Genomic DNA, 115,343 nt, shown 5'->3' on the forward strand with positions numbered 1-115,343 from the left:
TGCTCGACCTTGTCGGGCTGCGGGCGGCGGACGCCTTCCGCTACCCGAACGAATTCTCCGGCGGGCAGCGCCAGCGGCTCGGCATCGCCCGTGCCCTGGCACTGAATCCCGATCTGATCGTGTGCGACGAGCCGGTGTCCGCGCTGGACCTCTCGGTGCAGGCACAGGTGCTCAATCTGCTCTCCGATCTTCAACAGCGGCTCCAGGTCTCCTACGTGTTCATCTCGCACGATCTGTCGGTGGTCCGGCATGTCGCGGACCGGGTGTCCGTGATGTACCTCGGCAAGGTCATCGAACACGGCACCACCGAGGACGTGTTCGACCGTCCGGTGCACCCGTACACCGCCGCCCTCATGTCGGCGGCGCCGGCACTCGATGTCGCCGGGGCCGGGCCGCGCGGCGACCGGATTCTGCTGAACGGGGAGATTCCCTCGCCGCTCGATCCGCCGTCCGGCTGCCGGTTCCGTACCCGCTGCTGGCAGGCGGTCGACAGATGCGCCGAGGAAGCCCCGCCGGTACGGGCGCGTGACGGCGCGGCCGGTACGAGCCCGGAGACCGGTCCGGGGCGGGAGCCGCACGAGGGACGGTGCCACTTCCCGCTGACCGTCTCGCCGCTGGGTGCCTTGCCGGTGAGCAGCGGGCGGGCTTCGGCCGGTACGGCATCGGCCGGCGGGTGAGTCCGCCGGTATTCGCCCTGCTCTCCGCGGTCGTCCTGCTCGGCACGCTGTTCCAGGTCTCGATCGGATTCGGCCTCGGGCTGCTCGCCGCTCCGGTGATCGCGCTGGTCGCGCCCTCGCTCGTGCCGGTGGTACTGCTGCTCTCCACCGCCGTCACGGCAGCGGTCCTCCTCCTGGACCGCGGGCATGTGGACCTGCGGGGAGCGGGGTGGGCGTTGTTCGGCCGGGTGCCGGGCGTGATCGCGGGCGCGGCCCTGGTGGCCCTGCTGCCCGCGCGGTGGCTCGCGCTCTGCGTCGCCGCCGTGGTCGTGGTGGGTGTGGTCGCGAGTGTGCGCGGTTTCCGCCCGGCGCCGACCCGGCGTGCGGTGGTGCTGGCGGGGATGGCGTCCGGGCTGATGGGCACGGCCACCTCCATCGGAGGCCCTCCGATGGCCCTGGTGTGGCAGCGCTTGACGGGGCCGGAGCTGCGCTCCACGATGAGCGGGTTCTTCCTCGCCGGTTCGGTGATGAGCCTGGTCGCGCTCACGGCCGTCGGCGCGGTGCACGCGGACAGTCTGCGCTACTCGGCGCTGCTGGCTCCGGCCGCGGCCGGCGGTCTGCTGCTGGCGCGCCCGCTGTCCGACAAGCTCGATGTCGGGCGGGCCAGGACCGTGGCGACGGTGCTGGCGGTGCTGGGCGCCGCGCTGCTGACGGTACGGCAGTTCGTCTGACCGGCGGATCTTGTCTTGACCGGTCGGACGAACTGCCAGGACCTCTCCGTCACGGCCCAGCCGTCCGCCGCCCTTCCCGCACCACGTTCGTCAGGGGTTCGCCCTTGGCCAGCCGACCGATGTTGTCGGCGATCTCGTGCGCCCTGTTCGCAAAGGTCTCCCGGGTGTGGCCGGAGTGGTGTGGCGTCATCACGACGTTGTCGAGCGTATGGAACGGACGGGTGTAACCGCGGGTACCGGCGCCGTCCTTGGGATGGCTCCACCACACGTCCAGCCCCGCGCCACCGATCCGCCGCCCGGCCAGCGCGTCGAACAGCGCGTCCTCCTGGACGAGAGGACCACGGGCCACATTGATCAGCAGGGCGTGCGGACCCATCAGGCTGAGCCGCGCCGGGCCGATCATGCCGGTGGTCGCCGCCGTGAGCGGCACGGTGAGGACGACGACGTCGGAGCCCGCCAGCAGGTCGTCGAGACCGTCCTCGCCGTCCACCCGGTCAAGCCGCAGGTCACCCGGCACGGGGGCGTTCGGATCGCGCCGCACGGCGCGGGCCCGCATGCCCAGTGCGGTCATCGCCCGCACCACCTGCCCGCCGGTCTCGCCGAGCCCGACGACTCCGACCGTACGGCCCGTGAGTGTCGCACCCAGGGCGACGCCGGGGTCCACGGCGACCGACTCCCACGTTCCCTCGCGCATCAGCCGGTCCACCCGCGGCACTCGGCGGGACAGCATCAGCGTGGTCATCACGACGTGCTCCGCGATCGAGGGGCCGTGGTGGAACGTATTGCACACGCTGGCCCCGGGAGGGAGCGCGTCCACCGCGATCCGGTCGTACCCCGCGCCGGTGACATGCGCCAGCCGCAGCCGGCCGGCGGTCCCGGCCAGGGCGGCGTCCAGCCGGGAGGCCACCAGTACGTCGGCGGTGGACAGGTGCCGCGCCACATCGGCGTCCGACCGGTCCGCGAGGAAGTCCCAGTCGTGACCGTCGGCGCCGCCGTGGGTCAACTCGTCGGTGAACCGGGTGAGTATGGGGTCGGTGAGGACGATCCTCATGGCGCCTCCCGCCGGGCAGCCGATGCCGGGACATCCCGATGCACAGCGGGCCTCCCTGTCACCATCGCGGCGCGGTCGGGTCGAAGGCCGGGTCGGTGGTACGTCGGTAGTACCCGGTGTCGTCGCGCTGACGGATACCGCAGTCGAGGTACTGCTCGTGCAGCCTGGCCAGGGCGTCGCGGTCGAGTTCGACACCGAGCCCCGGAGCGGTCGGTACCGCCACCGACCCGTTCTCGAAGGTCAGCGCACCGGGCACGATGACGTCCTCGTCGGGGCTCTTCCAAGGCCAGTGCGTGTCGCAGGCGTAGTTGAGGTTGGGGGTTGCCGCCGCCAGATGGGTCATCGCCGCGAGGCTGATGCCCAGATGCGAGTTGGAGTGCATCGACAGCCCGAGCCCGAACGTGTCGCAGACACCGGCGAGCGAGCGGGAGCGGCCGAGACCGCCCCAGAAGTGGTGGTCGGAGAGGATCACCTGCACCGCGTCCGCCGCGACGGCGGGCTTCATCTGGTCGAATGCCACCACACACATGTTGGTCGCGAGCGGCATCGGGACCTCACGCGCGACCTCGGCCATCCCGCCGATCTCGGCGGTGGGGTCCTCCAGATACTCGATGACTCCGTCGAGTTCCTTCCCGACGCGTATCGAAGTCTCCACGCTCCAGGCCGCGTTGGGGTCGATTCGCAGCGGATGATCGGGGAAGGCCCTGCGCAGGGCCTTGATCGCCTCGATCTCCTCCTCCGGCGGAAACACACCGCCCTTGAGCTTGATCGCGGTGAAACCGAATTGGTCGATCATCCGCCGGGCCTGCTCGACAAGGCCGTCCGGATCGAGGGCCGCGCCCCACTCGTCGGGTTCGGCGCCGGGATGACCCGCCCATTTGTAGAAGAGGTAGCCGCTGTAGTCGACACGATCCCGGACGGCGCCGCCGAGGAGGTCGCTCACCGGCCGGCCGATCGCCTTGCCCTGGATGTCCAGGCACGCCACCTCGAACGGTGACAGCACCCGGTCGGCGGTTCTGCTGCCCGTGACCATGCCGCTCATGCCGTGCCCGCCCGTACCGGTATCGGCGGCCAGAGCCACCGCGACACGGCGGGCGATCTCCTGAACATGCCAGACGTCGATCCCGGTCAGCTCCCCCGCCGCCAGGCGCAGCCGCTCCAGATGGGCCAGGTCACCGTAGGTCTCCCCGAGGCCGAGCAGCCCTGATTCGGTGACGACCTCGACGATGGCCCGCAGGGCGAACGGCTCATGGACACCGACCGTGTTGAGCAGCGGCGGGTCGCGGAACGCGACAGGCGTGACGCGCACGTGCTGGATCCGGTGCGGCTCGCTGATGAGTGGGTCGCTCACCGTGAGACCTCCAGTTGATTCGACGGGCGATGGCCGTCGGTATGCGAGGGACGGTCGCAGCCTAGCCTCCCATCGTCCACATGTGTAGACAGCACTCATGAATGAAAACGATTGGCCTCGTTCTCCCTCCATGTCACAGGGAGCCGGGCCACCTCGTCCCAAGGGGTGCAGGCGCTGACAACAACCCTGAAGGAGCACATCATGGACGCGCGACTGAACTACTTCACCAGCCCGACCGCCGGCAGGGCCCTCAAGCACTTCCTGTCGGTGGGCAAGGCCTTCAAGGAGTCGCCGCTGCCGGCCACGACACAGGAACTGGTGGCGCTGCGCATCAGCCAGATCAACGGCTGCGCCGTCTGCGTCGACATGCACATCAAGGACGCGGTCGCGGCCGGCGAGACCCCGCTGCGGCTGAGCATGGTCGCGGCGTGGCGGGAGGCCACGGTCTTCACCGGGGCCGAGCGCGCCGCGCTGGAGCTGGCGGAGCAGGGGACCAGGACCGCCGACGCCGCCGGTGGGGTCAGTGACCCGGTCTGGACGTACGTCTCCGAGCACTACGACGAGGAACAGCTCACCGCGCTGGTGATACTGGTCTCGTTCATGAACGCGGTGAACCGGTTGAACGTCATCACCCGCCAGCCGGCCGGCGACTACGAGCCGGGACAGCTCGACAATGTCGGCGACCGGTTCGGAGGAACGGAGTCAGCGTGAGCGAGGTCGAGGAGTTCGAGGCGCTGCGGCCACTGCTGTTCTCGATCGCCTACCGGATACTCGGCAGCGTGAGCGAGGCCGAGGACGCCGTGCAGGAGACCTGGCTGCGCTTCGACGGCTCGCCGACCCGGCCCACGTCGACCAAGGCGTTCCTGTCCGCGGTGGTGACCCGGATCTCGATCGATGTGCTGCGCTCGGCGCGGGTCAGGCGGGAGGCGTACGTGGGCCCGTGGTTCCCCGAGCCGCTGCTCAACGATCCGTACGAGGATCCGCAGCGGTCGGTGGAGCTGGCCGACTCGGTCTCGATGGCAGCGCTGCTGTTGCTGGAGCGGCTGAGCCCGCTGGAGCGTGCGGTCTTCCTGATGCGGGAGGTGTTCGCGTTCGAGTTCGCCGATGTCGCGGAGGCGGTGGGGCGCTCGGAGCCGGCCTGCCGGCAACTGCTGGTCCGGGCGCGGCGGCACATGGAGGCCGGGCGGCCACGGTTCGAGGCGGACCGTCAGGAGCGGCGGGAGCTGGCGACGCGGTTCTTCGACGCGCTGAAGAACGGTGACGTGGGCGGGCTCCAGGATTTGCTGGCCGCCGACGTGCAGCTGGTCGGTGACGGCGGCGGCAAGGCGCCGCAACTGTCCAAGGCCGTACGGGGCTCGGAGAGCGTGGCACGGGTGCTGGGCAAGGGCTTCCACCTGCTGTTCCGCGTCGACGCGACGGTGGAGCCGCAGGAGATCAACGGCCAGCCCGGCGCGATCTTCCGCGACCGGGACGGCAAGGTGATCACGGTCCTGGCCCTCGATGTGCTCGACGGGCAGGTTCAGACGATCCGGTCGGTGACCAATCCCGACAAGCTCGGCCACCTCGGGCCGGTCGCCGACGCCTGGGCGATCGACCGCGAGGTGAGGCAGGCCCGCCGCCGGCGGACGAGTTGACCTCGTCCGCCGGCGGCGGGCTCAGGACTTTCCACTCCTGCGTGACAAAGTATGGACGGTACCGACAGAAGTCTCTAGTGTTTCGCTGGACGTCGACTTATGGCGTACATGACATGCCCTTGGTCGCGCCGTGAACTGCCCGAGCGAAACGTCAGCATCCGTCGCCATACCTCCGTATCCGGATCGAAGGGCTAGCCCCGGCGGTCAACTCCGCCCAGGGACAGGGGTGTTCTTCCCGGTGCGCGAAGTGCCAGGAGGAAGAATGGATCAAAGACCGAGCCGCCGCCTGCGCAGATGTCTGCTCAGTCTGCTCACCGCCTCGTTCCTCGCCACCGGTCTCATGTCGACGCCGGCCACCGCTGCCGACCCTGTCGCGGCCGATCCCGTCACCCGTGAACTGCCGCCGCAGGAGCCGGGGGTGACCCTGCGGGTGTTCGACGTGCAGGTGCCCCTGGAGAAGATCTGCGAGCTGAAACCCGCTCAGACCCCTAACGTCGACAAGCTGATGCCCACCATCGACTGGTCGACGACCGACGACTTCGGCGGGATCGGCGACCACTTCGTGTCGCAGGTGATCGGCAACATCGACGTCCCGCAGGACGGTTCCTACACCTTCCGGCTGACCAGCGACGACGGTTCGCGGCTGCTGATCGACGATCAGGTCGTGATCGACCACGACGGTCTGCACGGCGCCGACCCCAAGGACGGCACGGTCACCCTGACGGCCGGTTACCACTCCCTGCGTATCGACCACTTCGACCGCACCGGCGGCCAGAACATCACCCTTGCCTGGCAGCCGCCGGGCGCCTCGGGCTTCGCCGTCGTACCCAACTCCGTGCTCAGTACGGACGCCGATGTCGTCCGAGTGACGGCGCCCGGCCGCAAGGAGTGCGAGGGCTACCGGGACTCTCCCGGCGACGGCCTGCCCCTGAACAGCGTGCACCCCGGATACACGCTCACCGATCTGCGGCCGAGCGGGTTCGAGCCGCAGGTCACGGCGATGGACTGGCTGCCCGACGGCCGGCTGGCCGTCACCACCTGGGGCGGCACCGACAACGAGACGGGCGAGGTCTATCTCCTCAGCGATGTCACCGGCAGCACGGGGCCCGAGAAGGTGAAGGCCAAGAAGGTGGCCGAAGGCCTGAAGGAGCCACAGGGCATCAAGTACGTCGACGGTTCGCTGTACGTGTCGCAGAAGCACGAGCTGACGGAGCTTCAGGACACCGACGGGGACGACGTCACCGACACCTACCGTAAGGTCGCGACGTGGCCGTACGGCGGGAACTTCCACGAGTTCGCGTTCGGGCTGCTCTACCAGGACGGCTTCTTCTATCTGAATCTGTCGGTCGCGATCAACCTGGGCGGCGCGACGACCGATCCGCAGCCCGCGAAGAACCGCGGCTCCACGATCAAGGTCAACAAGAAGACGGGCGAGGTCAGTTATCTGGCCGGGGGGCTGCGTACTCCCAACGGCATCGGATGGGGCCCCGAGGGCGACATCTTCGTGACCGACAACCAGGGCGGCTGGCTGCCCTCGTCGAAGCTGGTGCACATCAAGCAGGACCGCTTCTTCAACCACTACACCAACCCGGCAGGGCCTTTCGACGCCAAGCCGGTCACCAAGCCGGTGCTGTGGCTGCCGCAGAACGAGATCGCCAACTCCCCCAGCACACCGATGCTGTTGAAGGAGGGACCGTACGCCGGGCAGATGGTCTTCGGTGATGTCACCTACGGCGGCCTTCAGCGCGGATACCTGGAGAAGGTCAAGGGCGAGTACCAGGGCGCCGTCTTCCGGATGACACAGGGGCTGGAAGCCGGCGTCAACCGGATCAGCATGGGCCCGGACGGCGCGATCTACGCCGGCGGCCTCGGCGCCGGCGGCAACTGGGGCCAGGAGGGCAAACTCCAGTACGGCCTGCAGAAGCTGACGCCGAACGGCAAGGACGCCTTCGACATCCTGGCGATGCGCGCGAAGCCGGGCGGCTTCGAGCTGGAATACACCAAGCCGCTCTCCGCCGAGACCGTCGCCGAACTGGCCGAGCGGTACGAGGTCAAGCAGTGGTACTACGCCCCGACGCCCGACTACGGCGGCCCGAAGATCGACGAGGAGACACTGAAGGTCCAGTCGGCCACCGTGTCGGCCGACGGCAAGAAGGTCACCCTCGCGATCGACGGTCTCAAGTCCAACCGTGTGGTGCACGTGCGCTCGCCGCGCCCGTTCAGCGCCGAGGGCGGCGAGACGCTCTGGAGCACCGAGGCGTGGTACACCCTCAACTCCCTGGTCGGGGGCGAGCCGCCGAAGACGCTGTACGAGGCGGAGGAGGCCGCGCTGACCGGCGGCGCGCGGGTCGACACCGAGCACAAGGGCCACTCGGGCGGCGGCTTCGTCGACTCGTACGGGACGAAGGGTGCCACCACCACCTTCGACGTGCGGACGACGAGGGCGGGCAAGTACGACGTCGCGCTGCGGTACGCCAACGGCCCGAACCCCTTCGTCGGCGACAAGACGGTGAGCGTCTACGTCAACGGGCGCAAGATGAAACAGACGACCCTGCCCAGCACCGGCAAGTGGGACGGGTGGTCGTCGGTGACCGAGTCGCTGCCGCTGAGCCGCGGGGCCAACACCATCGCCTACCGGTACGACGAGGGCGACACCGGCCATGTCAATCTCGATCTGATCACCGTCCATCCCAAGGACAGCCGTATCACCCTGTTCGACGGGAAGGACCGTTCGCAGTGGCAGCACAACGACGGCAGTGACGTCCGCTGGCCGTCGGCGGACGAGGGGGCGATGGAGGTCTGCTGCGGCGATATCCGCACCAAGCAGGCGTTCAAGGACTTCAAGCTGCATGTCGAGTTCCGGGTGCCGAAGCTGCCACCGGACGTGACCGGCCAGGACCGCGGGAACAGCGGTGTGTATCTCCAGGAGCGGTACGAGATCCAGATCCTGGACTCGTTCGGTGTCGAGAAGCTCGCCAACAACGAGGCGGGGGCGATCTACACCAAGAAGGCGGCCGACCTCAACGCCTCGACCGCGCCGGAGACTTGGCAGACGTACGAGATCACGTTCCGCGCGGCCCGGTTCGGCCCCGACGGGAAGAAGACGGAGAACGCCCGCGTGAGTGTGGTGTGGAACGGCAAGACCGTCCACAACGACGTGGCCGTCGACGGACCGACGGGGGCCGGCGCACCCGAGACCACCGCGGCCGGAGCCATCCGGCTCCAGGACCACGGGAACAAGGTGCGCTACCGCAACATCTGGATCGAGCCGAAGGCGTAGCCGGCGGGTCGGCTCCCCTTCCCTCGCCCCCGGCCGGGTCACGGCCGGGGGCGAGGCCGTTCCCTCCTTTCGTCACATTGACGATATGGCCGCCTCTTCGATATCGTCATTCCGACGAGAAGAGGTCATCATGGCTGACATCACCAAGCGCTTCGGCCGGCGCCATCTCCGCTCCGCCCCCACCGCCCACATCCGCCACCACCGGCGGGGCCGGCTGGTCCACGACGGTCCGGGGCTCAGCTTCTGGTTCCGGGCGCTGTCCGCCGCGCTGTCCGAAGTGCCCGTCAACGACCGGGAGTTGGCGATGGCGTTCCACGCCCGTACCGCCGACTTCCAGGACGTCACCGTCCAGGCCACCGTGACGTACCGGATCAGCGATCCCGCGCTCGCCTCGGCCCGGCTGGACTTCTCCCTCGACCCGGACACCGGCGTCCGGCGCGGCGCCCCGCTCGAACAGATCTCCACCCTGCTCACCGGGACAGCACAGCAGCACGCACTCGACGTCCTGGCCCGTACGCCGCTGGCCGCCGCGCTCTCCGACGGCGTCGCCGCCGTACGCGACCGGATCGACGGCGGGCTGGCCGCCGAGCCCCGGCTGCCCGCCACCGGTCTTGAGGTGGTGACCGTACGGGTCGTCGCCGTCCGCCCGGAGGCCGAGGTCGAACGCGCGCTGCGCACACCCGCGCGCGAGCAGATACAGCAGGAGGCGGACCGGGCGACCTACGAACGCCGAGCCGTCGCGGTGCAGCGGGAGCGGGCCATCGCCGAGAACGAACTCGCCAGTCAGATCGAACTGGCCCGCCAGGAGGAGCAGTTGGTCGAGCAGCGCGGCACCAACGCGCGGCGGGAGGCCGAGGAGAGCGCGGCGGCCGACGCCGTACGTACCGAGGCCGAGGCGCTGCGCCGGGTGCGGCTGGCCACCGCCGACGCCGAGTCGGCCCGCACGACCGGCGAGGCACGGGCGGCGGCCCGCGCCGACTGGCTCCGGGTGCACGGCGAAGCGGACGCGCAGACGCTGCGCGCGCTGGCCGTCGACCGGCTCGCCTCGAATCTGCCGCGCATCGACAGCGTCACCCTCTCCCCCGATGTGCTGACCGGACTGCTGGCGACGCTGGGACGACGGAGCGCCGAGGAGTGACGCTCGCACCCCGTGCCGTGCTCGTCCATCGCACCACCGAGTACGAGGAGTTGCTGGCCCGGCACGGCACACACGGGCAGGCCGCCTTCTTCCTCTCCTCCCGCGACCGCGACATCCGTGAGGTCGCCGAACGGCACCACCGCACCCGCCGGGCACTCACGGACGTGGCCGCCGCCGTGCCCCACCGGTGGCGGCAGAGCCGGGTCGAACGGACGGACCTGGACCGGTTCCTCTTCGGCCCGGAGGACGTCGTGGTCGTGGTCGGCCAGGACGGGCTGGTCGCGAACGCGGCGAAGTACCTGTCGGGTCAGCCCGTGGTGGGCATCGACACCGATCCCGGCCGCAATCCGGGCGTGCTGGTCCGCCATCGCGCCGCCGACGCCGCCCCGCTCCTGAAGGCGGCCGTCGCCGGCCGGGGCGGCGTCGACGAACTCACCATGGTGGAGGCGGTCGCCGACGACGGCCAGCGGCTGCTCGCGCTCAACGAGATCTGCCTCGGGCCCGCGGGCCACCAGACGGTCCGCTACCGGCTGAGGCCCGACGGCCGGCTCCCGTCCCCCGAGGCCGAGGCCCAGGCGTCGTCCGGCGTCCTGGTCGGCACGGGCACCGGGGCCACCGGCTGGCTGCGCTCGCTCTGGCGGGAACGCGGCAGCACACTCCCCCTCCCCGGCCCCGCGGACCGCCGGCTGCTCTGGTTCGTACGGGAGGCCTGGCCCTCCCCCACGACCGGAACCTCACTCGTGTCGGGCGCGCTGACGCCCGCTCAACAGCTGTGCCTCACCGTGGAGTCCGACCGCCTCATCGCCTTCGGCGACGGCATGGAGGCGGACGCGCTCACGCTGACCTGGGGCCAGACGGTCCGCGTCGGTGTATCGGCGACGACCCTGCGGCTGCTCGGAACGTAGCCGCGCCGACGCGTCAGTCCGCCGGCTCAGTCCGCGTAGACGCCCAGTGAGGCCAACTGCCCCGCCGGCCAACCGCTGTTGCCGGTGAACTGGACGCGTACGTACCGGGCCGGGGCCGCGGACGCGAGGGTGACCGTCACCGTGTTCCCGCTCGCCGGGTCGAAGACGCGGGCGGCCGGGGCGCTGAGAGTCGCGAAGCCCGTCCCGTCCGTGGAGCCGAGGACGGACAGCGTCTGGGTACGGGTGGCCCAGGCGGGGTTGGGCGGCAGCGACAGGACGAGCCGGCGCACCGGGAGCGCGGAGCCGAGGTCGACCTGGATCCACTGGGGGAACGCGTTGTTGGCGCTCTCCCAGTAGCTGTTAGCGTTGCCGTCGACGGCGTTGCCGGGCCCGTAGTTCTGCGTCTGGCTGCTCGCGCTCGCCGCCCTGCTCAGCGCCAGGTCGCCGGTCGGCGGGTTGGGGTCGCCGCCGCCGGTGACCGGCGGTGTGGGGCGGGTCGCGGTCAGCGCCAGCTGGCCTTTGAGCATCCGGCCGCCGTCGCCCGTGAGCCGCAGGTAGTAGTCCGCCGAGCAGGCCGTGCCGTCCTCGTCCAGCGCCCGGATGCCGGAACCCACCGGGACGTACGCGGCGCTCTCCGCGGTCTTGGCGATCTGGTTGCCCTCGTTGAACTCGTCGAACATCGAGATGTAGATGCCCTGCACGCCGATCCGGCACATGTTGTAGAACTGCCGCCACATGAAGTCGCCGTGCGCGCGGTGGCCCGACTGGAGGTCGCCGGGCAGGACGCACGGCTGGTAGTCGATCCCCTGGGCGTCGCAGTGCGCCTGGTCGGGGGTGTTGACGTTGGCGTAGAAGTTGTCGGCGCCCGCGATGTCCCCGATCCGGCCGACCATCCACGGCGAGAGCATGTCGAAGGCGTGGTACACGTCCAGATATCCGGGCCGTGAGTCCTCGATGCCTCTGCGCCAGTGGGTGGGGACGCCGCCCATCACGTAACAGCCTTGCGCCTTGAACCAGTTGACGACGTCCAGGCAGACCGCCGCCGACCAGGTCTTGTTGGGCTCGTTGAAACCGAAGCCCCAGATGCCGACGACCGGTTTGCCGTTCTGCCGCGCGTAGGCCGGGGACGCGGTGTGCGCCCGCATCTTGGCGAGCCAGTCGGCCTTCATCTCCGGCTGCATGTTCGTCCACGCGGTGGCGTCGTACATGACGTAGAACTTGCGGCCGTACGTCTCGGCCGCGGCGCGCACCTTCACGGCCATGTCGTCGCGGGTCGCGCCCTCGCCGCCGTTGGGGTTGAAGCGCTGGAGGGCGGCGGTGTCGATGCCGAACTGCCGCATCCAGGAGAAGTGCGTGTCGACGGTCTGCTGGTCGTACGACGAGAACAGCGCGGCCGGCTGCCCGTTGCCGAGCGCCGGATAGGCCGTTCGGTAGGTGTGGGTGTAGTCGCGTACGTCGGGCCAGCTCACGATCGCGGTGTTGCCGGGCGACGGTGACTGGCCCCAGTTCTGCGACCAGTGCCACCAGCCGTTGATCGGCGCGCCGTCGCCGGAGCAGGCGAACCAGCCCTGGTAGCCGACGGTGATCTTGCCGACGACATCGCCGGGTGGGGAGGCCGCCGCCTGTGCGGTCCGGGTCTGGGCGGCCAGTCCTGCCGCCGCTCCGGCGCCGGCTATCGCGGACGCGATGACGGTGCGTCTGGAAAGTGCCACGGGGTTCCTCGCAATCGGCTCTGCGTGTGGAGGTGCGGGGAAGTGCGGCATGCGGCGGCATGCGGAGTGCGTCGCGGGCTCACCCACAACGTAAGGACCCCGTAGGCCGACGGCAAGACAGGAGGCTGTAATTTATTGACGGATCCATGAAACGATCCGAATTCTCAGCAGAAATTACCGTCTATTGCGGAGTGCCCCGACGACGACGCAGGTCGTCCAACGCCGCCTCGTGGCACCTGAGCTGACGGATCGACAGCAAGGTGAGGACGGGGAACGCGAGCACACCGGTGACGCTGGTCCACAGCGCCTGCTCGGCGGGATGCCCGGTCCACAGGGCGGACGCGAGGCACGCGGCGGCCAGGACGGACATGCCCGCGTACGCCCACCGCACCCAGGTCAGTATTCCGGCCTGTTCCCGCGTCAACGGATATCGGCTCGTCCCGGACTCCGGGATGGTGGTGGCCATTGCCTGCGCCTACCCCCGTACGCCGCGGCTACCCGCCGGGCGCACGGTCGACGACATGGTCGATCAACCCGTACACACGGGCCTGCTCAGGTCCGAACTCACGTTGCGGCTGGGCTTTCCACGCCGCGTGGACGAACTCCGGGTCCCGTCCCATGTGCAGGGCGGCCAGCTGGGCGACCTTCCCCCGCGCCCTGTCCGCGGCGTCCCCTTCCCCGGCGTGGCCGGCCTGGACCCCCACCATCACGATACGGGCGTCCCGTTCGGCAGAGCGCTTGCCCAGCGCGCCCGCCGACAGCAGGAACTGCCCCATTCCCGCGGCCAGATTGACCGCGCAGGTCGCGACGTCACTGCGGACGTACTGCATGGTGTCGTAGATCGCCATCCCGGCGGCGAGCGAGCCGCCGGGAGAGTCGATCCGCAGCAGGATGTCCGCGGTCGGGGCGGCGTCCGAGAGGAGCAGCAGCGTCGCCACGACACTGTTGGCCAGGTCGTCGTCCACGACCCCGTCGAGCCGCACGATCCGCGACCCGTCTTCCGCCCGGTACTCCATCAACACCCCTGCGCTTGAAGACAACTGACGCCGACAAACCTAGAGGGTGTCCGCGCCGCCGCCGAGCGGCAGTCCCGCCAGAAGCGCGCGGCGGCTGGCCCTGACGTGTTCACGCATCACGTGTTCCGCGCTGTCGCCGTCCTTCTCCACCGCATTGCGCAGATAGGTCTGGGCGCGCACCCAGCGAGGAAAGGCGGCCTCGGCGGCCCGCAGAAGGGGAGCGACCTCGACGCGGGCCGGCTCCGGGTCACCCTTGCGGCGGAAGGCCGTCTCGACGGACTTCACTGCGGTGAGATTGCTGTGGAGGAGGTCCGGTGCTCGATCATTGGTCGACGGCTGCGGTGAGACGTCGCAGTGATGCGTGGGCGGGTGGGCCCCAGGTGGCCTTGCCGCCGGGGCGGCCGTGGACACCGGCGTGCCCGATGCTGATGCAGGAGAGGGCACGGAGCACCGCGCAGCCGCGGGCACGACGCAGGGTCGCGGCGTCCGGGCTCGGCCGGTAGCTCGCGTGGAAGCGGTCGGCGGCGCCGTCCGGCAGCAGGATCCAGGCTGCGGCGAGGTCGTAGGCCGGGTCGCCGGCGAAGAGGTCGCCGAAGTCGATCACGCCGGAGAAGGTGCCGTTCGTCGTCAGGACGTTGGCCGGATGCAGGTCGCCGTGAAGCCAAAGACGCGGGCCTGCCCACTCCGGCGCGGCGACGGCGTCTTCCCAGACCGCGCGGACGGCGTCCGGGTCGGGAATCAGCCCCATCTCGGTGGCCGAGGCGAGCCCACCTGCGAAGTGCTCAGCAGCGCCGGCCAGCGGGCCACCGCGGCCTCGGCCTGTGGGAGCCCCGTCGGGGGCGGGGCGGTGAAGGGCGGTCAGAAAGGCGGCCAGGGTACCGGCCGCCTCCGCGCCGCGCGTAACCGGGACACGGTCCGCGGGCTCGCCCGGAACCCACGTGGTGACAAGCCAGGGCCGCGGAAACCGCTCGGAGGGCTCACCGAGACGCTGCGGCACGGGAACCGGCAGGGGAAGGAGCGGGGCGAGGCCGGGCACCCAGGTGTGTTCCTTGCGCAGCAGCGCGTCCGCGGACTCCGTCGCCCAGGGCAGCCGGACGGCGAGGTCGTCACCGAGCCGCCACACTTGATTGTCCCAGCCGAGCGCTCCGAGTTTCAGCGGGCGGTCCGCGAGGTCGGAGTGCTGCTCGCGCAGCAGTTCCCGGATCAGGTCCTCGGTGATGTCGATCTCGGTGGCTGCCATGTGGACCAAGGTAGTTGGGTTGCGGCCTGCCTGGTTTTCGGGCGTGTCCGGGTCCGGCACCGGAAGGCACCGCGCGGCACGCGGTGCCTTCCGGTGGAACGGATCGGGTCAGGCGTTGAGCAGGAGCCAGCCCCCGAGGCCGCCGCACATGCTCGCGTTGTGGGCGTCGGCGCGGAAGCCCGCCGGTACGGGGACTCCGGGGCAGATGTACTGGCCGACGCGCGGCAGTTGCTGGAACCAGATGCCGATGTTGCCGCAGCCGGTGTTGATGTGGCCGGTGAGTACGTGACCGGTGGGATCGGCGAGCCCGCGCAGACCCACTGACCGTCACGGGCCAGTTCGAGGAACCAGGTGTCGATGTTGGCGTTGCAGCCGGTGGCGGTGTGGAGGGTGATCACGTAACCGTCCGGTATGGGCGTGCCGGGGCAGACCCATCCGGGGGACTCCCGGGTGGCGGCGGTGGCCGGCGCCGTCCGGGGCGCCGCGCCGGCCGTGCCGGCGGCTGTGCCCGTGAGGACGGACACCAGCAGCGCGACAGCGCCCGGCGCGGCGGCGAGCCGTCTTCTGGCCGCCACCACCGGTGAACGGCCGTGCGGACGGGGATACTTGATCTTCACTTCACACCGGTCCGATCGAGGGTCCGCGAAGCACCGCACGATGGCCGTGCGGCGCCGGGCTCTGGAGCTGAACCGAACCCAATGTGGCCGGACATCACCGGAAGTGATACGTCGTCCACCTGACCGGAAGCGGACACGCGGACACGCGGAAAAACCCGGTGCCCCGGCCGCACCACTCTCACTACACTCGCCACGAACTCGCGCGCCACCGACGGACATCGTCCCGGCGCGCGCACCGTGACCAGTGAGGGGAGACCGGCCATGCGCTACCGCACCGCTGTTGTCGTTCCCCCGGCACGGTACGAGGTGATCCTGGTGTCTCCCGGCGCCCGGCGCCGGCTGCGCGGCCGGTACCGGAAGTCCGCGACGAACGTCTGATCCCCCGTCAACCCGCTGCGCACACAGCATCGGGGGGCTTCGTCCGGCAATCGCGTCGCCCTGTTCCATGGTTCATCCCGAAAGGCCATCGGCCGTGCGTACCGACCTGTACCGTCACACGCCCGTTCAACTCACCGCTGTCCGCAACCTGGGCATCCTCGCCCACGTCGACGCGGGCAAGACCACCGTCACCGAGCGGATCCTGTATCTCACCGGCACCACCCACAAGCGCGGCGAGGTCCACGACGGTACGACCGTCACGGACTTCGACCCGCAGGAGCGCGACCGGGGCATCACCATCTTCGCCGCGGCCGTGAGCTGCGCCTGGGACGGTCACCGGATCAACCTCATCGACACTCCGGGCCATGTCGACTTCGCCGACGAGGTCGAGCGCTCGCTGCGCGTGCTCGACGGCGCCATCGCGGTGTTCGACGCGGTCGCGGGGGTCGAGCCGCAGAGTGAGTCGGTGTGGCGCCAGGCGGACCGGCACGGGGTGCCCCGGATCGCGTTCGTCAACAAGCTGGACCGCGCCGGGGCCGATCTCGACGCGGCCGTCGATTCGATCCGCCGGCGGCTGCATCCGGCGCCGCTGGTGGTGCAGATGCCGATCGGTTCGGAGGACGGCTTCACCGGCGTCGTCGACCTGCTCCGGATGCGCGCGCTCGTCTGGTCCGGTGGCGACACCGACTCGTACGACGAGGGCCCGGTGCCCGACTCCCTGATGGCGGAGGCGCTTCGGCGCCGCCGGGTGCTGGAGGAGGCCGTCGCGGAGTTGCATCCGCTCGCGCTGGAGGAGTTCTGCGCCGAATCGACGCTCCGCGCACGGACGTTGGCCGCCGCGCTGCGTGACCTGACCCGTACGGGCGAGGGTGTCGTGGTGCTGTGCGGTTCGGCGTACCGCAACCGCGGGATCGAGCCGCTGCTGAAGGCGGTCGTCGCCTATCTGCCGTCGCCGCTGGACGTACCCGCGGTGCGCGGCACGCGGGACGGTGCCGAGCAGGAGAGGGCCGCCGACCCGGAAGGGCCGTTCGCGGCGCTGGTGTTCAAGGTCAGCTCGACCTCCACGGGCCGGCTGACGTATCTGCGGGTCTATTCGGGAACGGTCGGAAAGGGAGAGGCGGTGCTGGACGTGGGCACGCGGCGTACGGAACGGATCAGCCGGATCCTGCGGGTCCAGGCCGACCGCCACGCCGAGGTGGACCGGGCGGTCGCCGGGGACATCGTCGCCGTGGTCGGGGTGAAGGCCGCCCGTGCGGGTGCCACCCTGTGCGTGCCGTCGGCCCCGCTGGTCCTGGAGCCGCCGACCGTCGCGGATCCGGTGGTCTCCGTGGCGGTCGAGGCGAGCGGGCGCACCGATGTCGACCGGCTGGTGACGGCGCTGGCGCGGCTGGTCGAGGAGGATCCCTCGCTGGCGGTCCGGACCGATTCCGAGACCGGTCAGACCGTGCTGTCGGGAATGGGCGAGCTGCACCTGGAGGTCGCGGTGGAGAAGATCCGCCGCGCCCACGGGCTGGACGTCGGAGTCGGCCGGCCGCAGGTGGCCTACCGGGAGACGGTCGCGCGCGGGGTGTCGGGGATGGTGTACCGGCACGTCAAGCAGGACGGCGGCGCCGGGCAGTTCGCGCATGTCGTCATCGACACCGAGCCGTTGGAGGAGTCGGCGGCTTCGGACGACCGGGGCGGCTTCGAGTTCCGGTCGACCGTCGTCGGCGGACGTGTGCCGCAGGAGTATGTCCGGGCGTTCGAGGCCGGCTGCCGGGACGCGCTCGCCGAGGGTCCGCTCGGCGGTCACCCGGTGACCGGGGTACGGGTCACCCTGACCGACGGGGCGACGCATTCGAAGGACTCGTCGGAGATGGCGTTCCGCACGGCCGGACGGCTCGCGCTGCGTGAAGCACTGCGGGCCGGTGCGATGACGTTGCTGGAACCGGTGGTCGAGGTCACCGTGACCGTCCCGGACGACGCGGTCGGCGGCGTGCTCGGCGACCTGGCGGCCCGGCGCGGCCGGATCTCGGGCTCGACCGCGCGTGCCGGTACGGCCGTGGTCACCGCGACGGTGCCGCTGGCCGAACTGTTCGGCTACGCGACGCGGTTGCGCAGCCGGACGCAGGGCCGTGGCACCTTCACGGCCCGGCCCACCGGCTACGCCCCGGCACCGGGCACCGCGCACGCGGGCGCGGTGTCCGGCGGCTGACAGCGGGGTGGCCCCGCCCGTGAACACGGGCGGGGCCGTCCCTGCTTGCTTGTCGCCGACCGCCGACCGCCGACCGCCGACGGATCAGCGCACCGGCGCCCCCGGCCCCAGCGGAATCCCCATCGCCCACCACGCCAGGAACAGCAGCGTCCACGCCACGGTCATCGCGACCGCGAGCGGCAGGGTGTACGAGGCGAGCGTGCCGATGCCCGCGTTCCTGCGGTACCGCTGGAGGAAGCCGAGCGCCATCAGGAAGTACGGGCTCATCGGTGTGATGGCCGTGGACCCGGAGTCCGCGATCCGGAACAGCGCCTGCGTCGTCTCCGCCGGCACACTCACCAGCATCAGCATCGGTACGAGCACCGGCGCCGCCAGCGCCCACATCGCCGAGCCGCTGGTCACCATCACGTTCACCAGCGTCAGCAGGAGCAGGATCAGCAGGAAGACGACGACGATCGGCAGCCCGCTCGACTGAAGTGCCTCGGCCGCCCTCACCGCGAGTACATCGCCTATGCCGGTCCAGTCGAAGTACGCCAGGAACTGGGCGATCGCGAAGAAGAGCACCAGGACGGGCGCCATCTGCTTGATGCCCTCGGCCATCAGCTTCGGTACGTCGGCGGCCTTCTTGATCGAGCCGGAGCGCAGGCCGTAGACGATGCCCACCAGTCCGAAGAGGAAGGCGACGACGGCCGCGATGCCGTCGAGGAACGGGGATTCGACGATGCTGCCGCCGTCGCCGCGCAGCGGCGAGGACGTCGGCAGGAGCACCGCGGTCATGACCACCACGGCGGCCAGCAGCGTGCACACCGCGCGGCGCAGCGCGGAGCGCTCCCGGTCGCTGAGCGTGAGTCCGCCCAGGTCGTCCAGGTCGGCGTCGGGATCGGCGTCCAGGTCTGGCCGCTTGCTGAGCACGTACTTGGTCACCAGCGTGATCACGACGGCGAGCAGGAACGAGGAGGCTATGTTGAAGAACCAGTTGCTCAGCGGGGACACGTAGGCGTCGTCACCGCCGACGATCTGCGCGGCGGCGGTGGTGATGCCCGCGAAGATGGCGTCGTTGGGTGTGGGCAGCGGACTGGCGTCGTACCCCGAGGCGATCGCGGTGTACGCGACGACGATGCCGAGGATCGGGGACTTGCCCACCGCGCGGAAGGCGAGACCGCCGAGCGGCACAAGGATGATGTACGCGGCGGCCGAGGCGACATGGGCGACGGTCCCCGCGAAGGCCACGGCGAACACGACCCACGACGCGGGGACGCGCGAGACACCGACCCGCATCAACGCGGCGAGGAATCCGCTGCGTTCGGCCACGGCGACGCCCATGATGACGACGACGATGGTCGCCATCGGCGGGAACGTGGCGAAGTTCTCGATCATCGTCGAGACGGCCATGGCGAGTCCGTCGCCGCTGATCAGGTTCTGCACGGTGACGGTCTTGTCGTCGGCCGGCGAGACGACGGAGACGTCCGCCGCCGCGAGTACGGCGCTGACGACGGCGAGGATCCCGGACAGGATCCAGAACAGCCAGAAGGGGTGCGGCAGGGCGTTGCCGGCGCGTTCGATGACGCCCATGGCGCGGATGATCAGCGGCAGTCGGGGCTCACCGGGGTTCGCGCCGGATGTGCCCGGCCCACCGGGGGTGCCCGGCGTACCTGGTTTGCCTGGTGGTGCGGGAGTCGGGGTACTCATGAGCGGCTCTCCTACTCGATTCCTGCGTCAGCGAAGGACGGATCTCGGGGTCCGGTACTGGCGCAGGAACTGCCACATCACCTCGTGCGCCTCGATGGTCTCGGTGACATATCCGCCGCCGCTGTAGCTGTCGGCGCCGGGCCAGGTGTGACCGCCGTCCTTGACGGCGACATGGCGCACCTCGGCTCCGTGGTCACAGCCGGTGCGGCGGGTGATCGTGATGTCCGGCTCGATCGCGCTGGTGTGCGGCCGGGCGCGGCAGTCGTTGCGATCGGCCCACTCCGCGGTCCAGTCGGGGATCGCGGGCAGTCCGCGCTCGGGGTCGCCCGCGTAGGGGATCGTGACATCGCCCGTGCCGTGGAAGTCGATGACGGGGACGGGGCGCGAGGGGCGGCAGTTCTCACCGGTGTCGGGGTAGAAGGCACCGGCCACGGGGGCGACGGCGGCGATCCGGTCGGCCATCCGGCAGGCGAGCAGGCCGGTGAAGCCCGCGCCGTTGGACTTGCCGGTGGCGTACACGCGCTGCCGGTCGACGCAGAGGGTACGCGTCAACTCGTCGATCAGGTCACCGGTGAAGGCGACGTCGTCGACGCCGGCCGCGGCGTACGGCGCGCCCTGCCAGGCCTGCCGGTCGCCGTCACCGGTCCCGACGACGCCGTTGGGGTACGCGACGATCGCGGGCAGGTTCGACAGTCCCGAGAACTCCTCCGTACCGATTCCGGTGTTGCCCCGGCCGTGGAAGGCGAGCACGACGGGCCAGTCGCGGCGCGGGGTGTAGTCGGCTGGCAGATGGAGCTGGTACGTCCGGGAGAGCCCGCCGCTCGCGACCGTGCGCAGGTGGCTGGTGCCCGGCTCCTGCGGCGCGGGCCGCCGGCACCCGGAGGCAGCGGCGGTTGCGTTGGCGTCGGCCGTGGGCGCGGCGGCGGCCGACGCCGTGACCGGTGCCAACGCCGAACCGACGAGGGCGAGTCCGGCGGCGGCCACGGTGGTACGGAACAGGGCACGGACACGGCCCGGGGACTGCTTCATTGCAGGCTCCTTCTGCCGTACGGCACGGGGGGGGCGCGTACGGCCGGATGAGGTGACGGGTGCGGGGAATGACGGCGCGCGGAACCACGCGCGGGGTGCGGTGACGGGTGAGGGTCGTGCGCCGCCGGGTGAGCGGGCGCACGCGGGAAGTGGTGTGCCTGAGGGGGCCCTTGGCGGACCCCTCAGGTGTCCAGCCACTCCTTGACGAAGGCCACGATGCGGGACACGGCCGTGTCCACGATCGCCTGCCCGGCGGCGGCGGTCGCCCGGCGCGGGTCGCCGAGCACGCCGTTGGGACTGAGCCGGTCGTAGCCCACCGTCAGCGCGGGGTGGCCGCGCCGGGAGAGCCGGGAGAGCGGATCGAGATCGGCGGTGGCCGTCGATCCGGGGGTGAGTCGGCCGATGTGCACGAGATGGGGCGCGAGGTGCAGCATCTGCGCCGTCTCGGCCTCACCGCTGTGTCCGTGCACCTCGCCGACGCGCATGTCCGCGACGGCGTCGGGCGCCAGCGCGGTGAGCGGCGTCCAGGCGAACTGGATGTCGGGGCGGGTGACGAGCAGGTCCTGCGCGACCGTGCTCAAGGTGGCGTTGTTGCCGCCGTGACCGGTCACCACGAGGATCTTCCGCCAGCCGTGCCGGTGCAGGCTGTCGACGTACTCCCGTACGACGGCACCGAACGTCGCCGTGGAGAGCGTCACCGTACCGGCGAACGCCAGGTGGTGCGGGGACACTCCGACGGGCAGGGAAGGGCCGATCACCGCGCGTCCGCCCAGCTCGGCGGCGACCAGGTCCACCACCGACTCCGCGCGGACGGTGTCGGTCGCCATCGGCATGCCCGGACCGTGCTGCTCGAAGGCCCCGGCCGGCAGGATCACCACCGGGCTCGACGTCACGGCGTCGGCGGCCTCGACGGTCGTCATCCCGGCGAGCCGCAGCGGGCGTCGCGGCGAGGACTGTTCGGAACCGCTCACCGCTCTCCCCCTTCCACGGCACCGGCGACCGGCGCATCCGCCTCGTCCGTCTCGTCTGTCTCGTCCGTCTCGTCCGTCTCGTCCGCCGGGAAGTCGGCGGTGAGGACCGCCTCGCGGATCGCCACCAGATGCGTACGGGTCAGCCGCTCGGCCGCCGCCGCGTCACCGTCCCGTACCGCGTCCAGGATCTCCAGGTGCTCGGCGTGGTCCCGCGCCCGGTCGTTGTAACGGTGCCGGATCTCCACCTGGTCGTGTGCGCGGACCTGGAGCAGCGCCTCGACGGCCTCGCGGAGCAGGGTGTTGCCGCTCGCCGCCGCCAGAGCCACATGGAAGTGCACCGCCCGCCGCAGGGATTCCTCCGGCGGATGCAGCGCGTTGGACGCCGCCGACTCCAACTCCCGTACGGCTTCGGCCATCCGCACGTTCGCCGCGGCGGCGGCGACGGCCGGCTCCAGCACCAGCCGCGCCTCGACCAGTTCCAGCACCGAGGCGCGGGTGCTGCGCGGCAGATGCGGGTTGGCCATCAGCCGGCGTCCGATGCCCGGACCCACATAGGTGCCGGATCCGTGCCGGAACTCCACCACTCCGGTGGCCTCCAGCCTGCGCAGCGCCTCGCGCACCGTGGGTGTGGTGACGCCGAAGCGGCGCGCGAGGTCACGGGAGGACGCCAGGGCGTCTCCGTGACCGAGGCGTTCCGTACGGATGATCTCGACGATGTTGTCCGCCAGACGCTCGGACAACGACAACTCATTGCGACTCATAAAGTGAATAGATCACTTGATCTCTCACAATGTCAATGCCCGTGACAGCTACTTCTGGCAACCACAATCGACCTCCCCCTGCGGTAGCAGCGATACCAGTGGTAGCTTCGGCGCCATGAGCGAATCCAAGGCCGCGGCCATGAGCCTGCGCTTCCCCGATCCCGGACAGCGGGCCGCGATCGTCGCCGCGGCCAAGGCCGCCGGCGTCAGCCTCCAGGAGTACATCCTCTCGGCGGCGTACGACCGCGCCACCGCCGCGGAGAACACGTTCCTCGAAGGCTTCAAGGCATCGATGGACCGTACCGGCGACGCCTTCGACACCGAGCCCAGCACTGTCGACCCCACCCCCGAGCAGCGCGCCGCCGACCGGCAGGCCCGCCAGGAACTCGACCAGCACGACCAGGGCCACGCCGCGTGAGTGCGAGCGAGCCCGAGCCGAAGCTCGATGTGTCCTATCTGCTGCACGCCGCCGAGCTGCTGCCCCGCGACCCGCAGGTCGACGACTACGGCCCGCTCCACGCGGCCGTGGCCCGCGTCCACGCCCGCGCCATGGACCGGGACATCTACGGCTCGCCCCACCTCAAGGCCGCCGCACTGCTCCAGACGCTGGCCCGGCTGCCCTGTCTGGAGCACTCCAACGAGGCCTTCGCCTGGCACGCCTGCGAGGGGTTCCTGTCGCTGCACGGGCACCGGCTGGACTACCCCGCGAAGGCGGCCGTGGCACTCGTACGCGATACCGCGTCGGGCACGGTCGGCGTCGCCGGAGCCGCACGCCTCCTGCACGGCTGGACCGTCTGAGCCGGGACCTCGAATCGGGACTCCGGGTCCGGACCGCGCTCGGACCACCCGGTGGACATATGGGGCGTATTCTGAAGACCTCGACGTCGCGCCGACGACGCTCCGGAAACGCCCACGCCGGAGCCCCCTCCTGGAAAGGATCGAGTGATGGCGGACGAGTCACGAGGCGACGATGTGTACCAGCCCGAGAACTCGGACGTGGACAACGCCCCCTCCGACGATCTCGACCTGGAGAACGTGATAGACGAGCGCGGTCTCGACGACATGATGACGGAGGGCTACTCCCCGCCCGAGTACCCCCTCGGCGTCAACAAGTACGGGGTCACCGGCGAGGAGCAGCTCGCGGGCGAGTCCCTGGAGCAGCGGCTCGCCCAGGAGGCGCCGGACGTGCGCCCCGAGGCGGGCGACGACGTCGGTGACGTGCCCGACGGCGAGGGCGAGCCCATCGACACGGAGACGGGTGACGCGCGGGCGGGACGGCTGGAGGCGGTGGACGACATCGCGCCCCGCCGGCACTCGCACGTGAGCGCGCGCGACGTCGGGATCGACGGGGGCGCCGCGACGGCCGAGGAAGCCGCCGTCCACATCGCGGCGGACGAGGAAATGGACGGCTGAGGTCCGCCATGGCCGACCGGAGCGCGGAGGACCGCCTGGCGCGGTATCACGGGAAGCGCCGGTTCGACGCCACCGACGAGCCGCGCGGCGAGGGTACGGGCCCCGCCGGCGAACTGTCGTTCGTCGTCCAGATCCATGACGCGCGCCGGATGCACTTCGACTTCCGGCTGGAGGTGGACGGCGTGCTCAAGTCCTGGGCCGTACCGAGAGGCCCGTCCACCGACCCCGGCGACAAGCGTCTGGCGGTGCCCACCGAGGATCACCCCCTGGAGTACCGGGACTACGAGGGCGTCATCGCCTCCGGGCAGTACGGGGCGGGCCCGGTCATCATCTGGGACCAGGGGACCTACCGGCCGCTGGGGGTCGACACCCTCGCCGACTTCGCCGCCGCGCTGGACAGGGGCCATGCCTCGTTCCGGCTCAACGGGCAGAAGCTGCGCGGCGCGTACGCGCTCACCCGATTCCGCGACGGGAGGGACGGATCGGCCGGGGCGTGGCTGCTGGTGAAGAAGGCCGGTTCGGGCAGTACGCGCGGCCGGAACACGACACCCGACCCGCGCCGGGCCCGTTCCGCGCGCACCGGCCGGACGCTTGACCAGGTGAACCGGGGTACGACGGACCGGAAAATGCCCGATCATGGGAGCAGCCGCGCCCATCGATCCGAAGGCAACGACCATGCTTGACGCTGACGACGTCCGCCGTATCGCGCTGTCCCTGCCGCGCACCGTGGAGAAGGAACTCTGGAACATCCCCACGTTCCACGTCGCCGGGCGGATGTACATCACGGTGCCCGACGACGGGACGTCGTTCGCCGTCCGCTGCCCCAAGTTCGAGCGTATCGAGCTGATCGCGGCGGAGCCCGACAAGTTCTGGGTCCCCGCCCACGAGGCGAACTCCTCATGGGTACGGGCCCGGTTGAGCGCCCTGGAGGACGAGACCGAGCTGTACGACATCCTGGTCGACTCCTGGAAGCAGGCCGCACCGGCGGATCTCGCGGAGTCCTTCGAGGCCTGACCGACCGATGAGTTGCCGGGCGCCGGCCGGTCAGTACGGGGAACAGCGGTACGGCTGCGAACGACCGCAAGGAACAGAGGAGCTCCGCATGACCCCGAATGACGCCGCCCCGGTCGAGGCGAACGGTGTGCGCCTGTGCGTCCAGACCTTCGGCAGCCCCGCCGACCCGACCGTCCTGCTGATCAGCGGCGCGGCGAGCCCGATGGACGGCTGGGACGCGGGCTTCTGCGCCCGGCTCGCGGCCGGCGGGCGCCATGTCGTCCGCTACGACCAGCGTGACACCGGCCGGTCCGTCGCCACCCCGGCGGGCGCGCCGGACTACACCTTCTCCGATCTGATCGCGGACGCGGTCGGCCTGCTCGACGCGCTGGATGTGGACCGGGCGCATCTGGTGGGCATCTCCATGGGCGGTGCCGTCGCGCAGTGCGTGGCCGTCACGCACCCCGAGCGGGTTGCGACGCTCACCCTCGTCTCCACGAGCCCTGCGGGTCCCACCGGATCGGAGCTGCCGCCGCCGTCCGAGCGCATGCGCGCCGCGTTCGCCGATCCGGCGCCCGAGCCGGACTGGTCGGACCGCGCGGCGGTGATCGGGTATCTGGTGGAGGGCGAGCGCCTCTTCACCGGTTCCTCGCCGTTCGACGAGGAAGCGGCACGGGAGACGTCGGGCCGGATCGTGGACCGCACGACGAACATCGAGGCGGCGATGAAGAACCACTTCGTGCTCCGGGAGGCCGAGAAGCCGGTCACGGTCCGTCTCGCGGACGTGACCGCTCCGACGCTCGTCCTGCACGGCACGCAGGATCCGCTCTTCCCCCTCGACCACGCGCGTGCGCTGGCCGAGGGAATCCCCGACGCACGTCTGGTCGTGCTGGAGGGGGTCGGTCACCAGGCGCCGCCGGCGCGGGTGTGGGACACGGTGGTCCCCGCCGTCCTGCGCCATACGCACCCCGAGGACCGGAGCTGACGTCACTTCACTTCTCTGAGGCGCCCTGTCGCGACGTCGAAGATGAATCCGCGGACCGTCTCCGTGTGCGGAATGAACGGGCTGACCGTGATCCGGCGAATCGACTGACGTACGTCCTCCACCAGATCGGTGAACGCCTCCGCGGCCCACGGCGGACGGATCCCGGTCTCGTTCTCGATGTCCCGCTTGAACTGGTCGTCGGTGAAGGTGAGCATCCCGCAGTCGGTGTGGTGGATCAGAAAGATCTGCCGTGTCCCCAGCAGCCGCTGACTGATCGCCAGCGAGCGGATCGCGTCGTCGGTGACCGCTCCCCCGGCGTTCCTGATGACATGCGCGTCGCCCTCGTCGAGACCGAGAATGCGGTAGATGTCCAGCCGGGCGTCCATGCAGGCCACGACGGCGAGGCGGCGTGACGGGGGCAGTTGCAGCGGTCCCGCGAACGACTCCGCGTAGACCGCGTTGTTGCCGAGGAATTCGTCGGTGACGGACATGACAGACCCACTTTCCGCAGTTGTCGGCAGATCCACGGTAGAGGGCCGAAATGCGAACTGAGTGGACGACAGACCGCCCCGCCACAGCTTCGCCATGTTCCGGCAACAACCGGGATACGGCGCGGCGGACGGACGTGTGAGCCGGTGGATCCGATCAGTACGGCAACGGCTCGTCGGCCAGGTAGGGCGGCGCGGGCTCGTACTGGATGTACCGGCGGACCGCACGGGCGTGGTCGCGTCCGTGGATCCTGCCGACCAGCCACAGAGCCATGTCGATCCCGGCGGACACGCCCTGACTGGTGACCAGGTTCCCGTCCACGACGTAGCGGGCGTCGCGGACGACGGTGACGTCGCCGCGCGCCTGGAGCGCGTCCTCGAAGCCGTGATGGGTGGCCACCCGCCGACCGCGCGCGGGACCGGCCTCATGCAGGAGGAGCGCGCCGGTGCACACACTGGTGACCCAGTCGGCGTCGGCGGCCGTCCTGCCGATCCAGTCGGTCAGCACGGTGTTGTCCACCTCGCGCCGGGTCCCCCGGCCGCCGGGGACGAGCAGCACGTCGAGCGGCGGACAGTCGGCGAGCGTGTGATCGGGCAGGACGCGCATGCCTTTGTTGCACCGGACCGGGTCGGGGCGCTCGGCCACCAGGACGGCGGTGTCGGCCTGGTCGCGCAGTCCGGCGGAGACGGTGAAGACCTCCCAGGGGCCGACGAAGTCCAGTTCCTCGGCGCCGTCGAAAATCAGCAGTCCGTATGCGGTCATGGGCGGTCCTTGGTCGATCGGGAACGGTTCCGGCCGTCGGTGGGCGCCTGCCGCGGTGACCCGGAGCCGCCGGGTCCGCCGCGTCACGCGATCGTGTCACGCCGTCAGCCGGGCCATCTGGTCGGGTGAACCACCGCCCAGCCTGCCGGTGAAGATAATTCGATCATGTTTGAGTACCTTTCATGAGAAATCGTCTGAAACTCAGCACATTCCTGGTCACCACGAGCGCGGTGGTGGTGGCCGCCGGTCCGCTCCCCGTCACCGCCCAGCCGGCCTCCGCCCAGCCCTACAACGCACCGCTGCACCGCTCCGCGGCGCCTCTGGTCGACCGCTACATCGTCTCCACCGACGCCGGCTTCGACGCGAGCAAGCTGCTCAACCGCGCTGGGGTGAAGCCCCTGTTCACCTACACCAGCGTGCTGCGCGGGTTCGCCGCCGAGCTGAGCGCCGCCCAGCTCAAGACCATCCGGGCGACGCCCGGCGTGACCGCCGTCGAGGAGGACTCCGAGATCAAGGCGCTGGAGACGGCTCCCCCGAACAGCCGCGTGCCCGCCTCGTCGTGGGGCCTGGACCGGATCGACCAGCAGTCCCTGCCGCTGGACGGCCAGTACAACCCGAGGAACACCGGCAGGGGTGTCACCGCGTACGTCATCGACACGGGCATCGACTTCGATCACGAGGAGTTCGGCGGGCGTGCCCAGCCCGGCTACGACGCCATCGGGGACGGCCGGGAGGGCAAGGACTGCCAGGGCCATGGCACACACGTGGCGGGTACGGTCGCCGGCCGTACGTACGGTGCCGCTCCCGAGGCCGACCTGGTGAGCGTCCGGGTGCTGGACTGCCAGGGCAAGGGCACCTGGTCGGGGATCCTGGCCGGCTTCGACTGGGTCGCCGCCAACGCCAAGCAGCCGGCCGTCCTCAACGGCTCGCTCGGCGGCCCGAAGTCCACCGCCGTGAACAGGGCGGCGACCGAGCTGTCGAGAAGGGGCGTCCTGCCGATTCTCGCCGCCGGCAATGACGCGGTGGACGCCTGCACTGTCTCACCGGCCTCGGCGGAGGGTGTCGTGACGGTCGGCGCGACCGACAAGACGGACAGGCAGAGCAGCTTCTCCAACCACGGGAAGTGCCTGTCGATGTTCGCGCCGGGCGCCGCCATCGTGTCGGCCAAGCTCGGCGGTGGCAGTGTCGCCCTGAACGGCACGTCGATGGCGTCCCCCCATGTCGCCGGTGTGGCCGCGCTCTACAAGGCGGAGCACCCGGACGCCACCCCGGCTGAGCTCGCGGAGTGGATCGACGGCGCGGCCACGGAGAACAAGCTGTCCTCCGTCAGCGAGGGCTCACCGAACCGGCTCCTGTTCACCGACGGGCTCTGACAGTGGGGCGCCGACGGCCGGCGAAGAACCCACATGGCGCATGAAGAACCGATTCAGCACCCGCTGTTCGAGCGATGAACCGGGCTGTCCGGAGAACATCCGCACAGGCCGGGACAGGCTTTCGGCGACCTGTTTCACCCCACCCGCACCATAGGAGTGTCCCGTGCGACTTCGTACCAGTGTGGCCGCCACCGTCGGCGCCCTCGCCCTCGTCATCACCCTGCCTGCCTCGGCCGGCGCGGCCGAGGGTGCCTTCACGTACGAGCACCTCGACCAGGCCGGCAGCACGGAGATGTCGAGTCTGATCGACCCGCAGAGCCGCGAGTGCATCACGCTCCCCGAGGTCAAGGACGAGACGACGCAGGCGGCGCACAGCCCTCGCAACAACACCGACGCCACGGCGACCGTGTTCTCGGGCGTCGACTGTGAAGGCGAGCACTTCTCCCTGCGGCCCAACGGGGGCAAGGCCTCCGAGCGCCTGAAGGTCCGTTCGGTCGTCTTCAGCTGACGGCTGACCGACCGAACCACTGAACCGGCAGATCCGGCCGGCTCACCGAGCCGGCCGGATCTGCCGACCAGCCGCCCCGCCACGAGCGCCACGCCCGTGCCGGGGCGGCGCCATGTCCGGGCGCGCTGCCGACGTGAGTGCCGGGCGTGTCAGGCGTACTCCCGCTCCCTCGGCGCGAAGATCAGGTTGCGGCTCTTCTCGGGGCGGTCGTCGGTGATGGGAACGAGACGGCCGTCGGACTCCGAGATCCAGCGGAAGGTGTAGTCCAGCCCTTCGAAGGGCTCGGTGAGCTTGCCGAGCAGCGTCTTGTGCAGGGCTTCGAGAATGATGACGGGGCGGTCGCGCTTGATGACGCCCCGCGCGCCGGCCAGGACGCTCGGCTCATGGCCCTCGACGTCGATCTTGATCAGGTCGACCGGGGTGTCCCCCAGGGTCTGGTCCACGGTGAGCAGATGGACACGGGTGGTGAACGCGCTGGCCACCGGCTTGCTGAACTCCTCCAGCGAGGAGCCGGTGGAGAGCAGGTTCGACAGCGGGAAGCGGATGTTGATGTCGGCGGTGCCGACATGGTCCGAGACGCCGTTCTGGTGCAGTACGAGATTCTTCAGACCGTTCGCCCGGTGGTTGACGGCCAGCCTCGCGTGGATCGGCGGCACCGGCTCGAAGGCGTGCACCGTGGCCTTGGGGGCGGAGAGGGCCGCGATCATCGCGTAGTAGCCGACATGCGCGCCGACGTCGAGGACCGTACGGCTGGTGGCGGCGAGCCGGCTCCAGTGGTGCAGGCTCGCGGACTCGTAACCGAAGCGGCCGTTCCATACGGTGTCGAGGGCGACGGCCTCGTCGTTCGCGCAGAACATGACGAACGGCGGGCAGTGCTCGGAGTCGATCTCGACCCAGCCGTGGTGGGGGAATCCCTTGCGGTGCTTTGTGAGGATGTCGGAGGTGGTGACGGGCCTGACGCGCGCCGCCTCCTGCTCCGTCCGCCGGTTCGTCTCGTCGAGATCGCGGATCCGGGTGCCGACTCGCCCACCGGCCGGCCGGCCCGGCCGCGGCTTCCCGGCGCTCACGCTTGATGAGATCTTGCGGAGGATCTTCACGGGGCTCCTTGACGTCGTGCAGGTGGCCGGGGGTAGGCCGATGTTGCCGACACCGGATGAGCGGGGGATGTTGGCGTGGTGAACACGGGGGGAACCATCCGTCCCCACGCGGCGAGGGCGCGCTGGCGGCGTGGCGGCCCGGCCCCTGGGCTAGGTTTTTCGGTATGCCCTCTGACAACAACGCACGCTTCGGCAGGATCGGTATCTGGAGTTCGGCCCTGCATCCCTCCGAGCCGGCCGGTGTCGCGGCGGTCTCGGCGGCGGTCGCCGAGCTGGACGCCCTCGGATACGGGACGCTCTGGCTGGGCGGCAGCCCCTCGCTCGACCAGGTGGTGCCCGTCCTCGCAGCGACCCGGCGCATCACCGTCGCGACCGGAATCCTCAGCATCTGGGACCGCCAGGCACCGGTGGTCGCCGAACAGACGGCGCGGATCCAGCGGGACGCGGCGGGGCGCTTCGTCCTCGGGCTGGGCGTCAGCCACGGCGGGTTCAACCCGAACTACGCACGGCCCTACTCGACCATGGTCGAATACCTCGACGCGCTGGACGCCGCGCCCGACCCGGTGCCCCCGTCCCAGCGCGTCCTCGCCGCGCTGGGCCCGAAGATGCTGAAGCTCGCCGCCGAGCGTGCGGCGGGCGCGCACCCCTATCTCGTCACGGCGGAACACACGGCGGAGGCACGCGCGACGCTCGGTCCGCACGCGCTGCTCGCGCCGGAACTCACCGTCGTACTCGACACGGACATCGACCAGGCCCGTACCGTGGCGCGCGGGATGCTGTCGATGTATCTCCAACTGCCCAACTACACCAACAACCTGCTCCGACTCGGCTTCGCCGCGAGCGACTTCGCGGACGGCGGCAGCGACCGGCTTCTGGCCGCGCTCTTCGCGCTGGGCGACGCCGAGACGGTGCGCGCGCGTGTCGACGAGTACACGGCCGCCGGCGCCGACCATCTGGCGCTCCAGGTCCTCACGGGCGACCGGCGCAAGGACCTGCCGCTGGCCGAGTGGCGCACGCTGGCCGAGGCGCTGGAACTGCCGCCCAGAGCCTGACGCTCTGTCACGATCCCGCCGGTGCCGATGAGTTGACGTCGGCACCGGCGGGATCATGCGGCTTCACGGAAGCGAAGACCACCGCCCGACCGGTCAGACGCGTTCCAGGACGATCACGGGGATCTCGCGGTCCGTCTTGGTCTGGTACGCGTCGTAGTCGGGCCAGACCTCGGCCATCCGGCGCCACATCTCCGGCTTCTCCTCAGGGGTCGCGGTGCGCGCACGGGCGGTGAAACGGTCGCCCTTCACCTGTACGTGGACCTCCGGGTCCGCCTGGATGTTGAGGTACCACAGGGGAGGCGTGTCGGCGCCGCCCTTGGAGGCGACGACCAGAAGGTCGTCACCGTGGGTCCGGTAGATGAGGGGGGTGCTGCGCCGCTCGCCGCTCTTGCGGCCGGTGGTGGTGAGGATCAGCGTGGTGGTGCCCTTCTGCCAGTCGTGTCCCACCTCGCCGTCTGTCTCCTGGTAGCGCTTGACATGCTCTTTGCCGAACAGCATCTGCCGTCTCCTTCTGGGTCTCGCTCTGCCCATGACGACCGCGTGGGGACGTCCTCGGGCCCGTGCGAATCCGACCGTAGCAACGTCCGCACGACGGCGGCCGTTGTGCGGCGCGTGCCGCGCGCCGCGTGTCCGAGACGGTGAACGCCGGTCCGGAGGAAGTTATTCCGATGCGTCGGTCCGGCGATTAGCGGGGCAGTCTGCCCAGTTGCAAGGTGTCGGCGAAGGAGCCTTCCCACGTACGCCATTTCCCGGGGACTTCCGAGGGCTTTACATTTGCGTACGCGTAACCGTACTCACCCTCGTACTCGTGCCGCGGGGCGGCGGGTGTCCGCCCGCGCTCCTCGACGGCGGCGTAACCGTCCTGGATTTCCGTGTCGTCGATCAGCGAGGGGCTGGCACGGTCCATCCGCAGCGCGTCCACGGATTCCGCGAGAAGTTCATATTCCGTGGTTTCGTCGTGGGTGGCGACGCGAATGAGATGACCCGCCGCCAGATGTTCCGCGACCCGGTCCTGATGGGCCTGGTTGTCCCGCCAGGCCCGCAGCAGTTGAGGGACGTCGGGGACGGTGTCCGCCAGGGGGGCGAGTGCCCGCGCGGGGAAATTGTCATTGTCCGGGCTCGGGTCGAGGCGTTCGGCAATCCAGGTCGCCCGGTCCCGTAACCACCACAGTGCAAGTGACAGAGTGGGTGCGCGATACGTTCCCAGCGGTACGCCTATACGCTGGCCGCCACTGACTCCGTAGGCGGTGACATGGCACAGGAATTCATCATGCACGGCCGCTCTCCTCGCGCCGTTCATTGGTGGCCCGATGGCCTGGGAGGTAATGCTGGGTACTGAAGTCGGGCGGTGGCGGGGCGATTCCCGGAGAGCAGAATGAATGATCTTTTGGGGCGCCCCAACGTTTTATTATGTAGTTCGCCGACCGAGTTTCACGGCATCATTCTGGCCAGAGTTCGATGCGTTAATCCATCTGACTGGCCGAATTTCGGTCGAGGGGCGGGGAGCCCGGCCACCCCCGGTGGAGGCGGCGGCCGTCCCCCAACCGCCTTGCACCGCACCGACCTTGACGTTCACTGTATGGAGTAGCAGTGAAACGCTGCGGTACCGGACAGCAGGGGGGCACAGGGCGATGGGGAGAGACAGTGACGAGAAAGAGACGGGCGCCTCGGGGTCGGACGCGGGGGCCACTGGCCGGGCCGGTGCCGACGGACCCGGCGACGCCGTACCGCCGTCGGTGCCGGCGCAGCCGCTGACACCACCTTGGCCGGCGTCGCCGCCGCCACCGTCCCAGCCGCCGTCGTTCGGCCCTCCCCCGCCCGCCGCTCCTCCCCAGCCGGTCGGCCCGCCTCCCCCGTCCGGTCATGTCGCCGCCGTCGCGCTCCTCAACCTCACCGGCCTCGGGCTCGGTTACGCCCTGCTCCGCGACTGGCTGCGGCTCGCCCTCGCCCTGGCGGCGACCGGGCTGTTCCTCCTGCTCGTGCTGCCCGCCGACACCGACGGCGCGCCCGGCCTGCTTGTCGTGCTGTACGCCCTTGTGCTGATCGGCGCGGCCCTCGACGGCGCGCGGCGCGCCCGTGTCCCGGTCCCACGCCCCCCGTTGGTGCTCCCCGCACTGCGGCCCGCCGTGGCCGTCGCCCTGGCTCTCGCGCTGCTCGCCGTACCGGTGGGCGGGGCGGTCGCCTACGAAGCGGCGCAGGACGAGGCCGTCGAGCGGATGCTGCTCGACAGGCTCGCCGCGGCGGACAAGAGGGTCGAGGCGGCACGCGGGAGCGGCGTCAGCGGCAAGGACCGGAGCGCGGAGTTCAGGGCCGCGCTCGGCGTCTACCGTGAACTCGGCGAGAAGGAAGGCGATTCGAGGGCCGGCAAGCTCGTGCCGAAGCGGCTGGCGACGTTCTACGACGCCGTGTCCGCCCCGTACGCCGAGAAGAAGTACTGCGACGCCGTCGAGCCTCTCAAATACCTTCGTGACGTGCCCGATTCGGTGGACGACGACCTGCTCGGCAAGCTGGCCACCTGGCCTGACGAGCCGTTGGCCATCTCCTTCCTGGAGTGCGGGAAGCGCGCGCTGGCCGCGGGCGGGTCCGGCGCGGACCGCGGTGACCTGGCCGAACTCATCTCCACATTCCCCGAGTCGGCACAGGCGGCGGCCGTGACACCGGCCGTCGACGCCGCGATCAAGGAGCGCGCCGGAAAGCTGGGCGGCGCCGATCCGTGCACGTCCACCACGGAGTTGGAGAATCTCTCCGAGATGGTGAACTCCTTCGAGACGGACACCGCCGCCCTCAAGAAGAGGGCCGCGTCGGCCGTGGAGTCCGGGACCTACGCGTGCGGTGTCGACCAGTTCAAGGACAAGCGTTTCGACCTCGCGCTGGAGACGCTGACCTCGTTCAGGTCCACCTACAAGGACAGCAAGCGCAAGGACCGCGCGCGGGACATCGCCATCGCCGCCGAGATCGCCGCGGAACGCGGGGCGGCCGGCAAGCGTCTGCCGCCGGAGAAGACGCCCGGCGGTCCCCGGCTGGAAGTGGTGGTCAGCAACGACGCGTCGGACGCGGTGGAGATCCTGTACACCGGTCCGGTGACCGGCACGCTCAAGATCGAGGCCTGCGGCGGCTGCGAGAACTACTCCAGCTACGACGCCGTCGACAAGGCATGCAAGGACCCCGGCAAGGGCTATCCGAAGAAGACACTGCGGCTGCCCGTGGGTGACTACCACTTCCTTCTCAAGCACTCCGGGGACGCGGCCGACGACGTCACCAGCACGACGGACGGGATGTCGATCGATCCCGGCTACTCGTACACGTACTGCAGCTATGTGGTCGAGACGGGCCCGTTCGACTCGATCCGGCCGGTGGACCCGATCGACCCGGTGCTGGCCAGGTAGATCACTCACCCGCGCGGCGGCGGCCATCGGCGTCCGAGCGCCTTGACACACGTCCGCAGCGCCGCCTACCTTCTCGATGAATCGATTCATTCATCGATCAGGGATCAAAGGAAGCCTCTTGATGACGCCCTCCCCCGAAGCCTCCCAGCACCCTCAGGCAGGCGAACTCCTCGCGCGTTCCCACCGGCTGGGCGCGGACCCGCGCAACACGAACTACGCGGGCGGCAACACCTCCGCCAAGGGCCTGGCCCCCGATCCGGTGAGCGGCGCGGACACCGAGCTGATGTGGGTGAAGGGCTCCGGCGGGGATCTGGGCACGCTCTCCGGGCCGGGTCTCGCCGTGCTCAGGCTCGACCGGCTGCGGGCGCTCGCCGAGGTGTATCCGGGCGTGGCGCGCGAGGACGAGATGGTCGCCGCCTTCGACTACTGCCTGCACGGCAAGGGCGGCGCGGCGCCGTCCATCGACACCGCCATGCACGGTCTGGTGGACGCCGCCCACGTCGATCATCTGCACCCCGACTCCGGCATCGCGCTCGCCTGCGCGGCCGACGGCGAGGCGTTGACGGCGGAGTGCTTCGGCGAGCGCGTGGTGTGGGTGCCCTGGCGCCGCCCCGGTTTCCAACTCGGCCTGGACATCGCCGAGGTGAAGGCGGCCAACCCGCGTGCGATCGGCTGTGTGCTCGGCGGCCACGGCATCACCGCGTGGGGCGACACCTCGAAGGAGTGCGAGGAGAACTCGCTGAGCATCATCCGCGAGGCCGAGCGGTTCCTCGCCGAGCGCGGCAGGCCCGAGCCGTTCGGTCCGCTCCTGGACGGATACGGCCCACTGCCCGACGACGAGCGGCGGGCACGCGCCGCCGCCCTGGCCCCGCTGCTGCGCGGGCTGGCGTCCACGGACCGGCCGCAGGTGGGTCACTTCACCGACAGCGAGCCCGTGCTGGACTTCCTGGCCCGCGCCGAACACCCGCGTCTCGCGGCCCTCGGCACGTCGTGCCCGGACCACTTCCTCCGTACGAAGGTCCGGCCGCTGGTCCTCGATCTGCCCGCCTCCGCGCCGCTGGACGAGGTGACGGCCCGCGTCGGGCGGCTGCACGAGGAGTACCGCGCGCAGTACGCCGCCTACTACGACCGGCACGCCGGCGCCGACTCGCCGGCGATGCGGGGCGCGGACCCGGCGATCGTGCTGGTGCCGGGCGTGGGCATGTTCTCGTACGGCAAGGACAAGCAGACGGCGCGGGTGGCCGGCGAGTTCTATCTCAACGCGATCAATGTGATGCGCGGCGCCGAGGCGGTCTCCTCGTACGCGCCGATCGACGAGTCGGAGAAGTTCCGCATCGAATACTGGGAGTTGGAGGAGGCGAAGCTCCGGCGGATGCCGGCTCCGAAGCCGCTGGCCACCCGTGTCGCGCTGGTGACCGGCGGCGGTTCGGGCATCGGGAGGGCCGTCGCGCACCGGCTGGCGGCGGAGGGCGCGTGCGTGGTCGTCGCCGACGTGAACGCGCGGAGCGCGGCGGAGGTCGCGGACGAACTGGGCGGTGCGGACCGGGCGGTGGCCGTCACCGTCGACGTGACCGACGAGGACGCGATCGCCGCCGCCTTCCGCGAGGCGGTGCTCGCCTTCGGCGGGGTGGACCTGGTCGTCAACAACGCCGGTATCTCGATCTCGAAGCCGCTGCTGGAGACGACCACGCGGGACTGGGATCTCCAGCACGACATCATGGCGCGCGGCTCGTTCCTGGTCTCGCGGGAGGCGGCGCGGGTCATGACGGGGCAGGGGCTCGGTGGCGACATCGTCTACATCGCGTCGAAGAACGCCGTGTTCGCCGGTCCCAACAACATCGCCTACTCGGCCACGAAGGCGGACCAGGCCCACCAAGTCCGGCTGTTGGCAGCTGAGTTGGGCGAGCACGGGATCCGGGTCAATGGGGTCAACCCGGACGGCGTGGTGCGTGGGTCGGGCATCTTCGCGGCGGGCTGGGGTGCGCAGCGGGCGGCGGTGTACGGGGTGGCGGAGGAGAAGCTGGGTGAGTTCTACGCCCAGCGGACGCTGCTCAAGCGCGAGGTGCTGCCGGAGCATGTGGCGAACGCGGTGTTCGCCCTGACCGGCGGCGATCTCACGCACACCACCGGCCTGCACATTCCTGTCGACGCGGGTGTCGCCGCGGCGTTCCTGCGCTGAGAGGACGGGAGTCATGGCCGTGTCGTACGCCACCGGGCCGGACGGCTCGGCGTCTCCCCCGGACGCTCCGGTCTTCGTCGCCGTCGACCTGGGCGCCACCAGCGGCCGGGTGATGGCCGGGCGGGTGGGCCGGGCGGGCCGGGGGACGCTGGATCTGACCGAGGTCCACCGTTTCCCGAACCGGCCGGTACGACTGCCGGGAAGCCTGCGGTGGGACGTGCTCGCGCTCTATCAGGGGGTGCTCGACGGACTCGGCCGCGCGGCCCGTACGTACGACGTCGCGTCGATCGGGATCGACAGCTGGGCGGTCGACTACGCGCTGCTGGACGCGGACGGACATCTGCTCGGCAATCCGTACCACTACCGGGACACCCGCACCGATGGTGTGGGCGAGCGGGTGTGGGAGACGGTCCCGGCCGAGGAGCTGTACCGGACCACCGGGTTGCAGCACCTGCCGTTCAACACGGTCTTCCAGCTGGCCGCGGCCTCCGGGAGTGCCCAACTGACGGCCGCGAGACGGCTGTTGATGATTCCGGATCTGCTGACGCACTGGCTCACCGGCAGCATCGGCGCGGAGGCCACCAACGCGTCGACCACGGGCCTGTTCGACGCGCGTGCGGGCGACTGGTCGGATGCGCTGATGGGCCGTCTGGGCATCGACCGGAGCCTGTTCCCGCCGATCCGGCGGCCGGGGGACGCGGCGGGGACGCTGCTGCGTCACGTAGCGGCCGAGACCGGGCTGCCGGAGTCCACCCCCGTCACGGCGGTGGCGTCGCACGACACGGCCTCGGCGGTGGCCGCCGTCCCCGCGACCGGGCCGGGCTTCGCGTATCTCTCGTGCGGTACGTGGTCACTGGCCGGTCTTGAACTGGCCGAGCCGGTGGTCACGGAGGCGTCCAGGGCCGCGAACTTCACCAACGAGCTGGGGGTGGACGGCAGTTACCGCTTCCTGCGCAATGTCATGGGGCTGTGGCTGCTGTCGGAGAGCCTGCGTACCTGGTCGGACCGTGGACTGCCCGCCGAGCTGGGGCCGTTGATGGAGCGGGCGGCGCGGTCGCGGCCGTTCGCCGCGCTGGTCGACCCGGACGACCCGTCGTTCCTCACGCCGGGCGACATGCCGGGCCGTATCGCCGCGTACTGCGCGCGCACCGGCCAGCAGCCGCCGACCGACCAGGCGGCGGCGGTGCGTTGCGTCCTGGAGAGCCTGGCGCTGGCCCACCGGGCCGCGCTGCGTACGGCGGCGGAGCTGTCCGGCACCGACATCCGGGTGGTGCACCTGGTGGGGGGCGGCAGCCGCAACGAACTGCTGTGCCAACTGACGTCGGACGCCACGGGGTTGCCCGTGGTGGCCGGTCCGGCGGAGGCCACGGCGCTCGGCAACGTCCTCGTCCAGGCGCGGACCCGTGGCCTCGTCGGAGACCGCTCCGAGATGCGGCGACTGGTGGCGCGGACCCAGCGGTTGCGCCGGTACGAGCCGCGGGGCGACGGGCGGGCGTGGTCGGCGGCGGCGGCGCGGATCGGACTCGACTGAAAGCGCCCTCACAGCCCGCGAAGGGAGGGGGTACCGTGCCTGTCATGAGCCCGTACTCGAACTACCGTGCAGTGGAGCCGCGTCACAGCGGCCCCCGCGGTGAGTGCGCGCCTCGCGGCCTCAGCTTTCTGCTGCGCCGTGGCCGGGTGGGATCCCCGCCCGCCTGTTGTCGCTGTCGCTGACCTGCTGTCGCCGACCTTCGGCAGCGCCGCGCCCGTACGGCACCGTTCCGGACCTGGCGCCGCTGCCTCGTCGGGCCCGCGTTTCCCCCCCGTTTCCCCGCCGGTTCGTTCTCCCCGAGGAGCCTCGTGACCACCGCCGCCGCATCCGTGACCACCGTTCCCGCTCTCCGTGCTCCGCACATCCCCGCCGACGGCCTCTACGAGGGTCATCGCGAGCTGCGCCGCGTACCCGAGGGCTGGGAGGACCGGCCGTACGGACTCTTCGAACTCGTCCCGCGGTCCCGCACCATCGGCGCCGAGATCCGCGGCCTGGATCTGTCGGTCCCGCCGTCGCCCGCCGTGCGGGACGAGCTGAACCGCGCCCTGCTGGAGTGGAAGGTCCTCTTCTTCCGGGGGCAGCGGCTGTCCTCCGACGCACAGCGCGCGTTCGCCCTCAACTGGGGTGCGCTGGAGACCAACCCGCTGCTGACGGCGGCCGGCGACGCGAAGGACGTGGTGCGCTTCGACCGTACGGCCGTCCCGACCTTCGAGAACGTATGGCACACGGACGTCACCTTCCGGGAGCGGCCCGCGATGGGCGCCGTGCTGCAACTGCGCGAGGTGCCGCCCGCCGGGGGCGACACCATGTGGGCCGACATGGCGGTGGCGTACGACAATCTGCCGCGCGAGGTGAAGGACCGGATCGACGGCGCCCACGCCGTTCACGACTTCGTGCCGGGCTTCGCGCGGTTCTCCCCCGCCGACCGGCTCGCCGAGTTCCAGGATGTCTTCCCGCCGGTTGAGCACCCGGTGGTGCGCACGCATCCGGAGACGGGGCGGCGGATGCTGTTCGTCAACACGTCGTTCACCACGCACATCGTGGGGCTCGCACGGGAGGAGAGCGACCGGCTGCTGCGGTTGCTCTTCCAGCAGGCCCACGTGCCGGAGTACCAGGTCCGGTTCCGCTGGCAGGCGGGCGACATCGCGTTCTGGGACAACCGCGCCACCCAGCACTACGCGGTCGCGGACTACGGCACGCACCGGCGGGTCGCCGAACGTGTCGCCATCGCGGGCGACCGTCCGTACTGACCGCCACCCTCGCCGGCTACGGCTCCTCGGTGAGACCGGCGATGCGCTCGCGGTAGGCGGCGATCTCGCGTGCGGTGAGGGCGAGGCGACCGGGCCCTGCCTGGTCCGCGGCCAGGGAGGTCGCCTGCTCCATCGCGCGGTAGAGCGGGCCCGGCAGATTCAGCAGGAGCTGGCCGTGCTCGGCGGTCTCGATCACCATCCACGAGTTCCGGTCGGCGACACCCTCCCCGATGACGTTCGGTTCGATGGTGCTGGCGGCGACGACGGTCAGGACAGGGGGGATCGGGGTCTCTTCGCTCATGCCTCCCTCCCTATCAGGGAGGTTCCGGCGGTGCCCAGCGATCGCGGCGAGTTCCGCCTCACACAGCCCGTCCGGCCGTGTGCGCCACGCCCGCGCGCCGCCGGGCTCCTCTCCGCTTACTACTGACCGCGCGGACCTGCGATGCTGGTAGGAGCCTGCCTGTGAGGAGGCGGTCGCCATGGCGAGCGGGAGCGCGCTCCCGGATCCGGGTGAGCGATGGCTGGACGAGTTGCTCGTCGAGGCGCATGCCGCGGCCCCGATGGACCTTCCTGAGCTGGTCGACCGATGTGCCACGGCCCTCGGTCTCGATCGGACCGTGGTGTATCTGGTCGACATCCAGCAACGGGAGCTGATCCCGCTCACCGCCGGGATGCCCCACCTCGACGTGGATTCCACGGCGGGCGGAGCGGCGTATCGGGCCCTTGACCTGCGGATCGAGGATTCGGACGACGGCGCCCTCACTGCCTGGCTACCACTGATCGACGGAGCGGAACGGCTCGGCGTGCTCGGTGTCAGGGCAAGCGACTTCAACGCGGCACGCCTGCGCCGCTGCCGGATGCTCGCGTCCGTGCTCTCCATGACGATCACCTCCAAGCGCGCGTACAGCGACAGCCTGGCGCGGCGCGCCCGTACGGAGCGGATGATGCTGCCCGCCGAGATGCTGCGCGCCTTCCTGCCGCCACGGACGATCGGCAACGCCCGCGCGCTGTCGACGGCGGTGCTGGAACCCGCGTACGAGATCGGCGGCGACGCCTTCGACCACTCACTGACCCGCTCGACCCTGCACGTCGACATCTTCGACTCGATGGGTCACGACCTGGCGGCGGGCCTGACCACGGCCGTCGCGCTCGCGGGCTGTCGCAGCACCCGCCGCAACGGCGGCGATCTCCCGGAGATGGCCGACACCATCGACAAGGCGCTCGCGCGCTGGCTGCCGGAGCAGTTCTGCACCGGCGTCCTCACTCAGCTGGATCTCGCGAGTGGCCTGTTCCGGTGGTGCAACTGCGGGCATCCGCCGCCTCTGCTGATCCGGGGAGGCCGCGTGCTGAAGGGGGAACTGGAACGGCCCGCCCAGCCGCCGATGGGCTCGCCGAACCGGTTCCACGACAGCCCCCGCACGGTTCACGAGGCGCAACTGGAGCCCGCGGACCGGGTGTTGCTCTATACGGACGGGGTCGTCGAGTCACGGATGAATGACCAGTCGGAATTCGGACTCGACCGCTTCACCAGCTCCATCATCCGGGCCACCGCGGCCGGCGAACTGGCTCCCGAGGCACTGCGCCGGCTCATCCACTCGATTCTCGACGCCAATGATGACCGGCTGCGCGACGATGCCACGATGCTGCTCGTCGGATGGCGGCCGGGCGTCGACTGGCGGCCGGGCCCCGCCTGAGGACACCGCACGGCGCGGGTCCACCGGGGAGACCCGGGGGACCCACGCCCGCTTTCTGGACTGCCGGGCCGCCGTTCAGTGGCTGGGACCGCGCCGGCCGCCACGTCCCCTGTCGTCCTGTCCGGGGGCGTCGAACTCGACCTGCTCCTTGCGGACGTCGGCCGACACCTCCTTCTGCTCGGTGACCTTCTCGGTCTCCATGCGTACCCGCTCCACCGGCACGGCCTCCTTACGGACGACCGCCTCCTCGGCGTGCAGGATCAGCTCGGTCTCGGCGTTGCCCATGGGGGCGCGGCCGATGGTGCGGTCGCCCGGCTTGATGGGCTCGCGCACGATACGGACCTCTTCGTGGGTGACGGGGACGGTGGTCGTGACGTTCTCCGTCACCACGACCTTCCGGAGCCGTGCCCGACCGGACTCGTGCTCCTCGGTGCCGACCCGAAGCCGCTCTTCCGAACGCACCATTTCGTCCTCGCCGCGACCGGTGGCGGGCCCGGTTGCGGCCTCGGCGGTGTCCGGCCGGCCGGTCATGCCTGCCCGGGCCGAGGTGTCGGTACGGCCCTGGGCGCCGTTGCCGCTCACGGCCTCCCGGCCGGTCATGCCTTCCTTGGCGGCCTGGCCGGGCGCCGGGCTCATGCCCGGTGCCCCACTGCGCCCGGCGGGGCGGGTGAGGCCGTAGTGGTCGTAGAGTTCCTGCTCCTGGCCGACGTCAAGGTGCTCGTCGGCGTTCATACGAGGGGCTTCCTTGACCAGTTCCTTGTCGTGCGGGATCTGCAGACCGTTCGCGTCGCGGGTGGCGCCCTCCAGGGGTACGAAGGACTCCTTCATCCCGAACATGCCGGTCTTGACTGTCACCCACTCCGCGCGGCCCGTCTCATTGTCGAGGTACGCCTGCTCGACGCTGCCTATCTTCTCTCCGGCTGCGTCGTAGGCGGTCAGACCCGTGAGTTCACCCACGTGGTGGAAGACATCGTCGGCTGCCATCAGTGATCACTCCTTGGCGGCGAGCCGGCGGGGTCCGGTATCCCCGCGCGTCGTCTGACTCGCGTAATTCCATGCGGCACCTGCTGCGAGCGGGCGGCAACCAGGGAAAGCGCCCCTTTGGCCCGTCCGGGGGACAAAGGGGCGCCACGCGCGCCCTGCTGGGCTCCCCGTGGATCGGCGGCCGGATTCAGCCATTCGGGTGACACCTGGTGCGGGGCACCGACCCGCGCTCACGCGTTGTACAGGGACAGATACGGAAAGGAGTCCCCGATGACGCAGATGATGCCGGTGGTGACGATCGTGCCGATGATCGCGACGAATCGATCAGCTGTCGGCCGCCGCTGTCCATACGGCGGTGTCGGGGGCGAGCACGTCCCCCGACAGACTGTCGCTGGCGAGCAGCACGGCGCCGTCCGGCAGTGTCATCGACCGCGCGGAGAGGTTGATCCGGCACTCGAACCGGCCCTTGCGGAAGGCCAGTTCGCCGTCGCGGGCGGGCAGCCAGCTGAACGACTCGTCGCCCCGGAAGCGGGTGCGTACGGACAGGGCGGTGCGGTACAGCTCCAGGAAGGAGTCGGGTTCTCCGGTCTGGACGTCCACCGCGTGATCGCCCCAGCCGTCCGGCTGCGGGAGCCAGCTGCCGCCGGGCCCGAAGCCGTGACTGGTGCCGGAGCGGGTCCACGGGAGCGGGATGCGGCAGCCGTCGCGGCCCTTGGTGGTGCGTCCGGTCCGCTCCCACATGGGGTCGCGCAACGCGTCGAGCGGCAGGTCGGAGACCTCGGGAAGGCCGAGTTCCTCGCCCTGGTAGAGGTAGGCGCTGCCCGGCAGGGCGAGGGTCAGGAGAGCGGCGGCCCTGGCCCGCCGGTGCCCGAGGGCGTCGTCCGGCGCGGGGTCGGTGCCGCCACCGGACAGCCAGGCGCGGTAGTCGATGCCCTGCGGAAGCGCGTAACGGGTGCGGTGGCGTACGACGTCGTGGTTGGAGAGCACCCAGGTGGGCAGGGTGCCGACCGCGCGAGCGCCGGTGAGGGAGGTGTCGATGACCTTCCGGAACTCCTCCGCGTCCCAGGGACAGCGCAGATGGAAGAAGTTGAAGGCCTGGTGGAGCTCGTCGGGGCGGGTGTAGAGGGGCAGCCGGGCCGCGCTGACACCCGCTTCGGCGACGGTGATGCGGGGAGGCGCGTAGGAGTCGATGATCTTGCGCCAGGTTCGGTATATGTCGTGGACCTCGTCGCGGTCCCAGAAGGGGTGGTTCTCGCCCTCGGGCGGGGAGTTGAGCGAGGCGGAATCGCGTCCGCCCGTGTCCCGCAGGGGTTCCACGAGGTCCTTGCGCAGGCCGTGGGCGACGTCGATGCGGAAGCCGTCGGCCCCGAGGTCGAGCCAGAAGCGCAGGATCCCCTCGAAGTCCGCGAGGACGTCCGGATTCTCCCAGTTCAGATCGGGCTGCTCGGCGGAGAAGATGTGCATGTACCACTGGCCGTCCGGCACCCGTGTCCAGGCGCCGCCGCCGAATTTCGACTTCCAGTCGGCGGGCGGCAGGTCCCCGTCCGGGCCCCGCCCCTCCCGGAAGATGAAACGGTCCCTGGCCGGCGAGCCGGGCGGTGACGCGAGCGCTTCGACGAACCAGGGGTGCTGGTCGGAGCAGTGGTTGGGCACGACGTCGACGATGACCTTGAGGCCGAGCCCATGCGCGCGGCGCACGAGGGCGCGGAAGTCGTCGAGGGTGCCGTGGCGGGGGTCGACGCCCCGGTAGTCGGAGACGTCGTAACCGGCGTCGGTCCAGGGCGAGGGGTAGAAGGGGGTGAGCCACAGGGCGTCGACGCCGAGACCGGCGAGGTGGTCGAGCCGGTCCGTGATCCCGCGCAGATCGCCGATCCCGTCGCCGTCCGCGTCGGCGAAGCTCGGCACGTACACCTGGTAGACGACAGCCTCGCGCCACCAGTCGGGCGCGGGCCGTGACAGGTGGTCGCGGGGGGTGTCGAGGGTGTTCGGGATCACGGGTGCCTCTCGTGCTGATCTTCGGCCCGGTGGTGCGGGTGGTGTCTGGTGCGTGGGGTGTTTCGTGCGACGGATGGTGCGTCGTACGAAGGACACCCTTTCACCGCGCGACGTCAGGCTGAAGGTCACCCGTTCGATGGTTATGGAAGGGATGTCCGGGGGAGTCCGGAGGGTGTCCGCCCGCCCGTGCGGGCGGGTGGCTCCGGGGTGTGCCGCGGACCAGGACGCCGAGCCCGCCGAACCGAGGTGGCTACTCCATGAGGAAGACCTGCTCCATGGGTGCCCACCAGTCGTCGGGTCCCGCCTCGGGGACCCGCTCCTGGCAGGGGTCGGTCAGCTTCCACCACGCCCGCGTCGCCGCGTCGTCCGCCATCGCCGCGAGATCGGCCGCCAGGTCGTCACCGTGGTACTCGAAGTAGCTGAAGAGCCGGTCGCCCAACAGGTGGATCGAGTAGTTGGCGATGTGACTGGCGCGCAGCCGGGCGAGTACGGGCTCCGGTACGGCGCGGTGGAGTTCCCGGTACTCGTCCAGCTTCTCCGGACGCACCTTGATGACCTGCGCGATGCGGCGCATCAGCCCTCCGTCGGGGCCGGGGCGGCTTCGGCGCTCGGCGCGTGCGAGTAGAAGACCGACTTGTTCTGCTTGGTGCGGTGGGCCCCGGACTTGGCGACGAGTTGTTCCAGCGCGTTGCGCACCACGTTGATGTTGGAGTTGCGTGACGGGTGGTCCGCGGCCAGCTCGGCGGAGACCTCCGCGGCCGAGCGGGGCTCGCCGTGGCTGGCCAGCAGTGTGCCGACCAACTGGGCCAGGCTGGGCTGCTTCTCGGCCGCTCCGGCCGCCGCGGGCGCCTTCGCGCGGCGTCTCGCCGACCGCGCCGCCGGTACCCGTGCGCTCCGCGCGGCCTTGGGCGCGGCGCCGTCGGCGAACACCCGCTGCACACCGAGCAGCAGAGCGTGGTCACGCTCCAGGGTCTCCAACTGGCCCTGAAGATCGCCGATCTCGGCGCGCAGACGTTTCTGCTCCGCCTCGTTGCGTTCCAGGTCGCCGGCGACCTGGACCTCGTACTGCGACTGGACGCTCGTGAACTCGGTATCGGCACTGCCGGACATGTATCGCTCACTTCCTATGGACGACATCCGCGTGACCTCCCACGGCTGTTCGCGATGGTACTTCTGCCGGCGCGCCCGCCCTCAGGCCGTCCATCAGGTAACACCTTGCTGAACCACGCGTGGTTGCTGGGTGGGCCAGGGGGGCAAGTGCACCTTGAGCGGCGATCTCGCCGCGACAGTCGAACGAGAGTGAGGGCCGGGATGGATGACATGTGGGTATTCGCGGTCGAGTCGGGCCATGTGCCGGGTATGGACCTCACCGGTTACAGCGTCCATGCGACCGATGGAACGGTGGGAAGCGTGGACAGACAGTCCGAAGGCTCACCTTACGAACACCTGGTGGTGGACACCGGTATGTGGGTCTTCGGAAAGAGTCTCGTCATTCCCGCGGGGCTGGTGACCTCGATCGATCCGGCCGGGCGGGTGATCCAGGTCGGCTGTACGAAGTCGACCGTCAAGGGCGCTCCGGTGTTCGAGCGCGATCACGACACCAGGGATCCGGCCTACCTCGGCGGTCTGAGCACTTACTACACCTCTTTGGTTACTACTTCCTGACAACACGTCACGCACCAGCGCCCCGGCAGGACGCTGCCGGGGCGCTGGCGGATCACCTGGTGGTGTCCCTGGGCGAGGTGTCCTAGGCGGGGACGATGTTCTCCGCCTGGGGGCCCTTCTGACCCTGCGTGACCTCGAAGGTCACCTTCTGGCCCTCCTGGAGCTCACGGAAGCCCTGGGTGGCGATGTTGGAGTAGTGGGCGAAGACGTCGGGGCCTCCACCGTCCTGCTCAATGAATCCGAAGCCTTTTTCCGAGTTGAACCACTTGACGGTACCGCTGGCCATGTGTCCTCCAAAGGACTCATAACGGTCCCCGCACCGTGCGGGAACCGGAGGTGATCGCCCTGGTCCTCAGAGACGTTGAACAGCCGAATCGCCCGCGACTGTGATCACGGGCGACAAAGTACTTCGGAACCACGACAGCTAAAACTGACGCTACACGTCTCCTCGCTTCCAGACCACAGAAACGATCAAGCGTGACGCCCGACAACACCCGCACAGTGCAGTGATGACGTACCGCGACCCGCATTTTGTCCCTCGGGAGAGGGAACTGTCCGTGAATGTCCCGTGCCCGAGCCGCGTGTCGGAACTGTCGGTAGGCTGAGTCGTGATGTTCACCCCACAGGGCCCGACCCTTCGCGAACTGACCGTGCAGGCGCTCTCGTCGACCGAGCACGGCTACGACCTGCTCGCCCCGAAGTTCGATCTGACCCCGTTCCGCACTCCGGACCGCGTCCTGGACGCCGTGGCGGACACCCTCGGCGCGCTCGGCCCCTTCCGTGCGGGACTGGACATCTGCTGCGGCACCGGAGCGGGTGTGGACGTGCTGCGAGAGGTGTGCGTCGAGCGGGTCACCGGCGTCGACTTCAGCGCCGGCATGCTCGCCACCGCCAGGTCCGCCCTGCTGACGAAGGACGGTTCGGGCGGGGCCGGTTCGGGCGGGGCCGTCGTCGATCTCATACGGGCCGACGCCCGCGCGCTCCCCTTCCGCGCCGCCTTCGACGTGGCCGTGAGCTTCGGCGCGTTCGGCCACTTCCTGCCGTCGGAGCGGCCGGCTCTCTTCACACGGGTGCGTGAAGTCCTGCGGCCCGGCGGTGTTTTCGTCTTCCCGGTGCCCGCGCCGCCACGCGTCGGCTCGCGGCTGTACTGGACGCTCTGGGGCTTCGACGCGGCGATGCGGGCCCGTAACGCGTTGTGGCGTCCGCCCTTCGTCATGTACTACCGCACCTTCCGGCTCACCGACGTGGTGGACGAGTTGATCCGTACGGGCTTCGAGGTGGATCTCGTCGCGCTCGACGGTCTGGGACGGCGGCCCGACGGAAGTCCGCGCTGTCGCGTGGTGGTCGCGCGCCGGCCGTGACGGATCGGGGTGTCAGGCCGCCGGTCCGGATGGTTCGGTACGGCGCCGGGCCCAGCCGAGCACGACGACCGAGGCGAGCGCCGCGAAGGCGCACCAGGTCGAGACGAACGCCAGCCGCCAGATCACCACGCAGACCACCGCTCCGACGGCCACCAGGCCGCCGAGCAGCCGCACCGTCCGGTCGCCGGAGAGCAGCAGCGCACCGATGGTGGCGAGGAGGTAGCCGGCCACGACGATCTCCGGCTGCGGCAGATGGACGGCGTATCCGATGGTGTGGCCGCGGATGTCGGCCGTCACCTCTCGGGTGGCGAGGTAGTACGAGAGCGCGGCGGCAGTGGCGACACCGGAGGCGACGGGCACGGCCAGCCTGCGGCGGGACTCCGGCGGCGAGGCCAGCAGTACGGCCAGGGGGACCCAGAGGGCCAGCAGGGGCATCGCGATGACGGCCCAGGCCGTGGTGGCGGGCCCCGCGCCGCCGCCCGAGTCCCAGACGACGGACTCGACGATCTGGTGGGCGCCGAGGAGCAGCGGAAGGGCGGCGAGCGGCAGATCGCGGACCCGGCGTACGTGCGCGACGCAGGCCACTCCGACCGCGCCGATACAGACTCCCGCGGTGAGGTCGGCGGTCGCGCTCCAGCACATCGCGCCATCCAGGGACCGAAAGGGACGGTGATGGCGTGATCACCGTATGGCGGGTCCGATCGTACGGTTCCGGGGAGCGTCCGGGCGGGTGACGCGGCTGTCGCGGCGGCCTCGGGTGGCGGCCGGACGGAGGGCCGACGGCGGTCCGCCGGCCCTCCGTGGTGAATCTGTCGCCGCCGTCAGATCCGGCCCCGGGTCAGCCGGGAGAGGGGACCTCGTGGCCTGGCCGTCCGCCGGCCCAGCATGAAGGCGCCTCCGGCCAGGCCGACGACCCCGGCGGCGGCTCCCGCCGCGACGGCCTTCCGGTGTTTGACGACGGTCCAGGCCGTGGTGGCCTTGGTGGCCGCCTTGCCCGCCGTCGACGTGACCGCCTGTCGGCCGCTCTCCCAGCCGGCCGTGGCGGCTCGCCTGGTCGCCTCGCCTGCCGATCGCACACTCGCCTCGGCGGACTTCTCGGCCGCCCGGGCGGAGGACTTGACCTTGGCGGCCGTACCGTTCGCGTTCCTGTTCGCTGCGCTGTGCTCAGTCATGAGGTTCGTGTTGCCGCTCGACACGGCCCGAAACACCGGGGGTTGGCCTCGGCCGTGTGACGGCGGCGCGCCCATCAGGGCGACATCCGCCGCAGATGGATCGCCGTGCTGGCCCAGTCGCCCGCCGGCAGCTCCAGCGGCAGTCCGTGCTCCGTCAGGACGGTCGCGTGGTGCGACACCCCCGTCGCCACATCCCGGTAGACCGCCGCCGGTTCGAGCCCGGCGAGACGCACGGGCAGCTCCGGCCGCCCCCGGCGCGGCGCCCGCTGCCAGGCGAGCAGCAGGGCCTCCGCCCGGTCGGGCGACGTGTACTGCACGACGGTGGGCCCGTCGTCCACGGGTGCCCGCAGCCGGTGCTGAACTCCGTGCTGGACCAGATGACGGACCTGTTTGTACGCGTCCACGAACCCGGCCGCCTCGGCGATCTCTCCGTCCGACCAGCGGGTGAGGTCACCGCCGACGGCCAGCACCCCCGCCATCGCGACATGGAAGCGGAAGGCCAACGGGACCGTGCGCGCGGTGAGTTCGTTGGGTACGTCGGTGACCCAGGCGGCCATCGTCGACGCCGGGTAGATCTGGCTGTAGCCGTGCTGGATGGCGACGCGGTCGGCCGCGTCGGTGTTGTCGGAGGGCCAGGCCTGGTCGGTGCGGGACAGGATGCCGAGGTCCACCCGCCCGCCGCCGCCGCTGCACGCCTCGATACGCAGCCGGGGATGGTCGGCGCGCAGCCGGTCGATGACGCGGTAGAGGTTGTGCACGTACGCGCTCCACAGCCGGTCGTCACCGTCGGGGCCGGCTGTCTGGTCGGCTGCGGGGCCCGCCTCGGTGAACGGCCGGTTCATGTCCCACTTCAGGAAGTCGATGCCGTTGTCGGCGACGAGCGCGGTGAGCCACCCGTAGGCCCAGTCGGCGACGTCGTCCCTGGCGAAGTTGAGCACGAGCTGGTTGCGCAGTTCGGTGCGCGTACGGTGCGGGAAGTGCAGGATCCAGTCGGGGTGCGCGCGGTAGAGGTCGCTGTCGGCGTTCACCATCTCCGGTTCGACCCAGAGGCCGAAGCGCATGCCGAGGCGGTGCACCTCGTCGGACAGGGGGGTCAGGCCCTCGGGGAACCGGTCGGGCGACGGCGTCCAGTCGCCGAGTCCGGCCCGGTCACCGCGCCGGGCGCCGAACCAGCCGTCGTCCAGCACGTACAGTTCCGCCCCCAGTTGGGCGGCCCGCGCCGCGAGGGCCAGCTGCCGCTTCTCGTCGAAGTCGAAGCCGGTGGCTTCCCAGGAGTTGTAGAGCACGGGACGGATCTCGTCGGGGTGCGGCAGGACATGCGCGCGGGTGTACGCGTGCCAGGCGCGGCTCGCCGCGCCGAAGCCGCCGTCCGTGTGGAGCCCGGCGAAGCGCGGCGTGGTGTGGGTCCGGCCGGGGCCGAGGCGCAGGGTCGTGGAGTCGTGCCCCGCGCCGCCGGTGAAGCCGGCGCGGCCGTCGGAGGTGCGCTGGGCGGTGATGCGCCAACTGCCGCTCCAGGCGAGCGCGGCGCTCCACACCTGGCCGTGGTCCTCGCTCGCGCCGCCGTCGTCCACCATGACCCAGGGGTTGAGGTGGTGGCTGGGTATGCCGCGTCTGCTGGTCAGTACGGTCTCGCCGAACGGCATTGTCTCGCGCCGGAGTTGGGTCTCGGCGGCCCACTGCCCGGTGACATGGCCGAGCCGGTAGTCGGCGCGCGGCGGCAGGGTCCAGGCCGCCGAGTCGGCGCGCAGCAGGACGATGTCGTCGGTACCGGTGTTGCGCAGGGTCGTCCAGCGCTCGATCACGTCGCTGTCGTGGTGCACGCGGTAGTGCAGGCCGATGCCGAGCGGGTAGTGCCGGTCGCGGAAGACGAGGTCCAACTCGGCGGCCTCGCCGGGGGTTTCGCGGATGTCGTGGCCGACAGGCTCCCATTCGAGGGCGCGGGTGCCGTCGGCGAACCTGACCTGGAGCGAGGGCACGCCGTAGCGGGCTCCGCCGTCGACGGGCAGTTCCTCGCCGACCGGCGGGCGGCCCTCGAAGCTGTTCGCCTCGCGGTCCACGGGGTGGGGCCGCGCGGCGATCTCCCGTGCCTCGTCCAGCGTCAGCCTGCCGCCCCAGGCCACATGACAGGGCGCTCCGCTGCTGTCGATCCGCACCGCGTACGAGGTGCGCGGGGTGCTGATCAGCCACAGGGCGGCGTCCGGGGCGTAGGAGATCTGGGCCATGGAGATCCTCACGTTCGGGGGCAGCACTGTAACGGCAGGTAGCCAATCTCCCCTTTGATCCGCTGTCAAGTGCCCCGTCTCAGCGAGCTTTTCCCTGAGAGCCAGGTGGTCAAATCCCACTTCGCAGGGTTCCTGTTTTTTTTATTGACAGAGGAAATTAACTCACCTACGTTTCCGGCCATGTCAACGACCGACCAGGTGGAGGCGTTTCCGGCGGCCACCCCCGCCGCCTCCTCGGTCTTCACCACCGTCCTGTCCCAGGGTCCGCTCTCGCGTGTGGAGTTGTCCCGCCGCACCGGCCTCTCGTCGGCCGCCGTGACCAAGGCCGTACGCCCCCTCATGGCGGCGGGCTACTTGGTCGAGGCGGTGGACGACAGCGCCCCGCCGGCTGTGGGGCGGCCCGCCAACCCGGTACGGGTGGACGGCGGCAGGGCCCTGTTCATCGGTGTGAAGGTGACGGCCGACGAGGTGATCGCGGTGCTGGCGGACCTGTGCTGCCGGATCCGGCTGGCCCGCCATGTACCACTCACCGACCGTGAGCCCGGTGCCGTGATCGCCGTGATCGCGGAGCTGACGGCCGAGTTGAGGACGGAGGCCGAGGGTTTCGGCGTCCAGGTGCGGGGCCTCGCGGTCGCCGTGTCCGGCGATGTGGACCGGGCGGCCGGAGCCGTACGGTACTCGCCGTTCCTCGACTGGCGTGACATCGCGCTGGCCGAACTCACGGCGGCGGCGACCGGGCTGCCCACCACCGTGGACAACGACGTACGGGCGCTGACGGTGGCCGAGCAGTGGTTCGGCGCCGGGGTGGGACTCTCCAACTTCGCCCTGGTCACCGTCGGCGCCGGTATCGGCTGCGGTCTCGTCGTCAACGGGAACGTGGTCTCGGGGGCGCACGGTGTGGCCGGGGAGATCGGCCATCTCTCCATCGACCCGCGCGGGCCGCTGTGCCACTGCGGCAACCACGGCTGCGTGGAGGCGATCGCCTCGGACTCGGCCATCGTGCGGCGTATCGAGGGCGACACCGGCGAGCCACTGACCGGCCCGGCACAGGCACTCGAACTCGCCCACGGCGGAAGCCCGGTGGCACGCGCGGCGTACGCGGACGCGGGCGCGGCGATCGGCCGGGCGATCGGCAGCGTGGTCAATCTGCTCGGCCCGAAGCGCGTGATCATCTCGGGCGAAGGGCTCGCGGCGTACGACCTGTTCGCCGCCCAGATCAAGGAGGCGTTCTCCGCGACCGCCTTCAGCACGGCCGATCAGTGCGACGTGATCACGCGTCCGCTGCCGTTCGAGGAGTGGGCGCGCGGGGCCGCGGCCACCGCGATACAGACCTTCATCGGATCCGACACCTTCCAGGAGAAGCGATGACGCAGCAGAGCCGCATACCCGCAGCCGGTGGTCCGCGACGACGCAGCGTCGTCAACGGGCTGATGGGAGCGGGAGCGGTCGCCCTCGCCGGACCCGCCCTGGCGGCGTGCGGCGGCGGTCCGCCGGCCGCCGACCCGAAGACCGTGACGTTCGGGTCCAACGGCGCCGACGCCACGCCGAAGAAGGCGTACGCGGCACTGACCAAGGCCTTCACCAAGGACTCCGAGCTGACGGTCAAGACCAACACGGTCGACCACGACACCTTCCAGAAGAGCATTTCCAGCTATCTCCAGGGCACCCCGGACGACACCTTCACCTGGTTCGCCGGCTACCGCATGCGGTACTTCGCGGAGAAGAAGCTGGCCGGTCCGGTCGACGAGGTGTGGGAGACCATCGGCTCCGGGTTCAGCGAGGCAGCGAAGCAGCTCTCGAAGGGCACCGACGGCACGTACTACTTCGTACCGCTGTACAACTATCCGTGGGCCGTCTTCTACCGCAGGAGCGTCTTCAAGGAGCGCGGCTACACGGCGCCTGCCACCTGGGCGCAGTTCGTCGCGCTGGCCAAGAGGATGAAGAAGGACGGGCTCTCGCCCATCGCCTCCGGTTACGGCGGTGGCGACAGCTGGTCCATCCTGGGCGCCTTCGACTATCTGAACCTGCGTGCCAACGGCTACGACTTCCATATGGAGCTGATGCGCGGCGACGTCGCGTGGAGCGACCGGCGCATGAGTACGGTGCTCGACCTGTGGCGGGAGATCGCCCCGTACCACCAGCCGGGCGCCGGCGGTCGCTCGTGGCAGGACGCGGCCCAGTCGCTGCTCGACAAGAAATCAGGCATGGCGGTCATCGGGCTCTTCCTGGGGCAGCAGATCACCGACCAGGCCCTGCGCGAGGACATCGACTTCTTCCCGTTCCCGGAGATCGACCCGGCGCACGGCATCGACAGCGTCGAGGCGCCGACCGACGGATTCATGCTCAGCCGCAAGCCCAAGAACCCCGAAGGCGCCCGCAAGTTCCTCGAATTCCTCGGCAGCCCCGAGGCGGAGAACATCTACATGGGCGTCGACCCGAGCAATGTCGCCGTCCACAGCAAGGCCGACACCAGCGCGTACAACGCGCTGCAGAAGAAGTCGGCGGAGCTGATCGGTGCTGCGAAGCACATCACCCAGTTCGGCGACCGGGACAGCGATCCGGGGTTCATCTCCACCGTCGTGCTGCCCGGCCTGACGCAGTGGCTCGGCCATCCGGACGACGGGGCGGCCACGCTGAAGAAGATCGAGTCGCAGCGCTCGCGCTTCTTCCCCGGCTGAGCCCGTCCCGACCCGAGCCGCCACCCCGTCGAGCCGCCTGAGGGACGCCCACCCCTATGACTTCCACACTCGAAGCACCGGAGGAACCGGTCACGCCCGCCGCGCCCGCCGCGCCAGATCCGCCGGCCCGCCGGCGCAGGCCGCGCCGGCTCGGCCCGCTCGACCGGCTGTTCCTCGGCGTCATCGTCGGTCTGCCGCTGCTGGCCCTGCTGGTCTTCGTCTGGCTGCCGGCGCTCGCCTCGTTCGCGCTCTCCTTCACCAGTTGGGACGGCATCTCGCTGTCGGACATCGACTGGATCGGCTGGGCCAACTACCGGGAGATCTTCACCAATTACCCGCCGTTCTGGCCGGCCGTCCAGCACAACGTGATCTGGCTGCTGTTCACCGCGCTGCTGCCGACGCCGTTCGGGATCTTCCTCGCGTACCAGCTCGACCGGAAGATCCGCTTCACCCGGATCTACCAGACCGCGATCTTCCTGCCCATGGTGCTGTCCCTCGCGGTGGTCGGGCTGATCTGGGAGATCATCTACAACCCGGACAACGGGCTGCTGAACGGCATCATCGGCGCGGCGTCGCCCGGCACCCACATCGACTGGCTCGGCGACCCCGACCTCAATCTGTGGGCCGTGCTCGTCGCGTCCGCGTGGCGGCACACCGGCTACATCATGATCCTCTATCTGGCCGGGCTCAAAGGCTTCGACCCCGCGCTCAAGGAGGCCGCCGCGCTGGACGGCGCCAATGGCCGGCAGACGTTCCTGCGCGTGGTCTTCCCCGCGCTGAAGCCGGTCAACATCGTCATCCTCGTTGTCACGGCGATGGAGTCGCTGCGCGCCTTCGACATCGTGTACGTCCTCGGCGGCGGCATCGGCAGCAAGCCCGGCATGGAACTGCTCTCCCTCCTGATCACCGACAACATCGTCGGCGAGACCAGTCACATCGGTTACGGCTCGGCGATCGCGGTGATCATGCTGCTGGTCTCGCTGACCGCCATCTGCACCTTCCTCGTACAGAACTTCCGCAAGGACAAGGAGGAGGAGTGACCGCGACCGCCACACCTCCGGCCGCCCGGCCACGGGCGCCGCACGGCACACCTCCCCACCGGAGCTCACGCCCGCGCCGCCAGACGGGCCGTCATCTCCTCCTCGCCGGGATCTCCCTGCTGTGGCTGGTCCCGCTGCTGTGGGCGATGTACACCTCGCTGCGACCGTACGAGGACACCGCGAAGAACGGCTATCTGTCCTGGCCCAGAGGCTTGAGTCTGGAGAACTTCGGCGACGCCTGGGCGCAGTCGGGGCTCGCGCACTTCTTCTGGAACTCGGTGCTCGTCACCGTGCCCGCCGTGCTCGGCACCCTCTTCTTCTCCGCCGCGGTCGCCTTCTACGTGTCGCGCTTCGACTTCCGCTGGAACATCGCGCTGCTGATGCTGTTCACCGCGGGCAATCTGCTCCCGGCCCAGGTGCTCATCACGCCGCTGTACCGGCTGTATCTCCAGTGGAATCTGCCCGGTTGGATGAGCGACTCCTATCTGCTCTACAACTCCTACTGGGGCATCATCGTCATCCATGTCGCCTACCAGTGCGGCTTCTGCACCTTCGTGCTGAGCAACTACATGAAGACGATCCCGAAGGAGATCACCGAGGCCGCGCTCGTGGACGGCGCGCCCGTGTGGCGGCAGTTCTTCCAGATCGTGCTGCCGCTGTGCCGGCCGGCGTTCGCCGCGCTCGCGACGCTGGAGTCGATCTGGATCTACAACGACTTCTTCTGGCCGCTCGTGCTGATCGAGACCGGTGACAAGCGTCCCGTGACCTCCGCGCTCGCCGGCCTGGAGGGGCAGTACTTCACCAATCCCAACCTCATCGCGGCCGGTGCGCTGATGACCGCGATTCCCACGCTGATCGTGTACTTCGCGCTCCAGCGCCAGTTCATCAGCGGTCTGACGATCGGCGCCGGCAAGTAGCCGAACCCCTGGACCCGCACCTCCCCTTCAGAAGAGAGCAGGAGGCCCTTTCCCATGCGCCCACCCACCCGCACCGCGGCGAGAACGCTGCGTGCCGCGCTCGTCCTCGCCGTCATGGCAGGTCTCGCCGTCGCCGTACCGGCGTCGGTTCAGGCGTCCGACGTACGCGGCCACACCGCCGCAGCAGGCCCGGCCGCGGCCACGCCCCCCGCTGCGGACCCCGCCGCGGCCATCGCCGAGAAGCCGTACATGGGCTGGAGCAGCTGGAGCCTCCAGACCACCTCGTATCCGGGGGTGAACCCCAACGGCAACTACAGCTATCTCACCGAGGCCAACGTCACCAAGCAGACGGACGCGCTGGCTTCCAAGCTCAAGAAGTACGGCTACGAGTACGTCAACATCGACGCGGGCTGGTGGCGCGGCTGGGACTGGACGCCGGAGTTCGACGAGTACGGGCGCCAGAAGACCAACACGGAGCGCTTCCCCAGCGGGATGAAGGCGGTCGCGGACCGTATTCACGGCAAGGGGCTCAAGGCCGGTATCTACCTTCCCGTGGGTCTGGAGAAGGAGGGGTACGGGGACGGCAAGCTGCGGATCTGGAACACCGACGACTGCACCACCGGGGACATCGTCCACAGCGATCTGCGGACGACCAACGGCTGGGACAGCTCGTACAAGATCGACTTCTCGAAGCCGTGCGCGCAGAAGTACATCGACTCGCAGGCCCGGCTCATCGCCGACTGGGGATACGACTTCCTCAAGCTGGACGGTGTGGGTCCGGGATCCTTCAAGAGCGGTGACCAGTACGACAACCGCACGGATGTCGCCGCCTGGCAGAAGGCCATCAAGAACACCGGGCGCCCCATCCACCTGGAGATCTCGTGGTCGCTCGACATCAACTACGCCAAGGACTGGCAGGCCACGTCCAACGGATGGCGTGTGGACACGGACGTCGAGTGCTACTGCAACACCCTCGTGTCGTGGGAGAACTCGGTCGAGGACCGGTGGCGTGACACACCGGGCTGGACGCGTTACGCCGGGCCCGGCGGCTGGAACGACCTGGACGCCATCAATGTCGGCAACGCCGCCATGAGCGGCCTCACCAAGGCCGAGCGGCAGAGCTACATGACGCTGTGGGCGGTGGCCAAGTCCCCGCTGTACAGCGGTGACGACCTCACCAAGCTCGACGACTACGGGCTGTCGCTGATGACCAACCGCGACGTGCTGAAGATCAACCAGCAGCCGGGGAAGCCCGCCAAGCCGGTCACCTCGGTCGGCGACGAGCAGGTCTGGGCGTCGGAGAACCCCGACGGCAGCTACACCGTCGCCCTGTTCAACCAGGGTGACTCCGCCTCCCCGGTGACCGCCGACTGGCAGGCGCTCGGCTTCACCGGTCAGGCTTCCGTACGTGATGTGTGGAACCGCGAGAGCCTCGGCCGGCACAAGGACGGCATCACCCAGGCCGTACCGGCGCACGGCTCGCGGCTGTTCACCGTCACCCCGCAGGGGCCCGAGCTGACGACGACCGTGTACGAGGCGGAGTCCCCGGACAACGTCCTCACCGGCTCGGCGTCCGTCGCTGGCTGCGACGAGTGCTCCGGCACGAAGAAGGTCGGCAACCTCTACGTCGGTGGCAAGGTCCAGTTCACGGATGTCGTCGTCAGCAAGACCGGCCGCTATCTGGTGAAGGTCGCCTACACCTCGGGCGATCCACGGTCGATCGGTATCTCGGCCAACGGCAAGGCGCCGGTCGCGACGGCCTTTCCGGCCACCGGCGGCTGGTCGGCGGTCGACTCGATCAGCGTGCCGGTCACGCTGAAGGCGGGCAGCAACACCGTCACCTTCGACAGCGGTGAGGGCTACTCGTCGGACATCGACAAGATCGACGTGCCACGCCTCTGATCCCGGCCGGCCGCGTACCAGAACGAGGGGGGCGCGTCCTGACCGGCGCGCCCCCGGTCCGTCGCCCCGTACCTCCCGTTCCGCAGGAATGGAGTTGCCCCGTGAACGATCAGCATCCGCACACCCCTGACCAGCCCGCCGCCGGTCCCACCGCCTGTCCCACCACTGGTCCCACGCGGCGTCGCGCGCTCACGCTCGCCGCCGGCGTCGGCACGCTCACCGCGCTCGGCGCACTTCCCGCCTTTGCCGCCTCCGCGCCCCCGAAGCGCCCCACCACCTCCCCGATGCTCGCCGAGGGCGAGGGCTCGACGACCCGGATGTGGTACCGCGCGCCGGCCGGGAGTAAGACGATGCTGGAGCGGGCCCTGCCGGTCGGCAACGGACGGCTCGGCGCGCTCGTCGGCAACGACCCCGGTCATGAACTCCTCTTCGTCTCCGACGCCACGATGTGGACCGGCGGGATCAACGACGTACTGGACGCCGACGGACAATTCCCTTACGGGCGCGCCGACTTCGGCAGCTTCACCCAGCTGGCCCATGTGTCGATCGACATCCCGGACCACGATCTCGGCACGGTCAACGACTACCGCCGCGAACTCGACGTCGACCAGGGCCTGGTCACCTCCAACTACGTCCGGTCGGGTGTCGGCTACGAGCGCCGCGTCTTCGCCAGCCATCCGGACGACGTGATCGTCGTCCACTTCTCTCAGCGCGGCGGCGGCCACTACACCGGCACGATCTCGCTCGACGGCACCCATGACGAGACGACATCGGCGGACGGCGGGAGCGACACCCTGTTCCTCGGCGCGGAGTTCGCCAACGGGCTGCGGTACGGTGCCGCCGTCACCGCACGCAGCAGAAGCGGTTCGGTCACCACGCGCGACTCGCGGATCGTCTTCACCCGGTGCGCCGACCTGACCGTGGTCATCAGCGGCGGCTCGAACTACGCCCCGGACCACACCACCGGCTACCGCGACCCGGACCTCGATCCGGTCGCCCTCGCCAGGGCCAAGGTGCAGAGCGCCGTACGCCACTCCCCCACCACGCTGCTCCACACCCATGTCGCCGACCACCGCGACCAGTTCGACGGAATGAGCGTCTCGCTGGGGCCGTCGACGGGCGAGCAGCGGGCCCTGGATACCTGGGAGCGGCTGAAGCACCGTACGCAGCAGGACGTGCCCGATCCCGAACTCGAAGCGCTGTACGTCCAGTTCGGCCGCTATCTGATGATCAGCAGCTCGCGGGACGGACTGCCGGTGGCCCTCCAAGGGCCGTGGCTGGACGGCAACGACCCGGACTGGATGGGCGACTACCACACCGACGTCAATATCCAGATGAACTACTGGATGGCCGACCGCACCGCGCTCTCGCGCAACTTCGACGCGTTCACCGACTACTGTCTCGCGCAGCTCCCGGTCTGGTCCGAACTCACCCGCACCCACTTCAACGATCCGCGCAACCGGTTCCGCAACTCCTCCGGCCGGGTGGCCGGTTGGACGGTGGCGTACTCGACGAACATCTACGGCGGACTCGGCTGGTGGTGGCACCCGCCGGGCAACGCGTGGCTGTGCAACTCGCTCTGGGAGCACTACCAGTACACGCGGGACCTGGCGCATGTGAAGAAGATCTACCCGATGCTCAGAGGTGCCTGCGAGTTCTGGGAGACCCGGCTGGTGACCATGACGGTCAGGGACGCGGAGAGCGGCGAGGACCGAGAGGTCCTGGTCGCCGACAACGACTGGTCCCCGGAGCACGGCCCGCAGGACGCGAAGGGCATCACCTACGCGCAGGAGGTGGTCCGCGACCTGTTCGCCAACTACCGGGAGGCCTGCGAACTGCTGGGCAGGGACGCGGCGTTCGCCAGGACGGTGGCCGGACTCCAGGAGCGTCTGTACATGCCGGAGGTCAGCCCGAAGACCGGCCGGCTCCAGGAGTGGATGTCCCCCGACAATCTCGGCGAGACGACGCACCGTCATCTCTCGCCGCTTATGGGCCTGTTCCCCGGGGACCGGATCCGCCCCGACTCCTCCCCGGCGGCTCTGGTGAAAGGCGCGACCGAACTCCTCACCGCCCGTGGGATGGAGAGCTTCGGCTGGGCGAACGCCTGGCGCGCGCTGTGCTGGGCGCGGCTCAAGCACGCTGACAACGCCTACGAGTTGGTGGTCAACAATCTGCGGCCGTCCGTCGACGGCAGCAACGGCACCGCGATGAACCTCTTCGACATCTACGAGGTCGAGAAGGGCCGCGGGATCTTCCAGATCGAGTCCAACTTCGGTACTCCCGCGGCGATGATCGAGATGCTGCTCTACTCGCGGCCCGGCCATATCGAGCTGCTGCCGGCGCTGCCCGAGGCGTGGGCGCGGTCCGGTTCGGTCACCGGCATCGGCGCGCGCGGCGGTTTCGTCGTGGATCTGGACTGGCGGGACGGGAAGGTCCGTGAGGCGAGGATCCGCAGTGTCGGCGGACGGAGGACGAAGGTCACGGCCGGAGGTGTCTCGCACAATGTGGACCTGCGTTCCGGCGGAAGCGTCACGTTGCGGGACTTCGGATGAGCGGGGCCGTACGCCGTCGGCTGGTCGGGGTGCTGGCACTCTGCTCGCTCCTGCTCGCGCCCGCCCATGTCCCGTCCGCCACGGCCGCCGGCGTGGCGGTGCCCGCGCCGCCCGCGAAGTCGGTCGTCACCTGGGCGGCGAGCGCCGACCGGACGGGTGAGGCGGCCGGCGACCGCAGTTACCGGCTGATCGTGCGAACGAGCGTGGGCGGTACGGGACTTCGGGTACGGGTCTCCAACGCGTTCGGGGACCGGCCGCTGGTCATCGGCAGCGCGTACGCCGGGCTCCGCGAGAGCGGCGCCCGGCTGCGCCCCGGCACCAACAGGAGACTCGGCTTCGACGGCTCCGCGTCCGTGACCCTGGCGCCGGGCGAGATCCGCTACAGCGATCCGCTCCCCGGCAGGGTGGCGGCGATGAGCGACCTCGCCGTCAGTCTGTACGTACGGGAGGCGGGCGGACCCGCCACCGGGCACGGGATGGCTCTCCAGACGTCGTACGCCACGGGTGGAAACCACGCGGCGCGGGAGCGGGACGGCGCGTACACGGAGCGGCTGGGGTCGTGGTTCTACCTCGACGCGGTCACCGTGGAGGCGGAGCGCGGCGCCGGCGCGGTCGTGACGCTCGGGGACTCCATCACGGACGGCTGGCAGTCCGGCGCCGACAGGAACCTGCGCTGGCCCGACTTTCTGGCCCGGCGGCTGCACGGCGCGGCGGGCAGCACCGTGAAGGGCGTGGCGAACGCGGGGATCTCGGGCAACCAGGTCCTGGCGGACGGTGCCGCGCAGAGCGCGCTCAAGCGGCTCGACCGGGACGTGCTGTCGCTGCCCGGTGTGCGGACGGTGGTCCTGTTCGAGGGCGTCAACGACATCAAGTCCCACACCGGTGTCACGGCCGCCGCCCTGACGGCGGGTTACCGCGAGATCATCGACCGGTCGCACGCGGCGGGCCTGTGTGTCATCGGCGCCACCGTCCTGCCGTTCAAGGGCTGGTCGGAGTGGGATCCGCAGGAGGAGGCCGTGCGCGCCGAGGTGAACGAGTGGATCCGCACCAGCGGGGCGGTCGACGCGGTCGCGGACTTCGACAAGGTGCTGCGCAGCCCGTACGACGCGGAGCGGATGCTGCCCACGTTCGACGGCGGCGACCATCTGCACCCCAACGACAAGGGCATGCAGGCGATGGCCGACTCGGTCGCGCTCAAGTCCCTGGAGTGCGCCCGCGATTGACTCAGTCGGTGAGGTCGGCGGCGAGGAGGTCCATCAGGAGTCCGTCGTGCCAGGTCCCGTCGGGCCCCCGCTCGTAGTCCCGCATGATCCCGACGGGCCGGAAGCCCACCTTGCCGTAGCACCTGATCGCCGCCGCGTTGTCGGCGGCCGGATCTATCACGATGCGATGGTGACCGACGTCCCTGATCAGATGCCGGGCCAGGGTCCGTACGGCGTCGGTGCCCACTCCGCGGCCGTGCGCCGCGGGATCGACGTAGATGTCGATGCTCGCGTGCCGGTAGTCGTCGTCCTCCTCGGCGCCCCACTGGATCGCGCCGACGACGGCGCCGTCCACTTCGATCACCAGCGAGGTGATGTCGGGCTCGTCGAGATCCTCGGTCACGGCCGCGAGCAGGTCGTCACCACCGCGCCACGTCGCGTAGACCTCGGGCGTGGCGCGGATGGCGGCGAGTGCGGGTATGTCGTGGGGGACGGCGGGGCGCAGGATGACGAGGGCGCCCTTCAGTGTCTTGTCCATGGGAGCACGCTAGTAGATCTACCAGCGGTGGTGGATCTCCGCGCGGATACGGCGGTCGTACAGCTCGCGCACCGCGTCCAGCGTGGTCTGCGACAGCGGCAGGAGCGAGGCCGCCGCGGCATTGGCCCTTGCCTGCTCGACGGAGCGGGCACCGGGGATGACGCTGCTGACGCCGGGCTGCTGAATGATCCAGCGCAGCGCGGTCTGGGCCGGCGTGGCCCCTTCGGGGGCCAGGCCGGAGAATTCGACGGCCGCCGCGAGTCCCGTGGCGTAGTCGACGCCGGAGAAGGTCTCGCCCTGGTCGAACGCCTCGCCCTGCCGGTTGAAGCTGCGGTGGTCGTCGGCGGCGAAGACCGTGTCCTTCGCGTACCTGCCGGACAGCAGGCCGGAGGCGAGGGGGACGCGCGCGATGATGCCGACGCCCGCCTCTCGGGCGGCGGGCAGCACCTCTTCGAGCGGCTTGAGCCGGAGGGGGTTGAGGACGATCTGTACGGAGGCGACACCCGGCCTGGCGATGGCGGTCAGCGCCTCGGCGCAGGTCTCGACACTCACCGCGTAGGCCACTGTCCGCTTCTCCGCGACCAGGGTGTCGAGTGCGTCGAAGACGGCGTCGGCGGAGTAGACGGCCGTGGGCGGGCAGTGCAGTTGGACCAGGTCCAGGGTGTCGACGCCGAGGTTGGCGCGTGAACGGTCGTTCCAGGCACGGAAGTTGTCCAGGCTGTAGTTCTCGGGGCGCTGCTCGGCCCGGCGGCCCATCTTCGTCGCGACGAACACGTCGGCGTCGGGGCGGTTCTTCAGGAACCGGCCGATGAGCTGCTCGCTACGGCCGTCCCCGTAGACGTCCGCCGTGTCGAAGAAGGTGACGCCCGCTTCGAGCGCCGCGTCGAGGACGGCGAAGGCGTCGGCCTCGGCGACGTCACCCCAGTCGGCCCCCAGCTGCCATGTGCCCAGTCCGACGACGGAGGCCTCACGGCCCGTCCTGCCCAGTACGCGCTTCTCCATACGGGCGATGCTACGTCTGCCGATGCGGCTGGATCGGGCGGGGCAGCCGGGGGTGGCCGGCGTTGGACTCAGAGCTGCTGCGTGAGATTGACCGCGTTGCCGTCCGGGTCCTTGATATGGGCCACCCGCTGGCCCCAGGGCATGTCGTTGGCGGGCCCGAGCACCTGCCCGCCGAGTCCGTCGACGTGCTGGACCAGCTCGTTCACGTCGGCGACGGCGACGCTCAGCAGCATCCGCTGCGCCGTGCCGAGTTCGACGTCCGCGTCCGACACGAGCCCGAGGTCGGAGTCGCCGACCCGGAGATTGATGAAGAACGGCGGTCCTTCCTCAGGGGTACGTGAAGTCTCCACGGCGCCGAGCAGGCCCTGGTAGAACGACAGCAGCCGATCGATGGCGGGGGTGACGACGATGGTCGTGATGGTGGCGGTCATGCGTTCCTCCTGCTGATGGCCGCTGCGCCCCCGAGGGGAACGTCCGGCTCACGGGTGATCTCTTCTTGTTGACCGACGGCGGGCCCGCGACTCATCGGTCGGCGACTACGGCGCCGTGCCCACCGAGAACACCGCGCCCGACGGGTCGGTGACGGCGGCCATGCGCGCGTAGGGGGTGTCCTCGGGTTCGGTGGACGAGCCGCCGGACACCGCGGCACGCGCGGCCACGGCGTCCGTGTCGGACACGGCGAACAGCGTGCCCCACGCGGACGAGGGAACGTCGGTACTGCCGATGATCCCGCCGATCTCGTGGCCGTCGGGACGGCGCAGGAAGGTGAAGTCGAGGTCTGGCACTTCGTCGTTGCCGTCCAGCGTCAGGCCGAAGAGCGACGTGTAGAAGGCACGGGCCGGCTCGGGATCGGGGGTGATCAGGTCGTTGCGGACCAGCGAGTCGGGCTCGTTCACGATCTCACTGCCGAGCCGGGCACGGCCCTGCCACAGCCCGAACCGGGCGCCGACCGCGTCCACCGCGACGGCCGTACGGGCGTGGTCGGCCAGGTCCGCCGGCGCCTCGATCAGCCGGCCGCCCGCCTCGGTGGCGCGCCGGGCGGTGTCGTCGCAGTCGTCCGTGGCGAAGTACATGGTCCACACGGCGGCGGTCCGGTCCGGGTCCGGGACGATTCCGGCGACCGGCCGGCCGCGCAGCAGACAGAGAGTGCCGTCGGCGGCACCGGTCGGATACGGCTTGTACTCCCAGCCGAAGAGCGCCTGGTAGAAGTCGAGCGCGCCCTCGCGGTCGGGGGTCCTGAGATCGATCCAGGTGGGGGTGCCTTCGGGCTGGTTGCCGCTGAGAACGCTCATCGTCTGCTCCTTCGTCGGGCGTCGGCGCGATGACCCCAACGTAGGCACCATCCAGGACAGAAGATGTCCTGGAAACACCTGCGGATGAGCGGCGTCTACACATTCGGGCGCTCCATCATTCGGTCATGACACGCTTCCCCAGGCGCCGCCCCCTCGGCCTGACGTTTCTCGCCGTCGCCGTCGGTGCCGCGTGCACCCTCACCGGCTGCCTGCCGCCGCAGCACGACTCGGAGTCCGACGACGGGCGGTCCGTGCCGACCGTACGGCCTGCCCGGACCGCCGTACTGCTCGGTGACACGGTGCTCGTGAACCATCCCGGCGATCACGACGAGGCGATGCTGGCCATGGCGGTGACGGCCGTCGTGGACGAGGCGCGCAGGGCCGCTGCCACCGGTCCCGGCGCCGCGAAGGACGCGCGGGCCGCGGACGGCAGGAAGTGGGTCGCCGTCCTCGCCGAGGTGAGCAACGCGGGCGCGCGGCCGTACGGGCACGACGTGGCGCACAGCTTCGCCGCCGTTGACACACACGGCTACCGGCATGTGCCTCTGCCCGCTTCCGCCGATCTCACGGTGGGCCCGGTGATGAGCTGGCCCGTGCCGCTCGCCGCCGGTCGGTCGGCCCGTGGGTGGCTGGTCTTCGATCTGCCGGCGGAGGCGGTCCTGACCACCCTGGAGTTCGGCCGTACGCGGACCTCGGTCGCCTCGGCCGACTGGGCACTGTGAGGGACCACCGCCGGCCGCCGCTCGTGCCGGGCTACTCGGCCGTGAGCCCGTCGAAGTAGGCCTTCTGCGCCGGGTAGTAGTCCTCGAACACCGCCGACTGCGGGGTGCCGTCGAGAGAGGCGCGGAGCTTGTCCAGGTAGTACTCCCAGCCCGGTCCGATCTCGCCGACACCGGCCTTCGTACGGAGGTGCTGGATGAACTGGAACTCCGTGCCACCCGTGTCGGCGGCGGCTCCCTCGGCGGGCGTCGCCGACAGTCTCAGTTCCAGATTCCAGCTGCCGGCCTCGTCCACCGTCGAGACGACCAGGCGGTGCGGCGCCTCACACACGTCGATGTGCACCTCGGTCCAGGGCGTCTGTTCCTCGAAGACGAGTCGCACGCGCACCGTGCCGCCGGGAGCGCCGTCTCCCTCCCACGGGCCGAACCACAGGGCGGTGCGCGCCGACTCGGTGACCGCCGCCCACACCTCCTCGACCGGGAGGGCGAACCCTCGGGTGAGGACCAGGTCGACCCCCTCGGATGTACGCAGCAGCCTGCCGGTCGGGGCCGGGCTCGGGGTCGGGCTCGGTGCCATGGGATCTCCTCCTGCGGACTGCTGGGCGGCCGGGAGTCCCGGTCTATCACCCGGCACTGACAGTGGCCCCCGTCCGCTCCACGGTGCGAAAAGGACGACCGGAACAATGCGGGAACATTCGGTGGCGGGTAGCCGTTGAGGACAGTGAGGGTGTGGACGGAACAGTGTCCCCGGGCCCATTCAGAAATGCCCATAGGGAAGATCGTTCGGCTGAAGCCCTGTGGAGCCCATCGCCAGGAGGCGACCGCCGCCCGCACCCCGCCGAAACGGCCCCGATCGGTCTCCCCCGTCCGGTCGGGGTCTTTCCCTGTTCAGGTCTACTGTTCAGGCATGACGGCTGACTCGGACGCGCGCTCGGGCTCCGGCTCGGACTCCGACGCGGGCTCGGAGCGGTCGGGCGGTTTCGCCGCTGCGACCGGCGACGGCCCGCCGTCCCCCGTGGCGCCGGAGGTGCGCGCCGCCGAGGTCCGGGTCGCCTTCGGCGGCCTGTCGCAGATCCGCCGCCTCACCAACACCAGCACCACCACCGCTCCCGATCCCGCCGCCGTCCCGGCCGTCTGGGAGCGGAATCAGCCGGTCCGCGCCATCGCCCTGGCACTGGAGGCCGCGGGAATCCCGCCCTCCGCGGTAGACGGCGAAGGGTTGCGAACGGCAACGGGTTACCGCGTCGCCGCGGGCGAACGGGCGGGAACGGTACGGGTGGAGTGGCTCGGCCCGCACGGCAGCGGCGCGGCACAGGACGAGGAGCGCCAACTCACCGCGTGTGCCACCGTCCTGACCCCGCTGGGCTGGGAGGCGCTGCTCTACCGCGGCCCCCGCCGCCGACGCTTCCTGGAAGTGGAACCGGCACCCTGAGTCGGGCCTTCGGACTGCCTTCCCGGCCTTCCCGGCCTTCCCAGGGGCCTTCCCGCAACCACAATCCGGGGTACTCCACAGCCGTACGTAATCCGACGGTAAATTGTTCAACACTCGACCCTGTTTTATTTAAAACCGCAGGTCGGACACCGATCCGGAAATCGAATACTGTCATCTGGAAGACGCGCTTAACACCTGCCTCCCGGCTCCTTACCGTGGTCCGCACATTGACTCACAAGGCGACACGGGAGCCGGAATGCCAAGTAATGCTCTTTCCCGTCGTGCAATTCTGCAACGCAGCGCGGTGGCGGGCGGTGTCCTCTCCCTGGGGCCGCTGCTCGGCGGCGCGACCGAGGCTCTGGCGCAGTCCACCGGGGGGACGGTGGCAGCGGCCGGGAAGGACGTCTACGGACGGATCGGTGTACGGCCGCTGATCAACGGGCGCGGCACCTACACCGTCATCAGCGGTTCGCTGATGCTGCCCGAAGTGCGGGAAGCGATAGACGCGGCGGCAAGACAGTTCGTACAACTGGACGAGCTGGCCGAGGCGGTGGGCAAGCGGCTGGCGGAGATCACCAAGGCGGAACACGGGCTGGTGGCGTCCGGTTGTCATGCGGCGCTCACGCACGCCACCACGGCGTGTGTCTCGGGCGGAAACCCGGACCTGCATGTGCGGCTGCCCGATCTGACGGGCTTCCAGAAGACCGAAGTGATCATCCCCGCCCACTCGCGCAACGTGTACGAGGCCGCGGTCAGCGCGGTCGGCGTGAAGGTGGTCGAGGTGTCGACACCCGACGAACTGAAGGCGGCCATCGGCCCGCAGACCGCGCTGATCTACATCATGGCGGGGCCGAGGGTGGACGAGAGCGAACTCCCCACGAACGTCATCGCGGACATCGCCGGGCCCGAGGGCGTGCCGGTGCTCGTCGACGCCGCCGCCGAGATCCTGACCATCCCCAACGTGCATCTGGAGCGCGGCGCCGACCTCGTCGCGTACAGCGGCGGCAAGGCCATCCGCGGCCCGCAGTCGGCCGGTCTGCTGCTGGGCCGGGAGGATCTCGTACGCGCCGCGTGGGTCAGCAGCGCACCTCACCACGGCATCGGCCGTGGCTACAAGGTCGGCAAGGAAGAGGCCATGGGGATGCTGGCCGCGGTCGAGATGTGGGTCCAGCGCGACCACGACGCCGAGTTCGCGCGGTGGGAGTCCTGGCTGAAGACCATCGCCCGCCGGGTCTCCGCGATCGGGAGTGTGAAGACCGACGTCACGCAGCCGGACAGCCTGTCGAACCGCACGCCGTCGCTCTCGATCACCTGGAACGAGAAGAAGCTCGGCGTGTCGGGCAGGACCGTGATGGACACGCTGTACGGGGCCGAGCCGCGTATCGCGCTCAACACGGCCGGCAGCGACGACCCGGCGCGGACGGGCGTCTCGATCACGCCGTACATGCTCCAGCCCGGCGAGGAGAAGATCATCGCCGACGCGCTGGTCCGCATACTCACCGACCCGCCCGCACCGCCCGCTCCCCCGCGTCCGCCGTCCGTCGACGCGAGCGGCACATGGACGCTCGACATCGAGTATCTGGCGGGCAGTTCGAGTGCGCACCGGCTCGAACTCACGCAGGACGGCGCCGGGATAACCGGCACCCACACCGGTGAGTACGTGTCCAGGAAGGCGACCGGTTCGGTCAGCGGCAAGACGGTGACCGTGCGCAGCACGCTCAGCGAATCGTCCGGTGACGCACTCGACTTCACGTTCACCGGGACGCTCAACGGTGACTCGATGGGCGGCGAACTCAACATGGGTGAGTACCTGAAGGCCACATGGAAGGCCGAGCGCGGCGGCTGAGCCCCACGCCTCCGCTCCACTCTCTCAACTCTCCTCAACCCAGCAGCAATTCCATTGACGCTCCGTGCCCACGCGTGCGCGTGCGGGCACGGACGAAGGAGGACGCGTGACGAACCGCAGGGACTTCATCCGCAAGGCCCCGGTCGTGGCGGCAGTGGCCGCGACCCCGGCGCTGGCCGTCAAGGCGACCGAGGACCGCAAGCGCCACAAGCCCGAGAAGGAGATCCACTACCCGGGCGGCGGCGAGCCGCCGGAGAACCCGCTGTTCAGCCCCGTCGTCAGCTACGGCGATCTGGTCTTCATCTCGGGCATCGGCGCGCACTTCGAGGGCGACATCACCGCGCACACCGAGCATGTGCTCAACGAGGTGGAGAAGTACCTCGAAGCCGCCGGATCGTCCATGGACCGGGTGCTCAAGGTCAACGTCTATCTCAACTCCCTGGACGACTACGACGGCATGAACGCCGTCTTCCTCGGCCGCTTCGGGCCCGAGCCGGGCGTACGCACCACGATCGCCGCGCAGGCCGGCATCCCCGGCGACTCGCTCGTCGAGATCGACTGCATCGCCGTGCGATGAGTGACGCCACCGCCCGCTTCATCCGCCGCATCACCACCGCTCGTATTCCGCTTCACCGAACGAAATTGGGGTTGGCATGACACTGAGATCACGGGCCCCCTGGGCCGTGCTCCCCGCGGTTCTCACCCTCGTGGTGGGGGCATCGGCCGCCAGCAGCGCCACCGGCGGGTCCTCGGACGACCCGGCCGCGGGCTCGGACGCCTCGGCGTCCGCGGTCACCTATGACCTTCTGCTGCGGAGGGGCCATGTCATCGACCCCAAGAACAACCGTGACAAGGTCCTGGACATCGCCGTGAAGAACGGCAAGATCGCGGCGGTCGGACCGAAGATCGACCCCTCCCGCGCCGAGCGGACGGTCGACATCGAGGGGAAGTATCTGACCCCCGGTCTGATCGACATGCACACGCATCTGTTCCGGGGTCCGGAGGACGCGTACTCCAACGGCGTTCTCGGTGTGCCGCCGGACGGCTTCACCTTCCGGTCGGGGGTGACGACGGCGCTCGACACCGGGTCGGCCGGCTGGGAGAACTTCGACCTGTTCAAGAAGAACATCGTCGACACGTCCAAGACGCGCGTGCTGTCGCTGCTGAACATCGTCGGCAAGGGCATGGCCGGGGGCGACAAGGAACAGGACCTCGACAACATGGACGCGGCCGAGGCCGCGAAGGTCGCCAAGAAGTATCCGGAGATCATCCGGGGCATCAAGACGGCGCACTACGACGGCCCGTCATGGGCACCGGTGGAGCGCTCGGTGGAGGCCGGCGAGATCGCGGGCATCCCGGCGATGATCGACTTCGGGTCGGACAGCCCGGAGCGGACCATCGAGGAACTGCTCACCGAGAAGCTGCGGCCCGGCGACATCTACTCGCACGTGTACTCGGGTCTGCGCGGCGAGCTGGGCGAGGACGGCAAGCTCAACCCCGCCCTGGCGGCCGGGCGTGAGCGCGGCGTGCTCTTCGACGTGGGCCACGGCGGCGGGAGCTTCGACTGGAACGTCGCCATGGAAGGGAAGGAGGAGGGCTTCTGGCCCGACACCATCTCCACGGACCTCCATGTGACCAGCATGAACGCGGGCATGAAGGACATGTCCAACGTCATGTCCAAGTTCCTCACGATGGGTCAGCCCCTCAAGGACGTCATCGAGGAGTCCACCTGGAAGCCGGCGCAGGCCCTGGGCCGTAAGGACCTCGGCAACCTGTCCGTCGGGTCGTCGGCCGACATCGCGGTCTTCGACCTGCAGAAGGGCACGTTCGGGTACACGGACAGCTTCGGTCTGCGGGTCGACGGCAAGGAGAAGCTGGTCACGGAGCTGACGGTGCGCGCGGGTGAGGTCGTCTGGGACCTCAACGGCAGGGCGGCGAAGCCGTGGAAGCCGGGCGCCGTGGGCAACAGGACCGACACGGAGCACGCGGCCCCGTAGCCGGACCACAGGTCCCGCAGCCGGACGCCCGAGAGAACAGCCGGAGCCGCTCCCGACCGCACAGGTCGGGAGCGGCTTCAGTGGGAGCGTCAGGCCCGGAGGTCACCCGCCCGACGTACCGCGTCCGCGTTGGGGATGGGAGCCACCGCGCCGTGGCCCGTCGTCGTGAGCGCCGCCGCGATCACCGCGTAGCGCGCCGCCTCCAGCGGGGAGTCACCGTCCAGCAGCCGCGCCGCGAACGCGCCGTCGAAGGTGTCGCCCGCGCCGGTCGCGTCCGTGGGCACCACCCGGTGGGCCGGCACATGCGTGGTACGTCGTCCCTCACCGAGCAGCACCCCGTCTGCGCCCATCTTCAGGACGACGACCGCGGGCCCGCGCGCGGCGAACTCCGCGAGTACGTCGGCGGGTTCGTGCGCGCCGGTGAGCAGCCGGCCCTCGTCCAGGTTGGGCAGGACGATGTCGGCCAGCTCGGCGCTGCGCATGACGACGGCGCGGGCGCGCGCGAGGGGCCACAGGGCGGGGCGGTGGTTGGGGTCGTACGAGACGAGCGTGGAGTACGCGCGGGCGGTCTCCATCGCGTGGAAGGCCGCGTCGCAGGCGGAGGTGCTGATCGCCTGGGTGATGCCGCTGATGTGCAGCAGCCGGGCGGCGGCCACCGCCTGCTCCGGTACGTCGGCCGGAGTCAGGCGGCAGGCCGGTGAACCGGCGCGGCGGTAGGTGAAGGCGTGCTTCCCGTCGCCGTGCCGGGTGATGAAGTAGATGCCGGTCGCGCCGCCCGGTTCGGTGACGACATGAGTGGTGTCGACGCCCTCGCGTCGCCACAGCTCCGTCAGCGCCCGGCCGAACGCGTCGTCGCCGACGCGGGTGATGTAGCCGGTGCTCGCGCCCGAACGGCGGGCGGCGACAGCCATGTTGGAGGTGTCGCCGCCGAAGCCGGTGTGAAAGGCGGTGGAGGTCTCCAGCGTTCCCTCGGCGGCGGCGTTGAATTCGAGCAGGGGCTCCCCCATGGAGAGCACAGAGGGGCAGCTGGGCGGCATCGCGTCAGATCCGGTTGTACTTGGCGAGGCCGTCCCGCAGCGAGCCCGAGGACAGGATCAGCGCGGTCTGTTCCTTCTCGCGGTTCTCGATGTCCTGTGCGGTGGCGAGGACTTCACCGACGAGGTCGCGCGGTACGCGGACGACACCGTCGCGGTCGGCGACGATCAGATCCCCCGGCCGTACGGTCACTCCGCCGAGGACGACGGGCTCGTTGAGCGAGATGGTGCGGTAGCGCCCCAGGGTGGTGGCGGGTACGGCGTGTCGGGCGTACACCGGGAAGTCGGGGAAGTCCCTGCGTATCTCGGTGACATCGCGCACCCCGCCGTCCAGCACGCAGCCCGCCAGTTTCCTCGCCACCGCGCCCGCCGTCATCAGCCCGCCCCATACGGCCACGTCGGCGGCGCCCGCGTCGATGCACACCACACTGCCGGCCGGCGATTCGTCGATGGCGGCCAGCGCGTGCACCGGCGGTTCCAGCTCCGGGTCCGGCACCTCACGGACCGTCACCGCCGGTCCGGCAAGCGTCCCCGCGCCCGGTACGACCTGGTGGACCGCGCCCTCGAGATAGCCGCGGACGCCGTGCTGTTCGACGGCGTCCGCGACCGACGCGGTGGCAAGGGACCTGTAGGCCTCAAGGGTCGCTTCGGGGTAGCTGGTCATCTGGGTTCTCCAGTCTTTGTCCCGGCTTCCGGCATACGGATTCCGGGGGAACAGGTGCGGGGCAGGGCAGGGCGGGGCGGCCGGACGGGTCCGGAGGGTCGGGCCGGTGCGTCGGGCCGGTCTGTCAGGCCGGGCTCTTGGGCGCGGTGGGCGCACCCTTGACCGCCTTCTCCGGTTCGGTGCCGAGCGGCACCACGTGCTTCATGACGACGCCGTACACGAGGGCGCCGAGCAGTGACACACCGGCGGCGGTGGCGAGCGGAACGAAGTACGAGCCGCCGAAGGCGTCGAGGAGGACGCCCACCACGACGGGGCTGAGCGCACCGGCGGTGTTGGAGGCGAAGCCCTGGATACCGGCGAGCGAGCCGACGTTGGCCGGGGTCGGTGCGACATCGGCGGGCAGTGCCCACAGGCTCGACGCGGCGAAGCAGAGCGACGCCTGGGAGACGGCGAGCAGCGCGAGCGCGAGGTAGGCGCTCTCGACGAGTCCGGCGAGCACGATCACCGAGGAGAGGATCAGCCCGGTGACGATGGGGAACTTGCGCGCGTAGGTGACGCTGCGTCCCTGGTTGATCAGCCGGGTCTGCACCCAGCCGCCGGCCCACTGGGCGGGCATCGACACCAGCGCGGGGATCATGCCGAAGAAGCCGAGCTTGAGCAGGTCGAAGTCCCGCTCGTCGACCAGGTACGACGGGAACCAGGTGATGAAGAAGTACAGCACGAAGGACAGGCAGAAAAAGCCCAGGACCATGCCCCACACCGTGCGGTAGCGGAACAGTTCCTTCCAGGGCATGGCGGGCACCGCCGAACCGGTCTCGCTGGCGCCGCCCTCCCGGATGTAGGCGCGCTCCTCGGCGCCCAGCCGAGGATGGTCGTCGGGGTCGCGGTAGAACTTGAGCCAGAACGCGGTGAAGAGGAGGCCGACGACTCCGGCGGCGACGAACGAGCCGCGCCAGCCGAGCCAGGCGATCACCACGGTGGTGACGGGCAGCGCGAAGGCGGTGCCCGCCCGGCCGCCGCTGTCGAAGATCGAGGCGGCCATGCCGCGCTCGCGCACCGGGAACCAGCGCGCCACGATCTGTGAACTGGACGGGTACGCGGGCGACTCGACGGCTCCGAGCACCAGCCGTACGAGAAGCAGGACCAGGAATCCGGTCACGGCGCCGACCAGCATGGTCGCTATCGACCAGGCGGCGACGGCGACGGCCATCATCCGGCGCGGGCCGTAGCGGTCGACCAGCCAGCCGGCGCCGGGCAGGAACGCCGCGTACGTCCAGAAGAACGCGCCGAGCAGGAGCCCGGTCGCGGTCTTGGAGATGTCCAGGTCCTTGGTGATGTAGGGCAGTGCCACACCGAGATTGGCGCGGTCCATGTAGTTGATCGTGACGGCCCCGAAGGCCAGCCAGATCATGGTCCATCTGACACGTCCCGCAGGTGTGGCCGGGACTGGTGGGGTTGCGGTCATGAATGCTCCTCGAACGTGCGTCGTCCTTGCACGTGAGCAGTGGCAGGAGTCATGGGTCGCCGGGCGGGGAGGTGGGGGCTCCTGGTGGTTTCCCGGTAGTGGCGTGAGCGTATGAGCCCGTTGCGCCCTGCGTGAAGGGCGAGTTGCACATACGGATATTCGGAAAACGGATTGCGGCTCATTCGCTTCGGTGGACGGACCTTGTTGCCCGCTGTCGGCTCGCGTACAGCAAGGGGCATGCTGCGACCAGAAGTTCGTCTCGAATGGTTTGTCTCATTCCTCGGAGTCATCGACACGGGGAGTTTCAGTGCCGCCGCCGAGGCCGTTCACCGCTCCCAGCCGCGGGTGAGCATGCATGTGGCGGCGCTGGAGCGGGAGGCCGGTGTGCCGCTCTTCGACCGGAGCAAGCGGCCGGTGCGGCTGACGGAGGCGGGTGAGGTGCTCGCCGGTCACGCCCGCGCGATTCTGTACCGGCTGGGGACCGCCGAGGAGGCGATGGCCACCCGTCGTGATTCGGCCAAGGGCGTCGTGACGCTGGGGAGCTATCCGAGTGCGAGCGCCGCGTTCGTGCCCGGTCTGCTGGAGCATCTGGCGGCGAGCCGGCCGGCGATCAAGGTGGTGCTCGTCGAGCGGTCGACGCTGGAGCTGGACTCGGCGCTGTCGCACGGCGAGATAGACATCTACCTGCGGCCCATGGCCCCGCCGGTCGGTGACGCGGTGCGGCTGCGGGCGCTGTGGCAGGAGTCCCTGGCGGTCGTACTGCCGCTGGGGCACCCGCTGGACGAGTTGCCGGATCCGCTTCCGGTGGCGGCCGTCGCGGCGTATCCGCTGATCACCATCGGGCGGCTCGGCTCCCGTGACGTGGCTGGTTTTGAGACGTACCAGGTGTTCCGCGAGCATGGTTTCGAGCCGGAGGCCGTACAGGCGACGAACCAGCCGCAGACGCTCGTCTCGCTCGTCCGCAGCCGGCTCGGGGTGGGGGTGACCAACCATCTCGCGGTGTCGACGGCGGACACCAGGGATGTGACGGTACGGCGTCTGGATGCCCCGTGCGGGCGCCGGGTGGCGGTGCACTGGGATGCGAACCGGCCGCTGATTCCGGCGGCGCGTACGCTGTTGCGGGAAATCCTCTCGGCGCCCATTCCGCCCGGTACTCAGCGCCTGTCGTGATCCGCGGGGGCTCGCGGAGTAATTCGTATTCCGGAGGCGGGGTATTCGGAAAACGAATGACGGGAGTGGGGCAGGCCGGGGATATCACCGGCCCGCTTTTCCCACCGCGTTTTCACTGCCCCGTTTTCACCGGCCCGCTTTCAGCGGCCAGCTCGCGCGGTCCGTTCGCTGTCGGCGTCCTCGCCCCACGGCCACCGCGGCATGGGCAGCTTCCCCAGGACCTCGCGTACGGCCTCGACTGCGGGTGAGACGACCGGTCCGGAGCGCCACCAGGCGGCGACGGCGCGTTCGCACTGGGGGTCGGAGATGGGGACGAGTGCCACGCCCTCGGTGTTGGCGGTCGTCATGGCGAGGCTGTTGGTGACGCCGACGCCAAGTCCGTGGCGGACCAGGGAGATGAGGGTCTGGGGCTGGTTCGTCTGGGCCGCGATGACCGGGTTGAGACCGGCGTTGGCGAAGGCGAGGTTGGTCTCGTACTGGCGGGCCTGGCCCTCGCCGCTCTCGCCGATGCTGATCACCGGGAGCATCGCGGTCTGCGCGAGGCGCACGGAGCCGGTGCGCGCGAGCGGATGGTCGGCGCGGAAGACGGCGACGAGGGGTTCCCGCCAGAGCACCCGGCTGGCGACCAGGTCGGAGTTGATCAGGGGATGGAGGGGGCGTATCGCGAGATCGAGGTCGCCGCTGACGAGATCGGCGCCGAGCGCGACGCTCGGTCCCTCGCGCAGCACGAGCCGCACCTGGGGGTGGGTGATACGCAGGGCGCGTACGGCCAGCGGATAGAGGTACGAGGCCGCGCTGGGGTACGCCCCGAGTCTGACCTGTCCGGAAATCGTTCCTCCGGTGAGATCGGCCAGGACGTTGAGCCGGCGCAGGATCTCCTCGGCGTGCGGCAGCAGCCCGCGGCCCTCGGGGGTGAGGACCGCGGGCTGCACGGAGCGGTCGAGCAGGCGGGTGCCGAGCAGCCGTTCCAGCTCGGCGACATGGCTGCTGACCCTGGGTTGTGAGCGGTAGAGGGCCTTCGCCGCGGCGGAGAATCCGCCGTGGTGGGCCACGGCCACGAAGCTGGCGATCCAGTCGATCCGGTAGTGGTACACGCTCCCGATGTCCATGTGTCCCCGTCCCTTTCAGCACCTAGGTCTTACCTAGGGCAGGGAGCCTACATCGCAGGTCACGGGGGTTATAGAGGGTTTCTTCAGCGAATGAACCGATTAACGTAGTCGGCGCCGAGGCCATTTTCCGTGTAGTGGGCACGACACATGTCGATCTTTGTGAAAGTGTCCTCGTAGCCGATCTGGACGCCGTTGTCGTCGACGTAGGCCATCGCGCCGGTGATGTTGAAGAACGTGATCATCTCGTCGCAGTCCTCCGGCACGGCGAGGGTGTGGATCTCGCCCGGCGGCTCGTAGACGAAGTGTCCCGCCTCGGCGACCCAGTCGTGCTCGTAGTAGTGCCACTTGCCCTTGATGACATAGCCGAAGACGACTCCGGGGTGCCGGTGGCGCGAAACGATCCCCGCCGCCGTGACCTTGAGCAGATTGCACCACTGGCCGGTGACGGTGTTGAACATCAGCGGCCGGAACCAGACGTCGGGAGCCTGTGGCACCCAGACCCGGTCGTCGTCGGGCAGGGCGGCGACGGCGATCTCCTCCGGGACCATGGTGGACAGCGGGATGACGGGGCCTCGCGGGTCGGTCATGGTGCTCCTCCTGGGTTCGGGGGGTTCAGCGGAATCCGGGCGTTCAGCGGGGGGTTCGACGCGATGCGGCGGGTTCAGGCGGCGAGATATCCGCCGTCCACCGGGAGCACGGCTCCGGTGACGAAGCGCGCGTCCTGGCCGCAGAGGAAGGCGACGGCGCCGGCCACGTCGGCCGGCTCGCCCCAACGCCCCATCGGGGTACGGTCGATGATCCGCCGCGCCGTTTCGTCGTTGGCCCGCAGCTCGGCGGTCAGCGCCGTACGGATCCAGCCCGGTGCGACGGCGTTGACCCGGATGCCGTCGGCGGCCCAGGCGACGGCGAGTGCCTTGGTGAGCTGCGTGATGCCGCCCTTGCTGGCCGTGTAGGCCGGGACCCTGGGGCCGCCGAAGAAGCTCAGCATGGAGGCGACGTTGACGATGCAGCCGCCCGAGCGGCGCAGCAGGTCGTGCGAGGCGACGCAGGCGCGCATGGTGCCGGTGAGGTTGACGTCGACCACGCGGGCGAAGACCTCGGGGTCGTACTCACGGCCCCGGACGATCACCCCGGCCGCGTTGACGAGGACGTCGAGCCGTTCGACCCCTCCGAGGAAGTCTTCGATGTCACGGGCGTGGGTCAGGTCGATCTCGACGCGGCGCACCGAGTCGGGCAGTCGCCCGGCGGAGCCGGCGGCGTCGAGCCCGACGGCGATCACCTCGGCGCCGGCGGTGGCGAAGCGCTCGGCGACGGCCGCGCCGATGCCGCTGGTGCCACCGGTGACGACGACCGTGCGCCGGTCGCGCCCTCCGTCGTCGCCGACGGATTCCGCAAGGTGCTCCTCGCTCACTGCCATTCCCTCCGCACGGAAAGCGACGCTACGGATCCGATTCCAACAGCCGTCGTGGCGCGGGGCCTTCGATCATGCGGGAGGAGGATGACCCCCATTCGATTACGGCGGATCCTGTCCGGCCCGCGGAGCTTGCCCGGCCCGCACGCGAACCGCCCCGGACACCGTTGGGGGGAGCGGTGTCCGGGGCGGTGTCGAGGGCGAGCGCCGAGGGTCAGCCCCGGTACTGCGCCAGTACGCGGGTGAAGTCCCATGCCGCCTGGCTCACTCCGGAGCAGGTGTCGGCCCCGCCGCCGGTGCAGGGCCGGTCGCGGTTGACCGACCAGAAGGTCAGCCGGGCGAGGTGGCGCTGCTGCGCGTAGGCGAGGATCGTCCGGAAGTCGGCGACGGTGATGGTCTCGCCGACGTCGGTGACGCCGTTCATCGAGGAGATGCCGGTCTTGCGGTAGGCCTCGTCGTCGCCGTAGCCGTAGGCGTTCTTCACGGCGGTCTTCAGACCCTCGGCCGCGCGGACGGACAGTGTGCCCATGTTCTGGCCGTTGCCGCCGAAGTTGAACGGCATGATCGTCCAGCTGTCGACCATGAGGCCGGAGGAGGCCGCCCGGTTGATCAGGCTGGTGTCGGGTCCGTTCTGGCCGGTGCCGAAGGTGATGTAGATCTTGATGCCGGGGTTGTTGGCCCGGATCGTCTTGAGCGCGTCCACGGTGCGCTGCTGCACGGTGGGGCTGTCGTAGGCGGCGGCCTCGATGTCGATGTCGATCGCCTTCAGGCCGTACGCGTTGATGACCTTCTGGTACGCGGCGGCCAGCTCACCGGCGCTGCCGCAGGAACTCTCCAGCTTGTTGCCGCTCCATCCACCGAAGGAAGGGATGACGTCGCCGCCGCCCGCGCGCACGGTGTTGACGGTCTGCTGGTCCACTCCGCCGGTCAGCGGGCGGCTGCCGTCCCACTGCGGGTTGCAGTAACCGTTGCTGAGGACGAAGGCGAGGGTGAACCACCTGACGCCGGTGGCGTTCTGGACGGTGGTGGGGCTGGGCGGGCTGCCCCAGCCGTTGTAGATGTACGGCGCGACGGCCATGGGCGCGCCGCCGGGGTCGGGGTTGCCGCCCGAGGGCGCGGTCCACTTCTGGTTGGCGGCGCCGGTGCAGGTCCACAGCTGGAGCCTGGTGCCGTTGGCCGAGCTGTTGCCGGTGGCGTCCATGCACTTGTCCGCCTGGGGGTTGACGATGTCGCGCGCCGCCGAGACGGTCCACTTCTGGTTGGCGGCTCCCGTGCACGACCAGAGCTGGAGGACGGAGCCGTTCGCCGTTCCGTTGTCCTTGACGTCAAGGCACTTGCCCAGCGCGCGGATCGAGCCGTCGGAGGCGATGTCCCACTGCTGCGCGGCGCTGCTGTTGCAGTCGTACAGCTGAACGGCCGTGCCGTCGGCGGGGTTCGCGCCCGCCACGTCCACGCACTTGCCACCGAGGCCGGTGATGGTGCCGACCGCCGCGACGGCCGCGGTCGCGGGCGTCACGCTCATGGTCGAGGCCACGGCCACCAGGGGCATGGCCAGCAGTGCCAGCGGTCTGAGGACCTTCCAGGGCAGATACGAGGCGGTCATACGACGTCACCGTCCACTTCTGAGAGGCCCACCGGGCGCCCCGGTGGGCGGATCGACCTCGGGTGCCGGAGGGGCGTGGCCCGTCCGGCACCCGAGGAACAGAAACGGGTACTAGTCGCTGACGCGTACGTAGTCGACGACCAGTTGTTGCGGGAAGACCGTGCTGCCGTCGGGGTCGCCGGGCCAGTAGCCGCCGACCGCGAGGTTGAGGATCAGGAAGAACGGCTTGTTGAACACCCACTGCCGGCCGCCGAGATCGGCGGGCGTACGGGTCTGGTAGACCTGTCCGTCCACGGACCAGGTGATGGAGTCGGGTGCCCAGTCGACCGCGAAGGTGTGGAAGTTGTCCGCGAACGCCTCGCCGTTCGGCAGGCTGTAGCCGGCGCCGATGCCGCCGGAGCCCGAGTAGCCGGGGCCGTGCAGCGTGCCATGGACGGTGCTCGGCTCGAAGCCGACGTTCTCCATGATGTCGATCTCGCCGCTGTTGGGCCAGCCGACCTGACCGATGTCGCTGCCGAGCATCCAGAACGCGGGCCAGATGCCCTGGCCGCGCGGGATCTTCATGCGGGCCTCGACCCGGCCGTACGCGGAGTCGAACTTGCCGGAGGTGTTCAGCCGCGCGGAGGTGTACTCACATGTGCCGTACCAGCACTGGTAGTTGCCGGGATTCTCCTTGCGGGCGGTGATGACGAGATTGCCCTGCCCGTCGAGCCGGGCGTTGTTGTTGCCGGAGGTGTAGTACTGCCGTTCGTGGTTGTTGACGTTGTCGCCGGTCTCGATCTGCCACTTGCCTCCGTCGACGCCGGATCCGGCCGGGCCGTCGAACTCGTCGGCGAACTTCACCGCTGACGGTGCCGCGGCGGGGTGGGGGCCGGCCGCGGCGGAGGCTCCGGCGGGCACGGCGGCCACGGCTCCGGAGGTGCACAGAAGTGCGAGGGCGTACAGCGCCGTACGGCGCCGCCAGGAAATATGCACGGTCATCACATCGCTTTGCGTGGGGGGCATGCGCATGACAGGAACAGCTGGAGAGACGAAGCGCCTGCGGCGCTTATTTCAGTGCTTGATTCAAGGCAGTCACGGAGTGCCCGTCAAGGAGTTGGTATGGACCAAAAAATATCAGCACCGTGTTTTCGGCCCATCCATGTGAACGCGCGTCAGGGATCGCGCCCCCTCGCCCAACACCCGGCGCCTGCGGGCCTCTTGACCTGCACATGATGATCGCGGACCATTCACCCCAGCGTCACAGACCCTGTGGAAAGCTCCTGCGGAAACGTCACATCGGCATGATTACCGCGTGTACGGCCCCACCCGTCGGCCGTGCGCGCGGTGATCTCTTGATCGAGAGGACACCCCCACATGTCCCGTCGTCACCACCCCGCCGTGCGGCCGGTGCTGGCCCTGTGCGCCACCGCCGCGGTGCTCGCCGGCAGCGCGACCGCCGCCCCCGCCGCCACACCCCCGGCGGCCACGTCGGGAGCCACCTCCGCCACCGCCTCGGCCATGGCCGGAACCGCCGCGCTGGACGACACGTACTACCAGAACGCGCTGGGCAAGACCGGCCCCGCGCTCAAGAGCGCGCTCCACTCCATCATCAGCGACCAGACGAAGATCTCGTACAGCGCCGTCTGGGAAGCGCTCAAGGTCACCGACCAGGACCCGGCCAACTCCGCCAACGTGATCCTCCTCTACAGCGGCGCCTCGCGCGCGAAGTCGATGAACGGCGGCGACGTCGGCGACTGGAACCGCGAGCACGTATGGGCCCAGTCGCACGGCGACTTCGGTACGTCGACGGGCCCCGGCACCGACGTCCATCACCTGCGTCCGGAGGACGTACAGGTCAACGGCATCCGTGGGAACAAGGACTTCGACAACGGCGGCAGCCCGGTCAGCGGCGCGCCGGGGAACCTCACCGACAGCGACTCCTACGAGCCGCGCGACGCGGTCAAGGGCGATGTCGCCCGCATGATCCTCTACATGGCGGTCCGCTACGAGGGCAACGACTCCTTCGCGGACCTCGAACCGAACGACCGCGTCAACAACGGCTCGGCCCCCGCGATGGGACGGCTGTCCGTGCTGAAGCAGTGGAACGACGAGGACCCGCCGGACACCTTCGAGAAGCGCCGCAACGACGTGATATTCGACCAGTTCCAGCACAACCGCAACCCGTTCATCGACCACCCCGAATGGGTCGAGTCCATCTGGTGACACCCGTGGGCGGAACGGCGCGGCCTTCCCGGACGTGATCGTTCCGGATGCCAGGGTGGCCCGTGTTAACTCCAAGCGCCCCCATCGGGGAATGCTGGCCGGAGCCCCCGGGCGCGGATGACCGAGTCCGCGTCCGGGGGCTCCGGCTTGCCCTGGCGCACACCGCGGACAGCCTTCTGGAGGTCATTCGTGACACCTCCAGCGCCGGATCGTCACCGGGCCCCGACGACCCCGGTGTCAAGTCGACGCGTCAATTGCCCCGTGACGGTAGGTCACTTGTCAGCCGGTGGCATATGCCGTAAGCACCACCGGATCGAGTGTTGCCGAATCCCTTACGGCCCCTGGCAGCCTGTGCAACAGTCGTAACGGTCCACTCTTCAGACCTGGCAGCGCCACGCCCGTATCGGAGTTCGAGATGCCGTCCCATCTGTTCGCGGACCGTCCCGCCCCGCAGCCACCGGAGCGGGGCGTGGTGGAGTCACTCATCACGCGCACCCGCAGGCTGCGCGGCGACGTGGACGCGGTGCGCAGGGACACGGCGCACGGGGACACCGTCGCCGACGAGCACGACATCCGGTGGCGCTGGCACCGCGCTCTCTGCGACCTGGCGGTCCACCAACTGGACGATCTCGGCGCCCACTTGGGGCAGCTCAGGAACGGGCTGCCGGACGGCGACGCCGATTCGCCGGCCGCGGTGACGAGGGGCGACACCATGGCCACCACGGCGGCCACGGAGGCCGACGACGAGACCCGTTCGCTGCAGAGCCGGGTCGGCAGCGCCGAATGGAATCTGCTCACCGACGAGGTCATCTGGTCCCCGGAGCTGTACGAGATCTTCGGCCGCCCGGTCGCGAAGGGCCCGATGACCCTGGACGAGCTGCCGTCCGTGATGCTCGCCGAGGACCAGGGCCTGCTCCAGACAGTGGTGACCGAATGCCTGGTCGACGGCAAGCCCATCGACAGCGAGTTCCGCATCGTCAGGACCGACCGGAGCGTCCGCACGCTGCACATGATGGGCGAACCCGTGCTCGACTCCGACGGCTGTACCGCCTCGATGTGGGCGGTGCTGCGGGACGTCAGCGAGTTACGCCGCAGCCAGCGTGCCGTCCACAAGTCCGGTGACACATTACGTCGCCGCGAGCAGAGCGTCAGGACCGAGCGGCGGATCGTGGCCGAGTTGCAGGAGGCCGTGCTGCCGTCGTGGCGCGGGTCCCTCCAGTGCCCGCAGAGCCGGCCGGGCACCCTGGATCTGGCGGGCCACTATCTGCCGGCCACCGGCGGCGGACTCATCGGCGGCGACTGGTTCGACGCGCTGAAACTCCCCGACGGGAACACCCTGTTGACGGTCGGCGACCTCACCGGCCACGGTGTGACGGCCGCCTCCACGATGGCGATGATCCTCGGCGCCCTGCGCGGCATGGCGGTGGCGGGCGTCGAGCCCGGCACGTTGATGGGCCATCTCAACCAGCTGCTGGACACGGCCGAGCAGCCCGCGCTCGGCAGCGCCGTCTGCTGCCGCTACCGCACCGAGACCCGAACCCTCGTCTGGGCGCAGGCGGGCCACCCCGCCCCGCTGCTGTTCCGCGACGGGACGGGGCGCGCGCTGACTCAGCTGGACGGCGTCCTGCTCGGCGCGACGTCGGGCGCCGCGTACGAACAGGCCGAGATCCAGCTGCTGCCCGGTGATCTGCTGGTGCTGCACACCGGAAGGCTGACCGACCGGACCGGGGTGGACCGGCTTCTGGCGCTCGGACCCCGACTGACCGGAGCACGCGACGCGCAGGACTCTGTCAGGACGGTCGTCGAGGAGTTCGGCGAGACCGGACGCGAGGACGACGCCTGTGTGTTGGTGGCAAGGATCGGCGCGGCGCGTTAGGCGCAGCCGCCTTTGAGGACCCTTTCTTGAGGACCTTCGAAAGTTCTCGGCCTAGATCTCCGAACTCCTCGGATTCGTCGTGGTGTTCGGCAGCACTGCGTCGATCTCCTCGCGCAGCTCCTGGATCGTCGAGTGCGCCGCGTACTGACCGGTCAGCCGGTACATCTCGCGCAGCCGGTCCCAGGTGCGGTGCGACGAGGTCTCGCCCATCGACACCAGCGCCAACCGCGCGTAGCGGTCGGCCTGTTCGGGATCGTCCGCGATGAAGCAGGCCGATGCCAGCGAGAGATAGTCGAAGATCATCGAACGCTGACGGCCGTTCTGGCGCAGATCGATCGCCCGCTTGGCATGCCGTTGAGCTATGGCCGCCGCCGCGGGCTCATGGTCGGCGAGCGTACGGTAGGCCAGCGCCTCCATGCCGTGCAGATCCGCCTCGTCGAACATCTGCATCCAACTCGGCGGTGGCACATCGCCCTTGTCCGAGACGAACAGCTGCTCCGCCTCACCCAGGGTCCGCCGCATGGCCTGGCCGCGCCCCAGCGACGCCTGTGCCCAGGCCTCGATCGTGCAGAGCATCGCGCGGGTACGGGGCAGCACCTCGTCCCCGGAACCGGACTTGGCCAGCTTCATCAGATCCAGCGCCTCGTCCGGGCGCCCCAGATGAACCATCTGGCGTGCCGCCCTGGACAGGGCCTCACCCGCGCGCGGACGGTCGCCACCCTCGCGTGCCGCGTGGGTGGCGATCACGAAGTACTTCTGGGCGGTGGGTTCGAGGCCGATGTCGTGCGACATCCAGCCGGCGAGCACCGCCAGGTTGGCAGCGACACCCCACAGACGGCGCTGGAGATGGGGAGGGTGGCGGTACGAGAGCATGCCGCCCACCTCGTTGAGCTGGCCCACCACCGCCTTGCGCTGGAGGCCGCCACCACGGGCGGCGTCCCAGGCGCGGAACACATCGACGGAGTGCTCCAGCGCGTCGATCTCCTGCGACCCGATGGGGGCGGCCTCGTAGCGGTCGTACCCGGCGGGTTCGGCGTGGAGGGGTTCGGTGCCGCGGGGGGCGTCGGCGGTCAGTGCGGGGTCGGAGTGCAGCCAGTCGTACATGGAACTGCTGAGTGCGGTGCCTGCGGTGAGCACGGCGCCCGCGCCCACCAAGCCGCGTCGGTTGAGCATGAGGTCCATTCCCGTGAATTCGGTGAGGACCGAAGCCGTCCGGTCGGGCGCCCAAGGCAGGCCGTCGGGATTCGATGCGCTCCCGGCGTCCCGTCGTCTCCCCGCGCGTCCGTGTCGTACGAACCCGAGGTCCTCGATGGTCACGACACGGCCGAGCCGCTCGGTGAACAGAGACGCCATCACCCTCGGTACCGGATCGCGGGGGATCTCCCCCATCTCGATCCAGCGTCTGACCCGCGAGGTGTCGGTGGCCAGCTGCGGGTGGCCCATGGCCGCCGCATGTCTGTTCACCAGCCGCGCGAGTTCGCCCTTGGACCAGCCGGCCAGGCCGAACAGGTCCGACAGGCGGGCGTTGGGTTCTCCGGTCACGTCAAGCCCCCAGGTTCTCGGCTGAGTTGACAGTAACCCTCCGTCAACCTTCAGTCAGATGCCTGGCGACTATTCGCCAGGCTTCGCCAGGGTGCGCCACATGGTGTGCCACCCGTGGCCGGGTGTCGTGTAGGAACGCGCCACCCCGTCCCGGCGGTCCGACACATTCCCCAGGGTGCGGAACGACCGCCGGGACGGGCGGCGCGGGTAATTCGTCGGTCCACGAAGGGATCCGTTCGCCCATGTACACAGCGTCGTCGTACACAGCATCGTCCTCCGTGACCGCCCCGCCCCGGCAGCAGCGGCCACCCGCGGCCGGCGGTGGACCGTATCTCGACCCCACCCACGCCGGCCGGACCAGGCGCTGGACGGCGGCGCCCAACGGGCCGCTCGGCGGCAGACTGGACCTGTCGGGCGCCCAGGGCGCGCAGTTGAAGATGGCCATCGCCTCGGTGCACCGGATCTGCCCGGAGTTCAACCCCGTGCAGGTGCTGCGGCGCAGTGGCCGCTCGGTGCTGCTGGTCGGGACGACCGGGCGGACGACAGCGGTGGCCAAGTGCTTATTGGACCAGTCACCGGCGTGGGCCGAGAGCTTCCGGCACGAGATAGCCACATATCGCTCGTTCGTGCGCCACCGCCCGCCGGTGCGGGTCCCCCGGCTGATCGCCGCCGATCCCGACAACTGCACGCTGGTCGTCGAGCGGATGCCCGGACGTGCCGCCGCCCTGGCGCGCCATCCGGCCGAGGCTCCTCCGCGCGCCGACGTCCGGGCCGTGCTGGGCGCCGTGACCCGGCTCAACACCTGGCGTCCGCCGGGCGACATGTTCGCCGCCGGTCTCGACTACGCCCGGCGGATCACCCGCTATCACGAGTTGGGGCTCTTCACCGACCGGGATCTGGGGGATCTGCAGAATCTGATGCGCGGTCTGGGCCGGCCGGGCACACGGCAGTTCTGCCACGGTGACGCGCTGCTCTCCAACATGCTGCTGTCGCCCGCCGGGGCGGTGCTCGTGGACTGGGAGCACGCGGGCTGGTATCTGCCCGGCTACGACCTGGCGACGCTGTGGATGGTGCTCGGCAACAACACGGCCGCGCGCACGCAGATCAGCAAGCTGGCGCAGATGACGGGTACGGCGGACCGTGACGCGTTCCTGGTCAATCTGATGCTGGTGCTGACGACGGAGATCCGTAAGTACGAGACCCAGGTGCAGCGCACCATGCGCGAGGCGCCTCCCGTCGGCGGGGCGAACCAGCCTCAGCCGGGGGCGCCGAGCGGCGAGGAACAGCGGCTGCTGCTACGGCGGTTGCACGAGGACTGCGCCATGGCCCGCCGAGCCGTGCGCGCCGCGGTCGGGACCCGCTGATCCCCGGCCCCGTCCCACGCCCGGTCCGTCGCCCCCTCCACAGGCCGGGCGCGGAGAGCGGCGCGTCGCGCGCCCGGTGCCGACACACCGGGCGTGCGACGCGCGTATTCGCTGGCCTGCCGGGCCCTACGGTCCGCTGAACTCGACCGTGTCCACGTCGAACGAATTGTTCTGCGGTGACGTGAAGACGAGATAGAGCTTGTGCGTACCGTCGTGGGCCTTCACCGGTACCGGATCGGTCGGCTTGTAGACGTCCCAGCCCCCGGTGTTGGGGATCGGGGTGGTGGCGAGCAGTTCGCCGTCCGGTGCGCCCGCGCGCAGCTCGATCGCGCCGACCCCGTACGGCGAGGAGACCTGGTAGCGCACCGAGTCGATGCCCTCCACGCTCATCGGTTCGAACGCCACCCAGTCGCCGTCGCTGATGTCGCCGATGCGTTTGCCGTTCGCCGCGCCCGCCTGGTTGACGATGCGCGTGCCCTTCTGGTCGTCGTAGTACTCGGCCTGCTTGAGCTTCGGTTGCAGGACGGACCGCCCGTAGCCGGTCAGCGCCGGTGCTCCGGCGCCGCCGCCGTCGGTGTACTTGGCGTTGAGTACGTAGGTGAGGTCGGCTCCCTCCGGATGGCCGCCCAGGTCACCGGTGTCCACGGTGCCCTCACAGCCGGCGATGTCGTTGGTCGGATGCTCGTGTTCGTCGTGTCCGAGTGCCGGGTTGATGGTGACCTTGGAGCAGTCGATCGTCCCGTCCTCCGGGTCGGTGACCGTGATCTTGTACGGGATCCGGTCGCCGAACTCGATGAGTTTGCCGCTGACGGGGAAGTCGATGGTCACCTTCGGGGTCGTGTTGCCCGCCGTGATGGGCACGTTGGCGAAGCCGGACTTCCCGCTGGAGTCGGTGACCTTCAACTGGGCGCTGAACTCGCCCGCTTCGGTGTAGGTATGGGTGGCGTTCTCGTCGGTGGAGTCGTACGTGCCGTCACCGTCGAAGTCCCACTCGTAGGTCAGCGCGTCACCGTCCGGGTCGGCGCTGCCCGCGCTGGAGAAGTCCACCTTGAGCGGGAGCGGTCCGTCGGTGACGGAGGCCTTGGCCTTGGCGACGGGGCTGCGCCGTCCCTGTGCGTAGTCGACGCGGTAGAGGCCCGAGTCGTTGTTGCCGCCGCCGAACTCGCTGCCCCACTCCAGGACGTAGAGCGAACCGTCGGGACCGAAGGTCATGTCCATGGGGCTCTTGAAGGCCACGGAGTCCATGAAGTCGTTGACCTTGAGCAGCTTCTCGTCCTTGTCGAAGCGGACTTCCTTGATGTAGTTGCGTGACCACTCGTAGAGGAAGCTCGCGCCGTCGAAGTACTCGGGGAACTTCGTCTCGGAGGGGTTGTCGGCGTCGTAGCGGTAGACGGGCCCGCTCATCGGGGCCGAGCCGCCCTGGCCCATCTCCGGGAACTGCTCCGACACGCCGTAGCCGTACCAGAGTTCGGGCTGCTGGATCGGCGGCAGCTTCGTCAGTCCCGTGTTGTTGGGCGAGGGGTTGGTCGGATTGGCGCAGTCGAACTTCGCGCCGATCTCCCCGGTGTCCGGGTTGTAGGGCGCGTACGGCTGGTTGTCGCCGTGGCAGAACGGCCAGCCGAAGTTCGCGGGCTTCTTCACGACGTTGTACTCGACCAGGCCCTCGGGTCCCCGGTCGGTGGTGGGCAGTCCGCGGTCGGGGCCGTAGTCGGCGAGGTGGACGTAGCCCGTCTCCTGGTCGACGGTGAAGCGGAACGGGTTGCGGAAGCCCATCGCGTAGATCTCGGGTCGGGTCTTCGCGGTGCCCTTGGCGAAGAGGTTGCCCTTGGGGATGGTGTAGCCACCGCTGCTCTTGGGCTTGATACGCAGCAGCTTGCCGCGCAGGTCGTTGGTGTTGCCGGCGGTGCGCGCGGCGTCCAGCATCTCCTTGCCCTTGCGCCAGTCGATCGGCGCGTAGCCCTGCCAGTCGGGGTCGAGGTTGGGCGGTACGTCGTCGCCGACGCCGAGGTACAGGGTGCCGTCGGGGCCGAACTCGACGGCGCCGCCGGTGTGTCCGGGCTCGGTGAAGGTACGGGAGCGGTAGGCCGGGACGTCGAGGAGTTTCTTCTCGCTCGTCAGATCGAGGGTGTTGCCTTTGAGGGTGAAGCGGGAGAGCCGGTTGACGTCCTTGGTCTCGGCGGCCGGCGCGTAGTAGAGATAGACCCAGTTGTTGTTCGCGAAGTCCGGGTCCAACTCCATGCCGACCAGGCCGTCCTCGCCGCCGGTGTAGACGTCGAGCTTGCCCGCCGTGACGGTGGAGTGGGACGCGGGGTCGAAGATCTTCAGTTCACCGTTGCGCTGCGCGTAGATCGCGCGGCCGTCGTCGGCGACGTCCAGCTCCATCGGGTCGGCGGTGTTGTCGTCGAGGGTGATCTTCTCGTAGGCACCCCAGTCGGTGCCGCCGCAGTCGCCGGGCTTCTGGCCGGCCGCCCACTGGAGTCCGCCGACGACATGGTCGCGGAAGGCCTCTTCGTCGTAGGCGGGGGTGTCATGGCCCATGGCGGTGGCCCAGACCTTGCCGCCCTCGGTGTTGCGGCACCAGGAGATGGGGTGGTCCGCGCCCATGGCGTCGGGGCCGGGGTTGTAGGTCGTCTCGTCGGCGGTGACCAGGACGTGGACGTCACCGCGCGGGTTCTCGTCGAAGTTGTACCACTCCTCGGGGCGTTCCCAGCGCTCGGGCAGTCCCTTGGTGGAGGGGTGGACCTGGTCGGCGACCTTGGCCGTGCCCTTGAGCACACCGGGCGAGTGGGTCGGCATGTGGGCGCCGCCGTTGATGGTCTCGTCCCACCACGGGAACGCCTCCTCGACACCCATGTCCAGGGTGTTGTGGATGGCGACGATGCCCTTGCCGCTCTGCACGAAGGTCTGCATGGCCTGGCGCTGGGCCTCGGTGTCCCAGACCATGCCGGAGTTCTGGAGCATGACGATCGCGTCGTACTGGGCGAGGTTGTCGTCACTGAAGACGGTGGGGTCGTCGCTCTGGACGATCTCGAAGCCGTTCTCGGCCGCCTCCTCCTCGAACATGGCGATGCCGTTCGGGATGGAGCCGTGGACGTAGCCGACGGCGCGGGTGAAGAGCAGGGCCTTGAAGGCGGGTTCTTCCTTCTCGGCGGCTCCGGCGCCGGTGGGCAGGGCGGTCAGGGCGAGCAGCAGGGCGCCGACGCCGGCGACGAACGCTCTTCGGATCGCTCTCCCACGACGGTTGATGTCATGTTTCTTGTCATGCGCATGCCATTTCATGCCGGTCCTCTCTGGGCGGGCGGATCGGGCGGGATCGGTTTCGGGATCGGGATCGGGCGGGATCGGGCGGGTGGCTCCGGGCCCTCTTAGCGGATGCCGGCGAGGACCCGGCGCAGGAACGCCAGGCCGTCGGTGGCGAGCGCGTCCTGACTGGGTGCGAGCGGGCGCCAGACGGAGGCGGCGACAGCGATCGCGTCGTTGTGCGCGGTGAAGGACTCGATGCACAGCGGCCCCCGGTAGCCGCTGTCGGTGAGCGCGGTCAGGAAGCCGGGCCAGTCGAGATGGTCGGCGCCGGGCGCGCCGCGGTCGTTGGCGCAGACCTGGACATGGACGATGCGGCTGCCCGCCTCCCGTACGGCGCCGGGCAGCCCGCGCTCCTCGATGTTCTGGTGGTAGACGTCGAGCGCGATGCCGATGCCCGCCGGGTCCAGGCCGTCCATGGCCGTGAGGCACTGGGCGACGGTGTTGAGCAGGCTCGTCTCGTACCGGTTCAGCGGCTCGACGGCGATCGTCACCCCCGCGTCCCGCGCGTGGGCGACGACGGGCGCGATGTGCTCACGCCACTCGGCCCACGCCGCCGCCCGCTCGCCGCCGGTCATGCGCCAGGAGCGCCCGACGGCCGCGTAGACCGGACCCGCCACGACCGGCGCGCCGATCGTGTGGGCCGCGTCGACGCAGCGCCGCAGATAGTCCTGGGTGGCGCCCACGGTCGCCGGGTCGGTGGCCACGAGATCACGGCCGGGCGGCATGACGGCGACGACGGCGGCCGGGGCGAGCCCGGTGGTGTCCAGCAGTTTCGCCGCGGCGGCCGGCTGCCAGTCGTCGGCCTGTTCCAGCGGGAGTTCGGCACAGTCGAAGCCCCAGGCGGCCAGCCGCGGCAGTGTCTCGGCGAGCGCTTCGGCGTCGACCGGCGAGTGCCAGATCCACGGATTGGCGCCGACGGTGAACGGCCCTGTCGGCGCGCTCACTTGCCGCCCCAGTCCTTCGGGAATCCGGGCATCGACTCGCAGCCGCACATCGCGTAGTGCAGCGGCGGCATACCCGGCTTGAGGTAGTCGCCCAGGTTCTCCTGGGTGATGGTGGGCTGCGGGAGCTTCCACTCCTTGGGCACCTCCTCGCCCTTGAGGATGTCCAGCGCGGCGATGACGGGCGTACGCCACTGGAACGTCGGGTACGCGGGGGCGATCGCCGTGAGGTCCTTGTCCTGCCAGGCCTGGAGGAAGTCCTGCTGGTCCTCACCGGTGATGGGCGGTACGTCCTTGCCCGCGTCCTCGAAGGCCTCGACGGCGGCGACGGCCGTGGCGCCGGAGTCCATCCACACACCGTCGATGTCACCGTGCCGGGTGAGCGCGTCGGTCACGATCGACTTGGCCTTGGCCGGGTCCCCGTCGGTGAACTTCACGTCCACGACGTCGAGTTCACTCTTGTCGAAGGCGACCTTCGCGGCCGACCAGCGGGTCTCCAGGACGTCCACGCCGGGCGAGATGCGCAGCGCGAGGATCTTGCCCTTCGGCTTGACCTTCTCGACGAGGAAGTCGGCGGCCACCGCGCCGTACGCGTAACCGCCGATCGGGTTGACGAAGGTGACGGCGCAGTCGGTCTCGACGCCCCGGTCGAAGACGATGACGGGCACCTTGCCGCAGGCCTGCTTCACGGCGGGGGTGAGGGTGGCCGTCGTGTTCGGCGAGACGATCAGCGCGTCGCAGCCGCGTGCGGACAGCTCCTGAATGTCGGAGATCTGCTTGTCGTCCTTGCCCTGGGCGTCCAGGACGGTGAACTTGGTGATCTCCTTGTGGAGTTTCACCTCCGCCCGCATGTTCTTCAGCCCCACCTGGCGCCAGGGGTTGAAGACGCCCGCGTTGGAGAAGCACAGCTCGATGCCGCTCGGGTCGGCCATCTTGTACTGCGAGGTGTCGACCATCTCCGGGTTGAGCATCTGCTCCCACGGCTTGCCTTCCGGCCCCTCGGGTTTCGCGTCCGCGAGGGCCAACTGGCGGTCGTACTCGGCCTGTTCGAAGAAGGAGGACTGCTTCCCGGTGCCCGTGTCCGCCGTGCTCCCGCCGCCGGAGGCGGCCGGGGCGGACTCGGGCGGCGCGTCGCTCGTGCAGGAGGCGAGGAGTACGGCGCCGAGCAGCGCGGCGCCCGAGGCCAGCGCCCGTTGGCGGACGGTACGGATGACGGTCATGAGGGTGTTCCTCCCGAGGGGTGCGTACCGGTGGGGGGCGTGCGGCCTGCTGGACCGCTGCCGGGTGATGGGCCGCCGGCGGGTGGTGTGCCGCCGGGTGGTGTACGGCGGCGTAGCCGGGACCAGTCGGCGGCTCCGAGGCCGACGGCGGCGATGACGATGACGCCTTGGACGGTGGACTCCAGTGCTCCGGAGACACCTTGGAGGTTGAGCAGGGTGAACAGTGCCTGGAGCGAGAAGGCACCGGCCATGGCGGCGGCCACCGATCCCCGTCCGCCGCCGAGGACCACACCGCCGAGGACGACGGCGGTGATGGCCTCGAACTCGTAGCCCCTGCCCGCCTGCGCGGAGACTCCGGAGAAACCGCCGACGAGGACGGCGGCGAGCGCGGCGGCGGCGCCGGACAGGATGAAGGCGACGGTCCGGACCCGGATCACCCGCACGCCGGCGAGCGCGGCGGCGCGGTCGCTGTCACCGGTGGCGACGAGCGTCCGTCCGAAGTCGGAGCGCGTCACCAGGACCGCGACGGTCCCGGCGACCAGACACGCGACAACGGCCCAGGGCAGCCAGCCGAAGGCGGTTCCCCGGCCCAACTGGCGGAAGGCGGAAGGCAGTACGCCCTGCGGTGAGCCGCCGGTCCAGAAGAAGACGGCGCCTTCGAGGATGAGCATCATGCCGAGGGTGGTGATGAAAGACGGCACCCGCAGGACGGTGGTGATCAGTCCGCTGACCAGTCCGGCCAGAGCGCCGGCGACGATCAGGACGGCGGTGACCACCAGCCAGTGCGCGTCGGGGAAGGAGCCGTACAGCTCGGCCGCGACGACCACACCCGCGGTGACGATCGCGCCGACGGAGAGGTCGAACTCGCCGCTGACGATGACCAGATACTGCCCGGCCGCCAGGATCACCAGCGGGGCCGCGCGCTTGACGAAGGAGAGGAAGCTGTCGGGTTCGTAGAAGCCGGGGTCGGTGATCAGGAGTGCGAGGAGCAGCCCGGCGAGCAGCACGTAGACGGGGATGCCGGTGCCGAGCGCGCGGACGATCCTCTTGCCGGGAGCGGCCGTGGGGGCTCTCTTCGCCAGGGTCTCGGTCGGGACGCTCATGCGGTCCGCCCATCCGTCAGGGCCTTCGGTGGCTTCGGGGTCCGCCGTGGCCGGGCGTAGATGGCGACGGCCGCGATGATGACGACGCCGCGTACGACGTTCTTGAAGAACGGGTCGACCGACAGCTGGTTGAACACGCTGTCGAGGACGGCGAGGACGAACACGCCGCCGAGGGTGCCCGCCACTCCCCCACGGCCGCCCGCGAGCGCCGTGCCGCCGAGGACGACGGCGGCGATCGACTCCAGGTCGTAACGCGCCTCGGTGCCCGCCCACGGTGCGCCGGCGCCCAGTCGCGCGGCGAGGAAGAGCGCGGCGGCGCCGACGCACAGCGAGCACAGGACGTGCGCGATGACGACGGTGCGTCCCGTCCGTACGCCGGAGAGCCGGGCGGCGTGTTCGTCGCCGCCGGTGGCGTACATGTGGTGGCCGAGGCGGGTGCGGCGGGTGATGAGCCACATCAGGGCGGCCACCGCGATGAGCAGGAACACCGAGACGGGGACGGGGCCGATACGGTCGTAGCCGAGGCGCTGGAAGGAGACCGGCACCTCGCCGGCGGGTCCGGTGTAGTTGTCCTCGATCCAGCCGCGCAGGATGAACGCCATGCCGAGGGTCGCGATGAACGCGTTGACCTTGAGTCCGGTGACGATCAGTCCGTTGACCAGTCCGACGGCGACCGAGAGGGCGAGGACGGCGAGCACGGCGGTGACGACGCCGCCGCTCACCATGGTCTCGGCGGCGACGAGCGTGCCGAGGCTGATGAGGTAGGCGACGGAGAGGTCCAGGGAGCCGGTGAGGATGACGGCGGACTGACCGACGGCGACCAGGCCGAGCGCCACGCAGTTCTGCAGGATGGCGACCGCGTTGGTGGTGGTGAGGAAGTTCCCGCCCTGGGCGGCGACGACGATCCAGCCGAGGACGGTCACGGCGAGCGCCGCGAGCCAGACGCCGACGACGGGGTCGACGGAGCGGCGGGCGGAGCGGAGCCCCTTGGACCTGGACAACGATGTCTGTTTCCGCGGCGGTCCGGACGGTGCGGGAGCGGATTCGACGGTGGTCACGCGGCGCCCTCCCGTCGGGCACCGGGTGCGTCGGACGGGCGGTCCGATCCGGCTGTCGCGAGGCGCATGATGCTCTCCTCCGTCGCCCCGGCGGGCAGTTCACCCACGAGGCGCCCGTCGGACATCACGAGGATCCGGTCGCTCATCCCGATCAGTTCCGGGAGTTCGGAGGAGATGATCAGTACGGCCAGTCCCTCGCGGGCGAGGTCACGTACGAGGGTGTGGATGGCCGCCTTGGCCCCGACGTCGACGCCGCGGGTGGGCTCGTCGAAGAGCAGCACCTGCGGGTTCGCGGCCAGCCACTTGGCGATGACGACCTTCTGCTGGTTGCCGCCGGAGAGGAACTGGGCCTGCTGGTCCTCGCCGCGCGACTGGAGCCGTACGCGTTCCAGGAGCGCGGTGACCTCACGTCCCGCCGGGGGTCTGCCCCGTACCGCGACGGCGCGGGTGACGAGCAGGGCGTTGTCCCGTACCGACTGACGCAGGGCCAGGCCCTCGGTCTTGCGGTCCTCGGTGACCAGGGCGATGCCCGCGCGGATGGCCTCGCGCGGCCTCGACGGCCGCAGTGGCTTGTCCCCGACCGTCATGGCGCCGGTGGTGAAGGGCGCGGCGCCGAACAGGGCGCGGGCCAGTGACGTACGCCCGGCTCCCTGGAGTCCGGCGATGCCGACGACCTCACCGGCGCGCAGCGTCAGGTCGATGTCCCTGACGCGGGCGTTGCCGCCGCCGCTGACGGTGAGCGTGACGTCGCCGATCTCGTCGTGGCGGGCCCGTGGCGGGTAGTACGCGGTCAGGTCGCGGCCGACCATCGCGCGGACGATGTCCTCCGGTGTGGTGTCGGCGGTGTGCACGGTGGTGACATGGCGGCCGTCCTTGAGGACGGTGACCCGCCGCGAGAGGTCGAAGACCTCCTTGAGGCGGTGCGAGATGTACAGGATACCGAGGCCGCGCGCGGTCAGCCGGCGTACCAGGGCCGACAGGAGCGCGACCTCGTGGTCGGCGAGCGGCGCCGTTGGCTCGTCCATGACAAGCACACGTACGTCGGAGGCGAGCGCCTTGACGATCTCCACGGTCTGCTGCCGGGCGACGGACAGGTCCTTCACGAGCGTGCGCGGGGTGATGCCCGTCTCGTCGATCTCGGCGAGGAGTTCGGCGGTGCGCCGCTCCATGGCCGTGCGGTCGACCAGGCCGTAGCGGGTCGGCTCCCGGCCGAGGAACACGTTCTCGGCGACGGTGCGGTGGGCCAGGAGCGCGAACTCCTGGTGGATGATGCCGATCCCGGCGGCCTGCGCCTGGCCGGGGTGGCTGAACGTGTGCGCTGTTCCGTCGAGGGTGATCGTGCCGGTGTCGGGGGTGTGCTCGCCGGCCAGGACCTTCATCAGGGTCGATTTCCCCGCGCCGTTCTCGCCCACCAGGGCGTGGACTTCACCGGGTTGAAGGTCGAGTCCCACGTCATGGAGCACACGCACCCCGAGAAAGCTCTTGGACACGCCCTGCATCGTCAGCATCCCCTGGCTCCTCGATGGCTCTCGGTCGCGGTCTGCTGTGCAATGTCGTGACTGGGCTTTGACCTGTCAAGGGTCCAAGCACCGTTCTTTTCAGCGGAGCTGACGGAGACTTTGGTCGACCGGCGAAATAACGATGTCTTGTGAGCAGCGAAAGTCGTCCCTAAGGTGAGGGCATGTCTGCGCTGCCGGATCACAGCAGTTACACCGTCTCCCACACACCGGGCGAGGTGCTCACGCTGATCAGTTCCGGAGCCGCCGCGACGCGCGCGGATCTCTCCCGGATGACAGGTCTCGCGCGCTCCACGGTCTCCCAGCGCGTGGACGCGCTCATCGCGCACGGCTTCGTCGACGAGTCGGGGCCGGAGGCCGGCGGCTCGACGGGCGGCAGGCCGCCGCGCAGGCTCCGGCTCCGTACTCGCGAGCACGCGGTGGCGGGCGTCGACCTCGGGGCCTCGCACTGCAGGGTGGCGCTGATGGACATCGGCGGTACGACCCTGGCGACGCAGGAGGATCCGCTGTCGATCGGGGACGGACCCGACTCCGTCCTGCGTCATGTGGAGCGCACGCTGCACACGCTGCTGGAGAAGTCGGAGCGCGATCCGCGCACGCTGCGGTCCATCGGGGTGGGGGTGCCGGGTCCGGTCGAGTTCTCCACGGGGCGCCCCGTGGATCCGCCGATCATGCCCGGCTGGCACCAGTATCCGATCCCCGAGTTCTTCGCCTCGCGCTTCGGCGCGCGGGCGCTCGTCGACAACGACGTGAACGTGATGGCCCTGGCCGAACAGCGCCGGGCGTTCCCCGACACCCGTTTCCTGCTCTACATCAAGGTGGGTACGGGCATCGGCTGCGGCATCGTCGCCGACGGCAGGCTGCACCGGGGCGCGCAGGGCAGCGCGGGCGACATCGGACACATCAAGGTCAGCGAGCAGGAGGACGCCTGCCGGTGCGGGAACTTCGGCTGTCTGGAGGCGGTGGCCGGCGGTGCGGCGATCGCGGCGAAGCTGGCGGGCCTCGGGCTCGACACCGCGTCGGGCAGCGATGTCGTACGGCTGGTGAAGTCCGGCAACAGGGACGCGCTGCGCATGGTGCGCGAGGCGGGCCGCGCGGTCGGCGAGGTGCTGGCAGGGCTGGTGAACTTCTTCAACCCCGACACGGTGGTGCTCGGCGGGGCGCTGGCGGCCGTGCACGACCAGTTGCTCGCCGGCGTACGGGAGGCGGTGTACCGGCGGTCGCATCCGCTGGCGACCCATGTGCTGCGCATCGAGCCGAGCCGTACGGGTGAGAACGCGGCGGCGTTCGGGGCGGGGATCCTCGCGATCGAGCACGCGCTGTCGCCGGCGCAGGTGGACCGGCAGGTGGCGCGCGACGTCACCTCGTGACCGGGCGTCACGCCGGGAGCGGTCCCGTGAATCCCACCCCGCCCCGTCGGCAACGCGCCTGACGGGCCGTCATATTCAATGAACGTCAAGGTCGGACCAACATCCTTCCAGGCCGGCCGGGTCCGCTCATTGGTTCACACCACTGACGCGCCGCAGGCCCGTGGCCTGCCGCTCACGAAAGTCCGCGACACGCGCGCTGACGTGCAAAATCCTTCTCCCCACGCCTGATTGACGGATCGCCTTCAAGCCGATACCCCTGTACCCCTGCCCTGTACTCGGCACCCGGCACCCCCGCTTCGCGCACCACGTCACTGGAGGCTGCTTTGCAAGGTTCCGCCCCCACCCCCGCCAGACCCGTCCGCGGACGTGCGACGCGCACGGCGGGCGCCGTCGCCTCCGCCGCCCTGCTGCTGCCCCTGGTGTCGGCCTCGCCCTCCGCCACCGCCGAACGGCCCACCGCAGGCTCGCTCCAGAGCCACTTCGCCGAGGCGGCGGCCCGGTACGACGTACCGCAGAGCGTCCTGCTCGGCGTCTCGTACCTCCAGTCACGGTGGGACACGCACAGCGGCGCCCCCAGCGTGACCGGCGGCTACGGCCCCATGCACCTCACCGACGCCAGGACCGCGATCGCCGAGGCGCCGCACCACTCGCACGGCACGGAGGACGCCCGCGGCGACACGTCCCGCGCGGTACGGACGGGCGCACCGGACGCGGTCCGGGAGGACGCCGTACCGGAGAACTCCGAACTCCCGGCGCGGCTGCGCACCGTCGACCGGGCGGCGAAGCTCACCGGACAGTCCGCCGAACGGCTCAGGCAGGACCCGGCCGCCAACATCCGGGGCGGCGCGGCCCTGCTGGCCGACGCCCAGCGGGCGCTCGGCAGACCGGCGAGCGCCGACCCGGCCGACTGGTACGGCGCCGTCGCCCGCTTCTCCGGCGCCGACGACTCGGCCACCGCCGCGACGTACGCGAACGACGTGTACGCGGTGATCCGCGACGGCCAGCGGCGTACGACCGACAGCGGCCAGCGGGTGGCGCTGACCGCCACGCCGGACATCGCCCCCGACACCTCCCAGGTGTCGACGCTCGGGCTGCGCAAGGCCGACGCCGGGCAGACCGAGTGTCCGCGCACGGTGGCCTGCGAGTGGATCCCCGCGCCGTACGAGGAGTTCGGCGAGGGCGACTACGGAAACCACGACAAGGCGGAGCGCCCCAAGGCGGGGTCCCCCGCCATCAAGTCGATCGTCATCCACGACACCGAGGCGACCTGGGACACCACGCTCAAGCTGGTCCAGGACCCCACATACGTCTCCTGGCACTACTCGCTGCGCTCGTCCGACGGGCACATCGCCCAGCACGTCCCGCTGAAGGACGTCGGCTGGCACGCGGGCAACTGGTACGTCAACTCCACCTCGGTGGGCCTGGAGCACGAGGGTTTCCTCGTCTCCCCCGACGCCTGGTACACCGAGGCGATGTACCGGACGTCGTCGCGGCTGGTGCGCTACCTCGCCGACCGGTACGACATCCCGCTGGACCGGCAGCACATCATCGGCCACGACAACGTGCCGGGCACGACTGCGTCGACCATCGCCGGGATGCACACCGATCCGGGGCCGTACTGGGACTGGGCGCACTACTTCGAGCTGCTGGGCAAGCCGTTCAAGGCGGAGGGCGGACGTGACGCGGGCGCGGTGACGATCCGTCCCGACTACGCGTCGAACCAGCCGGTCTACACGGGCTGTGTGACGGCAGGTCAGGCGTGCGCCCCGCACGGCTCGGGCGCGGTCCGGCTGCACACCGCGCCGGACGCCACGTCACCGCTGGTCAAGGACATCGGTCTGCGGCCGGGCGGCGGGGACTCCACGACCGGCGTCAACGACCTGGGCGCACGTGCCTCGACGGGCCAGCAGTTCGCCGTCGCCGGGCGCGACGGCGACTGGACGGCGATCTGGTACCTCGGCCAGAAGGCCTGGTTCCACAATCCGCGTACGGCGCCCACGGCCGTGAGTACCGAGGAGCGGGTGCTGACGCCGAAGGCCGGTCTCGCGGAGGTGCCGGTGTACGGCAGGGCCTACCCGGAGGCATCGGCGTACCCGGCCGACATCCCGGTGCAGACGATCTCGCCGTTCCCGTACAAGCTGCTCGCCGGCCAGGAGTACGTGGTCGGTGACCGGGTGCCGGGCGCGTACTACTTCGCGCCGACCTTCGACACGACGGGTCACCGTGTGGTGAGCGGCGAGGAGCAGTACTACGAGATCCAGTTCGGGCACCGGGTCGCCTTCGTGAAGGCGTCCGACGTCCGGGTACTGCCCTCGGGCCGCTGAGAGCCTGTCACGCGGCCCTCGCAGGGCGACGGGCGCCACCGGCCTGTGGGGGGCCGGTGGCGCCCGGTTCACGCTCCCCGTCCGACCGTCAGTAACGCAGTACCGCCGCGACCCGGTGGTGCCCGGCGAGCACGTCGTCGTCGAGGAACACGACCCGCGCGCCGCCGTCCAGGGCCGTCTCGACCAGCTCGTCGACGATGTCGTCCTGCACGTCACGGCTGAGAGCCGCCCCGTCGTCGCCGTCGACCGGGATCAGATGCCCTTCGCTGACCCTGGCGGACCGCTGGAAGTGCTCCTCCACCGCGACGAGTCCGGCGCGCCTCTCGCGTACCGCCTCCCACACCTCGTCCAGACCGGCGGCGAAGGTACGGCTCCCCCTCGCGTCGTCGAGCCGGGCCAGCACGTCCCTCTCCTCGCCGCGCGCGTACTGCTCGACAACGGGCCGGACCGCCGTACGCAGCACATGCGCCGGGCCGTCCGTCAGGCCGCCCTTGGCCAGCCGGCCCGCGGCGGCCCTGGCGGTGCTGCCCGCGTCCTCCAGCAGGGCCAGCGCGGGAGCGACGCCGACCAGATGGAACGGGCGCGGGCTGACGGCGAGCACAGCCATGAAGGCGTCGTCCACGGACCGCAGGAACTTACGGGTCTCCTCGTCCATGAAGGTGCTCGGCGTGTCGCCGATCCGCTCCTCACGCTCCACGTCCCACGTCTCCTCGGGCGCGGTCATCGGGAAGCCGTCGGCGCGGTGCTCGTGCAGGGCGTCGCCCACGCCGTTCCACAGCGTCGCGCGGTCGGCGGCGACGTTCAGCACCCAGTACTGGTGCGGCTGGGTGGTGGCGGCGACCAGGTTCCGGGTGAGATACGTGTCGCTGATGACGACCGACTCGGGCGTCTCGCGAGGCAGGTACCAGACCTGGTGCTCGTCGGCGTCGGCGAGGATCAGCAGCCCGTCGAGCTTGTGGCGCAGGTCCACCTCGGCCGCCGCCTGGCTGAGCTGCGCCCCGACGGCGAGGCGGGTCGCCTTCGGGATGTCGGGGTCGGCCTCCATGCGGTGCAGGGCCTCGGCGACGACGTTGCGCAGCCGCACGGCGTCGCCGTCGTTCAGCGGCTCGTGCCGGTGGGTGGGCATGGTCAGGGACACCGCCGGATACGGCCTCGGCTGCCGCAGTTTCCGCAGGACCTCGAGCGTCAGATCGTTACTGTCCATGCTGCCCCTTCGCTCGGCGGAGATCCGACACCGGCGAGCGGCCGGTATGGAGTACCCCGGACCTGCTTCCAGTCTGCGCGACGCCGCCGAGATCCGCAGGGGCGCGGAGCCGCCGGAATCCGGGGCCACCGGAAACACGGCGGGACCCCGCCCGGCTGCCGCCGCTGCCGGACGGGGCGACCGGGAGGTGTCAGTGCCCGCCGCGGCCGGCTGTGAATTCGTAGGTCCGGCCCGCCGTGGCGCGGAACGTCTTCTCGCCGCCGGACAGCAGCGTGCTGCGCAGGGTCAGATTGCCGGTGCGGCTCGCTGTGAGGACGATGCGGCTCGCCTTCCCTGCCGCCCAGGTGATGTCCAGCGTGGCGCCGCCGCGTGCCCGCAGCCCGGTGACCGAGCCGTCGGGCCAGGACGCGGGCAGGGCCGGCAGGACCTCGATCGGGCCGTGCTGGCTCTGGAGCAGCATCTCGGCGACACCGGAGGAGGCGCCGAAATTGCCGTCGATCTGGAACGGCGGATGGGTGTCCCACAGGTTCGGCAGCGTGGAGCTCTTCAGCTGCTCGGTGAGCATCTTGTGCGCGTGGTCGCCGTCCCTCAGCCGCGCCCAGAAGTTGATCTTCCAGGCCTTGCTCCAGCCCGTGCCGCCGTCACCGCGGGCGGTGAGGGAGACCTTGGCCGCGTCCGCCCATTCGGTGCCGACCTCGATCTGCCGGCCCGGATGCAGTGCGTAGAGGTGCGAGACATGCCGGTGGTCGTTGTTCTGGTCGTCCAGGTCCTCCTTCCACTCCTGGAGCTGGCCCCACGAGCCGATACGCAGTCCGGGGTCCAGCTCGCGCAGCGCCAGCCGCAGTCGCCCGCGGAACCTCGGGTCGTCGCCCAGGGTCTCCGAGGCCTCCAGCGTGTTGGTGAACAGGTCGTACACGATCTGCTGGGACATCGCCGCGCCGGCCGTGAAGTCGCCCTGCTCGGGCGAGTAGCTCGGGTTGACGACGAGCTTGCCGTCGCGCGGGTCGGTCCGCAGGAAGCCGAGCCAGAACTCGGCGGTCTCCTTCATCACGGGGAAGGCGGTGGAGCGCAGATAGTCGGTGGAGGCGTTGAAGCGGTAGTGGTCGTACATCTGCTGGGTGAGCCAGGCTCCGGCCTCGGGGAACCAGAACGAGGTCGGCCAGGTGTGCAGGCCTGTGAAGCCGTACGGATTGGTCTCGTTGTTCACCACCCAGCCTGCCGTCTCGAACATCTCCCGCGCGGTGACGCGGCCCGGTTCGCGCATCGAGTCGACGTAGCTGTCGTACGGCACGGTGGTCTCGGCGAGGTTGGTGACCTCGGCGAGCCAGTAGTTCATCTGGAGGTTGATGTTGACGTGGTAGTCCGCGTCCCAGGGCGGGTTGGTGACGTTGTTCCACACGCCCTGGAGGTTCGCCGGCAGCGACCCGGCCCGTGACGAGGCGATGAGCAGATACCGGCCGTACTGGAAGTACAGCGCTTCGAGCGCCCTGTCGGCGGCGCTCGTGCCCCCGGTGTACTGGGCGAGCAGCTGGTCGGTCGGCAAGTCGGGCAGCTGCTGGCCGATGTCGAGCGACACCCGGTCGAACAGCCCCTGGTAGTCGTCGACATGCTCGGTGCGCAGGTCGTCGTAGGAGCGGCCGGCCGCCCGGTCGACGGCGGCGGTGACGGCGCCGTGGGGGTCGTCGGTGCGGTAGTCGGGGTAGGTGTCGGCGTAGTCGGTGCCGGCCGCGAGGACGAACCACGCGCTGTCGGCGCCGCTGACGGTGAGGGTGTCGTTCGCGGCGGTGACGCTGCCGCCCTGGGTACGTACCCGGATCTGGCCCTCGAAGAGCAGCCCGTTGTTCTGGAGCTTGCCCCGGATCGTGAGCCGGTCGCCGCTGGCCGTGGCCGTGAAGTCGTTGCGGGGTGAGGTGTAGCGGAGGGTGAAGCCGATCTTGCCGGGCTGGTCGGCGGCGAACCGGCCCGCGATGACCTTGCCGGGGTGGGAGGCGAAGAACTCCCGTGTGTACGTGGCACCTTGGTGGGCGTACGAGACCGTGGCGAGGGCCGTACCGATGTTCAGGGAGCGCCGGTAGGAGGCGTCGGGGACGCCGGGCGCTCCGGGGACGTCGAGCAGCAGGTCGCCGAAGACGTTGTAGGAGCCGAAGTTGTGCTTGGGCTGGCCCAGCTCCGCCACGACGTCCTCCGGGGTCATGGACCCCTCGGCGTCGATACGGTCCTGGATCCCGCGCAGCACGCCGGGTCGCGGGCTGGTCCAGTTGCCGTGGTCGTAGTCGGGCGCGCCGGGGCCGCCGGTCCACAACGTCTTCTCATTGAGGACCAGGCGCTCGGAGGCGAGCGTTCCGTAGACGCCGGCGCCGAGCGCGCCGCTGCCGATGGGGAGGCTTTCGCGTTCCCAGTTGGCGGCGGGCTTCGCGTACCAGAGTGTCAATTCATCGGAGGTGTCGGCGGCTGCGGCCCTACCGGCCAGAGCAGGTACACCCAGCGCGAGAGCACTGGTTACGCCGAGTGCGGACTTCATCGTGGTTCTGCGGGTGATGCCCTGAGTCATGCGGCAGACGTTAAAAGTCCGATGACTGAATTGGCAAGGCACATGACAAAACCTCGCGGCAGACAATTTTCAAGCCGCGAGGCAGTGGGGTGGGAGGCTCAGCCCTGCTGGAAGAGTTCTGCGGGCAGCGGCTTCAGCAGCGCGTAGAGATCATCGGTGATCGGCCGGTCCCAGCTGGCGATGGTGACGAGGACGTTGTCGCTGCGGTCGAACTGCACGCAGGCGATACGGCTTTCGGAGAGCTTCAGCCGGCGCACGATCAGCAGGTTGTCGCCCTGCATGACCGGCACGTCCTCCGTACTGACGACGTCGACCTGCTCCTCGTTCTCCAGGGCGATCAGCAGCTGTGCGACCTCGAAGGGGATCTGGCCGTCCTCCAGCTCGCGGGCCGGTGACCCCTCGGGCAGATTGCCAATGATCATCGCCGGGCCGCGTCCGCCGAACAGGTCGTACCTCAGGAAGACACCCTGACAGCTGCCGTCGGGGGCGGGCAGCAGGCCGGCGCCCAGATTGCCGGGCCAGTCACCCGGGTCCATGGCCAGGACGTCGAAGTCCGGGCCCGCGGGTGTGGCGGCGCTGCGGCGGCGGAGGAAGGACATGCGGCCATGGTACGTCTCCGCGGGACCCCGCCGGACAGGGCCTCGGCCCCCGGGCCACGGGGCGCGATCAGGTGAGGTCGAACTCCCCTTCGCGGGCGTTGAGTACGAAGGCCCGCCACTCGGCGGGGCTGAAGATCAGTGAGGGATTCCCGGGTTTACCGCCGTTGCGCATCGCGATGAACCCTTCGACGAAGGCGATCTGGACGTCTCCCGTGCCCTGGCTGCTGGACCGCCAGTCAGCCTTGCTCAGGTCCAGCTCCGGCTTGTCCCAGCCCGCCAGCGGCTGCTGGGCGGTGGTGCTCTCAGCCACGTCCCGCTCCTCCCGGTTCGTCGTCCGGGGTCAGCCTATCGATCGTTTCCGGTCCCGCACAGGCCGCTGCACCGGACGGCCTCAACCCCCTTGGGGTGGTGGCCGGTTGGGCCCGCGATGACCGCCGGACGGGCGTTCGACCCGGTCGGTCACGGGAGTGACGGCCCCGGACCCCTGAGTCTTGACGCCCGTCCGGAGGGCTGGATTACTGGGCGGGAACAAGATCAACCGAATGATCGGTCGTCCGGGTGTCCCCGGCCGGTACGGAAGAGTCGGAGAGTCAGCCATGACGGTTCTGCTGGACGCCGGGGAACGGCTCGGCCGGGACGAACTCGAAGCGTTGCAGCTCACGCGGTTGCGGGCGACGCTGCGGCACGCGTACGAGAACGTGCCGTTCTACCGCGAGTCGTTCGACGCCGCCGGGCTGCGGCCGGACGACTGCCGCTCGCTCGCCGACCTCGCCCGCTTCCCCTTCACCGCCAAGTCCGATCTGCGGGACCACTATCCCTTCGGGATGTTCGCCGTCGACCAGGCGGACATCCGGCGCGTCCACGCGTCCAGCGGCACCACGGGCCGCCCGACCGTGGTCGGCTACACGCAGGGGGATCTGGACACCTGGGCCGACGTGGTGGCCCGCTCCATCCGGGCGGCCGGCGGCCGGCCCGGCCAGAAGGTCCATGTGGCGTACGGATACGGCCTGTTCACCGGCGGGCTGGGGGCGCACTACGGTGCCGAACGGCTCGGCTGCACCGTCGTCCCGGCGTCCGGCGGCATGACCGCCCGCCAGATCCAGCTGATCACGGACTTCCGGCCCGAGATCATCATGGTGACGCCCTCCTACATGCTGACGCTGCTGGACGAGTTCGAGCGCCAGGGCGTCGATCCCCGGACCACCTCCCTGAAGGTCGGCATCTTCGGGGCGGAGCCGTGGACGGAAGAGATGCGGCGGGAGATCGAGGAGCGGTTCGCGATCGACGCGGTCGACATATACGGCCTCTCCGAGGTGATCGGCCCCGGTGTGGCGCAGGAGTGCGTCGAGACGAAGGATGGACTGCACATCTGGGAGGACCACTTCTACCCGGAGGTCGTCGATCCGTTCACCGGTGAGGTGCTGCCCGAGGGGGCGGAGGGCGAGTTGGTCTTCACCTCCCTCACCAAGGAGGCGATGCCGGTGATCCGTTACCGCACCCGCGACCTGACGCGGCTGCTGCCGGGCACGGCGCGGGTCTTCCGGCGGATGGAGAAGGTCACCGGACGCAGCGACGACATGGTGATCCTGCGCGGGGTGAATCTCTTCCCGACCCAGATCGAGGAGATCGTGCTGCGTACGGCGGGGGTCGCCCCGCACTTCCAGTTGCGGCTCACCCGCGAGGGACGGATGGACGCCCTGACGGTACGCGCGGAGGCGCGGGCGGGGGCGACCGCCGAGCAGCGTACGGCCGCCGCGCGGGCGATCGCGACGGCCGTGAAGGACGGGATCGGGGTCTCGGTGGAGGTGGAGGTGGTGGACCCGGAGACGCTGGAGCGGTCGGTGGGCAAGATCAAGCGGATCGTGGACCTCAGGACGCCCTGAGCCGGCCGACGGCCTCGGCCGGTGGGAAGCCCCGTCCGGTGCCCACGCCGGTCACCCGGCGAACCGGTCGCGCAGCTCGCGCTTGAGGATCTTGCCGCTCGCGTTGCGCGGCAGCTCCGTCACGAACAGCACCTTCTTCGGCGCCTTGAAGTGCGCGAGCTTCTCCCTCGCGTGGTTCAGGAGTACGGCCTCCGTCACCTCGCCGCGCGGCACGACCACAGCCGTGACCGCCTCGATCCAGCGGTCGTCCGGCAGACCGATCACCGCGGCCTCGGCGACGCCGGGATGCGCGTACAGCGCGTCCTCGACCTGGCGTGAGGCGACCAGCACACCACCGGAGTTGATGACGTCCTTCACCCGGTCGACCACCGTGTAGTAGCCGTCGGCGTCACGCACGGCGAGGTCGCCGGAGTGGAACCAGCCGTCCCGGAACGCCTCCGCCGTCTCCGCCGGCTTCTGCCAGTAGCCGGCGCAGAGCTGCGGCGAGCGGTAGACGACCTCGCCCGCCGTCCCGTCGGGGACCTCCTTGCCGTCCTCGTCCACGACCCGCGCCTCCACGAAGCGCACCGGGCGCCCGCAGGAGTCCATCCGGCCCTCGTGCTCCTCGGGGCCGAGGACGGTGGCGAGCGGGCCGATCTCGCTCTGCCCGAAGCAGTTGTAGAAGGCCAGCGACGGCAGCCGTGCGCGCAGCCGCTCCAGGACGGGCACCGGCATGATCGAGGCGCCGTAGTACGCCTTGCGCAGTCCGCCGAGTTGACGGGTGGCGAAGTCCGGGTGGTTGGAGAGGCCGATCCATACGGTCGGCGGCGCGAAGAGACTGTCGGCGCGTCCCGCCTCCACCAGGTCGAAGACGGCCGTCGGGTCGGGCCCGTCGAGGATGACGTTCTCCGCGCCCACGGCCAGGTACGGCAGCAGGAACACATGCATCTGCGCCGAGTGGTAGAGCGGCAGGGAGTGGATGGGCCGGTCGCTCTCCCGCAGATCCAGCGCGTCGATGGCGCTGGCGTACTCGTGCACGAGCGCCCGGTGCGTCATCATCGCGCCCTTCGGCAGCGCGGTGGTGCCCGAGGTGTAGAGCAGTTGCGCCAGGTCGTCGGGGTCGCGGTCGGGGTCGTACGGCTCCGGGACGGCCAGCGCGGCGAGCAGCGAGCCGTCGGTGTCGCGCAGCGCGCGGACGGCGACACCCGGCGGGACGCGGTCGGCGAGCGCCGGGTCGGTGAGCACGAGGGTGCTCCGGGACTGCTCCAGGATGTACGCGAGGTCGTCGCCGGTGAGGTGCTGGTTGACCGGTACATGGACGAGCCCGGCCCGCGCGCAGGCGAGGAAGGCGATCAGATAGGCGTCAGAGTTGTGGCCGTAGGTGGCGACGCGGTCGCCGTCCTGGAGTCCGTGTCCGCGCAGGACCGCGGCGGCCGTCGATACGGCGGTGTCCAGCTCCGCGTAGGTCCAGCTCCGGTCGGCGTATCCGACCGCGGTGCGGTCGGGGACCCGCCGGGCGCTACGGCGAACGACGCCGTCGACGGTGTTGTGGAGCAGTTCCCTGACGGCGCGTTCCTCGGCGTTCATGGCGTGATACTCCGTGCCGTCACGGGGCCGGTCAAGCCCCTGCGTCGGCGGGCCCGAGGCGCTAAGGGCTCACCGCGAGAAAGACGAACGCCGCGAAGACCGCCAGGTGGACGCCGCCCTGGAGCAGGGTCGCCCGCCCCGGCACGACCGTCAGCGCGGCCACGACGACGGTGAGGGTGAGCAGCACCATATGAGTGGCGTTCAGGCCGAGGACCAGCGGTCCTTCCAGCCAGATGGTGGCGAGCGCGATCGCGGGGATCGTCAGCCCGATGCTGGCCATGGCCGAGCCGAGCGCCAGATTGAGGCTGGTCTGGACCCGCTCACGGCGGGCGGCCCGGACGGCGGCCAGGGTCTCCGGCGCCAGGACGAGCAGGGCGATGACGACTCCCACCACGGCGTGCGGCATCCCCGCCGACTCCACGCCCGACTCGATGGTCGGCGACACCGCCTTCGCGTCGCCGACGACGGCGACCAGCGCCACGACGAGCATGATCGCGCTCAGGGTCGTCGCGCGCCGGGTGGGCAGCGGCGCGTGGTCGTCCAGCTCCTTGATCTCGCCCTCCTGCGTGAGGGGCAGGAAGTAGTCGCGGTGCCGGACCGTCTGCATGGCGACGAACAGTCCGTAGAGCCCGAGGGAGGCGATCGCGGCGAATGTGAGCTGCGCGGTGGAGAACTGGGGCCCCGGTTTGCTCGTGGTGAAGGTCGGAAAGACCAGGCTGAGCGTGGCGAGTGTGGCGACGGTGGCCAGCGCGCCGCCCGAGCCTTCGGCGTTGAAGACGGTGACCCTGCTGCGCAGGGCACCGACGATCAGGGAGATGCCGATGATGCCGTTGCAGGTGATCATGACAGCGGCGAAGACGGTGTCCCTGGCGAGGGTGGAGCTCTTGGCGCCGCCGTCGACCATCAGGGTGACGATCAGCGCCACTTCGATGACGGTGACGGCGACGGCGAGCACGAGTGAGCCGAACGGCTCGCCGACCCGGTGCGCGACGACCTCGGCGTGGTGTACGGCGGCGAGTACGGCGCCCGCCAGGAGCAGCGCCACCAGGGCGACCGCGTAGCCCGGCAGGTCGCGCCCCCAGCTGAGCACGAGCGCCACGAGGGCGAGCAGCGGTACGACTTCGGTCCAGCGGGACCACAGCGATCGGATCCCGGTACGCGTCGTCATACGCCTCACGCTGCCAGAGGTGCTTGGTGACCGCGCGGTGAGCAGCCGGCACCCTCGTGGACCGGTCCGAAGCGGGGCCGGTGCCAGTAACCTCGGGCGGCGGACGGTTTCGGACGGAGCGTCAGAGGGGTGTGCCGGATGAGCGGGGACACGGCGGGCGGCGGAATCAGCCGGCGGAGGCTGGGCGGGGGGATGCTGGCGCTGGGCGGTGCGCTCGCGCTGGCGCCGATCCCGTTCGCCGACGCGGCCACCGCCATAGGCGCGGGGGCGGGGTCACCCGGCCCCGCGGGCTCGGGTACCGGGCGGCCCTCGCCCACGCTGCGGCGCGGCTCCCCCGAGCGCGCCGGGCTGCTGCCGGGTCCGCTGGAGCGGCTGGTCGGGGACGCCGAGCGGTTCCTGGCGCCGTCGCCGAAGCACCCCTGGTACGCGGGCGCCGTCCTGCTCGCCGGGCGCGGTGGCACGGTCGCGCTGCACCGGCCCATCGGCAAGGCGGTGCGTTACTCGGCGTACGACGAGGCGACCGACACCGGTGTCGAGTTCCCGGCCGACCGGCAGATCGCGATGGCCGAGGACACCGTCTTCGACCTGGCGTCCGTCTCCAAGCTGTTCACGTCGATCCTCGCGGTGCAGCAGATCGAGCGGGGGGCGCTGGCCCTGGAGGAGCACGTCGCCGCGTACCTCCCGGACTTCGGCGGCGCGGGCAAGCAGGACATGACGGTCCGTCAACTACTCACGCACACCTCGGGCTTCGCCGCCTGGATCCCGCTCTACCGGGAGCCGACGCGCGAGCGGATGCTCCAACGGCTCATGGACGAGGCGCCCACGAGCCCGCCGGGCAGCGTCTACCGGTACTCGGACCTCAATCTGATCTCCCTTCAGCTCGTCCTGGAGAAGATCACCGGGCGCGCCCTGGACGTCCTGCTGCGGGAGGAGATCACCGCTCCCCTCGGCATGCACCGCACCCGCTTCAACCCGCCCGCGTCGTGGAAGCCGAAGATCGCTGCCACGGAGGACTGCCGGCAGCCGTGGTCGGGGCTCGACCGCGGTCTCGTGTGGGGTGAGGTGCACGACGAGAACGCGTTCGGCTTCGACGGTGTCGCCGGTCACGCCGGGGTCTTCTCGTGCGCGTGGGACCTGGCGGTCCTGGGCCGTACGCTCCTCAACGGCGGCGTGTACGGCCGGGCGAGGATCCTGCGGCCGGCGTCGGTGGAGCTGATGTTCACCGACTTCAACACGGACTTCCCCGGCGACGAGCACGGTCTGGGCTTCGAGCTGTACCAGCACTGGTTCATGGGGGCCATGGCCACGCCGCGTACGGCGGGGCACACCGGCTTCACCGGGACCAGTCTCGTGCTCGATCCGACGACCGACTCGTTCCTCGTCGTCCTCGGCAACTCCATTCATCCGGTGCGTGGTTGGCGCTCGGGCAGCGCGCCGCGGGTCGCCGCCGCCGACAACCTGGCGCGCGCCGTGCCCGTGGCGCCCGCGCGGGGCCGGACCGCGTGGTTCTCGGGGATGGCCGCCACCACCGCCACGCTCACACTGCCCGCGGTCGACGTCACCGCCGGGGAGGCGCGGGTGCGCTGCTCCCTGTGGTGGGACACGGAGCCCGTCACGGACGTGCTGGTCCTGGAGGCGTCCGGCGGTGACTCCGAGTGGCTGCCGGTCCCGTTCACGACCACCAAGTCCGGCCAGGAGCCGGGCACACCGCATCCGACGGGCTCGGTATCGGGCTGGTCGGGGCGCGTCTGGCACCGGCTCCACGCGGACCTCGCCGACTGGCGCGGGCGACGGGTGCGGCTGCGTTGGCGGTACGCGACCGGTGGGCCGTACGTCGGCCGTGGCGTCTACGTGGACGGACTGCGGGTCGAGGACGGCAGCCGTACGGTGTTCGACGACTCGCGGCACGGGGACGCGGTCCGAGTCGAGTTGGACGGCTGGAGCGTGTCGGCCGACTGAACCCCGGTACGGGCGTTCCAAGCCCACCCCCTAGGGTTTCCGGGGTGACTGTGACCACCACCTTCAGCGACGCCTTCCTCCGGACGACCGAGCGGCACGCCGCCTGGGGCGCCCAACAGCTCGAAGCCTTCAACGAGTTCATGCCGACCGGGCCGTGGACGGCCGATCTCGACCAGCGCCTCTACCGTCAGGCGGAGCGCAATCTGCGGATCTCGGTGCTGGGGAGCTTCGACACGACCGAGGGCTCGTGGCTGTGGGGCTGGGCGAACCCCGGCTTCGGTGGAACCCCCGTCGTCGGCGCGGCGGACGAGATACGGCGGCTCGGCGAGGCGCACGGCATCCCTGAGTTCACGGCCGATCTGGTCGACCTGTCGGCGTTCGACGACCCGCGCTTCGCGGTGGAGACACTCGCGTTCGGGGCGATGGGCGCGCTCGGCGCCTCCGGCTACATCGGTGTCCAGGCCTCCGCCGAAGGCCGTCTGTACATGGTGCCGGACGACCCGCAGGTGCCGCGTGCCGTGCCCGACGCCATCACGTTGCCGCGTGTGCTGCTGACGGGCACGGGCCTGTTCGGCGGGAGTTCGGCCCGTGCCGTGGTGGCCGGGTACTTCGACCACCACGGGGTGACTCGGTGTCAGGAGGCGGACCGGATCAGCGCCGACCTGCCCGGCGGCTCGACGGTCGAGGTCCTGTTCGACGACGCCGGGCGCGTCGCGTCCGTCGAGATGAAGAACGTCTCCCGGTAGACCGTACGCAGACCTCACGCTGACTCCGGCCGGGCTCAGCCGGCCGGGGTCCGGCCCTGCTCCAGCACCGCCATCGCCGCGTTGTGTCCAGGTACGCCGCTGACGCCTCCGCCGCGTACCGCGCCCGCGCCGCACAGCAGGACATTCGCGTGCGCCGTCTCCACGCCCCAACGGCCCGTGTCGGCCGTGGCGTACGGGAAGGCGAGATCGCGGTGGAAGATATGGCCGCCGGGCAGCCGCAGTTCACGTTCGAGGTCGAGAGGAGTCTTCGCCTCGATACAGGGCCGCCCCTCGCCGTCCACCGCGAGACAGTCGGCGATCGGCTCGGCCAGGTGGGCGTCGAGCTGGTCCAGGGTCGCCTTGAGCAGTTCGTCGCGTACGGCGTCGTTGTCCTCGGCGAACAGCCGCGCGGGCGTGTGCAGTCCGAAGAGGGTGAGGGTCTGATAGCCCCGCGCGGCCAGTTCGGGGGCCAGGATCGACGGGTCGGTCAGTGAGTGGCAGTAGATCTCGGAGGGCGGCGCCGACGGCAGCCGGCCACCGGCCGCTTCCTCGTACGCCGTCGCCAACTGCCCGTAACCCTCCGCGATATGGAACGTCCCGGCGAACGCGTCGCGCGGGTCGACGCTCCGGTCGCGCAGCCGTGGCAGCCGGCGCAGGAGCATGTTGACCTTCAGCTGGGCGCCCTCGGCGGCGGGTGCGGGCGGGGCCTCGCCCAGCAGGCCGGCGAGCGCCTGCGGCGACGCGTTCACCAGGACGTGGCGCGCGGCGACGCTCCCGGTGTCGCCCGCCTCCGTACGGAAGGTGACCTCGGCGCTGCCGCCGTCCGTCTCGACGCGGGTCGCCTCGTGGCCGGTGACGATCTCCGCGCCCGCCGCGCGTGCCGCGTCGGCGAGTGCGTCGGTGAGCGCGCCCATACCGCCGACCGGCACGTCCCAGTCGCCGGTGCCGCCGCCCACCACGTGGTAGAGGAAGCAGCGGTTCTGCAGGAGGGACGGGTCGTGGGCGTCGGCGAAGGTGCCGATCAGCGCGTCGGTGAGGACGACGCCGCGTACGAGGTCGTCGGCGAACCGCTCCTCGATCGCGACGCCGATCGGTTCCTCGAAGAGCATGCGCCAGGCGGCCTCGTCGTCGATCCGGGCCCGCAACTCGGCGCGCTCGGGCAGCGGTTCGGTGAGGGTGGGGAAGACGCGCTCGGCGACCTTCAGGGTGGAGGCGTAGAACGACTGCCACGCCGCGTACTCGGCGTCGCCTCCGGTCAGGGCGGTGAACGAGTCCCTCGTACGGCCGGCGACGCCGCCCACCAGCAGTCCGGTCGCCCTGCCGTCGCGTTCGGCCGGTGTGTACGAGGAGACGGTCCGCTTCCGTACGGCGAACCGCAGTCCCAGCTCGTCCACGATCTTCCGCGGCAGCAGCGACACCAGGTACGAGTAGCGCGAGAGCCGGGCGTCGACGCCGGCGAAGGGTCGGGTGGAGACGGCGGCTCCGCCGGTGTGGCCGAGGCGTTCCAGGACGAGGACGGTGCGCCCGGCCCTGGCGAGATAGGCGGCGGCGACGAGTCCGTTGTGGCCGCCGCCGACGATCACGGCGTCGTAGGAGGCATGGGTGGGAGACAGGAGTGCGGGCATGGCTCTTGGTAACACGTTTGCCGCCGGTACGGGACCCGGCGGGGCCCCGCCCACCAGGGTGATCGGTCGGATCACGTCAGTTCACATCAATCCGGAGGTCATACCCGAGCCCCGAACCGTAAGGTGCATGACATGCGCGCAGTCATCACGGTCCAGGGTGAAGACGGGCCCCACATCCACGAGTTACGGCAATGGCTGAGTGAGGATCCGCGTCTGCGCGGCCGGATCCGGGCCGGTGGCGGAGGCGATCTGCCGGCCGGCGCCATGGGTGTCGCGGCCGACGCGCTGATCGCGCTGCTGGCCCCCGGCGGGGTGGCCGCGGTGTTCGCCGGGGCGGTCGTCGCCTGGGCGCAGACCCGGCGCGGCAGCCAGACCATCACCATCACCCGGCCCGACGGTACGGAGATCACGGTCTCCTCGGACCGGGTACGCGGGCTGGACGCCCAGGAGACGGCCACGCTCGCCAGGCAGTTGGCCGCCGAGGTGGTCCCGGCGCCGGACGACCCCGGCAGCGACGCGACGCCCGCCCGCGGCGACGGACCGCCCGCCCCGTGACCGCCGGATCGGGCGGGACCCGGCCCGGTCAGGGGCTCGCCGCGCCCGGTACGCACGCGATCCTCGTCGGAACCGGCCGCCACGCGCCCGGTTCGGCCCTCCGGGACCTCCCGTCCGTCGACACGACGCTCGACGACCTTGAGCGCGTGCTGCGGGACGTCTGCGGGATGCCGGCCGAACGCGTCCACCGGGTCGCCGCCGACGCCGGCTCCTCGGACGTCGTCGCCGCCGTCGAGCACGTCGTGGCCGGGGCGACCGGCCCGGTCCTGTTCCACTACGTGGGCCATGGACTGCTCGGACCGGGCGACGAGTTGTTTCTGGCCACCCGTACGAGCCGGTCCACGGAGGAGATCGGCGGAGCCGTCTCGTACCACGTCCTCAAGGGCCTGCTCGGCGGGGCCGCCGAGGGCAGCGCCGTCATCCTCGACTGCTGCTTCTCGGGGCGGGCGTCGGTGCCCGGCGGCGGCCGTGGAGCCAACCCGTTCGTCGCGGTGGGGCCACGCGGCAGCTTCCTGCTCAGCTCCGCCTCGTACTACGACCTGTCGTACGCGCCGGAAGGCGAGCGGCACACCCGGTTCACCGGGCGGCTGCTGGGCCTGCTGGAGGACGGCGACCCGGCAGGGCCGCCGTTGCTCACCCTCGACCACGTCCACGCCGCTCTCGACCGGGAGTTGAGGGACGACCCCGCCCGCCCGCACCGCCGGAGCGAGGGAACGCTCGGCGACCTGGTGCTCGCCCGCAACCCCGCCTACCGCGCCGCCACCGCTCCGCAGGACGATCCGCCGGCCGATGTGCCCTGCCCGTATCCCGGCATGGAGTCCTTCCGCGCCGAGGACAGCGGCTACTTCCACGGCCGTGACGCGCTCACCGACGATCTGCTGGCCGCCGTGAAGGCGTCCGGGCCGGATCCGCTGTCGGGGCCGGACCCGCTGGTCCTGGTCGGCGCGTCCGGTGTCGGCAAGTCGTCGCTGCTGCGCGCCGGGCTCATCGCCCGCCTGAGGAGCGAGCGCGAGGCCTGGCCCGTACTTCTGCTGCCCGCACCCGGACCGCACCCCTTGCGTCAACTGGCCGAGCTGTGGGCCGGGTACACCGGACGTCCCGAGGACGAGGTGCGCGCCGCGCTGGACGAAGACCGCCTGCCACCGCCGCTCCCCGGCCGGCGGCCCTGCCGGCTGCTGGTCGTCGACCAGTTCGAGGAGATCTTCACCCGGTGCCGGGACGACGAGGAGCGGGCACGCTTCATCTCCGTCCTCACGCGGCGACGGCCCGACGGACCGCGCGTCGTGGTGAGTCTGCGCGCCGACCATTACGGCAGCTGCCTCGACCACCCGGAACTCGTCCGCGCCCTCGCCGTCAGCCAGTTGACCGTGCCGCCGATGACCACGGACGATCTGCGTGCCGCCGTGGAGCACCCGGCACAGGCCGCCGGTCTGACGCTGCAGGCCGGTCTCACCGACAGGCTGCTGCACGACCTGCGCCAGGGCGGGCGCGCGGGCCTGCCCTTCTTGGCGCACGCGCTGCGCGCGACCTGGCTGAACCGCAGCGGCGCGACGCTGACACTCGCCGGATACGAGACCACCGGCGGGATCTGGCGGGCCGTCACCACCACGACGGAGGAGCTGTATCAGGACCTGGACGAGGCCGGCCGCGCGGCGCTGCGCGAACTGCTGCTGCGCATGGTGCATGTCGCGGCGGACGGCTCCGGGGACGCCGTACGCCGCCGTATCCCTCTCGACACGCTGCTGCTCCGGCCTCAAGACAGCGATCTGGTCGACCGGTTGGTCGCCGCACGGCTGGTCACCATCAGCCAGGACAGCGCGCAGATGTCCCACGAGGCGCTGCTGCACGCCTGGCCGCGGCTGCGCCGCTGGATCGACGAGGACCGGGCGGAACTGATACTGCGTCAGCAGATCGCCGACGACGCCGACGCCTGGCTGGAGTCCGGGCGCGACAGTGCGTTCCTGTATCGCGGCACCCGTCTGCGGAGCGCGTTGGAGCTGCTGGAGCGGGACCGGCCCCGGCGTGACGTCGACGGGGAGTTCCTGGCGGAGGGCGTGGTCGCCGAAGGGGCGGAACGCGCACTGGAGTTGCGGCGTGTCCGGCGGCTGAAGCTGGCGCTGGGCGGCGTCGCGCTCGCCTTGTGCCTGGCCGTGACCGCCGCACTGATCGCCGTCGACCAGCGCGGCACCGCCGACTCCCAGCGGCGCCTCGCCACCTACCGGGCGCTTCGGGCGGAGGCCGTGAACCAGCGCGCCGAGGAGCCGCAGACCGCGCTGCGCCTCGGCGTCGCCGCATACCGCCTCCAGCCGTCGGCGGAAGCTCGCGCAGGACTCTTCGACACCCTGGCGCAGACACCTTTCGCGGGTCGTACGCACCTGTCCCGGCGGCTGAACTTCACCGTGGCGCAGAGCGCGGACGGTGCGACGCTCGCCGTCGACGACGCGGACGACGGGCGGCGCGTCCTGCTGTGGGACGTCCGTGTACCCGGCGAGCAGCGGCGGCTCGCGGCCTTCACCGCCTGCCAGGACGAGCTCTCCGCCCTCGCGTTCAGCCCCGACGGCCGTACCCTGGCAGTGGGTTGTGAGAACGGCACCGTCGGTCTGTGGAAGCTGCGAGGGACCACGCCGCCGGACCGGATCACCACACTGCGCGTGACCACGCCGCACGGGGAGGTGGAGGCCGTACGGTTCAGCCCCGACGGCAGGACGCTCGGCGCGGTGGGGTGGTGGGAGAGCAACACTGCCTTCGGAGCCCTGGTCCTGTGGGACGTACGGAACGCCACCCGGCCCCGGACGCTCGCCGTCCGGCGTGGTCTCTACGACAACGGTCGGATCGAGTTCAGCCCCGACGGCAGGACGCTCGCCACGGCCAGCGGCAGGACCATGGCGTCCGAGGATCCGCCGGACAAGGACTCGATCACGCACCGGCCGGGAGTGACGCTCTGGGACATGACCGAGCCAACCCGGCTGAAACGGCTGAACCGCTTCGACGGCAGGGGCGAGACCTTCGCGTTCAGCCCGGACGGCCGGCGGCTGGTCCTGGCGGACGGCATCACCGTCGAGGTGTGGAACGTCTCGACACCCGCCAGGCCTCGCGGGGAGCGCAGTTGGAACGCCCACAAGGAATCCGTCACCGACCTCGCCTTCCGCGTGGACGGCAAGGTCCTGGCGACCGGCAGCGTCGACAAAACCGTGGTGCTGTGGAACTTCACGGACCCGGCGAACCCCTCGAAGGCGCTGACCCTCAACGAGCACGGGAGCACCGTTGACTCGGTGGCCTTCAGCGCCGACGGCCGGCAACTCGTCAGTACGACCGGCAACGAGGTCATCCGCTGGAACGTGACCACGCGCGGCCCTCGGGCGGTCAAGGCGCTGGGCCAGGAAGGCGGGGTCTCCGGGGTCGACATCAGCCCGGACGGCAAGCTGCTCGCGACCGGCGGGGCCAGGGAAGTCGTCGACCTCTGGGATTTCACCGACCCGCTCAAGCCGACGCGCGTCGCCTCGTTGAAGGGTCACACCAAGGGTGTGCGGGCCGTGTCCTTCAGCCCGGACGGAAAGGCGCTGGTCAGCGGTGACGCCTCCGGCGCCGTCATCTTCTGGGACCTCACCGACCCCTCCCGCCCACGCC

Annotated in this window: 99 protein-coding genes and 1 pseudogene (2 of these 100 running past the window's edge); 47 read left to right on the forward strand and 53 right to left on the reverse strand. The window is 70.4% G+C overall.

Annotation, left to right across the window (positions count from 1 at the left end; all coding sequences use genetic code 11):
• Together ACIBLA_RS21560 and ACIBLA_RS21565 are read left to right on the forward strand one after the other, a co-directional pair.
• Positions 1–677: the 3' portion of an ABC transporter ATP-binding protein gene (locus tag ACIBLA_RS21560; protein WP_399199489.1), read on the forward strand. 457 nt of this gene lie to the left of the window's left edge; the window shows 677 of its 1,134 coding nt (coding positions 458–1,134); its start codon lies beyond the left edge, outside the window; its stop codon occupies positions 675–677.
• A complete protein-coding gene (locus tag ACIBLA_RS21565) occupies positions 674–1,387 on the forward strand; it encodes a sulfite exporter TauE/SafE family protein (protein ID WP_399199491.1) in 714 nt (237 codons plus the stop codon). Before ACIBLA_RS21560 ends, ACIBLA_RS21565 begins: the two co-directional genes overlap by 4 nt.
• A 49-nt stretch (positions 1,388–1,436) precedes the next feature.
• Here the strand turns inward: ACIBLA_RS21565 and ACIBLA_RS21570 are convergent, their stop codons facing one another.
• On the reverse strand, positions 1,437–2,438 hold the full coding sequence (locus ACIBLA_RS21570) for a 2-hydroxyacid dehydrogenase (protein ID WP_399199492.1): 1,002 nt from the start codon (positions 2,436–2,438) through the stop codon (positions 1,437–1,439).
• Positions 2,439–2,496: 58 nt separating this feature from the next.
• Positions 2,497–3,774, reverse strand: a complete 1,278-nt coding sequence (locus tag ACIBLA_RS21575; RefSeq protein WP_363243896.1) for a glucarate dehydratase family protein — start codon at positions 3,772–3,774, stop codon at positions 2,497–2,499.
• Between the two features lie 216 nt (positions 3,775–3,990).
• Between ACIBLA_RS21575 and ACIBLA_RS21580 the strand changes: the two genes are divergently transcribed.
• The 5 genes from ACIBLA_RS21580 to ACIBLA_RS21600 all read left to right on the forward strand — a co-directional run bounded on the left by ACIBLA_RS21580 (position 3,991) and on the right by ACIBLA_RS21600 (position 10,746).
• Positions 3,991–4,500: a carboxymuconolactone decarboxylase family protein gene (locus ACIBLA_RS21580; protein WP_363243864.1), complete on the forward strand. Its 510-nt coding sequence runs from the start codon at positions 3,991–3,993 to the stop codon at positions 4,498–4,500.
• Positions 4,497–5,423: an RNA polymerase sigma-70 factor gene (locus tag ACIBLA_RS21585; RefSeq protein WP_399199493.1), complete on the forward strand. Its 927-nt coding sequence runs from the start codon at positions 4,497–4,499 to the stop codon at positions 5,421–5,423. Before ACIBLA_RS21580 ends, ACIBLA_RS21585 begins: the two co-directional genes overlap by 4 nt.
• A 262-nt stretch (positions 5,424–5,685) precedes the next feature.
• Positions 5,686–8,703, forward strand: a complete 3,018-nt coding sequence (locus tag ACIBLA_RS21590; protein ID WP_363243866.1) for a family 16 glycoside hydrolase — start codon at positions 5,686–5,688, stop codon at positions 8,701–8,703.
• A gap of 130 nt (positions 8,704–8,833) precedes the next feature.
• Entirely contained in the window at positions 8,834–9,841 is a 1,008-nt protein-coding gene (locus ACIBLA_RS21595; RefSeq protein ID WP_399199494.1) for an SPFH domain-containing protein, read from the forward strand.
• Positions 9,838–10,746, forward strand: coding sequence for a hypothetical protein (locus ACIBLA_RS21600; protein WP_363243868.1), 909 nt, complete (start codon positions 9,838–9,840; stop codon positions 10,744–10,746). The genes ACIBLA_RS21595 and ACIBLA_RS21600 overlap by 4 nt, the downstream gene beginning before the upstream one ends.
• 26 nt (positions 10,747–10,772) lie before the next feature.
• Here the strand turns inward: ACIBLA_RS21600 and ACIBLA_RS21605 are convergent, their stop codons facing one another.
• From ACIBLA_RS21605 to ACIBLA_RS21630, 6 genes are all read right to left on the reverse strand, one after another.
• On the reverse strand, positions 10,773–12,458 hold the full coding sequence (locus ACIBLA_RS21605) for a discoidin domain-containing protein (RefSeq protein WP_363243869.1): 1,686 nt from the start codon (positions 12,456–12,458) through the stop codon (positions 10,773–10,775).
• Positions 12,459–12,639: 181 nt separating this feature from the next.
• Entirely contained in the window at positions 12,640–12,924 is a 285-nt protein-coding gene (locus tag ACIBLA_RS21610; RefSeq protein ID WP_363243870.1) for a hypothetical protein, read from the reverse strand.
• 28 nt (positions 12,925–12,952) lie between these two features.
• Positions 12,953–13,474 (reverse strand): ATP-dependent Clp protease proteolytic subunit, encoded by a 522-nt coding sequence (locus ACIBLA_RS21615; RefSeq protein ID WP_399199495.1) that lies wholly within the window; start codon positions 13,472–13,474, stop codon positions 12,953–12,955.
• A 39-nt stretch (positions 13,475–13,513) separates the two neighbouring features.
• Positions 13,514–13,759 carry a hypothetical protein gene (locus ACIBLA_RS21620; RefSeq protein WP_399199496.1) on the reverse strand — a complete coding sequence of 82 codons (246 nt, stop codon included), beginning with the start codon at positions 13,757–13,759 and terminating at the stop codon, positions 13,514–13,516.
• Between the two features lie 37 nt (positions 13,760–13,796).
• Entirely contained in the window at positions 13,797–14,714 is a 918-nt protein-coding gene (locus tag ACIBLA_RS21625) for an aminoglycoside phosphotransferase family protein (RefSeq protein ID WP_363243872.1), read from the reverse strand.
• Between the two features lie 108 nt (positions 14,715–14,822).
• Positions 14,823–15,035: a hypothetical protein gene (locus ACIBLA_RS21630; RefSeq protein WP_363243873.1), complete on the reverse strand. Its 213-nt coding sequence runs from the start codon at positions 15,033–15,035 to the stop codon at positions 14,823–14,825.
• A gap of 768 nt (positions 15,036–15,803) precedes the next feature.
• Between ACIBLA_RS21630 and fusA the strand changes: the two genes are divergently transcribed.
• Positions 15,804–17,903, forward strand: a complete 2,100-nt coding sequence (fusA, locus tag ACIBLA_RS21635) for an elongation factor G (protein WP_363243874.1) — start codon at positions 15,804–15,806, stop codon at positions 17,901–17,903.
• Positions 17,904–17,987: 84 nt separating this feature from the next.
• Here the strand turns inward: fusA and ACIBLA_RS21640 are convergent, their stop codons facing one another.
• The 4 genes from ACIBLA_RS21640 to ACIBLA_RS21655 all read right to left on the reverse strand — a co-directional run bounded on the left by ACIBLA_RS21640 (position 17,988) and on the right by ACIBLA_RS21655 (position 22,332).
• Positions 17,988–19,592, reverse strand: a complete 1,605-nt coding sequence (locus tag ACIBLA_RS21640; protein WP_399199497.1) for an AbgT family transporter — start codon at positions 19,590–19,592, stop codon at positions 17,988–17,990.
• Between the two features lie 27 nt (positions 19,593–19,619).
• Entirely contained in the window at positions 19,620–20,621 is a 1,002-nt protein-coding gene (locus ACIBLA_RS21645; RefSeq protein ID WP_399199498.1) for an alpha/beta hydrolase family esterase, read from the reverse strand.
• A 182-nt stretch (positions 20,622–20,803) separates the two neighbouring features.
• A complete protein-coding gene (locus ACIBLA_RS21650; protein ID WP_363243877.1) occupies positions 20,804–21,592 on the reverse strand; it encodes a creatininase family protein in 789 nt (262 codons plus the stop codon).
• Positions 21,589–22,332, reverse strand: coding sequence for a GntR family transcriptional regulator (locus ACIBLA_RS21655; RefSeq protein WP_363243878.1), 744 nt, complete (start codon positions 22,330–22,332; stop codon positions 21,589–21,591). Before ACIBLA_RS21655 ends, ACIBLA_RS21650 begins: the two co-directional genes overlap by 4 nt.
• 136 nt (positions 22,333–22,468) lie before the next feature.
• On the opposite strand from ACIBLA_RS21655, the gene ACIBLA_RS21660 reads away from it, so the two are divergent.
• The 6 genes from ACIBLA_RS21660 (at position 22,469) to ACIBLA_RS21685 (ending at position 25,744) form a co-directional block, all read left to right on the forward strand.
• Complete coding sequence (locus ACIBLA_RS21660) at positions 22,469–22,771, forward strand: hypothetical protein (protein WP_363243879.1); 303 nt, start codon at positions 22,469–22,471, stop codon at positions 22,769–22,771.
• Positions 22,768–23,151 (forward strand): fic family toxin-antitoxin system, toxin component, encoded by a 384-nt coding sequence (locus ACIBLA_RS21665; protein WP_363243880.1) that lies wholly within the window; start codon positions 22,768–22,770, stop codon positions 23,149–23,151. Before ACIBLA_RS21660 ends, ACIBLA_RS21665 begins: the two co-directional genes overlap by 4 nt.
• Positions 23,152–23,298: 147 nt before the next feature.
• A complete protein-coding gene (locus tag ACIBLA_RS21670; protein WP_363243881.1) occupies positions 23,299–23,766 on the forward strand; it encodes a DUF5709 domain-containing protein in 468 nt (155 codons plus the stop codon).
• Between the two features lie 8 nt (positions 23,767–23,774).
• Positions 23,775–24,449, forward strand: a complete 675-nt coding sequence (locus ACIBLA_RS21675; RefSeq protein WP_399199499.1) for a DNA polymerase ligase N-terminal domain-containing protein — start codon at positions 23,775–23,777, stop codon at positions 24,447–24,449.
• Positions 24,442–24,780, forward strand: coding sequence for an MmcQ/YjbR family DNA-binding protein (locus tag ACIBLA_RS21680; protein ID WP_363243883.1), 339 nt, complete (start codon positions 24,442–24,444; stop codon positions 24,778–24,780). Before ACIBLA_RS21675 ends, ACIBLA_RS21680 begins: the two co-directional genes overlap by 8 nt.
• A gap of 88 nt (positions 24,781–24,868) precedes the next feature.
• The gene (locus ACIBLA_RS21685; protein WP_399199500.1) at positions 24,869–25,744 is read left to right on the forward strand and encodes an alpha/beta fold hydrolase; all 876 of its coding nucleotides are present in this window, start codon (positions 24,869–24,871) and stop codon (positions 25,742–25,744) included.
• A 2-nt stretch (positions 25,745–25,746) separates the two neighbouring features.
• On the opposite strand, the gene ACIBLA_RS21690 is transcribed toward ACIBLA_RS21685, so the two are convergent.
• Together ACIBLA_RS21690 and ACIBLA_RS21695 are read right to left on the reverse strand one after the other, a co-directional pair.
• Positions 25,747–26,235, reverse strand: a complete 489-nt coding sequence (locus ACIBLA_RS21690) for a beta-class carbonic anhydrase (RefSeq protein WP_399199501.1) — start codon at positions 26,233–26,235, stop codon at positions 25,747–25,749.
• 154 nt (positions 26,236–26,389) lie between these two features.
• Positions 26,390–26,995, reverse strand: coding sequence for a DJ-1/PfpI family protein (locus ACIBLA_RS21695; RefSeq protein WP_363243886.1), 606 nt, complete (start codon positions 26,993–26,995; stop codon positions 26,390–26,392).
• Between the two features lie 182 nt (positions 26,996–27,177).
• Here ACIBLA_RS21695 and ACIBLA_RS21700 point away from each other — a divergent pair, with 182 nt between their 5' ends.
• Positions 27,178–28,368: a S8 family peptidase gene (locus ACIBLA_RS21700; RefSeq protein ID WP_363243887.1), complete on the forward strand. Its 1,191-nt coding sequence runs from the start codon at positions 27,178–27,180 to the stop codon at positions 28,366–28,368.
• A gap of 163 nt (positions 28,369–28,531) precedes the next feature.
• Positions 28,532–28,876, forward strand: coding sequence for a hypothetical protein (locus tag ACIBLA_RS21705; protein WP_363243888.1), 345 nt, complete (start codon positions 28,532–28,534; stop codon positions 28,874–28,876).
• Positions 28,877–29,025: 149 nt separating this feature from the next.
• Here ACIBLA_RS21705 and ACIBLA_RS21710 read toward each other — a convergent pair whose 3' ends face one another.
• Positions 29,026–29,973, reverse strand: coding sequence for an FkbM family methyltransferase (locus tag ACIBLA_RS21710; protein WP_399199502.1), 948 nt, complete (start codon positions 29,971–29,973; stop codon positions 29,026–29,028).
• 164 nt (positions 29,974–30,137) lie between these two features.
• Between ACIBLA_RS21710 and ACIBLA_RS21715 the strand changes: the two genes are divergently transcribed.
• Complete coding sequence (locus ACIBLA_RS21715; protein ID WP_399199503.1) at positions 30,138–31,025, forward strand: LLM class F420-dependent oxidoreductase; 888 nt, start codon at positions 30,138–30,140, stop codon at positions 31,023–31,025.
• A 93-nt stretch (positions 31,026–31,118) separates the two neighbouring features.
• Here ACIBLA_RS21715 and ACIBLA_RS21720 read toward each other — a convergent pair whose 3' ends face one another.
• Positions 31,119–31,523, reverse strand: coding sequence for a nitroreductase family deazaflavin-dependent oxidoreductase (locus ACIBLA_RS21720; RefSeq protein ID WP_363243891.1), 405 nt, complete (start codon positions 31,521–31,523; stop codon positions 31,119–31,121).
• Between the two features lie 382 nt (positions 31,524–31,905).
• Positions 31,906–32,301, reverse strand: a pseudogene (locus tag ACIBLA_RS21725) (hypothetical protein); the annotation flags it as partial.
• 355 nt (positions 32,302–32,656) lie between these two features.
• Here ACIBLA_RS21725 and ACIBLA_RS21730 point away from each other — a divergent pair.
• The 4 genes from ACIBLA_RS21730 (at position 32,657) to ACIBLA_RS21745 (ending at position 39,371) form a co-directional block, all read left to right on the forward strand.
• On the forward strand, positions 32,657–34,411 hold the full coding sequence (locus tag ACIBLA_RS21730; RefSeq protein WP_399199504.1) for a hypothetical protein: 1,755 nt from the start codon (positions 32,657–32,659) through the stop codon (positions 34,409–34,411).
• Between the two features lie 121 nt (positions 34,412–34,532).
• The gene (locus ACIBLA_RS21735; protein ID WP_399199505.1) at positions 34,533–36,590 is read left to right on the forward strand and encodes a bifunctional aldolase/short-chain dehydrogenase; all 2,058 of its coding nucleotides are present in this window, start codon (positions 34,533–34,535) and stop codon (positions 36,588–36,590) included.
• Positions 36,591–36,603: 13 nt separating this feature from the next.
• Positions 36,604–38,121, forward strand: a complete 1,518-nt coding sequence (locus ACIBLA_RS21740) for a rhamnulokinase family protein (protein ID WP_363243894.1) — start codon at positions 36,604–36,606, stop codon at positions 38,119–38,121.
• Between the two features lie 308 nt (positions 38,122–38,429).
• Positions 38,430–39,371: a TauD/TfdA family dioxygenase gene (locus tag ACIBLA_RS21745; protein ID WP_363246773.1), complete on the forward strand. Its 942-nt coding sequence runs from the start codon at positions 38,430–38,432 to the stop codon at positions 39,369–39,371.
• Positions 39,372–39,387: 16 nt separating this feature from the next.
• On the opposite strand, the gene ACIBLA_RS21750 is transcribed toward ACIBLA_RS21745, so the two are convergent.
• The gene (locus ACIBLA_RS21750; RefSeq protein WP_363246772.1) at positions 39,388–39,672 is read right to left on the reverse strand and encodes a hypothetical protein; all 285 of its coding nucleotides are present in this window, start codon (positions 39,670–39,672) and stop codon (positions 39,388–39,390) included.
• A gap of 178 nt (positions 39,673–39,850) precedes the next feature.
• Between ACIBLA_RS21750 and ACIBLA_RS21755 the strand changes: the two genes are divergently transcribed.
• Complete coding sequence (locus tag ACIBLA_RS21755) at positions 39,851–41,065, forward strand: PP2C family protein-serine/threonine phosphatase (RefSeq protein ID WP_399199506.1); 1,215 nt, start codon at positions 39,851–39,853, stop codon at positions 41,063–41,065.
• Positions 41,066–41,140: 75 nt separating this feature from the next.
• On the opposite strand, the gene ACIBLA_RS21760 is transcribed toward ACIBLA_RS21755, so the two are convergent.
• From ACIBLA_RS21760 to ACIBLA_RS21775, 4 genes are all read right to left on the reverse strand, one after another.
• Positions 41,141–42,049 (reverse strand): PRC and DUF2382 domain-containing protein, encoded by a 909-nt coding sequence (locus ACIBLA_RS21760; protein WP_363246770.1) that lies wholly within the window; start codon positions 42,047–42,049, stop codon positions 41,141–41,143.
• Positions 42,050–42,373: 324 nt separating this feature from the next.
• The gene (locus tag ACIBLA_RS21765) at positions 42,374–44,044 is read right to left on the reverse strand and encodes a glycoside hydrolase family 13 protein (RefSeq protein ID WP_399199507.1); all 1,671 of its coding nucleotides are present in this window, start codon (positions 44,042–44,044) and stop codon (positions 42,374–42,376) included.
• A gap of 250 nt (positions 44,045–44,294) precedes the next feature.
• A complete protein-coding gene (locus ACIBLA_RS21770; protein ID WP_363246768.1) occupies positions 44,295–44,618 on the reverse strand; it encodes an L-rhamnose mutarotase in 324 nt (107 codons plus the stop codon).
• Positions 44,618–45,154, reverse strand: coding sequence for a hypothetical protein (locus ACIBLA_RS21775; protein WP_399199508.1), 537 nt, complete (start codon positions 45,152–45,154; stop codon positions 44,618–44,620). The genes ACIBLA_RS21770 and ACIBLA_RS21775 overlap by 1 nt, the downstream gene beginning before the upstream one ends.
• A 201-nt stretch (positions 45,155–45,355) precedes the next feature.
• Between ACIBLA_RS21775 and ACIBLA_RS21780 the strand changes: the two genes are divergently transcribed.
• Complete coding sequence (locus ACIBLA_RS21780) at positions 45,356–45,709, forward strand: PRC-barrel domain containing protein (protein ID WP_363246766.1); 354 nt, start codon at positions 45,356–45,358, stop codon at positions 45,707–45,709.
• An 82-nt stretch (positions 45,710–45,791) separates the two neighbouring features.
• Here ACIBLA_RS21780 and ACIBLA_RS21785 read toward each other — a convergent pair whose 3' ends face one another.
• Positions 45,792–45,995: a cold-shock protein gene (locus tag ACIBLA_RS21785; RefSeq protein WP_023543681.1), complete on the reverse strand. Its 204-nt coding sequence runs from the start codon at positions 45,993–45,995 to the stop codon at positions 45,792–45,794.
• Between the two features lie 325 nt (positions 45,996–46,320).
• Here ACIBLA_RS21785 and ACIBLA_RS21790 point away from each other — a divergent pair, with 325 nt between their 5' ends.
• Positions 46,321–47,070 (forward strand): class I SAM-dependent methyltransferase, encoded by a 750-nt coding sequence (locus ACIBLA_RS21790; protein ID WP_399199509.1) that lies wholly within the window; start codon positions 46,321–46,323, stop codon positions 47,068–47,070.
• Positions 47,071–47,082: 12 nt separating this feature from the next.
• Here ACIBLA_RS21790 and ACIBLA_RS21795 read toward each other — a convergent pair whose 3' ends face one another.
• The 3 genes from ACIBLA_RS21795 to ACIBLA_RS21805 all read right to left on the reverse strand — a co-directional run bounded on the left by ACIBLA_RS21795 (position 47,083) and on the right by ACIBLA_RS21805 (position 50,464).
• Positions 47,083–47,712 carry a DUF6629 family protein gene (locus tag ACIBLA_RS21795; RefSeq protein ID WP_399199511.1) on the reverse strand — a complete coding sequence of 210 codons (630 nt, stop codon included), beginning with the start codon at positions 47,710–47,712 and terminating at the stop codon, positions 47,083–47,085.
• A 179-nt stretch (positions 47,713–47,891) separates the two neighbouring features.
• Positions 47,892–48,242 carry a hypothetical protein gene (locus tag ACIBLA_RS21800; protein ID WP_363246763.1) on the reverse strand — a complete coding sequence of 117 codons (351 nt, stop codon included), beginning with the start codon at positions 48,240–48,242 and terminating at the stop codon, positions 47,892–47,894.
• Positions 48,243–48,316: 74 nt separating this feature from the next.
• Complete coding sequence (locus ACIBLA_RS21805; RefSeq protein WP_399199544.1) at positions 48,317–50,464, reverse strand: alpha-galactosidase; 2,148 nt, start codon at positions 50,462–50,464, stop codon at positions 48,317–48,319.
• Positions 50,465–50,644: 180 nt separating this feature from the next.
• Between ACIBLA_RS21805 and ACIBLA_RS21810 the strand changes: the two genes are divergently transcribed.
• The 7 genes from ACIBLA_RS21810 (at position 50,645) to ACIBLA_RS21840 (ending at position 60,776) form a co-directional block, all read left to right on the forward strand.
• Entirely contained in the window at positions 50,645–51,832 is a 1,188-nt protein-coding gene (locus tag ACIBLA_RS21810) for an ROK family transcriptional regulator (RefSeq protein ID WP_363246761.1), read from the forward strand.
• Positions 51,829–53,142 (forward strand): ABC transporter substrate-binding protein, encoded by a 1,314-nt coding sequence (locus ACIBLA_RS21815; RefSeq protein WP_363246759.1) that lies wholly within the window; start codon positions 51,829–51,831, stop codon positions 53,140–53,142. The genes ACIBLA_RS21810 and ACIBLA_RS21815 overlap by 4 nt, the downstream gene beginning before the upstream one ends.
• 56 nt (positions 53,143–53,198) lie before the next feature.
• Positions 53,199–54,182, forward strand: a complete 984-nt coding sequence (locus ACIBLA_RS21820; RefSeq protein WP_399199512.1) for a carbohydrate ABC transporter permease — start codon at positions 53,199–53,201, stop codon at positions 54,180–54,182.
• Positions 54,179–55,099, forward strand: a complete 921-nt coding sequence (locus tag ACIBLA_RS21825) for a carbohydrate ABC transporter permease (RefSeq protein ID WP_399199513.1) — start codon at positions 54,179–54,181, stop codon at positions 55,097–55,099. Before ACIBLA_RS21820 ends, ACIBLA_RS21825 begins: the two co-directional genes overlap by 4 nt.
• Before the next feature lie 54 nt (positions 55,100–55,153).
• Complete coding sequence (locus ACIBLA_RS21830; protein ID WP_399199514.1) at positions 55,154–57,001, forward strand: alpha-galactosidase D; 1,848 nt, start codon at positions 55,154–55,156, stop codon at positions 56,999–57,001.
• Positions 57,002–57,102: 101 nt separating this feature from the next.
• Positions 57,103–59,553, forward strand: a complete 2,451-nt coding sequence (locus ACIBLA_RS21835; protein WP_399199515.1) for a glycosyl hydrolase family 95 catalytic domain-containing protein — start codon at positions 57,103–57,105, stop codon at positions 59,551–59,553.
• Positions 59,550–60,776, forward strand: coding sequence for an SGNH/GDSL hydrolase family protein (locus ACIBLA_RS21840; protein ID WP_399199517.1), 1,227 nt, complete (start codon positions 59,550–59,552; stop codon positions 60,774–60,776). Before ACIBLA_RS21835 ends, ACIBLA_RS21840 begins: the two co-directional genes overlap by 4 nt.
• Before the next feature lies 1 nt (position 60,777).
• On the opposite strand, the gene ACIBLA_RS21845 is transcribed toward ACIBLA_RS21840, so the two are convergent.
• The 4 genes from ACIBLA_RS21845 to ACIBLA_RS21860 all read right to left on the reverse strand — a co-directional run bounded on the left by ACIBLA_RS21845 (position 60,778) and on the right by ACIBLA_RS21860 (position 63,587).
• Complete coding sequence (locus ACIBLA_RS21845; RefSeq protein ID WP_363244885.1) at positions 60,778–61,293, reverse strand: GNAT family protein; 516 nt, start codon at positions 61,291–61,293, stop codon at positions 60,778–60,780.
• Positions 61,294–61,311: 18 nt separating this feature from the next.
• Positions 61,312–62,295: an aldo/keto reductase gene (locus tag ACIBLA_RS21850; RefSeq protein WP_363244886.1), complete on the reverse strand. Its 984-nt coding sequence runs from the start codon at positions 62,293–62,295 to the stop codon at positions 61,312–61,314.
• 68 nt (positions 62,296–62,363) lie between these two features.
• A complete protein-coding gene (locus ACIBLA_RS21855; RefSeq protein ID WP_399199518.1) occupies positions 62,364–62,726 on the reverse strand; it encodes a VOC family protein in 363 nt (120 codons plus the stop codon).
• Between the two features lie 105 nt (positions 62,727–62,831).
• Positions 62,832–63,587: a VOC family protein gene (locus ACIBLA_RS21860; RefSeq protein ID WP_363244888.1), complete on the reverse strand. Its 756-nt coding sequence runs from the start codon at positions 63,585–63,587 to the stop codon at positions 62,832–62,834.
• Between the two features lie 125 nt (positions 63,588–63,712).
• Here ACIBLA_RS21860 and ACIBLA_RS21865 point away from each other — a divergent pair, with 125 nt between their 5' ends.
• The gene (locus ACIBLA_RS21865) at positions 63,713–64,309 is read left to right on the forward strand and encodes a hypothetical protein (protein ID WP_399199519.1); all 597 of its coding nucleotides are present in this window, start codon (positions 63,713–63,715) and stop codon (positions 64,307–64,309) included.
• Between the two features lie 31 nt (positions 64,310–64,340).
• On the opposite strand, the gene ACIBLA_RS21870 is transcribed toward ACIBLA_RS21865, so the two are convergent.
• Complete coding sequence (locus ACIBLA_RS21870) at positions 64,341–64,883, reverse strand: SRPBCC family protein (RefSeq protein ID WP_363244890.1); 543 nt, start codon at positions 64,881–64,883, stop codon at positions 64,341–64,343.
• A gap of 330 nt (positions 64,884–65,213) precedes the next feature.
• Between ACIBLA_RS21870 and ACIBLA_RS21875 the strand changes: the two genes are divergently transcribed.
• The 4 genes from ACIBLA_RS21875 to ACIBLA_RS21890 all read left to right on the forward strand — a co-directional run bounded on the left by ACIBLA_RS21875 (position 65,214) and on the right by ACIBLA_RS21890 (position 69,581).
• Entirely contained in the window at positions 65,214–65,738 is a 525-nt protein-coding gene (locus tag ACIBLA_RS21875) for a hypothetical protein (RefSeq protein ID WP_363244891.1), read from the forward strand.
• Positions 65,739–66,042: 304 nt separating this feature from the next.
• Positions 66,043–67,584: an aminotransferase class V-fold PLP-dependent enzyme gene (locus ACIBLA_RS21880; protein WP_363244892.1), complete on the forward strand. Its 1,542-nt coding sequence runs from the start codon at positions 66,043–66,045 to the stop codon at positions 67,582–67,584.
• Positions 67,585–67,690: 106 nt separating this feature from the next.
• Entirely contained in the window at positions 67,691–68,161 is a 471-nt protein-coding gene (locus ACIBLA_RS21885; protein ID WP_329391702.1) for a RidA family protein, read from the forward strand.
• Between the two features lie 76 nt (positions 68,162–68,237).
• Entirely contained in the window at positions 68,238–69,581 is a 1,344-nt protein-coding gene (locus ACIBLA_RS21890; RefSeq protein WP_399199521.1) for an amidohydrolase/deacetylase family metallohydrolase, read from the forward strand.
• 89 nt (positions 69,582–69,670) lie between these two features.
• Here the strand turns inward: ACIBLA_RS21890 and ACIBLA_RS21895 are convergent, their stop codons facing one another.
• The 3 genes from ACIBLA_RS21895 to ACIBLA_RS21905 all read right to left on the reverse strand — a co-directional run bounded on the left by ACIBLA_RS21895 (position 69,671) and on the right by ACIBLA_RS21905 (position 72,744).
• Positions 69,671–70,588, reverse strand: coding sequence for a sugar kinase (locus tag ACIBLA_RS21895; RefSeq protein WP_399199522.1), 918 nt, complete (start codon positions 70,586–70,588; stop codon positions 69,671–69,673).
• Between the two features lie 34 nt (positions 70,589–70,622).
• Entirely contained in the window at positions 70,623–71,279 is a 657-nt protein-coding gene (locus tag ACIBLA_RS21900; protein ID WP_363244895.1) for an RraA family protein, read from the reverse strand.
• Between the two features lie 124 nt (positions 71,280–71,403).
• Entirely contained in the window at positions 71,404–72,744 is a 1,341-nt protein-coding gene (locus ACIBLA_RS21905; RefSeq protein WP_363244896.1) for an MFS transporter, read from the reverse strand.
• Between the two features lie 237 nt (positions 72,745–72,981).
• Between ACIBLA_RS21905 and ACIBLA_RS21910 the strand changes: the two genes are divergently transcribed.
• Complete coding sequence (locus ACIBLA_RS21910) at positions 72,982–73,914, forward strand: LysR family transcriptional regulator (RefSeq protein ID WP_399199523.1); 933 nt, start codon at positions 72,982–72,984, stop codon at positions 73,912–73,914.
• A 140-nt stretch (positions 73,915–74,054) separates the two neighbouring features.
• On the opposite strand, the gene ACIBLA_RS21915 is transcribed toward ACIBLA_RS21910, so the two are convergent.
• From ACIBLA_RS21915 to ACIBLA_RS21935, 5 genes are all read right to left on the reverse strand, one after another.
• Positions 74,055–75,023, reverse strand: a complete 969-nt coding sequence (locus tag ACIBLA_RS21915; protein WP_363244898.1) for a LysR family transcriptional regulator — start codon at positions 75,021–75,023, stop codon at positions 74,055–74,057.
• Positions 75,024–75,106: 83 nt separating this feature from the next.
• Positions 75,107–75,610: a 2,4'-dihydroxyacetophenone dioxygenase family protein gene (locus ACIBLA_RS21920; RefSeq protein WP_363244899.1), complete on the reverse strand. Its 504-nt coding sequence runs from the start codon at positions 75,608–75,610 to the stop codon at positions 75,107–75,109.
• Positions 75,611–75,684: 74 nt separating this feature from the next.
• Entirely contained in the window at positions 75,685–76,434 is a 750-nt protein-coding gene (locus tag ACIBLA_RS21925; protein ID WP_399199524.1) for an SDR family NAD(P)-dependent oxidoreductase, read from the reverse strand.
• A 214-nt stretch (positions 76,435–76,648) separates the two neighbouring features.
• On the reverse strand, positions 76,649–77,983 hold the full coding sequence (locus ACIBLA_RS21930) for a ricin-type beta-trefoil lectin domain protein (RefSeq protein WP_399199545.1): 1,335 nt from the start codon (positions 77,981–77,983) through the stop codon (positions 76,649–76,651).
• 165 nt (positions 77,984–78,148) lie between these two features.
• Positions 78,149–79,048: a family 16 glycosylhydrolase gene (locus ACIBLA_RS21935; RefSeq protein ID WP_399199525.1), complete on the reverse strand. Its 900-nt coding sequence runs from the start codon at positions 79,046–79,048 to the stop codon at positions 78,149–78,151.
• Between the two features lie 345 nt (positions 79,049–79,393).
• On the opposite strand from ACIBLA_RS21935, the gene ACIBLA_RS21940 reads away from it, so the two are divergent.
• Positions 79,394–80,242, forward strand: coding sequence for an endonuclease (locus ACIBLA_RS21940; protein WP_363244903.1), 849 nt, complete (start codon positions 79,394–79,396; stop codon positions 80,240–80,242).
• 415 nt (positions 80,243–80,657) lie between these two features.
• A complete protein-coding gene (locus tag ACIBLA_RS21945) occupies positions 80,658–82,118 on the forward strand; it encodes a PP2C family protein-serine/threonine phosphatase (RefSeq protein WP_399199526.1) in 1,461 nt (486 codons plus the stop codon).
• 51 nt (positions 82,119–82,169) lie between these two features.
• On the opposite strand, the gene ACIBLA_RS21950 is transcribed toward ACIBLA_RS21945, so the two are convergent.
• On the reverse strand, positions 82,170–83,660 hold the full coding sequence (locus ACIBLA_RS21950; RefSeq protein WP_363244905.1) for a hypothetical protein: 1,491 nt from the start codon (positions 83,658–83,660) through the stop codon (positions 82,170–82,172).
• A gap of 242 nt (positions 83,661–83,902) precedes the next feature.
• Between ACIBLA_RS21950 and ACIBLA_RS21955 the strand changes: the two genes are divergently transcribed.
• Positions 83,903–85,024, forward strand: coding sequence for an aminoglycoside phosphotransferase family protein (locus ACIBLA_RS21955; RefSeq protein ID WP_399199527.1), 1,122 nt, complete (start codon positions 83,903–83,905; stop codon positions 85,022–85,024).
• A gap of 126 nt (positions 85,025–85,150) precedes the next feature.
• Here ACIBLA_RS21955 and ACIBLA_RS21960 read toward each other — a convergent pair whose 3' ends face one another.
• The 6 genes from ACIBLA_RS21960 to ACIBLA_RS21985 form a co-directional block, all read right to left on the reverse strand.
• Positions 85,151–88,303 carry a ThuA domain-containing protein gene (locus tag ACIBLA_RS21960; protein ID WP_399199528.1) on the reverse strand — a complete coding sequence of 1,051 codons (3,153 nt, stop codon included), beginning with the start codon at positions 88,301–88,303 and terminating at the stop codon, positions 85,151–85,153.
• Positions 88,304–88,389: 86 nt separating this feature from the next.
• Positions 88,390–89,271 (reverse strand): sugar phosphate isomerase/epimerase family protein, encoded by an 882-nt coding sequence (locus ACIBLA_RS21965; RefSeq protein ID WP_399199529.1) that lies wholly within the window; start codon positions 89,269–89,271, stop codon positions 88,390–88,392.
• Complete coding sequence (locus tag ACIBLA_RS21970; protein ID WP_363244910.1) at positions 89,268–90,488, reverse strand: ABC transporter substrate-binding protein; 1,221 nt, start codon at positions 90,486–90,488, stop codon at positions 89,268–89,270. The genes ACIBLA_RS21965 and ACIBLA_RS21970 overlap by 4 nt, the downstream gene beginning before the upstream one ends.
• Positions 90,485–91,591 carry an ABC transporter permease gene (locus tag ACIBLA_RS21975; RefSeq protein WP_399199530.1) on the reverse strand — a complete coding sequence of 369 codons (1,107 nt, stop codon included), beginning with the start codon at positions 91,589–91,591 and terminating at the stop codon, positions 90,485–90,487. Before ACIBLA_RS21975 ends, ACIBLA_RS21970 begins: the two co-directional genes overlap by 4 nt.
• Entirely contained in the window at positions 91,588–92,592 is a 1,005-nt protein-coding gene (locus ACIBLA_RS21980) for an ABC transporter permease (RefSeq protein ID WP_363244938.1), read from the reverse strand. Before ACIBLA_RS21980 ends, ACIBLA_RS21975 begins: the two co-directional genes overlap by 4 nt.
• Positions 92,593–92,645: 53 nt before the next feature.
• Positions 92,646–94,157, reverse strand: a complete 1,512-nt coding sequence (locus tag ACIBLA_RS21985; protein WP_399199531.1) for a sugar ABC transporter ATP-binding protein — start codon at positions 94,155–94,157, stop codon at positions 92,646–92,648.
• 173 nt (positions 94,158–94,330) lie between these two features.
• Here ACIBLA_RS21985 and ACIBLA_RS21990 point away from each other — a divergent pair, with 173 nt between their 5' ends.
• Both ACIBLA_RS21990 and ACIBLA_RS21995 read left to right on the forward strand, forming a co-directional pair.
• A complete protein-coding gene (locus tag ACIBLA_RS21990) occupies positions 94,331–95,536 on the forward strand; it encodes an ROK family protein (RefSeq protein ID WP_399199532.1) in 1,206 nt (401 codons plus the stop codon).
• A gap of 323 nt (positions 95,537–95,859) precedes the next feature.
• Entirely contained in the window at positions 95,860–97,860 is a 2,001-nt protein-coding gene (locus ACIBLA_RS21995; RefSeq protein ID WP_399199533.1) for an N-acetylmuramoyl-L-alanine amidase, read from the forward strand.
• Positions 97,861–97,948: 88 nt separating this feature from the next.
• Here ACIBLA_RS21995 and ACIBLA_RS22000 read toward each other — a convergent pair whose 3' ends face one another.
• The 4 genes from ACIBLA_RS22000 to ACIBLA_RS22015 all read right to left on the reverse strand — a co-directional run bounded on the left by ACIBLA_RS22000 (position 97,949) and on the right by ACIBLA_RS22015 (position 102,524).
• On the reverse strand, positions 97,949–99,064 hold the full coding sequence (locus ACIBLA_RS22000) for a chemotaxis protein (protein ID WP_363244915.1): 1,116 nt from the start codon (positions 99,062–99,064) through the stop codon (positions 97,949–97,951).
• A gap of 190 nt (positions 99,065–99,254) precedes the next feature.
• On the reverse strand, positions 99,255–101,585 hold the full coding sequence (locus ACIBLA_RS22005; protein ID WP_399199546.1) for a glycosyl hydrolase family 95 catalytic domain-containing protein: 2,331 nt from the start codon (positions 101,583–101,585) through the stop codon (positions 99,255–99,257).
• 128 nt (positions 101,586–101,713) lie between these two features.
• On the reverse strand, positions 101,714–102,214 hold the full coding sequence (locus ACIBLA_RS22010; protein WP_189105770.1) for a hypothetical protein: 501 nt from the start codon (positions 102,212–102,214) through the stop codon (positions 101,714–101,716).
• Between the two features lie 67 nt (positions 102,215–102,281).
• Positions 102,282–102,524: a DUF397 domain-containing protein gene (locus ACIBLA_RS22015; RefSeq protein WP_363244916.1), complete on the reverse strand. Its 243-nt coding sequence runs from the start codon at positions 102,522–102,524 to the stop codon at positions 102,282–102,284.
• A gap of 286 nt (positions 102,525–102,810) precedes the next feature.
• On the opposite strand from ACIBLA_RS22015, the gene paaK reads away from it, so the two are divergent.
• Positions 102,811–104,097, forward strand: coding sequence for a phenylacetate--CoA ligase PaaK (gene paaK / locus ACIBLA_RS22020; protein ID WP_363244917.1), 1,287 nt, complete (start codon positions 102,811–102,813; stop codon positions 104,095–104,097).
• A gap of 51 nt (positions 104,098–104,148) precedes the next feature.
• Here the strand turns inward: paaK and ACIBLA_RS22025 are convergent, their stop codons facing one another.
• Positions 104,149–105,663, reverse strand: a complete 1,515-nt coding sequence (locus ACIBLA_RS22025) for a fatty acyl-CoA synthetase (RefSeq protein WP_399199534.1) — start codon at positions 105,661–105,663, stop codon at positions 104,149–104,151.
• Positions 105,664–105,724: 61 nt separating this feature from the next.
• Entirely contained in the window at positions 105,725–106,831 is a 1,107-nt protein-coding gene (locus ACIBLA_RS22030; RefSeq protein ID WP_363244919.1) for an ionic transporter y4hA, read from the reverse strand.
• 138 nt (positions 106,832–106,969) lie between these two features.
• Here ACIBLA_RS22030 and ACIBLA_RS22035 point away from each other — a divergent pair, with 138 nt between their 5' ends.
• Together ACIBLA_RS22035 and ACIBLA_RS22040 are read left to right on the forward strand one after the other, a co-directional pair.
• Positions 106,970–108,790: a serine hydrolase gene (locus ACIBLA_RS22035; RefSeq protein ID WP_399199535.1), complete on the forward strand. Its 1,821-nt coding sequence runs from the start codon at positions 106,970–106,972 to the stop codon at positions 108,788–108,790.
• Positions 108,791–108,834: 44 nt separating this feature from the next.
• On the forward strand, positions 108,835–109,536 hold the full coding sequence (locus ACIBLA_RS22040; protein ID WP_399199536.1) for a DUF6882 domain-containing protein: 702 nt from the start codon (positions 108,835–108,837) through the stop codon (positions 109,534–109,536).
• Between the two features lie 35 nt (positions 109,537–109,571).
• On the opposite strand, the gene ACIBLA_RS22045 is transcribed toward ACIBLA_RS22040, so the two are convergent.
• Entirely contained in the window at positions 109,572–111,161 is a 1,590-nt protein-coding gene (locus tag ACIBLA_RS22045; RefSeq protein WP_399199538.1) for a phytoene desaturase family protein, read from the reverse strand.
• A 132-nt stretch (positions 111,162–111,293) separates the two neighbouring features.
• On the opposite strand from ACIBLA_RS22045, the gene ACIBLA_RS22050 reads away from it, so the two are divergent.
• Positions 111,294–111,716, forward strand: coding sequence for a hypothetical protein (locus tag ACIBLA_RS22050; protein WP_363244923.1), 423 nt, complete (start codon positions 111,294–111,296; stop codon positions 111,714–111,716).
• A protein-coding gene (locus ACIBLA_RS22055) for a hypothetical protein (protein ID WP_399199539.1) crosses the window boundary here: on the forward strand, positions 111,713–115,343 show its 5' portion. It continues 761 nt past the right edge of the window; only the first 3,631 of its 4,392 coding nucleotides appear in the window; its start codon is at positions 111,713–111,715; its stop codon lies off the right edge, out of view. The genes ACIBLA_RS22050 and ACIBLA_RS22055 overlap by 4 nt, the downstream gene beginning before the upstream one ends.

This window comes from Streptomyces sp. NPDC050433 (assembly GCF_044458565.1).
GTDB lineage: Bacteria > Actinomycetota > Actinomycetes > Streptomycetales > Streptomycetaceae > Streptomyces.

Coding starts and splice junctions, on each gene's coding strand:
- ACIBLA_RS21570 (WP_399199492.1), bottom strand. CDS start 2,438: ATGAGGATCGTCCTCACCGACCCCATACTCACCCGGTTCACCGACGAG.
- ACIBLA_RS21580 (WP_363243864.1), top strand. CDS start 3,991: ATGGACGCGCGACTGAACTACTTCACCAGCCCGACCGCCGGCAGGGCC.
- ACIBLA_RS21590 (WP_363243866.1), top strand. CDS start 5,686: ATGGATCAAAGACCGAGCCGCCGCCTGCGCAGATGTCTGCTCAGTCTG.
- ACIBLA_RS21595 (WP_399199494.1), top strand. CDS start 8,834: ATGGCTGACATCACCAAGCGCTTCGGCCGGCGCCATCTCCGCTCCGCC.
- ACIBLA_RS21610 (WP_363243870.1), bottom strand. CDS start 12,924: ATGGCCACCACCATCCCGGAGTCCGGGACGAGCCGATATCCGTTGACG.
- ACIBLA_RS21615 (WP_399199495.1), bottom strand. CDS start 13,474: ATGGAGTACCGGGCGGAAGACGGGTCGCGGATCGTGCGGCTCGACGGG.
- ACIBLA_RS21625 (WP_363243872.1), bottom strand. CDS start 14,714: ATGGCAGCCACCGAGATCGACATCACCGAGGACCTGATCCGGGAACTG.
- ACIBLA_RS21640 (WP_399199497.1), bottom strand. CDS start 19,592: ATGAGTACCCCGACTCCCGCACCACCAGGCAAACCAGGTACGCCGGGC.
- ACIBLA_RS21645 (WP_399199498.1), bottom strand. CDS start 20,621: ATGAAGCAGTCCCCGGGCCGTGTCCGTGCCCTGTTCCGTACCACCGTG.
- ACIBLA_RS21660 (WP_363243879.1), top strand. CDS start 22,469: ATGAGCGAATCCAAGGCCGCGGCCATGAGCCTGCGCTTCCCCGATCCC.
- ACIBLA_RS21670 (WP_363243881.1), top strand. CDS start 23,299: ATGGCGGACGAGTCACGAGGCGACGATGTGTACCAGCCCGAGAACTCG.
- ACIBLA_RS21675 (WP_399199499.1), top strand. CDS start 23,775: ATGGCCGACCGGAGCGCGGAGGACCGCCTGGCGCGGTATCACGGGAAG.
- ACIBLA_RS21680 (WP_363243883.1), top strand. CDS start 24,442: ATGCTTGACGCTGACGACGTCCGCCGTATCGCGCTGTCCCTGCCGCGC.
- ACIBLA_RS21685 (WP_399199500.1), top strand. CDS start 24,869: ATGACCCCGAATGACGCCGCCCCGGTCGAGGCGAACGGTGTGCGCCTG.
- ACIBLA_RS21690 (WP_399199501.1), bottom strand. CDS start 26,235: ATGTCCGTCACCGACGAATTCCTCGGCAACAACGCGGTCTACGCGGAG.
- ACIBLA_RS21695 (WP_363243886.1), bottom strand. CDS start 26,995: ATGACCGCATACGGACTGCTGATTTTCGACGGCGCCGAGGAACTGGAC.
- ACIBLA_RS21700 (WP_363243887.1), top strand. CDS start 27,178: ATGAGAAATCGTCTGAAACTCAGCACATTCCTGGTCACCACGAGCGCG.
- ACIBLA_RS21715 (WP_399199503.1), top strand. CDS start 30,138: ATGCCCTCTGACAACAACGCACGCTTCGGCAGGATCGGTATCTGGAGT.
- ACIBLA_RS21720 (WP_363243891.1), bottom strand. CDS start 31,523: ATGCTGTTCGGCAAAGAGCATGTCAAGCGCTACCAGGAGACAGACGGC.
- ACIBLA_RS21730 (WP_399199504.1), top strand. CDS start 32,657: ATGGGGAGAGACAGTGACGAGAAAGAGACGGGCGCCTCGGGGTCGGAC.
- ACIBLA_RS21735 (WP_399199505.1), top strand. CDS start 34,533: ATGACGCCCTCCCCCGAAGCCTCCCAGCACCCTCAGGCAGGCGAACTC.
- ACIBLA_RS21740 (WP_363243894.1), top strand. CDS start 36,604: ATGGCCGTGTCGTACGCCACCGGGCCGGACGGCTCGGCGTCTCCCCCG.
- ACIBLA_RS21750 (WP_363246772.1), bottom strand. CDS start 39,672: ATGAGCGAAGAGACCCCGATCCCCCCTGTCCTGACCGTCGTCGCCGCC.
- ACIBLA_RS21755 (WP_399199506.1), top strand. CDS start 39,851: ATGGCGAGCGGGAGCGCGCTCCCGGATCCGGGTGAGCGATGGCTGGAC.
- ACIBLA_RS21760 (WP_363246770.1), bottom strand. CDS start 42,049: ATGGCAGCCGACGATGTCTTCCACCACGTGGGTGAACTCACGGGTCTG.
- ACIBLA_RS21770 (WP_363246768.1), bottom strand. CDS start 44,618: ATGCGCCGCATCGCGCAGGTCATCAAGGTGCGTCCGGAGAAGCTGGAC.
- ACIBLA_RS21775 (WP_399199508.1), bottom strand. CDS start 45,154: ATGTCCGGCAGTGCCGATACCGAGTTCACGAGCGTCCAGTCGCAGTAC.
- ACIBLA_RS21780 (WP_363246766.1), top strand. CDS start 45,356: ATGGATGACATGTGGGTATTCGCGGTCGAGTCGGGCCATGTGCCGGGT.
- ACIBLA_RS21785 (WP_023543681.1), bottom strand. CDS start 45,995: ATGGCCAGCGGTACCGTCAAGTGGTTCAACTCGGAAAAAGGCTTCGGA.
- ACIBLA_RS21790 (WP_399199509.1), top strand. CDS start 46,321: ATGTTCACCCCACAGGGCCCGACCCTTCGCGAACTGACCGTGCAGGCG.
- ACIBLA_RS21795 (WP_399199511.1), bottom strand. CDS start 47,712: ATGTGCTGGAGCGCGACCGCCGACCTCACCGCGGGAGTCTGTATCGGC.
- ACIBLA_RS21800 (WP_363246763.1), bottom strand. CDS start 48,242: ATGACTGAGCACAGCGCAGCGAACAGGAACGCGAACGGTACGGCCGCC.
- ACIBLA_RS21805 (WP_399199544.1), bottom strand. CDS start 50,464: ATGGCCCAGATCTCCTACGCCCCGGACGCCGCCCTGTGGCTGATCAGC.
- ACIBLA_RS21810 (WP_363246761.1), top strand. CDS start 50,645: ATGTCAACGACCGACCAGGTGGAGGCGTTTCCGGCGGCCACCCCCGCC.
- ACIBLA_RS21815 (WP_363246759.1), top strand. CDS start 51,829: ATGACGCAGCAGAGCCGCATACCCGCAGCCGGTGGTCCGCGACGACGC.
- ACIBLA_RS21820 (WP_399199512.1), top strand. CDS start 53,199: ATGACTTCCACACTCGAAGCACCGGAGGAACCGGTCACGCCCGCCGCG.
- ACIBLA_RS21830 (WP_399199514.1), top strand. CDS start 55,154: ATGCGCCCACCCACCCGCACCGCGGCGAGAACGCTGCGTGCCGCGCTC.
- ACIBLA_RS21840 (WP_399199517.1), top strand. CDS start 59,550: ATGAGCGGGGCCGTACGCCGTCGGCTGGTCGGGGTGCTGGCACTCTGC.
- ACIBLA_RS21845 (WP_363244885.1), bottom strand. CDS start 61,293: ATGGACAAGACACTGAAGGGCGCCCTCGTCATCCTGCGCCCCGCCGTC.
- ACIBLA_RS21850 (WP_363244886.1), bottom strand. CDS start 62,295: ATGGAGAAGCGCGTACTGGGCAGGACGGGCCGTGAGGCCTCCGTCGTC.
- ACIBLA_RS21855 (WP_399199518.1), bottom strand. CDS start 62,726: ATGACCGCCACCATCACGACCATCGTCGTCACCCCCGCCATCGATCGG.
- ACIBLA_RS21860 (WP_363244888.1), bottom strand. CDS start 63,587: ATGAGCGTTCTCAGCGGCAACCAGCCCGAAGGCACCCCCACCTGGATC.
- ACIBLA_RS21865 (WP_399199519.1), top strand. CDS start 63,713: ATGACACGCTTCCCCAGGCGCCGCCCCCTCGGCCTGACGTTTCTCGCC.
- ACIBLA_RS21870 (WP_363244890.1), bottom strand. CDS start 64,883: ATGGCACCGAGCCCGACCCCGAGCCCGGCCCCGACCGGCAGGCTGCTG.
- ACIBLA_RS21875 (WP_363244891.1), top strand. CDS start 65,214: ATGACGGCTGACTCGGACGCGCGCTCGGGCTCCGGCTCGGACTCCGAC.
- ACIBLA_RS21890 (WP_399199521.1), top strand. CDS start 68,238: ATGACACTGAGATCACGGGCCCCCTGGGCCGTGCTCCCCGCGGTTCTC.
- ACIBLA_RS21895 (WP_399199522.1), bottom strand. CDS start 70,588: ATGGGGGAGCCCCTGCTCGAATTCAACGCCGCCGCCGAGGGAACGCTG.
- ACIBLA_RS21900 (WP_363244895.1), bottom strand. CDS start 71,279: ATGACCAGCTACCCCGAAGCGACCCTTGAGGCCTACAGGTCCCTTGCC.
- ACIBLA_RS21905 (WP_363244896.1), bottom strand. CDS start 72,744: ATGACCGCAACCCCACCAGTCCCGGCCACACCTGCGGGACGTGTCAGA.
- ACIBLA_RS21910 (WP_399199523.1), top strand. CDS start 72,982: ATGCTGCGACCAGAAGTTCGTCTCGAATGGTTTGTCTCATTCCTCGGA.
- ACIBLA_RS21915 (WP_363244898.1), bottom strand. CDS start 75,023: ATGGACATCGGGAGCGTGTACCACTACCGGATCGACTGGATCGCCAGC.
- ACIBLA_RS21920 (WP_363244899.1), bottom strand. CDS start 75,610: ATGACCGACCCGCGAGGCCCCGTCATCCCGCTGTCCACCATGGTCCCG.
- ACIBLA_RS21930 (WP_399199545.1), bottom strand. CDS start 77,983: ATGCCCCTGGTGGCCGTGGCCTCGACCATGAGCGTGACGCCCGCGACC.
- ACIBLA_RS21935 (WP_399199525.1), bottom strand. CDS start 79,048: ATGCGCATGCCCCCCACGCAAAGCGATGTGATGACCGTGCATATTTCC.
- ACIBLA_RS21940 (WP_363244903.1), top strand. CDS start 79,394: ATGTCCCGTCGTCACCACCCCGCCGTGCGGCCGGTGCTGGCCCTGTGC.
- ACIBLA_RS21945 (WP_399199526.1), top strand. CDS start 80,658: ATGCCGTCCCATCTGTTCGCGGACCGTCCCGCCCCGCAGCCACCGGAG.
- ACIBLA_RS21955 (WP_399199527.1), top strand. CDS start 83,903: ATGTACACAGCGTCGTCGTACACAGCATCGTCCTCCGTGACCGCCCCG.
- ACIBLA_RS21960 (WP_399199528.1), bottom strand. CDS start 88,303: ATGAAATGGCATGCGCATGACAAGAAACATGACATCAACCGTCGTGGG.
- ACIBLA_RS21970 (WP_363244910.1), bottom strand. CDS start 90,488: ATGACCGTCATCCGTACCGTCCGCCAACGGGCGCTGGCCTCGGGCGCC.
- ACIBLA_RS21975 (WP_399199530.1), bottom strand. CDS start 91,591: ATGAGCGTCCCGACCGAGACCCTGGCGAAGAGAGCCCCCACGGCCGCT.
- ACIBLA_RS21985 (WP_399199531.1), bottom strand. CDS start 94,157: ATGCTGACGATGCAGGGCGTGTCCAAGAGCTTTCTCGGGGTGCGTGTG.
- ACIBLA_RS21990 (WP_399199532.1), top strand. CDS start 94,331: ATGTCTGCGCTGCCGGATCACAGCAGTTACACCGTCTCCCACACACCG.
- ACIBLA_RS22000 (WP_363244915.1), bottom strand. CDS start 99,064: ATGGACAGTAACGATCTGACGCTCGAGGTCCTGCGGAAACTGCGGCAG.
- ACIBLA_RS22005 (WP_399199546.1), bottom strand. CDS start 101,585: ATGAAGTCCGCACTCGGCGTAACCAGTGCTCTCGCGCTGGGTGTACCT.
- ACIBLA_RS22010 (WP_189105770.1), bottom strand. CDS start 102,214: ATGTCCTTCCTCCGCCGCCGCAGCGCCGCCACACCCGCGGGCCCGGAC.
- paaK (WP_363244917.1), top strand. CDS start 102,811: ATGACGGTTCTGCTGGACGCCGGGGAACGGCTCGGCCGGGACGAACTC.
- ACIBLA_RS22025 (WP_399199534.1), bottom strand. CDS start 105,663: ATGAACGCCGAGGAACGCGCCGTCAGGGAACTGCTCCACAACACCGTC.
- ACIBLA_RS22030 (WP_363244919.1), bottom strand. CDS start 106,831: ATGACGACGCGTACCGGGATCCGATCGCTGTGGTCCCGCTGGACCGAA.
- ACIBLA_RS22035 (WP_399199535.1), top strand. CDS start 106,970: ATGAGCGGGGACACGGCGGGCGGCGGAATCAGCCGGCGGAGGCTGGGC.
- ACIBLA_RS22045 (WP_399199538.1), bottom strand. CDS start 111,161: ATGCCCGCACTCCTGTCTCCCACCCATGCCTCCTACGACGCCGTGATC.
- ACIBLA_RS22050 (WP_363244923.1), top strand. CDS start 111,294: ATGCGCGCAGTCATCACGGTCCAGGGTGAAGACGGGCCCCACATCCAC.